Source organism: Actinosynnema sp. NPDC023587 (assembly GCF_040640215.1).
Taxonomy (GTDB): Bacteria; Actinomycetota; Actinomycetes; order Mycobacteriales; family Pseudonocardiaceae; genus Actinosynnema.
On the sequence record NZ_JBFABG010000001.1, the window covers coordinates 56,784 to 169,907 of the forward strand.

Consider the following 113,124-nt stretch of genomic DNA (forward strand, 5'->3'; position numbering starts at 1 on the left):
CCGGAAGCAGCAGACTGCCCCGCTCATCCCGCCGGCACGACCACAACGCCACGCCGTACCCCGTCAATCGGTAGCGGAACGCCGCCCAGCCCCGACTACGCCGACCAAGCTCGACACGAACCGCCAAGTGTTCCAACGCCTCCAGGTCACGGCACACGGTCCGCACCGCCGCGTGACTGAGCCCAGTCCCGTCCATCAGGTCCCGGACCGACGACTCCTCACGCCGCCGCTCCAACAACACACCCACCACAGCCGCGCACACCCGCGCCGAGTAGCCGACGTTCCGCAGCTCCTCCAACGGCAGACCGGCCTTCACCACGTAACCCAAACTGCCCTCTCGACCATCCCCGCTCAACTTCACCTCCAGTTGATGCAACGTCCACAGAGGACGGTCACGTTCCGGTGGGGTCGATCTGCTCACCCTTGGCACGCTCGCGCGAAGCCCAGTACAGAGCCTCGTGATGGTGTCCCCGATCGAGTTCGGCGACGTTCGCGTACACGGCAGCGCTACGCAGATAGAAGTCCCGCAACACCGCCGGGTCGGACGTCGGCGCAGGCATCACCTTGGTCAGCGCCTCGTGTGCGTCTTTCAACGTCGTGACGGCTCGCGCGGCCTTCCACAACTCGTCTTTCGCGGTTTCCTTCTCCTTGCTCATAACTCGCCTTCGTCCACGTTCACGCGGCTTCGCTCGACCCGCGCACGACACTCGAACTCCTCCGCAGCGACGGAACAGGCGTGGCGAGCCCACAGAGGCACTGCCAGATCGGCGGCCAAGATCCGCCACGCCCGAGCCACCGCCGAGTAGCTATCGGCCAGCCGTAGCGCCGCCGCAGGATCGTCCGAGGTGGACGCGGCAAAGAGCGCTTCGGTCTGCTCCGCATACGCGGTGTTCCACCGGGCGACCGCCTCACGCGACGGCCGCGCCCCGGTCACGCCGCCTTCTGCTCACTCTGGGGCTTGTCGCCCGAGCGCCGAGGAGCCGCAGCACTCTGCGGCGAAGCGATCCCCGTAGCCCGAATCGTGAACCCCTGGTACTTGTACCGATCCCCCATGACGCGCGGCTCGACCGTCAGCCCCTCGAACGCAACCGGCCGCACCTCCACACCGGGCATGACCTGCACGGCCTGCGGCGGAACCGGCTGAACGTCGGACAGCACGACCACCGTCACCGACGCGTCGCGCTCCTTCTCCGCAGACGGGTCCGTGACCACGACCTTCCACTGCCGCTTCCCCGTGCGCTCGTCCACACGCTGCTTGGCCTGCCGACCCCGCCCCTTGTCCTCCGCGCTCATGTACTCCATGTCCGGCGCGACCTCCCCGACCATCAGCGCCCCCATGGGGAACACCTGGTCAAACGCCGCCTCGAACCGAGTGCCGTACGGAACCGCCACGACCGCCACCTCCGTCACCTGGCTAACCCGTCTGTCTAGGCTAGACAAGTACAAGGTAAGCCAGCCTGGCTAGACAAGCCACCTACGCTATGCATAGCGAATATGCAGACCGTCTATGCGTGACGATGAGAGGACACCGATGGCACTGGACCCGGACGACCCGCGACCGCCGTACGTGCAGGTGGCGAACGCCCTTCGGGCCGCCATCCTGACCAAGGTCTTTAAGGCCGGGGACAAGCTCCCCTCACGCGCCGAGCTGGCGAAGAAGTACGACGTGGCTCCGATGACGGTCCAGAACGCCCTACGTGAGCTGCGCGATAAGGGCTTGATCGTCTCCAGACAGGGCAGCGGCGTCTTCGTCAGAGAACGCACAGAACGCCCGATCGGGCTGCGTCCCCACCTGGAACGCGCCTTCGAGCAGGACCACGTCACGATCGACTTCGCCGGCTTCTCGGGCGAAACGCTCCACGGCGTCCTACAGGAACCGCTGGACAAGATCCGCATCGGCCGCCTGACACCCGAGACACTCCACGTCCGCATCCTGGTGCCCGACCCCACCGTCCCGTGGTCCGTCCCCTGCACCGTCGAAGACCGAGCCGACAGCCCGGCCTTCCGCCAACGCGCCGCCGAGATCATGCGCCGCCACACGTTGGCCATCCTCGACAACGTCACCGAGCTGGGCGCACTGGGCCTGGTCAAGGACGCCACCGCAGAAGTTCGCGTCCACCCCTCAGCCCCGCTATTCAAGCTCTACCTGATCAACAACAACGAAGCCTTCTTCGGCTTCTACCCAGTCCGCGAACACGTCCTGTCCCTAGACGGCCAACCCCAAGCCATCTACGACCTCATGGGCAAAGACGCCATCCTCTTCCACCACAGCACCACCGACGACGACACCAGCACCGGCAGCCAATACGTAGACCAAGCCCGCACCTGGTTCGACAGCCTCTGGACCACCATCGCCACCGAGTACAAGCGTTGACCGGCCGCAGCGTGCCGGTCGACGAACCGGCTGTCCTGCAAGGCATCCTGTCCAGTACCGAAGCTCTCTTCCTAGACTTCGACGGCCCAGTTTGCTCCGTCTTCGCAGGGATCCCTGCGCACTACGTGGCCAACCAACTCAGAGGCGTGCTCTCCGACGGCGGACATGTCGACCTACCTCCCGAGGTCGAGAAGACCGAAGACCCGTTCGAGGTGTTGCGGTACGCGGCAACGCTCGGAGAAGCCGAAGCCATATACGTCGAGTCCGCACTGACTGCCCACGAGCTCGAAGCCGTTTCAACGGCTGAACCAACCAACGGCGCACATACCCTGATTCGGGCTTGGCACGCAACAGGCCGCGCCAGCGCGATTGTCAGCAACAACAGCCAGGCTGCCGTGTCCGCCTACCTCAACTTGCACGACCTACACGACGAGATCGATGTCGTGGTCGGACGGTCCACAGCGGATCCGACAACGCTCAAGCCAAGCCCGCACATGATCAACTCGGCACTTCGACTAACCCAGGCACCCTCCGACAGGAGCACCCTGATCGGCGACTCAGCATCAGACATCGTTGCAGCGACAGCGGCGCATGTTACCGCCATTGGCTTCGCCAATAAGACCCCGAAAGTTGACACTCTTTCAGGTTTTCACCCGGCGTTGGTGATCACACAACTCCCACGACTCACAGCACTATGATTTACAACACTGGGACAGGCGGACTAGCATTCCACATGCAATCGACTAGCGTGCGGGCGAACTGAGCGTGCAACTAGGTTTACCAGCGCATCGACGGCGAAGGTGTATGTACACCGACCCAAAATATTCTATGCGATTTGGAATGCACCTCGTAGAAGCTACTGTCCCGAATCCCATGCGGGGTTTGCGCCCACGTGGACGGCAAGTGTTCAATTCGAGCCGAGCGAAGGCCGCACGCTGATTGTCCATCTCCCCGGGGGCTGGAAAGTCAGTCTGGACAACCGTCCAGCTCCAGAAGGAGGTGCGCATGGGTCGACGCTCACATGCAGCGAAGAAGCGCCGAACAGCGGCCGAGAACAGGAAGAGCCTGGTCCTGTTTTGGGCCAGGCTCTTCGCTGTTGCAGTGCAGATCGCGTACGTGGTCATCAAGCTACTTCGCGATCCTTAAGGCGGCAGGGTCGGGTCGGTCAGGCCAACCGACTCGACCCTCCGTGCACGCCAGCAAGTGACTTGCACGCGGGCAAGCGTGACAACTCGTACGGCCTATGTCAACCCGGCGATTAACAGTCGATCGACACCATCCGACCAGGTCAACTCAGGTCATACCATGAGTTTGTGGGCCTAAACGTGGGGACGTACCGAGGGCGTTCGGCTGCTCCTGCTTGCCGAACTTGGCTCTAGGGGATCAAGGCGCGCCGCCTGCGGCGGCGCGCGGCCAGGCCCGGCTCACGTTGGCACCGACTCCCCGCATCACGGCACGCCGGGCTCCCGCTTCGCTCCGCCCGGCGGCCGTGCGCGGAGTCGGTGCACCTGGTCGGGTGGCGGCGCGCCTGGCATTGAGGCAGCCAGAGCGGAGAGCTGCTCTCAGCGTCCGGACTCCGGTCGATCGCGCGGTCATGGGCTTGGTAGGGCTGGGCACGGCGATCGGCTGCCGCGACGGCTTCGCCGCCTTGCCAACGAGAAGGCCACCCGGCGACGAGGGCCAGGAGTACGACGGCAACCGGGCGTCAACCCCGGCTTCGTGGGTGACGCCCGGTCGGTGTGGGGTTCGAGATCAGGCCGTCTACAGGCCGTCAGACGTTGGAAGACAGCGAGACAGGGTGAGAAGTGTTGAGACCTGTTTGCGCAGCTAACGCGGCATTTCGATCTTCACCAGGCACGATCCTCCGGACCTGGGATCAGAACATCGCCATCTGGTTCGCGATCTACTCCTGACCTGCGCTTTCACCCGCTCGACACCCCCGATCTCCGGGTGGGCGCAGGTGCGGAGCGTGAAGCCCTCAATCGTGGTGCCCGAAGTCCGGCGACAGCGCCTTGACGAACACGCCGCCAACTGACTGGACGCGCAGAGGTGCCGGAGCCCGCGCATCCTCAGCGTCCGGGCTCCCTGGGATCGCCAGTCCGCGGGCTCGGCCGAGCTGGGCACGGCGATTCGCTGCCGGGACAGCTTCGCCGCCTGGCCGACAGGACCAGCCGCCAGCTAGTTCGCGATCTGCTCCTGACCTGCGGTCCCCTGCACCGGGCCCGGTCGGCTCACTCGCGCAGGCAGGCTTTGAACTCCGCCCACCCCGCGTTGGTGTGCGCGTACCGCTTGAAGTACGTCGTCAGCGCCCGTAACAGCGCCGGGCGGCCCAGGGCGTCCTCCATCGCCCGCACGCGGGCCAGGTGTGGGGCGTACGGGCGGTCCGGCCAGGGTGCGTTGTCGGGGGTCCGCCACGGGTCCGCGCCGGGCAGCAGCTCTTCGGCCGCGAGCCTGCTCAGGTAGGTGGCCACCGCCTCCACCAGCCACGGTTCGGCGTCGACCAGGTTGCCCGACCAGGCGTGCGCCACCTCGTGGCTCAGCACGGTGGTCGTGTACAGCGGGTCGAGGGTGGCCAGGGCGTCGAACACCGCGTCGTCGAACATGATCAGCCCCGGCGACGAGAACGCCAGGTGCGGGATGTCGGGCACGAACACCGCGTCGCACTTGCCGTACGGGTACGGCACGTCCAGCAGGTTTTCGAAGAACCCGATCGCCTCGCGGATTCGGCGGGAGACCGCCTCGCCGCGCGCTCGTTCCCCGGATCGCACCCTCGTCACGTGCACCTGCTCGGCGATCTCGACCCACGGGCCGGCGGCGGCGGTCAGGGCGTACGGGGCGATGGGGGTGTCGGTGCTGCTGGTGAGCACCCGTCCGGGCGCGTGGACGGTCAGGGTGATCTCGCTGCGCGCCCGCTGGTCCAGGGCGCAGAAGCTCCACTGCGCCAGGTCGGGGTACTGCAACGTGTACTGGTACGTCGCGCCGTCGACCACCACCTTGCGGAAGCCCCGGTCCTCGGCGTACGCGAAGTCGGCGTCCACCTCCAGCACGCCGTCCGCGTCCAGCGCGATCCGCGCGCCGTCCCACGGCACGTCACGTCCGTTGAGCTGTGCGCGGCGCAGGCGGGTCGCGGCCAACTGCGCGTGGGGCGGCTTGCCGCGGAACCTCACCGCTGTCCGGCCGCGAAAGGCCGGCTCGGCCGGGTCGAGGTCCCACGTGATGTCGTACGAGATGGTCATGATCCCCCGGTTCCCGAAGTTACCAGCGGGACCGGGGGACCGGCATCAGGCCAGCTCAGGCCCCTGGTTGCGGAGGTCGTCCACGCGGGTCATGGCGTCGCGGAGCTCGGCCAGCCAGGTGTCCGCGTGCTCCCCCACCAACCGGACGGCCCACGCCAGCGCCTCCGACCGGGACCGGGCCACGCCGGCCGCGACCAACGTGTCCAGCACTTGGCGCTCGGGCTGCCGCAGCCGGGTCATCACCGGCACGGACAGGGTGGTGAACAGCTCCTCGGTGCCACCCAGCCGCGCGCCCCACGCCACCTTGCGCCGGTAGCGGTGCTCGGCCTGGCGGGCGATCTCGATCCGCGCCTCGCGGGTCTCCTCGCGGAACCGGCTGATCCGCCCGGCTTCGGCGGCGGCGCGGGCCGCGTCGTCGGTGAACTCGCCCGCCAGGGGCTGGAGTTCGCCGACGACCAGGATTTCCTCGCGGTCGACGGTCACCGCGGGGTGCCCGGTGAACCAGCCGTCGGGCAGTCGGCCGGCGAACCAGGCCGCCGCGTCGTCGGCGTGCGGCTGGTCCACCTGCTGACCGCCGCGCCCGCCCCATCCTCGTCGCATCACTACCCCCTTGATTACACGATTACAGTGATGTCGACGCTACGCCTGTAAAAACCGGGAGCGGCGGTGGTTCGCTACCGGTGAAGTGCCGCCGAGAGCTCGTCCGCCACGGTCACGGGCCGGTCGCACACGTACCCGCGGCACACGTACGCCGCCGGGGCACCGCCGACCAGCGGCCGGTCTGCCAGCAGCGGAGCGGAGTCGGGCTCGCCCGCCACGACGACCCCGCCGCCGTGCACGTCCCGCCACGCCGTCGACACCAGCTCCGGGGACGCGCCGACCACGGCCACCTGGACCGGGCCCAGCGCCAGCGCCTCGGCGACGGCGAGCCAGTTGCCCGCGAACCGGGGCTCGCGCGCGGCGAGCAGGCCGGCGCGGGTCACGGCCGCCTCGGCGGCGGCCCGGTACTCGGCCTGCCGGGGCGCGCCGAGCACCGATGCGGTGAGCAGCGCCGACGCCAGGGCCGACGCACCGGACGGACTCGCGTTGTCCGACGGGTCGGAGGGCCGCTGCACCAACGCTTCCGCGTCGTCGGCGGTGTCGTAGTACACGCCGGGCTCCTCGCCCGCGAACCGGGCCAGCGCGGTGTCCAGCAGTCCACACGCGACGGTCAGCCACCGCGCCGCGCCGGTGGCCTGGTGCAGGGCGAGCAGCCCGTCGGCGAAGCAGCCGTAGTCCTCCAGCACGCCGGCGGCGGTGCCCGCCACGCCGTTGCGGGAGGTCCGCAGCAGCCGTCCGCCGACCAGGTGCACGTCGAGCAGCAAATCCGCCGCGCGCTCGGCCGCCGCGACCCAGCGCGGCTCGCCGAACACCGCGCCGGCCTCGGCCAGGGCGGCGATCGCCAACCCGTTCCACGCCGTCACGACCTTGTCGTCCCGTCCGGGCTGCGGCCGGAGCTCCCGCGCCGCCAGCAGCGTGGCGGCGAGCTCCGGGTCGGGGTCGCCGAGCATCCGCAGCGTCGACGCGCCGTGCTCGAACGTGCCCTCTTCCGTCACGCCGTACAGCACGGCCGCCCGCGCGCCCTCCACCGGACCCAGCACGTCCACGAGCTGTTGCCGCGTCCACACGTAGGTGGAGCCCTCGACGCCGTCGGTGTCGGCGTCCAGCGACGCGGCGAAACCGCCTTCCGGCGTGCCCAGCGAGCGCACCAGGAACTCGGCGGTCTCGCGCACCACGGCCCGGTACCGCCCGGCCGGGTCGCGGCGGCCCAGGTGGGTGTACACCCGGAGCAGCAGGGCGTTGTCGTACAACATCTTCTCGAAGTGCGGCACCACCCAGCCGGCGTCCACGCTGTAGCGCGCGAAACCGCCGGCCAACTGGTCGTACAGCCCGCCGGACGCCATCGCGTCGCAGGTGGCGCGCACCATGGACAGCGCCTCGACCGACCCGGTGCGCTCGTGGTCGCGCAGCAGGAACTCCAGCGCCATCGACGGCGGGAACTTCGGTGCGCCGCCGAACCCGCCGTTCGCGCGGTCGAAGTGGCCCAGCAGCGACACCACCGCGCCGTCCAGCACGTCCTCGTCCACAGTGGACTGCGGCAGCGGCTTGAACGCCAACTGGGACACGATGCTCGCGGCCGACTCGCGCACCTCCTCGCCCTGCTCGTGCCACGCGTGCGTGATCGCCTCCAGCACCTGCCGGAACGACGGCAACCCCGGCCGGGGCGCGGGCGGGTAGTAGGTGCCCGCGTAGAACGGTTCTCCGGCCGGGGTGAGGAAGCACGTCATCGGCCACCCGCCGTGCCCGCTCAGCGCCTGGGTGACCGCCATGTACACCGCGTCCACGTCCGGCCGCTCCTCGCGGTCCACCTTGACGCTCACGAAGTGCTCGTTGAGGTAGTCGGCGGTCGCCTGGTCCTCGAACGACTCGTGCGCCATGACGTGGCACCAGTGGCAGGCCGCGTACCCGACCGACAGCAGCACCGGCACGCCCCGCTCCCGCGCCTCGGCGAACGCCTCCGGCCCCCACGGGTGCCAGTGCACCGGGTTGTCGGCGTGCTGGAGCAGGTACGGGCTGGTCGCGGAGGCGAGCCGGTTCGTCATGCCCCCACACTAATTCCCGCCCGGAACGCGGACCGTTCGACCAGACTGGGGACATGGAGATCGCCGTCCCCCTGCCGGATCGACCCCGACCCGAACGGTCCCGACCCGGCCGGTCCCGGCAGGACGAACCCGAGCAGGATGGACCCGAGCAGGACGAACACCGGCGGGAGGGGTCCCCGTCCTATGACCTGCGCCACCTGGGCGGGCCGTTCGACGCGATCGGCGACGTGCACGGCTGCCACACCGAACTGGTCCACCTGCTGCGCGAGCTCGGCTACCGGGTCGGGGCGGACGGCGCGCACCACCCGGACGGCCGGACCGCGCTGTTCCTCGGCGACCTGGTCGACCGGGGCCCGGACACGCCCGGCGTGCTGCGGCTGGTGATGGGCATGGTGCGGGACGGCACGGCGCACGCGGTGCGCGGCAACCACGAGGACAAGCTGGTCCGCGCGCTCCAGGGCCGGGACGTGCGGGCCACCCACGGGCTGGAGCGGTCGCTGGCGCAGTTGGCGGCCGAGACGCCGGAGTTCCGCCGGGACGTGCTGGAGTTCTGCGACGCGCTGGTGCCGCACCACGTCCTGGACGGCGGCCGGCTCGTCATCGCGCACGCCGGCCTGCCCGAGCGCTACCACGGCGTGGAGTCACCGCGCTCGCGCAGCCTGGCGCTGTGGGGCGTGAGCACCGGCGAGCTGGACGAGCGCGGTTTCCCGGTCCGCCACCCGTGGGCCGAGGAGTACCGGGGCGCGGCGACCGTCCTCTACGGACACACGCCGGTGGAGGAGCCCCGCTGGGTGAACGGGACCCTCTGCCTGGACACCGGTTGCGCGTTCGGCGGCCGGCTCACCGCGCTGCGCTACCCGGAGCGCGAGATCGTCTCGGTGGCCGCCCGCCGCGCCTGGTACGAGCGCTGACCGCTACCCGGCGGGCTTGTCCGCCGACCCGTCGGCGGGCTTGTCCCCGCGCGTCGCGGCGACCTCCTCCGGTGGGTCGAAGGAGGCCGGGAGCTTGCGCAGGTGCTTGTTCATGGACTTGACCAGGAAGAACACCGCGATGAAGAACAGCACCAGCATCACCAGGCCGAGCGGGGAGGACTTGCCGAAGTCCTCCTGCTGCCCGCCGGGGTCCTTGGTGGTCGAGGGCTGCACCAGCACCATCGCCGTCGTCTGGTCCCAGGGGACCGGGTTCACGCCGTCACCTTCTCCCTCACGCCCGCGAACAGGTCGTCTTCGGGCAACGTGCTGTCGACCAGCGACCGCGCCAGCTCGTACTCCTCGGTCGGCCACACGGCGCGCTGCATCTCCAGCGACACGGCGAACCACCGGCTCGTCGGGTCGATCTGCGTGGCGTGGGCCTTGAGGGCCTCGTCACGCTGCGGGAAGTAGTCGGCGCACTCCACCCGGGTGGTGACGCGGTCGATCACGTCCGGCTTGTCGGCGTCCCAGCCGGCCAGCCACTCCGCGTACGGCGACTCCTCGCCGGCCGCCGTCAGCGCCTCGTGGAACGCCATCAGCTTCGCGCGGGAGAACCCGTGCGAGTAGTACAGCTTCAGCGGCTGCCACGGCTCGCCGGCCTCCGGGTACCGCTCCGGGTCGCCGGCCGCGTCGAACGCCGCGACGGAGACCTCGTGGCACCGGATGTGGTCCGGGTGCGGGTAGCCGCCGTTCTCGTCGTAGGTCACGACCACGTGCGGCCGGAACTCGCGGATCACCTCGACCAGCGGGGGGACCGACTCCTCCAGCGGCACGAGCGCGAAGCAGCCCTCGGGCAGCGGCGGCAGCGGGTCGCCCTCGGGCAGGCCCGAGTCGACGAAGCCCAGCCACCGGTGGCGCACCCCCAGGATCTCGGCGGCGCGCGCCATCTCCCCGCGCCGGATCTCGGTCATGTTCGCCAGCACCTCGGGGCGGTCCATCGCGGGGTTCAGCACGCTGCCCGCTTCACCCCCGGTGCAGGTCACGACCATCACCTCGTGGCCGTCGGCCACGTAGCGCGCCATCGTCGCGGCACCCTTGCTCGACTCGTCGTCGGGGTGCGCGTGAACCGCCATCAGGCGCAGCTTCTCAACCATGACGGTGGTGGTCCTCCTTGGCCCCTGCCGAACAGAGCCCCCACGGCCCCTGCGACACTCAACGTGGTTTTCGATGGCCATTGTTCCCCACGGGCAGGAAGGCGTTGGCAAGTGGCACTGCCCGAGGGTCGGTACGGCACGCCGCGACGTCGGCTGCCCACCTGGGCCCGGTGGTCACTGCCGGTAGTCGCGGTGGTGGTCGGGGCGGTCGTCGCGTGGGTCGGCTTCCGCAACCTGGGCACGAAACCGGTCGAGGCCAAGCAGACCGCGTTCGAGGTTCTCGACGGGCAGTCGGTGGAGGTCACCTTCGAAGTCGTCCGCGAAACACCCGAACAGGCTGTCGTGTGCATCGTGCGGGCGCGCTCGAATGACGGGGACGAGTCCGGCCGGCGCGAAGTCCTCGTTCCCCCGGGTGCCGCCACCGCTTATGCGACGACGGTTGTGCGGACGTCGAAAGAACCGACCACCGGAGAGGTGTTCGGATGCTCCTACCAGGTCCCGGCTTACCTGTCCACGAGGTAGCGGCCAAGCGGGTGATCTGCGGGTTTGTGGTCCCGTTCGGGAACAAAACGCCGTAGCCGACCGTTGTAGACGTGTTACTCTGGCCTTTCAGCACGGCCCCGGCGCGGGCCGTGTTTTTCCGTTCCGGGTGCGTGCGTCCGGGAACTACCAGCCCACCGCGTGGGCCTGGAGCAAGACGAGGAGTTGGTGACCGTGAGCGACACTGAGGTGACCTGGCTGACCCAGGAGGCCTACGACCGGCTCAAGGGAGAGCTGGACGAGATGATCGAGAATCGCCCGGTCATTGCTGCGGAGATCAACGCGCGCCGCGAAGAGGGCGACCTCCGGGAGAACGGCGGCTACCACGCGGCCCGCGAGGAGCAGGGCAAGCAGGAGGGCCGGATCCGCCAGCTCCAGGAGCTGCTGCGGGTCGCCAAGGTCGGCGAGGCGCCCACCGTCGCCGGTGTGGCCGCCCCCGGCATGGTGCTCACGGTCCGTTACGAAGGTGACGACGAGACCGAGGAATTCCTCCTCGCGACCCGGGAAGAGGGCGCGCACGGCGCTCTGGAGGTCTACTCCCCCTCGTCCCCGCTGGGCAAGGCCCTCAACGGCGCGAAGGACGGCGAGACCCGCCAGTACGAACTGCCCAACGGCAGCGTGCAGAAGGTGACGCTCATCAAGGCCGTGCCCTACGCGGGCTAGCCCACCGACACGGCGAGGGGCGGCCACCGACACGCGGTGGCCGCCCCTCCGCTGTGACGACCCCCTCACCCGCCCGCCCCGACGTCAGCCGATGCGCTCCAGCAGCGGCCGGACGCGCGGCGGTACCGGGGTGGACAGCGCGATGGACGTGGACAGCCGCTGCACGCCGGGCACGTCCACGATCGAGTCGATCACCTGCTGGAGGTCGGCGTTCGACCGCGCCACGACCCGGACGAACAGGTCCCCCTGCCCGGTGGTCGCGTGCACCTCGCAGACCTCGTTGATCGCCGCGAGCCCGTCGGACACCTCCTGCCGCCGCCCCTGCGCGATCTCCAGCACGGCGAACGCGGTCAGCCCGTACCCCATCGCGGCCAGGTCGAGCGCGGGCGGGAAACCGGTCAGCACCCCCCGGGCCACCAACCGGTCCAGCCGCGCCTGCACGGTCCCCCGCGCCACGCCCAGCCGGCGGGAGCACTCCAGCACCCCGAGCCGGGGTTCGTCGGTGAGCAGCAGGAGCAGTCTCGCGTCCAACTCGTCCAAGACCTGGTCAGAGTGTTCAGCTTGTCCTTCAAGAGCCATAGATCACTGTACAACTTGACCAGCCGAAAACGAGACTGTTGCTCATCCTGCCCACTCGACACATGCTGTGAGCCATGACGCAGCAGCTTGACGACGTGAGCTACGACCAGCTCCGCCAACTCGTGGGTCTGGTCGACTACGACGGAACGCGGGACCCGTTCCCCGTCCGCTCCATGGACGCCGTGGTCTTCGTGGTCGGCAACGCGACCCAGACCGCGTGGTTCTACCAGGTCGCCTTCGGGATGCAGCTCGTCGCGTACTCCGGGCCGGAGACCGGGCAGCGGGACCACAAGTCCTTCGTGCTCAAGTCCGGGTCGGCGCGGTTCGTGATCAACGGCGGCGTCCAGCCGGACAGCCCGCTGATCGAGCACCACCGCAAGCACGGCGACGGCGTGGTGGACCTCGCACTGGAGGTCGCCGACGTCGACAAGTGCGTCGAGCACGCGCGCGCCCAGGGCGCGACCGTGCTCGAAGAGCCCCACGACGTCGAGGACGAGCACGGCCTCGTGCGCCGGGCCGCGATCGCGACCTACGGCGAGACCCGCCACACGCTGATCGACCGGTCCCGCTACCAGGGCCCCTACCTCCCCGGCTACGAGGCCAGGGAGAGCACCGTCGTCCGACCCGAGGGCGCGCCGAAGCGGCTGTTCCAGGCGGTGGACCACTGCGTGGGCAACGTCGAGATCGGCCGGATGGACTACTGGGTCGAGTGGTACAACCGGGTCATGGGCTTCGTGAACATGGCGGAGTTCATCGGCGACGACATCGCCACCGACTACTCGGCGCTGATGAGCAAGGTGGTGTCCAACGGCAACCACCGGGTCAAGTTCCCGCTCAACGAGCCCGCGGTGGCCAAGCGCAAGTCGCAGATCGACGAGTACCTGGAGTTCTACGAGGGCGCGGGCGTGCAGCACATCGCGCTCGCCACCAACGACATCGTCGCCACGCTGACCGCCATGCGCGCGGCCGGCGTCGAGTTCCTGGAGACCCCGGACTCCTACTACGACGACCCCGAGCTCCGGGCCCGCATCGGCGAGGTGCGCGTGCCGATCGAGGTGCTCAAGCAGCACAAGATCCTGGTCGACCGCGACGAGGACGGGTACCTGCTCCAGATCTTCACCAAGCCGATCGGCGACCGGCCGACCGTCTTCTACGAGCTCATCGAGCGGCACGGGTCGCTCGGCTTCGGCAAGGGCAACTTCAAGGCCCTGTTCGAGGCGATCGAGCGCGAGCAGGAGCGTCGGGGCAACCTCTGACCTCCGGCGTCACCGAGGCCGGTCCGGGCACCCCGGGCCGGCCTTTCGGCGATGCGGGTCACCCGGACCCCCCGTACCGGTACGCTCGGTGCGGGAGGCGTCCCACAGCACTCACCCGGGAGGTGGCATGGCGCTCGCGCGACGGTTCACCACGGTGTTCCCGCTCGTCGGAGCGGTGGCCACGGCCGTGGCGCTGACCGGTGCGGCCTTCTTCACGGTGGCGCACGCGGACTGCGCCGACACGGGCCGGTACGTGGTGCGCGACGGGGTGGTCGAACTCGTCGGCGGCTGCGTGGACGGCGCGGACCTGCCTGCCGTGCCGAAGCTGGACACCGTCCCCTACGCCGTCCAGCCCTGACCGGTGACGCACCCGCTCCCCGCCCGCATGGGCGATAGTGGAGCCATGTGCCGAAACATCCGGGTGCTCCACAACTTCGAACCGGCCGCCTCCGAGGACGAGATCCAGGCGGCGGCGGTCCAGTACGTGCGCAAGGTGAGCGGGTCCACCCACCCGTCCGCGGCCAACCAGGAAGCGTTCGACACCGCCGTCGAGGCGGTCGTCGAAGCGACCAGGACCCTGCTGGAAGCGCTGGTCACCAAGGCCCCGCCGCGCGACCGCGAGGTCGAGGCCGCCAAGGCCAGGGAACGCTCGGCGGCCCGCTTCGGCCGCTGAGCACGCCCACCCGCCGGACCGCGTCGGCCCGGCGGGAGGCGCGGCCCCCGCTCAGGCCAGGGCCTGCACCAGGTCGTGCACCAGGTCGTCACCGGTCTCGATGCCCACCGAGATCCGGATCAGGTCGTCCGGCACCTGGAGCAGCGAGCCCGCGGTGCTGGCGTGGGTCATCTTCCCGGGGTGCTCGATCAGCGACTCGACCCCGCCCAGCGACTCCGCGAGCATGAACAGTCGGGTGCGCGAGCAGACCCGCAGGGCCGCTTCCTCGCCGCCGTGCACGGTGAACGAGATCATGCCGCCGAACCGGCGCATCTGCTTGGCCGCGACCTCGTGCCCGGGGTGCTCGGGCAGGCCGGGGTAGAACACCGACTTCACCCCGGGGTGCCGCTGGAGCGCCTCGGCGACCAGCTCGGCGTTGTCCGAGTGCTTCTCCATGCGCAGTTCGAGGGTCTTGATGCCGCGCAGGGTCAGCCACGCGTCGAACGGGCCGGGCACCGCGCCCGCGCCGTTCTGGAGGAACCCGAAGGCGGCGTCCAGCTCGTCGTCCGAGGTGACGAGCGCGCCGCCGATGACGTCGGAGTGGCCGCCCACGTACTTGGTGGTCGAGTGCAGCACCACGTCCGCGCCCAGCGCGAGCGGGCTCTGGAGGTACGGCGAGGCGAAGGTGTTGTCCACCACCAGCCGCGCACCCGCCGAGTGCGCCACCTGCGCGAGCAGGGCGATGTCGGCGATGTTGAGTAGCGGGTTGGTCGGCGTCTCGATCCAGACGACCTTGGTGTTCGGGCGGATCGCCGCGCGCACCGCGTCCACGTCGGACAGCGCGACCGGCGTGTGCTCCACGCCCCAGAGGCCGAACACCTTGTCGATCAGGCGGAACGTACCGCCGTAGGCGTCGTTCGGGATGACCACGTGGTCGCCGGGACGGCACATCGCGCGCAGCGCGGCGTCGGTCGCGCCCATGCCGGAGGCGAACGCGCGGGCGTGCCGACCGCCTTCGAGCGCGGCCAGGCACTCCTCCAGCGCGGTGCGGGTGGGGTTGCCCGTGCGCGAGTACTCGAAGCCCCCGCGCAGCCCGCCGACGCCGTCCTGGGCGTAGGTGGAGGTGGCGTGGATCGGGACGATGACCGAGCCCGTCGTGGGGTCCGGGTCCTGTCCGGCGTGGATGGCCCTGGTCGCGAAACCGTGGTGGCCCGTGTCCGTCATGGAACCAGCCTAGGTCAGCCCCGGCGCTCGCCGCCGCCGGCGTCGCGAGGTCGGCAACGCACGAAACAGCACCGGCCGGCCGGACCCCGGGGGGTCTCGACCGGCCGGTGTCCGGACCGGGAGCGCGTCGTCACCACTGCTGGGGCGGCTGCTGTCCGTACGGGTTCTGCTGCTGCGGCTGGCCGTAGGGGTTGGCCTGCGGCTGGCCGTAGCCCTGCGGCGGCTGGCCGTAAGGGTTCGCCTGCTGGCCGGGGTAGCCACCGGGCAGGCCGCCGCCGGGCACCCCGGTGTCCTGCGCGTTGACCACGACCGTGCCGAGGATCTTGTCCGCCCAGGTCTGCTTCTTGACCTCCCACAGCGGCGCGAACCAGCCCGCGTAGCAGGGCAGCGAGTCCACGGCGTGGCAGAGGTGCCGGACGAAGGCGTTGCCGAAGCCGATCGGCTGCCCGGTCTCCTCCTTGATCAGCTTGATCTTCGCGATCTTCTTGCCGTACGACTGGCCCGTCGTGCCCGCGAGGTACCACGAGTTGTAGATCATCCAGCCCAGGAGCCCGAGGTAGCCCACGCCGCTGAGCAGCAGCGCGATCGTCGGGTCGCCCGCGACCGTGCCCACGATCACCAGGATGGCCACGATCACGCCGGGCGCGACGTAGTCGATCAGCGCGCCCATCGCGCGGGTGCCCCACTCCGCGTACCCGCCGGCGGGCGGGGCGAACGCGGGCTGGCCGTAGCCGGGCTGCGCACCCCACGCCTGCTGCTGCGGTGCCGGCTGGCCGTAACCGGCCTGCGGCTGCCCGTACGGGTTGGCCTGCGGCTGCTGCTGGCCGTACGGGTTCGGCTGCTGCTGGGCGTACGGGTTGGCCTGCGGCGCGCCGTAGGCCGGCGGCTGCTGGGGCTGCCCGTACTGGGCCGGCTGGCCGTACGCGGGTGGCTGCTGCGCCGGGAAACCGCCGGAGGCCGGCGGCTGCGCCGGGAACCCGCCCGAGGCGGACGGCGGCGGCTGCTGGCCGTACGGCTGCTGGCCGGCACCCGGCGACACGACCTGCGTCGCGTCCGGGTTGCCGCCCTGCGGCTGACCGGCGGAGGGCACGACCTGGGTCGCCTCCGGGGGCGGGAACGCGGGGGTCGAGCCACCGCTCGCCACGACCTGGGTCGCGTCGGCGTTCGGGGGCTGGGCACCCTGCCCCTGCTCCTGCTGGTATTGGCCGCCGAATTGCTGGTTCTCGGGCGGCTGCGGAGCGGTCATCGGAGTTTCCAACCCCCTTGGCGTGGGCCGTAGGCGTATGAGTCGGAGGCCAACGCTAGCGGACAAGACCACGTCGGCCACGGGCAACCGGGCAATGTGACGTGATCAGCGCCCCGCGAGGAAACCCAGGACGTCCTGCCGGGTGACCACGCCCGCCGGCTTGCCGTCGTCCAGCACCAGGGCCCCGTCCGCCGAGGACAGCGCCTGCATCGCGGCGCTGATCGACTCGCCGGAGCCGATCGTGGGGAGCTTGAACGACATGTGCGCCTCCAGCCGGTCGGTGAGCTGGGCCTTGCCGGTGAACAGGGCGTCGAGCAGGTCCCGCTCGTTGACCGCGCCGGCGATCTCGGCGACCATCACCGGCGGTTCGGCGTTGACCACGGGCATCTGGGACACGCCGTACTCGCGCATGATCGCCACCGCCTCGGCCACCGTCTCGTTCGGGTGCCCGTGCACCAGGTCCGGCATCACGCCGTCCTTGCGGCGCAGCACGTCGCCGACCGTCGCACCGGAGGTGTCCGGCGACAGGAAGCCGTACTGGGCCATCCACTTGTCGTTGAAGACGCTCGACAGGTAGCCCCGGCCGCCGTCCGGCAGCAGCACCACGACGACGTCGTCCGGCCCGCACCGCTCCGCGACCCGCAGCGCCGCCGCGACCGCCATCCCGCACGAGCCGCCGACCAGCAGGCCCTCTTCGCGGGCGAGCCGGCGGGTGAGGTCGAAGGAGTCCTTGTCCGACACCGGCACGATCTCGTCGCAGACGGTCTGGTCGTAGGCGGCGGGCCAGAAGTCCTCGCCGACGCCCTCCACCAGGTAGGGCCGCCCGGAACCGCCGGAGTAGACGGAGCCCTCCGGGTCCGCGCCGATCACCTGGACCGCGCCCGAGGACACCTCCTTGAGGTACCGCCCGGTGCCCGAGATCGTGCCGCCGGTGCCGACCCCCGCCACGAAGTGCGTGATCTTCCCGTCCGTCTGCCGCCACAGCTCGGGCCCGGTGCCGTGGTAGTGGCTGGCCGGGTTCTCCGGGTTGGCGTACTGGTTGGGCTTCCACGCGCCGGGGATCTCGGCGACCAGCCGGTCGGACACGTTGTAGTAGGAGTCGGGGTGCTCGGGCGCGACGGCCGTCGGGCACACGACCACCTCGGCACCGTAGGCCTTGAGCACGTTGCGCTTGTCCAGGCTGACCTTGTCCGGGCAGACGAACACGCACTTGTAGCCCTTGCGCTGGGCCACCAGCGCCAGCCCGACGCCGGTGTTGCCCGAGGTGGGCTCGACGATCGTGCCGCCCGGCTTGAGCTCGCCGGACCGCTCGGCGGCCTCGACCATGCGCAGCGCGATGCGGTCCTTCACGCTGCCACCGGGGTTGAGGTACTCGACCTTGGCCAGGACGAGCGGCCGGAGCCCCTCGGCCACGGTGTTCAGCTTCACCAGCGGCGTGTTGCCGACCAGGTCCACGACGCTCTCGACGTACTCCACCGAAGGTCCCTTCCCACCGTGCGAGATGACCCGCCGAGAGTACTTGTTGTAGCGCGTGACAGGCGCGAAGCGCGGACGGCGGTGTTCCGCGCGTCCGTGCGGAGGAGTGGCCGCGACGGTGTTCCGGCCCGGGGTGGCGGCGGCGCGGACGGGCTGCCGATCCTCGTCGACCGGCTCGACGTGACCGCCCGCACACCGGTCCCGGAATCGGCGACGGCGCTGGTCCGGCCCCGGCCGGTGCCGCCCGGGGAGCGGCGACCGCGCCGGCCGCGCGTCCCGGGTGGTGGCCGGGCTGAACAGGCGTTAACTAGGCTCGGACCACCGTCGCGGCGAAACGAAGGAGTTCCGCATGCCTGAGGCCGTCATCGTCTCCGCAGCAAGGTCACCCATCGGACGCGCGGGCAAGGGCTCGCTCAAGGACGTCCGGGCGGACGACCTGACCGTGCAGGTGCTCAGGGCGGCGCTGGCCGGAGTGCCGCAGCTCGACCCGGCCGACATCGACGACCTGATGCTGGGCTGCGGCCTGCCCGGCGGTGAGCAGGGCTTCAACATGGGCCGCGTGGTGTCCGTGCTGGCCGGGTACGACGCCCTGCCCGGCACCACCGTGACGAGGTACTGCGCGTCCAGCGTGCAGACCACGCGGATGGCGCTGCACGCGATCAGGGCGGGCGAGGGCGAGGTGTTCGTCAGCGCCGGCGTCGAGACCGTGTCGAGCTTCGCGCGGGGCAGCTCGGACGGCTGGCCCGATACCCGGAACCCGGCCTTCGCCGACGCCCGCGCCCGCTCCGCGCGCACCGCCGAGCAGGGCGCGTCGGAGTGGGTCGACCCGCGCGCGGCGGGCACCGTCCCCGACGTCTACATCGCCATGGGGCAGACGGCGGAGAACCTGGCCCTGGCCAAGGGCGTGACCCGCGAGGAGATGGACCACTTCGGCGTCCGGTCGCAGAACCTCGCGGAGAAGGCCGTCGCCAACGGCTTCTGGGCCCGCGAGATCACCCCCGTGACCCTCCCGGACGGCACCGTCGTCTCGGCCGACGACGGCCCGCGCCCCGGCGTGACCTACGAAGGCGTGTCCGGCCTCAAGCCGGTCTTCCGGCCCGACGGCCGGGTCACCGCCGGCAACTGCTGCGCGCTGAACGACGGCGCGGCGGCCCTGGTGATCATGAGCGACACGAAGGCCGAGCAGCTCGGCATCACCCCCCTGGCCCGGATCGTGTCGACGGGCGTCTCGGCCCTCTCGCCGGAGATCATGGGCCTGGGCCCGGTCGAGGCGTCGAGGCGCGCCCTGGCCCTCGCGGGCCTGACGATCGGCGACATCGACCTGGTCGAGATCAACGAGGCGTTCGCCGCCCAGGTCATCCCGTCCTACCGCGACCTGGGCGTCGACCTGGACCGGCTGAACGTGAACGGCGGCGCGATCGCCGTCGGCCACCCGTTCGGCATGACCGGCGCGAGGATCACCACGACCCTGATCAACTCCCTCCGGTTCCACGACAAGCAGTTCGGCCTGGAGACCATGTGCGTCGGCGGCGGGCAGGGCATGGCGATGATCGTCGAACGGTTGAGCTGACACGCGTCACAGCCGGCCGGAGCCGACGTCCCTACCTGTGAGCCGGGGGAGGTCGACACCAGATGCCGTACGTGTGGTGGCACAGCGGGTACGACTCGCTGTGCCACGCGTTCCCAGCAACCCAACCGTCAGCGGCCTACTTCGAGGCCGTCTGCACCCATTCGGTACCACCGGAACACTTGCTTCGAGAGCCGAACGGCTCGTTATGCGTGCCGTGCCTGATCAAAGTCGGCTCGGACCTGCCCACGACAACGGACAGCATGTGGGGTGATTGACCGAGCGAAGCGCACGCACCCCGCTCAACGGCGTCGTGTCCTCCTTGGCGGCACGCCTGTCCGGCGCGGACTCCTCCAGCTTTCTCCTCGACGCCGCACAAAGGCGGCAATTCCCGAGAACCCGCAGTTCAGGCCGCTCCCAGTCGCCAAAGACGCGGCCTCCGGCCCCCGACACCACTATCCCAGGCCCCACCGACATTCTTCGGCGCGCGGCTCGCGCCCACTCCGCCCACCGGCTCCAGCGCATTCACCGACCCGGTTCCCGGCCCCGCCGGCCGGCCCGGCTCCTGCCCGTCTGTCGGCGGCTCCTGCCCCCGGCCGGCCCGCTCCCACCGCACCGGCCGGCCCGGCTCCACGGTCACAGAGCGTGACGAATTGGCCGGTGGCCTCGCCCGACCACTTCCGGGGGACAGCAGAACGGAGGGCGTCCGACCGCGAGGCCGGACGCCCTCCGTTCAGACCCGCGCGGAGCAGGTCACACCCGAAGGTCAGTCGCGCTGCAAGTACGACAGCAGGCGCAGGATCTCCAAGTACAGCCACACCAGCGTGGTCATGAGGCCGAACGCGGCCCACCAGGCCCACTTCGCCGGCACGCCCGACCGGATCATCTCGTTCGCCGCTTCGAAGTCCAGCAGGAAGTTGAACGCCGCGATACCGATCACCACCAGGCTGAACACGATGGCGAGCGTCCCGCCGTCGCGCAGGCCCACGTTCACGCCGAACAAGCCGAGCACCAGGTTGCCGAGCATCAGGACGGCGGCACCGACGGTCGCGCCGATGATCCACTTCGTCAGCCGGGGCGTGACGCGGATCGCACCCGTCTTGTAGACGATCAGCATGGCGATGAACACGCCGAACGTGCCCAGGATGGCCTGCCAGGCGATGCCCTTGAACATGCCCTCGAACACACCGGTGATCGCGCCGAGGAACACGCCCTCGGCCGCCGCGTAGATCAGCACCAGCGGCGCGCTCGGGGTGCGCTTGAAGATGATGACCAGCGAGACGACCAGGCCGATGATCAGGCCGGGGAGCATCAGCGTGAGCGGCTTGGCCTGGCCGGACAGCACCAGCCACGCCGAGATGAAACCGGTGGCCAGGGTCGTGGCCAGGGTGATCGCGGTCTTGGTGACCACGTCGTCGATGGTGATGGGGCGCTCGCCGGTGGTCGGCGGCGCGCCTTGGTGACCGCCGTACTGCTGGGCCTCGTACGGCTGGCCGAAGCCCGCGTAGCTCCCGGAACCGCCGCTGGTCGGCAGGTTGCGGAACGCGGGGTTGCTGGTGGTACGCACCTCGTCCTCCTGTGGCGTTCTGACGCCGTCACGGGGTTCAACGACCACAAGAGTCGATCGGTTCCCGTCGGGTAAAACTGACTTTACTCGGGCTGTCGATCTCGAATCCACACCCCGCGCTGCGGAGCGTAGTCGGAAACCCCACTCCGCTGGTGGCTTGTCGGCGGGGGAGCCGACCCGTAAGGCTGTCTTCCCGGCAGCTCGTCCGAACATGCCCGAGGGGTCAGGTTCACAACTATGGGGTGGAGACGACTCGCCGGCGCGGTGCTCGCCGCCGGTGCAGCCCTGCTCGCCGTTCCCGCGATGTCCGATGCCCAGGCCAAGGAGGGCATCGGCTACACCACACCCGCCCAGGGGTACCGGGACAAGTCCGGCACCACCGACTGGATCGGGTCCTACATCTGGCAGGACAAGCACGTCTGGTGCGTGGAGTACTCGTTGCTCGCGCCGGACAGCTCGGAGCAGTACCAGCCCGGCGACGAACTCCGCACCAAGGCGGGCGAGGCGCTCGCCCCGGACGTCGCCGCGAACATCTCCTACCTGCTGCTCCGCTACACGACCGACCCGTCCGCCGACGAGGCCGCCGCCCTGGCGCACCTCCTGCACTCGTGGACGGCGTTCCCGCACGGCAGCATCTCGCTCGACCCGGACAACGACTTCCGCCACATCGCCTACAACGAGCAGTTCCACTTCGACGCCCTGCCGCCGTCCGCCCGGGACGCGGTGACCGGTCTGCGCGCCGACGCCGAGGCCAATCGCGGTCCGTGGGCGGTGAAGGTGACCGCACCGGAGAAGGAGCAGCTCATCGGCTCCCCGGGCGACTGGTCGGTGGACATCGCGAAGGCCGACGGCAAGCTGGTCGCCGACGTCCCGGTGACCGTCGAACTCGACCAGGCCACCCTGGAGGACGGCAGGACGACCGTCGAGCTGCGCACGCCCGCCGACGGCGCGGCGCTGTCGGTGAAGGTCGTCCCGACCGGTGTGCGGCCGACGGTCAAGGTCCGCCTGGACAGCCCGGCCGACAAGCCCGTGGTGCACGTCCCGGCCAACTCCGACATGCAGCGGATCGTCACCACCGGTGGTGAGAAGAAGCTCGCGGCGGAGGCGTCCGGCACCGCCCGGACCCAGCCCGGCGCGGTGAAGGTCGGCAAGACCGACGCGGAGACCGGCAAGCCGATCTCCGGCGTGGCGCTGCGGGTCACCGGGCCGGACGGGGTGCAACCCGCGCTCAAGCAGGACGACGCGCCGCTGACCGGCCCGGACGGCAAGCCGATCGTGCTCCAGACCGGCGAGGACGGCACGGTCGCCGTGCCGGACCTGCGGACGCCGCAGGAGATCTGCGTCGTCGAGGTCGCCGCGCCGAAGGGCTACGAGGAGTACTTCGACCCGAAGGCACCGCCGAAGGCGTGCGGCCGGGTCGAGCCCGCGCAGACGCTTGCCCTGGCGATCGCGAACAAGCCCAACAAGCCGATCGTGCCGATCACGATCCCGGCCGGTGCCGACGGCACCGGCGTGGTCGCCACGGCGGCCTTCACCACGGAGCCGGACACCGGCGGCATGATCGCGTTCGGCGGCCTGGTGCTGCTGGGCACGGCCCTGGTCGGGTTCTTCGTCCGCCGCCGGACCGCCCGTGCCTGACCACCCGACACCCCTCGGTGAACGGGGCGGTGCGGCCGTGATCAGAGCGGATCCGAGGTCGATCACGACCGGCGTGGTGGTGGCGGGGCTCCTCGCCGCCGCCGCGCTGGTCTTCTCCCCCGCCGCCGAGGTGGTCCGGGGAGCTCCCCGGCCGGGTGACGCCGTGGTGCCGTTCCCGCTCGGCGACAGCATGAAGACCGGGCGCGGCGCGGACCTGGCCGGGATGCCCGCCGGCGGCATCCCGCCGGCGGACCCGACCACGCCGTCCGCCGAACCCCCACCCCCACCCCCACCCCCACCGCCGCCACCGCCACCGCCGCCGGCCGCGCAGGCCCCCGGCACGGTCAAGCTGCCCGAGGGCGGCCTGGCCACCCTGGTGCGCGAGGAGGTCACGGCGGACGGCACGCTGCCCGTCCCGGAGGGCGTCGGCGAGGCCACCTGGTGGGGCGTGGACCTCGGCGCGGCCGAGGGTGCGACGGTGCTCGCCGGGCACGTGAACTGGAAGGGCCTGACCGGCCCGTTCGACGAGCTGTGGCGGTCGGCCGCCGGCCAGGACGTGACGGTGGTCGACACCGCCGGCAAGGCGTTCCGGTTCCGGGTGAGCCAGGTCGTCACGGTGCGGAAGGAAGAACTCCCCCAGCGCGCCGTCGAGCTGTTCGGGCCGCGCGGGGAGCACCGCCTGGTGCTGGTGACCTGCGGCGGCCGGTGGGTCGGCGGCGGGGCGGGCTACGAGGAGAACCGGGTCGTCGTCGCCACGCCGGTCGCGTAGGGGCGACCGGTCCGGTCGGGCACCCGGTCGCGCGGAGGCAACCAGCGGACACGCCGAGTCGTCTTGCGTGTGTGAAGCGCAGGCGTTTGATCACCACCGGTATCGCGATGGCCCTCGTCCTGGTCGTGCTGGCCGTGCTGGGCGCGCGGGAGTCCCGCCCCGGCGAGGAGGTCGGCGAGCTCGCCTCGCCGCTGCCCGTCGCGCCCCGCGTCCCGTCCAGCGCGAACGCGCCCACGCCCGCGCTGCCGCCGCCGGCCGCCGCGCCGGCGTGGATGAAGCGGATGCGGCCCGGCGAGAAGCCGCCGCAGTTCGTGCTGTTCTCGTTCGACGGGGCCGCGTCCAAGAGCCACTGGGACCGGGTGCTGCCGATCGCGCGGCGGACCGGCGCGCACGTCACCGGCCTGCTGTCCGGGGTGTACCTCGTGCCCGACGCGGACCGGGCGACCTACACCGGCCCCGGCCACCCGACCGGGCAGTCGTCGATCCGGTTCGGCGGCACCCGCCAGGACGTGGCGAACCGGATCGCGTACCTCAACGACGCGCTGGCCGCCGGGCACGAGCTCGGCACCCACTACAACGGCCACTTCTGCGAGGCCGACGCGCCGGGCGTGGGCCGGTGGACCACCGCCGAGTGGGACCGGGAGCTGGACCAGTTCTTCGAGATCGTGGCGAGGGCCCGCGAACAGGGGTTCGCGCTCGACCCGGCCACCGTGCGCGGCGGGCGGACGCCGTGCCTGGAGGGCGACTGGGGGCAGGCGTTCCCGGCCATGCGGGGCCACGGCCTGGCCTACGACACCAGCCACGTGAGCCTCGGCGTGACGTGGCCGACCGTGCAGGGCGGTCTGTGGGAGTTCCCGCTGCCCGAGGTCCGGGTGCCCGCGCTGGGCCGGCGGGTCGTGATGATGGACTACAACCTCTGGTACGCCTTGAACGGCGCGAAGGACGACCCCGGGCCGCCCGGCGAGTACGCGCGGATCGTGCTGGACACCTACCGGTCGGTGTACCAGGCCGTGTTCAACGGCAACCGCGCTCCCCTGGTGGTGGGCAACCACTTCAACGAGTGGGCCGGGGGTGCCTTCACCGAGGCGATGGAGCGGTTCATGGAGGAGGTGTGCGCGCGCGAGGACACCGTGTGCGCCACCTACACCGAGGTCGTCCAGTGGATGCAGTTGCAGGACCCGGTGGTGCTGGAGCAGTTCCGCCGGATGCCCGCCGCCCTCAACTGAGCGGCCCGCACCGGGTGTCCGCGACCACGGCCGCGCGCACCCGGTGCGGGACAACCGCCCGAGCTCAGCCGTCCGTGCTCAGCAGCCGGTCGTCGGTGGCGGCCGGGGTGCCCCGGCCGTCCTGGTTCGAGGTGCCCAGCCACAGCGTCCCGTCCGGGGCCGCGCCCGCCGCCCGGACCCGGCCGTAACCGGTGAACACCGACTGCGGCGTGCCCAGTCCGGTCCCGGTCACCGGGATCTTCCAGACCCGCCGCCCCGTCACGCACGCGACGTACAGCGCGTTCTTGTAGTGGGCGATGCCGGTGGGACCGGCCGAACTGGTCGGCCACGACTTCACCGGGTTCACGAACCTGGTGTCGTTGCACGGGCCTTCGCACGTCGGCCAGCCGTAGTTCTTGCCGGACTGGATCCAGTTCAGCTCGTCCGTCCGGTTGTTGCCGAACTCCGTGGCGTACGCGCGGCCACCGGCCCACGTGATGCCCTGCGGGTTGCGGTGGCCGTAGGAGTACACCCGGCTGGTGAACGGGTTGCCCGGCGCGGGCGCGCCGGTCGTGGTGAAGCGCAGGACCTTGCCCGCGAGCGAGGACGTGTTCTGCGCGTCGGCGCTGTTGCCCGCGTCGCCCGTGGTCGCCCACAGGAGACCGTCCGGGCCGAACTCCAGGCCGCCCCCGTTGTGGAACCGGTTCTTCGGGATGCCGGTCACGATGGGTTCCGGTGCCCCGCCGCCGATCCTCAGGCGGGAGACCCGGTTGTCGGTAGCGGCCGTGTAGTAGACGTACACGGTGTTGTCGTCGGCGAAGCTCGGCGACACCGCGATGCCCAGCAGCCCGCCTTCCCCGCCGGGCACGGCTTCGTCCACGGTGTGCAGGGTGGTCACCGTCGAACCGGTGATCTTCTTGATCTTCTTGGTGTCGCGTTCGGTGTAGATGCCGCTGCCGTCGGGCAGGAAACCGATGTCCCACGGCACGTCCTGCCCGGTGGCGAGCGTGCGCACCGCGAGTTGCGCCGGGTCGGCCTGGGCGGGGGCGACCACGGTCGCGCCCAGTGTCACCAGAACCAGGGCCAGGACCACGCCTGGACGAGCACGCATGTGCTGCCTCCATGTCCGCTCTGTCACGGCGGCGGAACGGCGGTCACCACGACTCAACCACGCCCGCACCCATCCGGCAACAGGCGTCAGGGGTACAGACCACCACCCCGGTCGGGCAGCCTTTTTCACGATCTAGCGCGGTCGCCCACGAACGCTCTACCGTGGGTACTCCGCCGTCGACCCACGGAGACACACCGATCCGAGGAGTCGCGCAATGCCAGCCGAGAAGACGCCCGAGCCGAAGCGCACCTGGGTCAAGCCGGACTTCCGGGACATCGACACGCCGATGGAAGTCACCGCGTACGCCGCACGCGGCTGAGCGGGCACGCCCTCCGTCGTGGCTCCGGCCGCGCTCTCGCGGGCGGGGCCACGGCGTCGGCACCCCCCACCGCGCGACGCTCCGCACGACGAGCCGTGCGACGGGAGCGCGGTGCGGCCACGGCGGAGCAGAGCGCTCGGGAACGCGGAAGCAGACCGGAGACCCTGGAGGCGGGCGGATGTCCGAGCTGGTGACCGAGGAGGAGTTCACCGCCCGGCTGCGGGCGCTCTCGTCCCGCTACTGGGACGACCACCCGTTCCACCTCCGGCTGCACGCGGGCGAGCTGTCCGAGGACGAACTCCGGCTGTGGGCCGCGAACCGCTGGTACTACCAGCGGTGCATCCCCCGCAAGGACGCCGCCATCCTGGCCAACTGCCCGGACCCGGACGTCCGCCGGCGGTGGCGGGAGCGCATCGTCTGGCACGACGGCGAGCGCGCGGGCGAGGGCGGCGCGGAGAACTGGCTCCGGCTGGCCGAAGCGCTCGGCCTGACCCGCGAGGAAGTGCTCGACGAGCGGCACGTGGTGCCCGGCACGAGGTTCGCCGTGGACGCCTACGTGACCTTCGCCCGCACCAGGCCCTGGGTGGAGGCGGTCGCGTCCGGACTGACCGAGATGTTCTCGCGCGGGCTGATGTCCCGCCGGCTGGCCGACATGCGGGAGCGGTACCCCTGGATAGCGGACGAGGGCTTCACCTACTTCACCACGCGGCTGGAGGTGGTCGAGGGCGAGGGGAAGTCCACATTGGACCTCGTGGTGCGCCACTGCGCCACCCGGGAGCAGCAGGACGCGGCGGTGGCCGCGCTGGCGTTCAAGTGCGACGTGCTGCGGGCGATCCTCGACGCGGTCGACTACTACGCGGCCGGCGGGGCCGGCAACCACCACGAGGCCGGCGGGGCCGACAACCACCACGAGGTCGGCGGAGCCGGCAACCGGACAACGGGACGATCATGACCGATCTCGATGCGACACCACGGCTCGGCAAGGGCGTGAAGACCTCCTACGACCAGACCCGGGAGAGCCACGTCGTGCTGTTCCCCGAGGGAGTCCTGGTGCTCAACGACACCGCCGCGGCGGTGGTCGGGCTGTGCGACGGGCGCACCACGATCACCGGCATCGCGGCGCGGCTGGCCGAGGACTTCGACGGGGTGCGGCCGGAGGACGTCGCCGAACTGGTGGCCCGGCTGGTCGCGCGCCGGGTGGTGGACACCGATGGCTGAGGCCCCGTTCGGCCTGCTCGCCGAACTCACCCACCGCTGCCCGCTCCAGTGCGGGTACTGCTCGAACCCGCTGGAGCTGGTCCGCCGGACGGCCGAGCTGACCACCGACGAGTGGCGCTCGGTGTTCGACCAGGCGCGCGCGCTGGGCGTGCTCCAGTTCCACCTGTCCGGCGGGGAACCGCTGGCGCGCAAAGACCTCCCCGACCTGGTCGGCCACGCCGCCGGGCTCGGCGGGTACGTGAACCTGGTGACCAGCGGGCTGGGCCTGACCGCCGCGCGGTTGGCCGACCTGCACGCCCGGGGCGTCGACCACGTCCAGTTGTCGGTGCAGGACGCGGTCCGCGCGAGCGCCGACCTGATCGCCGGCGTGAAGGCGTTCGACCACAAGCTCACCGCCGCGCGGCTGATCGGCGAGGCGGGGTTGCCGCTCACCGTCAACGTCGTGCTGCACCGCCGGAACCTCGACCACGTGGCCGCGATCATCGACCTGGCCGAGCGGATGGGCGCGGACCGGCTGGAGCTGGCCAACACGCAGTACTACGGCTGGGCGCTGCGCAACCGGGCCGCCCTGCTGCCCACCCGCGAGCAGTTGGCCGAGGCGGGCGCGGTCGTCGCCGAGGCGCGCGGGCGGTCGCGGATGGAGATCGTCTACGTGATCGCGGACTACCACGAGGCGCACCCCAAGCCGTGCATGTACGGGTGGGGCGCGCGGCAGCTCACGGTCGCGCCGGACGGGGACGTGCTGCCCTGCCCGGCGGCGGGCGTGATCGACGACCTGGGCGTGGAGAACGTGCGGGACCGGCCGTTGGGCGAGATCTGGCACCGGTCGGGCTCGTTCACCGCGTTCCGGGGGTTCGACTGGATGCGCGAGCCGTGCCGCTCGTGCGCGCGCAAGGAGATCGACTTCGGCGGGTGCCGGTGCCAGGCGTTCCAGTTGACCGGCGACGCCGCGAACACCGACCCGGTGTGCTCGCTGTCCCCCCGGCGCGCGGAGGTGGACCTGATCCTCGCCGAGGAGACCACCACCCCCGCCGTCCTGGCGATGCGCAAGCCGGCGCGATGAACCCCGTGGCGACCGCCACCAGCGGTCCGCCGCACTCGAACCACGCCGCGACCACCCTCGCGGCCCCGACCAAGCGGAAGGTGGCGCGGTGAAGGTCGTGCTGCTCGGAACGGCCGCCGGTGGCGGTGTGCCGCAGTGGAACTGCGCGTGCGGGCCGTGCGCGCAGGTGCGCGCCGGCCGGTTGCCCGCGCGCACCCAGGACTGCCTGGCGGTCAGCGGGAACGGCGCGGACTGGTGGCTGCTCAACGCCTCGCCCGACATCCGGACCCAGATCACCGCCACGCCGCTGCTGGACCCCGGCCCCGGGCCCCGGGACACGCCGGTGCGCGGCGTGCTGCTCACCGACGCCGAGGTGGACCACACGTCGGGCCTGCTCACGTTGCGGGGCGCGGTGGGGCTGCGGGTGCACGCGCCCGCGACCGTGCTGCACGCCCTGGCCGACACCCGGTCGGTGCTGGACGAGTACGCCGAGTGGACGTGGCGGCAGGTCGAGCCCGAGCAGACCTTCCCGCTGGCGGGCGGGCTGGAGGTGACCGCGTTCCCGGTCAGCGGCAAGCGGCCGAGGTACGCGGGCGAGTCGCCGGTGGCCGGGCACTGGGTGGTGGCCTACCGGGTGTTCGACCCGGCGACGGGCGGGATCGTGCTCTACGCGCCGTGCCTGGCCGGGTGGCCGCCGGGGTTCGACGACCTCGTGGCCGAGGCGGACGCGGTCCTGCTCGACGGCACGTTCTACGCGCCCTCCGAGATGGGCTCGGCGACCGGCCGGCCCGGCGGGCAGTCGGCCATGGGCCACCTGCCGATCACCCACACGCTGCCCGAGCTGCGCCGGCACCCCGGTGTGCGGCGGATCTACACCCACCTGAACAACACCAACCCGGTGCTCGACCCGGAGTCCGACGAGTACGCGAAGCTGCGCGAAGCGGGCGTCGAGGTGCTGCCGGACGGCGCGGTGCTCGACTTCTGATCGGGGGGTTAAGCCCACCGCTTTCCCCCCGGCCGACCGGAAGAATCACCCGCATGACGGACCACGACCTCGTGCGCGGCGCGGGGACCCGGCTCACGGCGGCGGCGCACGCCCTGGCCCGGGTGCCGCTGTGCGTGATCGGCCTGCCCCTGATCCCGCTCCAGCTCTACGCGTACCCGCTGATCCTGGTCACGGTCGGGGTGCCGCTGCTGCTGCTGTTCACCGCGCTCACCCGTCAGTACCTGCGGCTGCACCGGTGGTGGGCGGGTGCCGTGCTGGGCGAGGAGATCGCCCTGCCCTACCGGGTGCCGGCCAACCGGGGCCCGATGACCAGGGTGCGGGCCGTCGCCACCGATCCGCAGACGTGGAAGGAGCTGGCCTTCCTGCCGCTCAACGCGGTGGTCGGGGTGCTCTGCGGCGTGCTGCCCGCGACGCTGTGGCTGGGCGGGCTGTTCGGGTTCGCCACCCCGGTGCTGTGGCTGCTCGGCGCGGACGGCCTGGACTACTCCGGGATCACCCCGACCGTGCCGGGCGGGTTCCTGATCGCCCCGCTGCTGGGTGCCGGCTACCTGGCGGTGGCGTGGTGGGCCACGCCGCGCCTCGTCCGGCTGCACGCGCGGTTCGTGCGCTGGTTCCTCGCGCCGAGCCAGACCGAGGCGCTGACCCACCGGGTGCGCGAGCTGGCCGACTCGCGGGCGGACACGGTCGACGCGCAGGCCGCCGAGCTGCGCCGGATCGAACGCGACCTGCACGACGGCGCGCAGGCCCGGCTGGTGGCGCTGGGGATGAGCCTGGGCATGGCCGAGGAGCTGCTGTCGCGGGACCCGGACGCGGCCCGCGACCTGCTGGTCGAGGCGCGCCAGTCGTCGTCGCAGGCGTTGTCCGAGCTGCGCGACCTGGTGCGCGGCATCCACCCGCCGGTGCTCGCCGACCGGGGGCTGGACGGCGCGCTGCGGGCGCTGGCGCTGGCGCACCCGCTGCCGGTCGAGGTGGACCTGGTGCTGGACGGGCGGCCGGAGGCACCGGTGGAGTCGGCGGCGTACTTCGCGGTCGCCGAGACGTTGACCAACGTGGCCAAGCACAGCGGCGCGACGAGCGCGTGGGTGCGGGTGCGGCACGAGAACGGCCGGCTCGGGCTGATGATCGGCGACAGCGGTCGCGGTGGTGCCGAGGCGACCGGGAACGGGGGATTGCGCGGAATCGAGCGCAGGCTGGCCGCCTTCGATGGCACCCTCGGGATCGCGAGCCCGGTGGGCGGGCCGACGATCGTGACCATGGAGCTGCCGTGCGCGTTGTCCTCGGTGAAGACCTCGTCCTCCTCCGGGACGGCCTGATCCGCCTGCTCCAGGCGTACGAGTTCGACGTGGTGGAGGCGGTCGACAACGGTCCCGCCCTGCTCAAGGCCCTGGTCGACCACCGCCCGGACGTGGCGGTGGTCGACGTGCGGCTGCCGCCGACGTTCACCGACGAGGGCCTGCGGGCGGCGATCGAGGCGCGCAAGCGGGTGCCCGGCCTGCCCGTGCTGGTGCTCTCGCAGTACGTGGAGCAGCTCTACGCCCGCGAGCTGCTGTCCGACCGGGCCGGCGGCGTCGGCTACCTGCTCAAGGACCGGGTGTCGGACGTGCGGCAGTTCGTGGACGCCATCCGGCGGGTCGCGGCGGGCGGCACCGCGATGGACCCCGAGGTCATCACGCAGCTCTTGGCGCGCAGCGGGCGGGACCGGCCGCTGGCGACGCTGACCCCGCGCGAGCGGGAGGTGTTGTCGCTGATGGCGGAGGGCCGGTCGAACGGCGCGATCGCGGCGCGGCTGTTCGTGACCGAGAAAGCGGTGGGCAAACACACCGCCAACATCTTCGGCAAGCTCGCGCTGCCGCTGTCCGAGGACGACAACCGCCGGGTGCTCGCGGTGCTCGCCTATTTGGACCGGCTGTAAATCGTTATTTAGGCTAAGTACCGTTCTCGCTTTCCCGCCTAGGCCCAGGGGTGCCCGATGGATACGACGGCCGCGCTCGCGGAAGAACTGCTCGACCTGGTGTTCCGGCTGTCGCCGCTGGGCGCGACGGTGTGCGGGGTGCCCGGGTACGACCACCTGCTCACCGACCACCGGCCGGAAACCGGGGAATCGACCAGGGCCGCCGCGTCACGGATCGCGGAACGCGCGCGGGCGCTGCCCGACGACGACGACCCGGTCACCCGCGCGGTGATCGTCCAGCAGGCCGAATCCGCGGTGGACGTGCTCGACGCGCGGGCCGTCGAGTACACGATCACCGACTCGTTCTTCGGCCCGGCGGGCGAACTGCTGTCCGTGCTGCCGCTGGTCGCGCCGGCGGACGAGGAGCAGGAGCGCGCCTACCTGTCCCGGCTCGCCGCCGTCCCGGAGTTCCTGCGCACGCTCGCCGGGCGGCACGTCGCGGGGTCCGCCGCCGGCCGCACGCCGGTCCAGCACCTCGTGGACGCCTCGGTCGCCCACCTCGACCGGTACCTGGCCGCCGACGAGGACCCCCTCGCCCGGCCGTCGGGCGGCGCGGCGTTCACCGCCGAGCGCGACCGGCTGATCGCCGAGGAGGTGCGCCCGGCGTTCGCCGCGTACCGGGACGCCGTGGCGGCCCTCAGCGGCCGTCCGGCGGACCGGGCGGGCCTGTGCTGGCTCCCCGGAGGCGAAGCCGTGTACGCCGGTCTGGCGCGCGCCCAGACCACCACGACGCGGTCTCCCGGGGAGTTGCACGAGACCGGGCTCGCGATCGTGGCGGACCTGGCCGAGGAGTACGCCGAGCTCGGCGAGCGGGTGTTCGGCACCCGGGACACCGCAGCGGTCTTCGAGCGCATGCGCACCGACCCGGCGCTGCGCTGGACGTCCGAGGAGGAGCTGATCTCCACGGCGCGCGAGGCGGTGGCCCGCGCCGAGGAGGCCGCGCCGCGCTGGTTCGGCCGGCTGCCCGCGAAGCGCTGCGCGGTGGAGCCGGTGCCGGCCGTGGACGCGCCGGGCGCGCCGACGGCGTACTACGCGCCGCCGTCGATGGACGGCACGCGGGCGGGCACTTACTACGCCAACACGCACCGCGTGCGGGAGCGCTTCCGCTACCAGGCCGAGGCGACCGCGTTCCACGAGGCGGTGCCGGGCCACCACTTCCAGATCGCGCTGGCGCAGGAGCTCGCCGACCTGCCGGTGCTGCGCCGGGTCGCCCCGATCACCGGCTACCTGGAGGGCTGGGGCCTGTACTGCGAGCGGCTGGCCGACGAGATGGGGCTGTACTCCGACGACGTGGCGCGGCTGGGGATGCTGGCCATGGACTCGATGCGGGCCGGCCGGCTGGTCGTGGACACCGGGCTGCACGCGCACGGGTGGAGCCGCGCGCGGGCCGTCGGGTACCTGCTGGAGAACACGCCGCTGGCGCGGGTGGAGGTCGAGTCCGAGGTGGACCGGTACCTCGCCGCGCCCGGCCAGGCCCTGGCGTACATGGTGGGGCGGTTGGAGATCCAGCGGGTGCGGGCCGAGGCGGAACGGGCGCTGGGCGAGCGGTTCGACATCCGGGCGTTCCACGACCTGGTGCTGGGCGGCGGGCCGCTGCCGCTGGCCGTGCTGGACGACGTCGTGCGGGCCTGGGTGGCCGCCCAGGGCTGACGACTCGGGGCTGACGACTCGGGGCTGACCACTCGGGCTGACCGCGCCGGCGGACCAGTACCCCCGGCCGCTGGGTGTCACCCCACCACCAGGGGTGGCGACGGTCCTTTCGGGGCATTGACAAGCGGAAACGCGGGATCACCGACCGGCGACGTGAAGAAGCCGGTGGCGGCCGACCGCATCGCTCGTTCGTGATCACTCGGCAGTCGGGTGACGACGAAGGGTGCGCTGCACGTGCCCCCGACGGGATTCGAACCCGTACTGTGACTCTTTTAAGGAGCCTGCCTCTACCGATTGGGCTACGGGGGCAGCGAGAAGCCTAAGCCGTTACCGAGCGTTCGTGTGGCCGGTTCGGCACAAGTCCCCCGCACGGCTCAATGCGATCCGCTATTGCGCTCATTCAGGTAATGGACCCATGGCGCTCATCCCGAGTACCACTTCGTGATAAGCGTCACAGCGCAGAGCCTGTTCTACGAGTTCATCCCGCAATGCTGCGGTGAAGCCGATACCAAAACCCAGTGCGGTAGCAACCAGATAAGCGGTTTGCGACAGATGGCCCACGTCCATTTGCACAACCCGATAAGCCCGTGACGTGTCGTAACGCCATCTGGTCCGTTCGAGTACCGCGGTGTACGCGAGGACCAACGGGGCCTGCCCGACCCAGTCCTGATCACCCGCCGCTTCCGCCATCGCGGCGGGTGACCACACCACCCCGAGCGGCTCCAGTGCGTGCGCGAGCCCCTCGTAGTGGTGCCACCCGTCGGCCAGGCCGACGACCCCTCGGGTGTGCGCGTAGATCTCCACCGGGTGCCGCCCGCCACCGGACGGGCTCGTCTTGAACACCGTGCCGGTGCGCCCGATCCGGGGCCGGGCGGGCGACGGCGCGGCCAGCACGCCGAGGAGTTCACCCACCTGGCCGAGCGCGACCGGGGCCGCGCCGAACTCCCGGGTGGTGCGCCGCGCCAGCAGCACCTCCAGCAGGCCGCTGGACGCCCACGCCGGGTTCGCCGGCAACGGCGGCAGCGGCACGGTGGGACCGCCGCACGTGCGGAACGGCGCGGGCGGCGGCTCCCGGGTCAGCTTCACGTCCAGGATCGCGTCGTGCTCGTCCGAGCCCTGGTAGGGCGCGTCGGCCAAGGTCCGGCTGGCGAAGTGGAAGTGCCGCGCGGACGCGCCCCACGGCCCCCAGCCGGCCAGCATCCGACGCTCGGCGTCGTGCTGCGGCGAGCCCTCGACCAGCAGCACGCCCGCGTCGACCAGCTCGTCGAGCACCTTGCGCAGCGCGACCCGGTCGGCTTCGACGAGGGGCCCGAGCAGCACGTCCACGTCGGTGAACCGGGCGAACTTGCGGCACAGCAGCTCGGCCGTCTCGCTGATCGCGAACTGGCGGTGGTGCAGGTAGTCGTCCCAGACCACAGCACCGTCCTGGTAGAACAACGCCGCGTGCTCAGCGACCTTTACCCGCACTCAGCAGCTCCTCGAAACGCGCCGCGACCCACTCGTGCACGGCGTCGGACACCCGTTCGTCCTCGGCGCGGTGTTCGAACCAACGCCAGTCGCAGTTGACGTTGACCTCCAGGAACACGTGGTCGCCGCCCGTGACGAGCAGGTCGAAAGCCGCGACCTGCAAGCGCCAGTGCCGGGCTAAGGCGAGCAACCGCCCGGCCAGCCTCGCCGGCGTCTCCACCGGGGTCACCCGAACGGCCTCCGGGTCCACCCAGAGCTGGGCGGGGTCCATCTTGTCGACCTGGAACGAGAGGGTCCGCTCCCCCACGACGAACACCCGGAGCTCGGTGTCGGCGGGCACGTACTCCTGGACGATCACCGGTGCGGACTCCGGCACGTCGCCGGACCGGCTGGTCTCCAGGGGACGCGGGAACAGGCCGTGCTGCACACCGGGGCGCGGTTCCAGCAGGTGCCGCCCGGCGGTCTTGACGATGCACCGCGCGCCGCCGGGCCGGGTCCGGCCGGGACGCGTGGTGACGGTGGTGCGCGGGACCTTCAGGCCGAACGCCGCCGCGTCGGAGAGCTGGGTAAGCCGGTCGAGGTGGGCGGAGCTGCGGGTGGGGTTGACGTGCGCCCAGTCGGCGCGGGTGGTCAGCCAGTTCGCCACCGAGCCCCACTGGTCCCACGCGTACGCGCCGGCCAGCGTGCCGGGCTCGACCTGGAGCGCGGAGAGCTCGAAGTGCCTGCGCCACACCAGCAGCGGGCGCAGCAGCCAGCGGTCGAGTTCCAGCAGGGGCGCATCGGTGTAGACGGTGAGCGGCAGGTCGACGCAGCGGTCGGCGTCGATGCGGGCCATCCGGATGCCGCGCTCGGCCAGCGCGAGGGAGAGCGCGTTCATCTCCATGTCGGTGGCGCGGGCCAGCACCAGCACGCAGGGCACGGGGCTGCCGTCACCCTCGTCGACCATCCCGAGGCGGTGCACCTGCTCCTGGAAGTCCAGGTTCTTGGCCGGGGACCGGAAGGTGTAGTCCTGACCTTGCAGCAGCAGCGGGGTGGGCCTGACGGGCTTGACGGCCTCGGGCGGGGGAAACGAGTCGTCCCCCCACCCGGAAGCGGGCATGCTCAGTCGTCTTTCTTGCTGCGAAAAACCTTTCCGGCGGTGGCGTACTCGGCGGCGTACTCCGCCAGGGCACGGTCCTCGATCTCACCGCGGCGAAGCTGTGCGGCCAGCTCCTCAAGCGACATCGCGGTCACCTCTCTCCCCACTGGTACGTCACACTTTTGGTGGCGCACCAGTCGTAGTCTCGGGTTCACGTTACGCAATGTCAAGGTGACGCGCTGCCCATTACGCTGTTCGGGGGCTCAAGTTCCGGACCTGAGCCAGACGGGTGCTTGCCCACCGCGACCGAACAGCGCAGCGGGCGCACCGCCGGTCAGCTCTTCGTGGCCCGGTCGAACTCCGCCTTCGGCTCGTGGATCTGCCCGAGCGCGACCACCTCGCGGCCCGAGAACAGGGCCTGCGTCCAGTCCACGAATACCCGGAACTTGCGGTTCACGGTGGGCATGAACATCACGTGGTAGCTGCGGTGCATGAACCAGGCGACGACCCCCTTGAAGCGCAGGCCGAACACGTCGCCCACGCCCTTGTAGAGGCCGAGGCCGGCGACCGAGCCGACGTACTTGTGGCGGTAGTCCTTGGTCTGCTTGCCGCGCAGGGTGGCCACGATGTTCTTGGCCAGCAGCTTCGACTGGCGGATGGCGTGCTGGGCGTTCGGCACGCACGTCGCCGTCGGGTCCTCCTCGGTGCGCGAGAGGTCCGGCACGGCCGAGCAGTCGCCCGCCGACCACACCCCGGGCAGGCCCTGGACCTGCATCGCGGCCGTGCAGCGCACCCGGCCGCGCTCGTCGAGCGGCAGGTCGGTGTTGCGCAGCATCGGGTTGGCCTTCATGCCGGCCGTCCAGATGATGGTCTCCGAGTCGAACTCGGTGCCGTCGTCCAGGACGACGTGACCGCCCTCCAGCGACTTGACCCGGGTGTCCAGGTAGCAGGTGATGCCGCGCTTCTCCAACTGCTCGACGGTGTAGACGCCGAGCTTCGCGCTGACCTCGGGCATGATCCGCCCGGCCGCCTCGACCAGCACCCAGTGCATGTCCTCGGGCTTGAGGCCCTCGTAGTAGCGCAGCGCGTAGCGGGCCATGTCCTCCAGCTCCGCCAGCGTCTCGATGCCCGCGAAGCCGCCGCCGATGACCACGAAGCTCAGCAGCCGCTTGCGCGTCTCCGGGTCCTTCGTGCTGGCCGCCTGGTCGAGCCGGGACAGCACGTGGTTGCGCAGGTAGATGGCCTCGCCGATGGTCTTCATGCCGATGCCGACCTCGGGCAGGCCGGGGATCGGCAGGGTCCGCGAGACCGCGCCCAGCGCCGAGACGAGCACGTCGTACTCGATCTCCTCGACGTGGCCGTCGGCGAGCTCGACGGTGACCGCCTTGCGGGCGTGCTCGATCCTCGTGGCGCGCCCGGTGACGATGTGGCAGCGCTTGAGGACCTTGCGCAGCGGCACCACCACGTGGCGCGGCTCGATCGACCCGGCCGCCGCCTCGGGGAGGAACGGCTGGTAGGTCATGTGCGGCTGTGGGTCGATGACCGTGACCGACGCCTCACCGGAACGCAGCTTCTTCTGCAATCCCAGCGCGGTGTACATGCCGACGTACCCACCGCCGACAATCACGATCCGTGTGGGTTGCGACTTCACAGCAGCCATACGCCCATGGTCGCACCGGACGGCCGTTTCCGACGCTTCCGCGAGGCCCGTTGTGACCACAGTCGCCGGGTGATGCGGGACACGCAGCGCTCTGACCAGCGGCAGCGCCGCTCAAGTGGGTGAACGTGCTGAGAGGAACGATCCAGAAGCTCAGCTACCGCTGAGCTCACCGCCCCCTTTTCTCAGCTCCGCCGGCGCAGCAGCGCGACCGCGCCGACGACCAGGCCGACCGCGCTCACGAGCGCGACCACCTCCACGGTTTCGCCCGTCCGGCCGCCCGGCACCAGGAGCAGGAGGGCCGCCAGGACCAGCACCCCGGCCTGCACCAGCAGGAAGCGGAGCCCGGCCGCCCGGAGCGCCTTCGGGTGGACGCGCGAGTGGACGGGTATGAGCGCCGCGTAAGCGCACAGCACGTGCAGCAGGTGCACCAGGGCGACCAGGACGAGCACCCCCGGCCGCACCGGCGGGCCGCCTTGCACCACGATCGCCACCGCCGGGTAGGCGACGAGGAGCGCGACCGCCGCCGACGCGGGAATCGCGGCCGTCACCCCGGCCAGCCCGAGGTACAGCACCAACGGGGCGACCATCACCCCTTCGGCGTAGAGGATGCCGGCGACGACCAGGGCCACCACGCCGATCCCGGCCCGCAACACCCAGCCGGGCAGGCCCCCGGCCAACCGGACGACCACCGGCTCCTGGTCGGCTCCGGCCCCGACCGGCGGGTCCGCGCTCATCGACGCCTCCCCGGCCGCGCGGCCTCGCGCAACGCGCCGGAGATGGCCGCCGCCCGCGCGTCCCAGGTCACCACCGGGACGCCGTGCCGGCGCATCGCCTCCAGCCGCACCTCGTGCTCCAGTTCCAGGACCTTCAGGGTGGCCGCGCCCCACTCCGACTCCCGGTCGGGCACCAGCCCCTCCGGCAGGACGTCCACCGCCAGCACCACGTTGCCGCGCCGCGCGGCCTGCACCGTCAGCTCGACCACCTCGGCGTCCAGGAACGGCGAGAGCACCACCACCAGCGCGCCGTGCGGCACCTGCTCGGCCCGCAGCACGGGCTTCTGCGCCCACCCCGCCGACCGCGCGCACACCACGAGCTGGTTGCGCAGCCGCAGCAACTGCCGCCGCCCCGCGCCCGCCCGCACGCCCAGTTGCGGCCGGCCCAGGTCCACCAGCCCGACCCGGTCGCCCTGCCGCAGGTACCCGGCCGCCAGCGACGCCGCCGCGCGCACCGCCAGGTCCAGGCTCCCGCCGGCCCGCGTGGTCACGCCCTTGGCCCCCGTCGACCACTCGCCCAGGTCCTGCTCGACGTCCAACCGGGTGTCCAGCGCCAGCACCACGTCCGCGTCGGCCTCCGCGTGGTGCTCGCGGACGTGCAGGGTGCCCGCCCGCAGCGACACCCGCCAGTCGATCCGGCGCAGCCGGTCCCCCGGCTGGAACGACCGGATGTCGCGCAGCTCCACCGAGTCGCCCGGCCGCCACGTCCGGTGCGCGCCGACCAGGCCCCTGGCCCGCGCGGGCAGCAGGCCGGCGGGCAACTGGTGCACCGGCGGCAGCAGGACCCGCCCGCGCTCGGCCGCGGTGACCGGCCCGTGCGCGAAGAGCCCGTCCGGTCCGGCCACCAGGTGGTCCGGCCGCAGGTCCACGCCCTCGCCCCAGGCGTCGCGGCGCAGCACGACCTCGATCGAGGACGCGGCGGCGGGCAGCAGGTGCACCGGGCCGAGCCCGGTGCCGCCGGAGGGCAGCCGGATCGCCAGCACCTCGGCACCGACGCCCGGGTCGACGTCCACCAGGGACCTGGCCGCACCGACCTCGCCGGTCCGGGCCAGGCCGCGCACCCGCACGTCGGGCTTGCCGCCGGTGGTGGTGACCAGCGCGATCAGCGTCGACAGCAGCAGCGGCGCGCCGAACAGCACCAGCTCGACCCGGTGGAACAGCCCGCCGAACACGACCAGGCCCACGCCCAGCGCCACCCCGCGCACCAGGGCGTCGGTCGGGTGCCAGTGCGCGCCGCGCCCGCTGGTCAGCGCCTCCTTGATGCGCTGCCCCCGGCTCATGACCGGGTGGCGGCCGGGCCGGGCACGCGGTCGAGCAGCTCGGTCACGACCTCCACCCCGGTGACGCCCGACGTCCACGTCTCCGGGCGCAGCGTCAGCCGGTGGGCCAGCGCCGGGATCGCGCACTCCTTGACGTCCTCGGGCAGCACGAAGTCCCGCCCGTCGAGCACCGCCAGCGCGCGGCCGACCAGCACCAGCGCCAACGCGCCGCGCGGCGACGCGCCGACCTCGACGGCCTGGTGCGCGCGGGTCGAGGAGGCCAGGTCCACGCAGTACCTCAGGATGTCGTCGTCCACCGCCACCTGCTCCACGCCCCGCTGGAGCGCGAGCAGCCGCTCGGTGTCCAGCACCGCCTCGACGGTGGCCTCCTCCTGCTTGCGGACCAGCCGCCGGCGCAGCACCTCGACCTCCTCGTCGGCGGGCGGGTAGCCGACGTCCAGCCGCAGCAGGAACCGGTCGAGCTGGGCCTCCGGCAGCGGGTAGGTGCCCTCGTACTCGACCGGGTTGGCGGTGGCCAGCACGTGGAACGGCCGGGGCAGCGGGAACGTCCGGCCCTCGACCGTGACCTGGCGCTCCTGCATGGCCTCCAGCAGCGCGGACTGGGTCTTGGGCGGCGTCCGGTTGATCTCGTCGGCCAGCAGCAGGCCAGTGAACAGCGGACCGGCGCGGAAGGTGAACTCCCGGTCGCCGGGGTCGTAGATGAACGAGCCGGTCACGTCCGCCGGCAGCAGGTCGGGCGTGCACTGGAGGCGGGTGAAGTCCAGCCGCAGCGCCTGGGCGAGCGAGCGCGCCATGAGGGTCTTGCCCAGGCCGGGCACGTCTTCGAGCAGGACGTGCCCGCCGGCCAGGATCGCGGCCAGGGCCAGGCGCACCGAGCGCTGCCGGCCGACGACGACGGCCCCGACCGCGTCCAGGACGGCCTTGCCCTCGGCTCCGATGTGGGATGCAGACGTCACAGGTTCTCCAACAGCCGGGTGAGCGTGCGGTGGTCGGGCAGGGACGCGCCCGGATCGGTGACCAGGCGGTGCAGTTCGGGGTCGAGCAGCGCGGCGGCGCGCGGGTCGGCCAGGTCCGGCACGCCGTGCCGCTGCCGCACCCGGGCCTCCACCAGCCGGCGCAGCCGGGGCTGGATGCGGACGGCGAACCGGTCCTGGTCGACGGCGGCCTCCGCCAGTCGGGCGGCCAGGCTGCTCGCCTGCACGGAGGTGGCGGTGGAGAAGTGCGCGGGCGGCGGGGCCCACACGACGTCGGTGGCTCGCGGCAGGCGTGCCACCAGCATCGCCAGCGCCAGCGCGGGCAGCGCGACCAGCACGGCCCAGTGCACCGGCGCGCCGGCGCGGACCAGGGCGAAGGCGGTGGCCCCGCCGACCACGACGCCGGCCGTGAGCGCGCCGGCCATGCCCAGCATCGGGGTGATCCCCCGCTCCGCCCCGGTCATCGCGGGTCACCCAGGTCGCGCACGATCCGCTCCAGGGCGTCCTCGGCGGTGCGGGCGTCGGCGTCGGTGACCTCGGCGGTGCCGAACCGCGCCCGCTGGTAGGCGGTGCGCAGCGCGCCGGCGGCGCGCTCGTCGACCCGGTGGCGGGCCAGCAGCGCCCCGGTGAACTCGGTGGGGGTCTCGGCGGGCCGGCGCGCCGCGCCGCTGTCCGCCGCGGCCTGCTCCAGGCGCAGCCAGGAGAGCACCACCGCGTCGCGCGGCGGCCCGCCGGCGCGGGCCCGGAGTTCGACCAGCGCCTCCCGCGCGCCGCGCACCAGGAGGTCCGGCGCGGACTCGGCCCCGGCGTCGGCGGTCTCCACGGCGCGGCCCGCGCCCCGCCGGCGACGCCGGGGCAGCCGCAGGCCGGCGAGCAGGCCGACCACCACGACCAGCGAGGCCGCGACCAGCACCAGGTAGACGGCCACCAGCGAGCCGCCCGCCTCGGACGGCGCGATGTCGTTCAGGTCGGACTGGCGTTGCACCGGGTTCAGCGTGGGCACCACGTCGTCGGCCGCGCGCGTGGCCGCGTACGGCACCGGAGACGTCCCGCCGGCCGCGATCGCGACCACGACGAGCGCGGCACCCACGAGGAGCGCGAGCACGAGCCGGGGTCTCATGACGGAATGATGCACGCCACACCGGCTGGAAATCCCGCGATTTGACCAAGGGTTGAGGTTTCGGGACCTCAGGAGAAGACGACGGACCTGATCATGAGCCGATCGGACGCCTTGGCACCCGGCCGGAGGCTGTAGTGCTCACCCGAGCATCCGCCGTCTTTGAACACGGTCGCGGTGGCGTCGGTGTGGTTGCGCGGCCGGAACGCCCAGGCGTCCTCGTTGCCCAGGACCTCGGGGATGTCGAGGCACTCGGCGCTGGCCGGGTCCGTCAGCTCCGACTCCCAGGACGGGCCGCCCGGGTACCCGAAGCGGTACTCGAACGACCCCTCGGCGGCGAGGGCGGTGGCGGGCACGACCAGGGACAGGACTGCGGCGGCAACGGCGGCGGCGGCGCGGAAGCGCATGCTCACTCCAGGGGGTAGGCGACGCGTCCCACCCTGGGAGCGGACACCGGGCACCGCACGGCCGCTCATCCGTTGGTGCACCGAGATCACCTCACGGGGTGACGGTCTCCAGCCCGGCGGCCCCGGCGGCGCGGCGCAGCACGTCCTGGAGCATCCCGGCGGTCAGCCGGCGGGTGTAGGTGTTGTGCGGCGACACGTGGTAGCTGCCGAACAGCTCCAGCGGCGGCCCGCCGTCCCGCGCGGGGAGCGCGACGGACGTGCCGTGGCCGAACTTCGGCGCGGGCCGGGGCACCTCCCCGCCGGCGGCCAGCACGGGCAGCAGCGCCTGCCAGCCGAACCCGCCCAGCACGACCACCGCGCGCAGCGTGGGCCGCAGCAGCGCCAGTTCCTCCACCAGCCACGGCCGGCAGGTGTCGCGCTCCTCGGCGGTCGGCTTGTTCGCGGGCGGCGCGCACTTCACCGGGGCCGTGATGCGGGTGCCGTGGAGCTCCAGGCCGTCGCCCGCGCGCACGGACGTGGGCTGCGACGCCAGGCCCACCGCGTGCAGCGCGGCGTACAGGAAGTCGCCGGAGGGGTCGCCGGTGAACATCCGGCCGGTGCGGTTCCCGCCGTGCGCGGCCGGGGCCAGGCCGACCAGTGCGAGCCGGGCGTCCGCCGGGCCGAAGCCCGGCACCGGCCGCCCCCAGTACACCTGGTCGGCGTAGGCGGCCCGCTTGACCAGGGCCGCCTCCTCCCGCCAGGCGACCAGGCGCGGGCACGCCCGGCACGTCGTCACGCTCCGGTCCAGCTCGGAAAGCGAACGCACGGACCCCCGCCCCGAACGTAGAGTTCGACCATGACCGACAAGGACACCGGGGCCGAGCAGACCCCAGCGGACCAGGCCGCCCGCGGCAAGGTCACCCCTGCCGACGACCTCGTCACCACCCAGCACAGCATCACCGTCAAGCGGCGCAAGCTGAACTACACCACGACCACCGGTCGGGTGGTGCTGCGCAAGGAGGTGCTGACCGACGGGAAGTTCGACGGGCACCTGGCCAAGGCGGAGGTGTTCCTCACCTCCTACACCCTGGACGGCGCGGACGCCGGCAAGCGCCCGGTCACCTTCGCGTTCAACGGCGGGCCCGGCTCGTCCAGCGTGTGGCTGCACCTGGGGCTGCTCGGGCCGCGCCGGGTGGTCTCCGGCGACGTGGGCGAGCTCGCGCCGCCGCCGTACGACCTGGTGGACAACCCGGAGACCCTGCTGGCGCACAGCGACCTGGTGTTCATCGACCCGGTGTCCACCGGGTTCTCGCGGGCGGTGCAGGGCGAGAAGCCCGGCGAGTTCCACGGGTTCCAGGGCGACGTCGAGTCGGTCGGCGAGGTGATCCGGCTGTGGACCTCGCGGCACGGCCGGTGGATGTCGCCGAAGTTCCTGGCCGGCGAGTCGTACGGCACCACCCGCGCGGCGGCGCTGGCCGAGCACCTCCAGGTGCGCTACGGCATGTACCTCAACGGGCTGATGCTGATCTCGTCCGTGCTGGACTTCGGCACGCTCGACTTCAGCGAGGGCAACGACCTGCCGTACTCGCTGTTCCTGCCGACCTACGCGGCGATCGCGCACTACCACGGCCTGCACGGCGACCGGTCGCTGTCGGACGTGCTGGCCGACGCGGAGGACTTCGCGTCCCGGGACTACCCGTGGGCGCTGGCGCGCGGGCACCGGCTGTCCGAGGAGGAGCGCGCGTCGGCGGTGGCCCGGTACGCGGCCCTGACCGGGCTGTCCGAGGACTACGTGGACCGGGTGAACCTGCGGGTGGAGCACGTGCGGTTCTTCACCGAGCTGCTGCGCTCCCGGCGCAGGGTCGTGGGCCGCCTGGACTCCCGCTTCACCGGGGCGGACGTGGACTACGGGCGCGAGCTGTTCAGCGAGGACCCGTCGTACTCGGCGATCATGGGCCCGTACACGGCGGCGCTGAACCACTACCTGCGGGCGGACCTGGGGTACGAGAACGACCTGCCCTACGAGATCCTGTCGCGGACGGTGCACCCCTGGTCGTACAAGGAGTTCGAGGGCACGCACGTGACGGTGGCGAACAAGCTGTCGTCGGCGATGCGCGCCAACCCGGACCTCAAGGTGCACGTCGCGTACGGTCACTACGACGGCGCGACGCCGTACTACGCGGCCGAGCACGTGCTGGCGCACTTGAACATCCCGGCCGAGCTGCACGAGAACATCGAGTCGGCCTACTACCCGGCCGGTCACATGATGTACGTGCACGAACCGAGCCGCGTGCAGCAGTCGAAAGACCTTGCGGCGTTTGTGGAATCAGCGAAATAACACTGTTCTGACCACGCCGTCCGTGGGGCGGGTGTGGGGCACGACGCCCCGGCGGCAGCGGTGACCGGACGCCGGGGCGGCTCGCGCGCCGCCCCGGCGTCGCCGGGACTCGTCAGCCGGTGAGGCGGTCGAGCGCGGCGAGGTTGTCCTGGGCGTGCGAGTCGCCCAGGTCCGCCGCCGCCTGGTACCAGCGCTTGGCCAGGGCGATGTCGCCGAGGAAGTCGTAGACGTCGCCCAGCACCGCCATCGCGTCCGCCTGGCCGGCGTCGGCCGCCCGTTGCAGCCACGGCAGGGCCGCTTCCTCGTCCTTCCAGACGTGCCACAGGAACGAGCCGAACTCGGCGACGCCCCGCGCGTGGCCCGCCGCCGCCGCGCGGCTCAGCCAGCCGCCGACCTCGTCCTGGAGCTCGTCCTCGTCCTCCTCGCCGGTCAGGTCCTCCTCCAGCAGCAGGGCCAGCTCGACCATCGCCTCGACGTCCCCGGCCTCGGCGGCGGCGCGGAGCGCGGTGGGGTCGGTCATCGGGTGTCCTCTCGTCGGTCCGCCGCGGATCAGGGCACGACGGATCGTTGTTCGGCGAAGTGGCAGGCGCTCAGGTGGCCACCCCGGTCGACCAGCTCCGGTTCCCGCTGGGCGCACAGGTCCTGAGCCTTCCAGCACCGGGTCCGGAACCGGCACCCCGAGGGCGGGTCGATCGGCGACGGCACGTCGCCGGTCAGCCGGATCACGTCCCGCTGCCCGCGCAGCGCCGGGTCGGCGACCGGCACGGCGGACAGCAGCGCCTGGGTGTAGGGGTGGGTGGGGTGCCGGTAGATCTCGTCCTCGGTGCCGATCTCGACGATCTTGCCCAGGTACATCACCGCCACCCGGTCCGACAGGTGCCGCACCACCGACAGGTCGTGCGCGATGAACACGTAGGCCAGCCCGAACTCGGACTGCAACTCCCGCAACAGGTTCATCACCTGCGCCTGGATCGACACGTCCAGCGCGGACACCGGCTCGTCGCACACGATCACCTTGGGCCGCAGCGCCAGCGCCCGCGCGATCCCGACCCGCTGCCGCTGCCCGCCGGAGAACTGGTGCGGGTAGCGGTTGATGTGCTCCGGGTTCAGGCCCACCACGTCGAGCAGGTCGCGGACCTTCGCCGCCCGCGAGCCCTTCGGCGCGACCTCGGGGTGGATCTCGAACGGCTCGCCGACGATGTCGCCGACCGTCATCCGCGGGTTCAGCGACGTGTACGGGTCCTGCAACACGATCTGCATGTCGCGCCGCAACGCCCGCAACGCGCCGCCGCGCATCTCGAACATCGACCGGCCCTCGAAGTACGCCGTCCCCGCCGTGGGCGGTTCGAGCAGCATCAGCACCTGGGCGAGCGTCGACTTGCCGCAGCCGGACTCGCCCACCACGCCCAGCGTCTCGCCGGCGGCCAGGGTGAACGACACCCCGTCCACCGCGCGCACCTGGCCGACGGCCCTCCTGAACAGCACGCCCCTGGTCACCGGGAAGTGCTTCACCAGGTGCCGCACCTCCAGCAGCGCCGAGGGGTCCGGCGGCGTCGGGTCCGGCCCGGCGTGCTTAACCATGGAGCACCTCTTCCGCGAAGTGGCACGCGCTGATCCGACCGAGGCCGAGGCTCACCGGTGCCGGGACGTCCACCGCGCACACGTCCCGCGCGCGGGGGCAGCGCGGGTGGAACGGGCACCCGGGCGGGATTCGCAGCAGGCTCGGCGGCAGCCCCTTGATGGTGTCCAGCACGGTGCCCTTGGCGTCCAGGCGCGGCAACGACTTCATCAACGCCTCCGTGTACGGGTGGCCGGGCGAGCGGAACAGCGACAGCGCGTCGGCCTGCTCCACGATCCGGCCCGCGTACATCACCACGATCCGGTCGGCCACCTCCGCGACCACGCCCAGGTCGTGCGTGATCAGGACCAGGCCCATGTGCCGCTCGCGCTGGATCTCCGCGAGCAGGTCCATGATCTGGGCCTGCACGGTGACGTCCAGCGCGGTGGTCGGCTCGTCCGCGATCAGCACCTCCGGGTCCAGCGCCAGCGACATCGCGATCATCGCGCGCTGCCGCATCCCGCCGGAGAACTGGTGCGGGTACTCCCGGACCCGTTGCCGGGCGTGCGGTATCCGCACCAGGTCGAGCAGCTCGATCGCCCGCGCCCGCGCCTCGGACCGGCTCATCCCGCGCCGCGTCCGCAACTGCTCCTCGATTTGGAACCCGACCGTGAACACCGGGTTCAGCGCGGACAGCGCGTCCTGGAAGATCATCGCGACACCCGCGCCGCGCACCGCCCGCCGCCGTTCCGCGGACGCCGTCAGCAGCTCCTCGCCGTGGAAGCGCACCGAGCCCCGCGTGACGAACGCGGGCGGCGTGTCGAGGATGCCCATGACCGCCTGCGCCGTCACGCTCTTGCCGGACCCCGATTCCCCCAGCACCGCGACGGTTTCACCTACGTCGACGTGGTAGCCCACGCCGTTGAGCACCCGCGCGATCCCGTCCCGCGTGCGGAACTCCACGTGCAGGTCCTCGACCTCCAACAAGGCCGTCACCAAGTCCTCCTACCGCAGTTTGGGATCGAGGGCCTCGCGCACCGCGTCGCCCAGCATGACGAACGCGAGCACGGTCGCGGTCAGGAAACCCGCCGGGAAGAGCAGGGAGTGCGGCGCGACCCGCACGTACTTGGTGGCGCTGTTGATCAGCACGCCCCAGGACACCACGGGCTGCCGCAGGCCGATGCCGAGGTAGGACAGGGTCGCCTCGGCCCCGATGAACGCGCCGAGCGCGATCGTCGAGTAGACCAGCACGGGCGCGACGCAGTTGGGCAGCATGTGCTTGGTGATGATCCGGCGCGGTGACGCGCCCAGCGCCCGCGCGGCCTTCACGTAGTCCTGCTGCTTGGCCGCGATGGCCGTGGCCCGCATGATCCGCATCGCCACCGGCCACGACAGCACGGCGATCGACAGCACCACCTGCGCCACGATCCGCACCGGCCCGACGTCCAGCTCCTTCGCGTTCAACGTCGTCAGGATCACGATCGCGCCCAGCACGAACGGCACCCCGACGAAGATGTCGGCGATCCGCGACACGATCGCGTCCAGCCACCTGCCGTAGTACCCGGCCATGATGCCGATCGCGGAACCGACCAGCACCACGCCGAGCGTGGCCAGCAGCCCGACCACGATGGACGCCCGCGTGCCGTGGACGACCCGGGTGTAGATGTCGTAGCCCTGGTTGTCGTAGCCGAACCACGCGTCGGCCGACGGTCCCCGCCTGCTGCGGGAGAGCACCGCCGCGTCCGGGTCGCCGGGGGCGAACAGGGACGGGAACAGCGCCATCAGCACCATCAGCAGGATGACCGCCGACGACACCCAGAACACCGGCCGGGACCGCAGCGAGTGCCACGCGTCCCCGAACAGCCCGCGCGGTTTGTCCAGCGCCAGCACGGTGATTTGCTCAGTCATAGCGGATCCTCGGGTCGAGCACGGCGTAGAGCAGGTCCACCAGCAGCGTCATCAGCAGGTAGACCAGCACCAGGACGGTGACCACACCGGTCACCATCGCGCCGTCCTTGGTCAGGACCGAGCGGAACACCAGCCCGCCCACGCCGGGCACGTTGAAGATGCCCTCGGTGACGATCGCGCCACCCAGGAACGCCCCCAGGTCGGTGCCCAGGAAGGTGATCACCGGGATCAGCGAGTTGCGCAGCAGGTGCACGCCCACCACCCGGCTCTGCGGCAGCCCCTTGGCCAGCGCGGTGCGCACGTAGTCCGCGCGCCGGTTCTCCGAGATGCTCGCCCGGGAGAGCCGCGCCACGTAGGCCATCGACAGCGACGCCAGCACGAAACCGGGCACGAGCAGGTTGCCCCACGTCGGTGTCGAGACGGTCGGCGCGATCCAGCCGAGCTGGAGCCCGAACACGAGCTGCACCACGTACCCGGTGACGAACACCGGGATGGAGATCAGGAACAGGGTGGAGACGAGCACGAGGCTGTCCAGGAAACCCCGGTTGCGCAACCCGCTCACCACACCCGCGGTGATCCCGATGACCGCCTCGATCAGCAGCGCCACCAGGGCGAGCCGGAGGGTCACCGGGAAGGTGGCACCGACCTGCTGGAGCACCTGGACACCGGACGAGGTCTCGCCGAAGTCGCCCCGCACCACGTTCCCCAGGTACTTCGCGTACTGGAGCCACAGGGGGTCGTCGAGGTGGAACTTCTCGCGCATGGCCGCGATGTAGGCCGGCGGGCAGTCCCGCTCGCCGCACTTGCCCGCGAACTGGTCTCCCGGGATCTTCCACACCATGACGTAGATCAGGAAGGTCGTCCCGAGGAACACCGGCACCATCTGGAGGAGCCTGCGCAGCAGATAGAAACCCATGTCACGCTCTTTCAGCGGCGGGGGGCCGGCCCGCGGTCCGGCGGGCCGGCCCTGGGTACCGGAGTGCTAGGCCACTTCCACCGAGTCGAGGTCGAGCTTGCGGAACGGGTGCAGGTTCGCGACCTTCAGCCGGTTCGACTTGCCCGCGATGGTCTTCTGCGTCCACAGCGGGATCGTCGGCATGTCCTCCGCCAGCATCTTCTCCGCCTCCAGGTAGAGCCGGATGGCGTCCTCCTCGCTGGCGGCCTTGTCCGCCTCGGCGAGCTTCGCGTCGAACTTCGGGTTCGAGTACAGCCCGTCGTTGGACGACGCGCCGGTGCGGAACAGCGGCGTCAGCCAGTTCTCGATCGACGGGTAGTCGGCGATCCAGCCCGACCGGTACATGCCGGTCATCTCGTGCGCGTTCACCTTCTGCCGGAACTCGCCGAAGCTGGTCGTCGGCACGAACCGCGCCTCGACCCCCAGGGTGTTCTTGATGCTGTTCGCCACCGCCTCGGCCCACTCCTGGTGCCCGCCGTCGGTGTTCGACAGCAGGACGATCTCCCCGGTGTAGCCCGACTTCGCGAACTCCTCCTTGGCCTTCAGCGGGTTGAACTCGCAGTACTCGCCGCACTGGCCGGGCTGGTAGCCCTTCATCAACGGGTGCACCCAGCCGTCCGCGGGCTGGCGCGTCCCCTCGAAGATCCGCTGGGTGATCTCCTCGCGGTTGATCGCCATGGACAGCGCGCGCCGCAGCGACACGTTGTCGTAGGGCGCGGTGTAGAACGGGAGCGCGATCGTCTGGTTGTTCAGCGTCTCCCGCGTGACGACCCGGTCACCCAGGTCCGTCTCGTACTTCTGGCCCGCCAGCGCGTTGGGCGGCAGTTCCTCCATGAAGTCCAGGTTGTTCGCCACCAGGTCGGCGTAGGCCGACTCACGGCTCTGGTAGACCTTCAGCGTGAGGTCCTTGAACTTCGGCTTGTCGTCGCCGGTGTAGTCGTCGTTGCGGGTCAGCTTGATCTCGGTGCCGACCGAGCGCGAGACGAACTTGAACGGGCCGTTGCCGATCGGGTTGGCCTCGAACGCCGCGCGGTCCTTGAAGAACGCCTCCGGCAGCGGTGCGAACACCTCGTAGCCGATGGTCACCGGGAACACCGCGAACGGCTCGGAGAGCGTGATGGTGAAGGTGGTGTCGTCCACGACCTCCAGGCCGGACAGCTTCTCCGCCTTGGGTGCGGGTGCCGGCTCCGGGCCCTCGGGACCGTCCGGGTCCTTCGGGTTGACGTCCTGGTAGCCCTCGATCTGGGAGAAGAAGCTCCCGCCCTGCGTGGCGTTCGGGCCGTAGGCGGTCCAGTTCCACGCGTCCACGAAGCTCTTCGAGGTGACCGCGGTGCCGTCGTGGAACTTCCACCCGGACTTGATCTTGACGGTGAACAGCTTCGAGTCCGAGGTCTCGATCGACTCGGCCATGGCGTTCACCGGCTGGGCGTCCTCGTTGCGGTACTCCACCAGACCGGTGAACAGCGCGTCGAGCACGCGGCTGCCGCCGACCTCGGTGGTGTTGCCGGGCACCAGCGGGTTCTCCGGCTCGGTGTTGAAGATGCTGATGCCGGCCTCGGTGTCGGACCCGCCGGCGTCCGTCTCCGGGGTCCCGCAGCCGGTCGCGATCAGTGCAGCCGCGACAGCCACCGGAACTAAACGTGCACGTGACATGCGTCCTCCCACCTGTTCGGGGGTAACCGAGCAGAGTTGACCGCTCTCGCAGCGTGTCAGAGGACGCTAATCGGACAGTGGTGCACGCCACGTGGGTGACGCGGTTACAACCCAGTCACGAACGATGCCAGTTGACACTCGTCCGGGGTAGGAAGATCGACTCGCGATCAGACCAGCGAGAACGCGATCCCGTCGAGGATGTCGTGCTCACTGGCCACCAGCTCGCGCACGCCGTGGGTCGCCAGGTGCTCCGCCAGCGTCCGCACCACCAGCGCCCCGCCGCTGATCACGTCCACCCGTCCCGGGTGCATCGGCCCGAGCGCGGCCCTCTCGTCGTGGCCCATCGTGAGCAGCCGCGAGGTGAGCTCCCGGATCTGGTCCAGGGACAGCCGGGACAGGTGGATCTCGGCGGAGTCGTAGGCGGGCAGCTCCTTGGCCAGCGCCACCAGCGTGGTGACCGTGCCGGCGACACCGATCCACGTGGCGGCCTCGGCCGTGGGCACGGCGGCGAACGCCTCGCCCAGCACCTCGGTGGCCACCGCGACGGCCTTCTCCACCTGCGCCCCGGTCGGCGGGTCGTCGTGCAGGCAGCGCTCGGTCAGCCGCACGCAGCCGACGTCCACCGACCGCGCGGCGGTCACGTCGGCCCGCACGCCGTCCCAGGAGCCCAGCACGAGCTCCGTGGACCCGCCGCCCACGTCGGACACCAGGAAGGGGCCCTCCGCGCCGTCCAGGTCCGCGACAGCGCCGGTGAACGACAGCCGCGCCTCCTCGTCCCCGGTGATCACCTCGGCCTCGACGCCCAGCACGGCGCGGGTCATGTCGAAGAACTCGTCCCGGTTCCGGGCGTCCCGGGTGGCCGAGGTGGCCACCATCCGGACCCGCTCGGCCCCCTTGCGGCGCAGGACGTTCGCGTACTCGGCGAGCGCCTGGCGGGTCCGCCGCAACGCCTCGGCGTTGAGCACGCCGGTCGCGTCGACCCCCGCGCCCAGCCGGACGACCCGCATCTCCCGGTGCACGTCGCGCAGCCACCGCGACCCGTCGTCGGCCACCGTCACGTCGGCCACCAGCAGGCGGATCGAGTTGGTCCCGCAGTCGATAGCGGCCACGCGGCCCATGTCGCCCCTCCGTTCGCCGACGGCCCGACGCCGCCGCGACAGAAGTTACGCGAGCCGCACCGCGCCGCCGCCCGAAGGTCCGCCCGCGATGTCCGGCGAGGTCACCGGTACCGGACGAGCCGGCCCGGGAACGCCGACGGCCCCGCCACCGGGTGGTGGCGGGGCCGTGGGGGGACCGGAGCTACACGGGCTTCAGGGACGACGTGGGGTGCGGGACGTAACCGGCCGCCGAAGCCGACGTACCGCCGGTCCCGGCCGACGGGTCACCGGCCGGAGCGGACGCGGACGTCACCGTCGCGGTGGTGACCGTCGTGCACGTCGGCGGGACCGACGTGGTGGTCGGAACCGTGGTCGTCGTGGTCGTCGGAGCCGGGGTGTCGCAGGTCGTCGTCGTGGTCGTCGTCGTGGTGCTGGTCGCCGACGTGGTCGTGGTCGGAACCGTGGTCGTGGTCGAAGACGTGGTCGACGACAACGGTGGCACCCACGTGATCGACGTCCGCGTCGTGGTCGTCGTCGTGGTGGACGAGGTGGACGTGGTCGTCGTCGTGGTCGTCGTCGGGTTCGACGCGGGGTTCGTCGTGGACGACGGCGGCGTGGTGCCGGTGCCGTTGTCCGGCGGGTTCGGCCCCTCCCACGGCTCGTCGTCCTCCGGCGGCAGGAAGTCGTCGTCCGAACCGGGCAGGCTGGGCAGCGGGCTCACGCCGTCGGCGTACGCGTCGGCCCAGAACAGGACCGTCTTGACGTACTCGTCGGAGCGGTTGTAGCGGAACACCGCCTTGGCCCGCTCCTCCGGGTTGGTCAGGTCGCCGCCGTCGGAGCACAGGTAGTTGCCCGCACCGGCCGTCGCGTCGTAGACGTTGTTCGGGTTCGACTCGCCGTCGTCGTTGCCGTCGGCGGCGAAACCGGCCCACGTGGAGGGGATGAACTGCATCGGGCCGACCGCGCGGTCCCACGTCCGGTCGTAGTCGAACCGGCCGCCGTCGGTGTCGTGGATCGCGGCCATGCCCGGACCGCCGTCGAGCACCGGGCCCAGGATCGGGTTGACCGTGTTGCCCCGGCCGTCCACCCGGCCGCCGCGCGCGTGCCCGGACTCGATCCGGCCGATGCCCGCCAGCAGCGACCAGTGCAGGTTGCAGCCCGGCGTGGTGGTGGCCAGCCGGTCGGCGGCCTTCATGTACGCGTCCAGCATCACGCCGGGGATGCCGAGCTGCCCGGCCACCAGGTCCGGGTCCGCGCCGTCGAACGGGAGGTCGTCACCGAAGGAGGACGGGTCGTCGGCGTCGGCGAGCAGCGCCGCGCTCAGCTCGTCGGTCTCGGGCAGCCTGCCGTTCACGCCCAGCGCGCCGGAGTCCTGCAACCGCATCGTGCCGAGCACGTCGCCCGCACCGGGAGGCATCGCCTCGATGCCGGAGTGGGCGGCCACGTTCACCCAGTCGAAACCGGCCGCCGAGTGCAGCAGGGTGGGCGCGAGCAGCGCGCACGTCGCCGTCGCCGCCAGCCCCCATTGGCGCGGCGTCAGGGTCGGCCGTCTTGTCGCCTTCCGCATGCGTCCCCGTCGCTTCGGCACAGCCCCGAACTCCACTCCTCGGCGAATACCGCTTCAGCCCACGGACCCAGCCTGCCCGATCCGCTCAGCCCTGTCACGGTCGCACGTGCTTCTGTGTCCAAAGAACTGCCCGTAAGGTCAGTTCTTCACCTTTGACGCGCAGTCGCCGCTGGGCCACCACTGCGCGAGCAGCTCCAGCGCCTCGTCGCCGAACGGGTTCACCCCGGGCCCGGCGGCCAACGAGTGCGCCACGTGGACGTGGAGGCACTTCACCCGGTCCGGCATGCCGCCTGCGGTGACCGTCGTGCCCAGCGGTTCGATCGCGTCCCGCTCAGCCAAGTACGACTCGTGGGCCGAGCGGTAGCGCGCCGCCAACTGTTCATCCGTCGCCAGCCGATCGGTCATCTCCTTCATCAGCCCGGCACCTTCCAGCCGGCTGACGTAGGAGTTGAGCCGCGAGCAGGTCAGGTAGTAGAGCGTCGGGAACGGCGTGCCGTCCTCCAGGCGCGGGCTGGTCTGCACGACCGCCGGGTGCCCGCCCGGACAGCGCGCCGCCACCTCCCGCATGCCGCGCGGGGCGCGTCCGAGCTGCTCGGCGACGACCGCCCTGTCCTCGTCGCTGACCGTCATCGCGCCGCCACCGAATCCCACAACTGTTCGTACCAAGCCTTGTCCGCCGCCGGCGCAGCGGCCGGCCGCTCGTCTTCGGGTGTGCGCTGCGCGTCGCCGGGGAGCTGCACGACGTAGGGCGTCTCGCCGGGCCGCACGTAGTGCAGCCGGCGGCGCGCCTCCGCCTCCAGGTGCGCGGGGTCCGCCAGCTCGCGCTTGCGCTGTTCCAGTTGGCCGACCTCGGCGCGCAGCGTCTCCTGGGACGCCGTGACGCCGCGCAGCTCCTCGCGCTGGGCCAGGTAGGTCCGCAGCGGCACGGCGATGCTCAGCGCCAGCGCGCACACCACCATCGCCAGCAGGGCGGCCCGCCGGGTGCCGGTCATGCCGAACGCGCCGCCGGTGCCCTCCCGGGTCCGCGCCCGGGACTGGGGTCGCGCGGCCCGCGCCGCCCGCGCCGCCTGGGTGGCGCGCGCCTGCTCGGCCAGCCGCGCCGACCGGGCCGAGCGGGAACCGCGCCGCGACTCGCCCAGGCCGAACCGGACCTTGCCGCCGCCGCTCGTGCTCGCGGCCCGCGCGCCCGACCCGGCCGCGCGGTCCCCCTCGGTCCGGGAGGCCCGGGTGGACCGGGCCGCCCGGGAGCGGTCAGGGCGGGACCCCGACGCGGCCTTGCCGCCGCGCCGGGAGCCCCGTTCCCGATCCGCCATCAGCTTTCCGGCGTGTACCGCGGGAAGGCCAGGTCGCCCGCGTAGCGCGCCGCGTCGCCCAGGGCCTCCTCGATCCGGAGGAGCTGGTTGTACTTCGCGGTGCGCTCGCCGCGCGCGGGCGCACCGGTCTTGATCTGGCCCGCACCGGTCGCCACCGCCAGGTCGGCGATGGTGGTGTCCTCGGTCTCGCCGGACCGGTGCGACATCATCGACTTGTAGCCGTACGAGGTGGCCAGCGCGACCGCGTCCAGCGTCTCCGACAGCGTGCCGATCTGGTTGACCTTCACCAGCAGCGCGTTCGCCGCCCGGCGGGAGATGCCCTCCTCCAGCCGCTCCGGGTTGGTCACGAACAGGTCGTCGCCGACGATCTGCACCTTCTCGCCCAGCTCGGCGGTCAGCCGCACCCAGCCGTCCCAGTCGTCCTCGGACAGCGGGTCCTCGATGGACACCAGCGGGTAGTCCCGGACCAGCTCGGCGTAGTAGGCGGTCATCTGCTCGGCGCTGCGCTTCTGCTTCTCGAACGTGTACGCGCCGTCGTCGTGGAACTCGGTGGCGGCCACGTCCAGCGCCAGCGCGATCTGCCGGCCCGGCTGGTAGCCGGCCTTCTCGATCGCCAGCAGGATCAGGTCCAGCGCGTCGCGGTTGCTGGCCAGCGCGGGGGCGAACCCGCCCTCGTCGCCCAGCCCGGTGGACAGGCCCTTGGACTTCAGCACCGACTTGAGCGAGTGGTACACCTCCGCGCCCCAGCGCAGGGCCTCGCGGAAGGACTCCGCGCCGATCGGCGCGATCATGAACTCCTGGACGTCCACCTCGGTGTCGGCGTGCGCGCCGCCGTTGAGGATGTTCAGCATCGGCACCGGCAGCACGTGCGCGTTCGGCCCGCCGACGTACCGGAACAGCTCCAGGCCGGAGGACGCCGCCGCCGCCTTCGCCACGGCCAGCGACACGCCGAGGATGGCGTTCGCGCCCAGCCGGGACTTGTCCGGCGTGCCGTCCAGGTCCACCAGCTTCTGGTCCACCACCCGCTGCTCGACGGCTTCGATGCCGACCAGTTCGGGACCGATCTCGTCGAGCACGGCGGTGACCGCCCGCTCGACACCCTTGCCCAGGTAGCGCTTGGGGTCGCCGTCGCGGAGCTCGACCGCCTCGTGCTCACCCGTCGACGCGCCGGACGGCACGGCGGCGCGCTCCAGCGTGCCGTCGTCCAACGCCACCTCCACCTCGACGGTGGGGTTGCCTCGCGAGTCCAGGATCTCGCGTGCGCCGACCTGCTCGATGACCGCCACGTGACGCTCCCTCATCAGACCATCTCTGTATCGGTGACGAGCCTAGTTGGTGCCGGCCCCCGAAGCCCTCGACCCCGTTGCGGAAGTCACCCGCGCCGGACCCCTTCGGCACCCCACGACCCCGGTCGGACCCGGCGCGGGCACCTCGCCGCGAGGCGTGGCCGGGTCGCGCAACCGGGTGAGTGCCTGGTGTGGCACGCCTCGGGTGCCCGCGTCGGGGTCGAGGATGATCCCGGCATCCCCGGGCAGAGGAGGATCTGGCGTGGTTCACGTGGAGCGCGGCGGCGACGGGCCGCTCCTGGTCCTCCTGCACGGCCTGGGCGGGACCGGCGAGGTGTGGCGGGGCGTGGCGGACCTGTGGCCGGGGTCGTGGCTGGCGGTGGACCTGCCGGGGCACGGCCGGTCGGCGGCGCTCGACCGGTACTCGTTCGGCGCGTTCGCGACGGCCGTCGCGAACGTCGTCCCGCCCGGACCGGTCGCGGTGCTCGGGCACTCGCTGGGCGGCGTGGTGGCGTTGACGCTGGCCAGCGGCTGGTTCGGGGTGGACGTCCGGTCGGTCGCCGGCGTGGGGGTGAAGGTGCGCTGGTCGGAGGAGGAGCTGGCCCGCGCCGCCGCGCTCGCCGCCAAACCCGCGCGGCTGTACCCGACGTCGGGAGAAGCCGCCGAGTGGGCGGCCAGGCTGGCCGGCGTGCCGGTGGCGCACGGCGTGATCCGGACGCCGGCGGGCTGGCGCGCGGCCCTCGACCCGGCCGCGTTCGGGGTGGGCGCGCCGGACGTCGCCGGGCTGCTGTCGGTCGCGAAGGTGCCCGCGCTGCTGGCCACCGGCGGGGACGACCCGCTGGCCCGGCCGGAGGACCTGCTCGCCGCGCAACCGGGTGGAATGGTGCTGGCCGGCGTCGGGCACAACCCCCACGTGGAGCAACCCGAGTCGATCAAGCCGGTGCTGGAGAGGTTGATCTCCGACTGGTGAACCGCCCCGTCATCCGGTCGGCTGCTGATGAACGGCCGGTCGCGGAGGTAGCGTTGATCGGACCATGACCGACAGCACCTTCGAGGCGTTCCGCCGAGCCGAGGCGCTGCTCGCGGAACGCCGTCCGCTGGAGGCGCTGCGCGAGCTCCGAGCAGTGCTCGACGCCGAACCGGACCAGCCGAGCGTCCAGTTGCTCGCGGGCCGCGCCTACCTGGGCTCGGCCCAGCTCAAGCGCGCCGAAGAGGCGTTCCGCAAGGTCGTGGAGCTCGATCCCAGCGACTACTACGCCCGGTTCGCCCTGGGCCGCACGCTGCAACGGCAGAGCCGGTTGCCCGAGGCGCTGGCGCAGTTGCGGATGGCGGCGGCGATGAACCCGACGCCCGAGTACCAGGAGGCGGTGGGCGAGGTCAGCGCCCGGCTGGCGGTGGAACGCGACCGGCCGTAGCGCGCCGGCGTGCCCCGCTCGGGTCTAGCCCTGGCTGGCGCGGGCGAAGGCGTCCGCGCCGCTGTACACGTTCTGGCCGTACTCGACGGAGCGGTTGTACGCCAGCACGGCCTCCCACCAGCCCTCGCCGGTGGCCAGGTCGCGCCCCTCCGAGCACAGGTACCGGGCCGCCGCGAGCGCCGCGTCGTCGATGTTCTGCGGGTCGGGCGGGTTGCCGTCGCCGTTGGCGCGGACCGCGAACCGGGCCCACGTGGTCGGGATGAACTGCATGGGGCCGACCGCGCGGTCCCACGTGGTGTCCTGGTCCAGGACACCGCCGTCGGTGTCCTGGATGGCCTTCACGCCCGGACTGCCGTCCAGCGGGATGCCGATGATCGGCTTGGACGGCCGCCCGTCCTCGCCCAGCCGCAGGCCGCCGATGGTGCCGTGGTGCGACTCGACGCGCCCGATGCCCGCCAGCGTCGCCCACGAGATGCGGCACGAGGGCTGGTCGGACCGCATGATCAGGTCGGCGGTGGCGTACGCGCGCAGGGCCCGCGCCGGGACGTCGATCTTCGACGACAGCCCCACCGCCCAAACGGTGAGCGGCTCGGCCGCCGTGGTCTCCCGGGTCACCGACGCCTGCGGCGGCACGGGACCCGCCGAGCCGGGCACGGCGGAGCCGGGTTCGACCTGCTGGAAGGGCACCGGGAACGGCGGGTCGGTGGCCTGCACCTCGCGGCGGTTGACCACGCTCAGCGCCCACGCGCCGCCGGCGACCACCGCGAGCAGGAGCGCGACCAGGGCGAGACGGCCGACGAGGTTGCCGACGCGCCCGCGCGGAGGCGGGGTCGGTGTCGTTTTCTCTGTCGGCGGGACGACCACGGGACCCAGGCTACGTGCTCACCGCCGAAACAATCCGGAGTAGACGACAACCAGACCTGAACCCGCAGGCCAAGCGACATGTCAGCACCTTCTGGCGGGCCTGTTCCCACTCACCGGCATCAACCCTCCGTGAACACGGTGTGACAAAAAGCAACGACTCCCGATATCCACAAAGGACACAACTGCACCGCTGCCACCGCCCGCCTGACGGATGTCGCGATCCGTGGGGTGCCTGTCGTTGACGCCACGCACGGCCTGCCCAACGCTTGAGCCGTGGAACGAAGACGCGTCGGGTTCGTGATCTACGAGGGCTTCCAGTCGCTCGACCTGGTTGGCCCGTACGAGGTCTTCCAGCAGGCCGGCCGGCTGACCGGCGACTACGAAGTGGTCGTGGTCGCCCCCGAGGCGGGCCTGGTCGGGTCGCGCAGCGGGCTGCCGGTGCACGCCTCGCACGGCGTCGCCGACGTGCCGCCGAACGGCGTCGACACCATCGTGGTCGCCGGCGGGCGGGGCGTCGACCAGGCCGTGGGCAACACCGCGCTGACCGGGTGGCTCAGCGCCACCGCCGCACACGCCCGGCGGGTCGCGTCCGTGTGCAGCGGCGCGTTCCTGCTGGCCGAGGTCGGCCTGCTGGACGGCCGCCGGGCCACCACGCACTGGGGCCGCGCGCGGGAGCTCGCCGAACGGCACCCGGCCGTGCACGTCGACGCGGACCCGATCTTCATCCGGGACGGCCGGGTCTGGACGTCGGCCGGGGTCACCGCCGGCATGGACCTCGCGCTCGCCCTGGTGGAGGACGACCACGGCCGCCAGGTCGCGCACGAGGTGGCCCGCCAACTGGTGATGTACCTGCGCCGGCCGGGCGGCCAGGCCCAGTTCAGCGCCGCCCTGAGCGCGAACCCGCCGGCCACCGACCCGGTGCGCGCGGCGGTGGCCGCCATCCACGCGAACCCCGGCGGCCGGCACGCGCTCGACGACCTGGCCCGGCACGCCCGGCTGAGCCCCCGCCACCTGCAACGCCGGTTCACCGCCGAGCTCGGCACCCCGCCCGCGACCTACGTGCAACGGGTGCACCTGGAGGCCGCGCAACGCGCGCTCGCGGAGAGCGGCGACCCGCTCGACGCGGTCGCCCACCGCTGCGGGTTCGGCACCGCCGAGACCATGCGCCGCGCGTTCCACCGCAACCTGGGCGTCGCGCCCTCGGACTACCGCGAGCGGTTCCGCTCATCCGCCGTCGAGAAGGACTCATGACCACCTACGGACTGCTGATCTTCGACCGCGCCGAGGAACTCGACTTCGTCGGACCGTGGGAGGTGTTCACCGCCTCCGCCGCGCTGCGCGCGCGGGACGGCACCGCGCCACGGGACACCGCCGTGCTCCTCGCGGAGGACACCGGCCCGGTCCGGTGCGCCAAGGGCATGAGGGTGCTGCCGGACCACCCGCTGGACGACCACCCGCCGCTGGACGTGCTGCTGGTACCCGGTGGCGCGGGTGCGCGGCTGACCGAACCGGGCAACCCGGTGGTCACCGGGTGGATCGCGAAGACGTCGGCGCGCGCGACGTGGACGGTCGGCGTGTGCACCGGGGCGTTCCTGCTGCACGCCGCCGGCCCGGCGCGCGGACGCCGGGTGGCCACGCACCGGGACCACGAGGACGAGCTGGCCGCGCTCGGGGACGTGACCGTGGTCCGGAACGCCCGGTACGTGGTGGACGGCGACCTGCTCACCAGCCAGGGCGTGTCCGCCGGGATCGACTGCGCGCTGTGGCTGGTCGGCCGGCTGCACGGCCGCGACCACGCGCGGGCGGTGCGCGACGCGATCCAGTACGAGCCCGCCCCGCCGTACCTCGCCGACGAGCCGCTGCCGGCGGTCCAGGTCGTGGACGTCGTCGGCCGGACACCACCGACGACGTCCTGATGACGGCGACGACGGTTCGAGGGGTGCCGTCGTCGCGGGCGGAGCCGTCCATCCTTTGTGGACTTCCCGGGCTTCGCCGGGCGGTCACCTCCACGCACCCCTGCCGCAACGGCGGCGCGCCCTCGTCCGGCGGCTGACCGAACGTCACCACCAGGACCAGCGCGCCACCCACGGCCACCGCCGGCAGGTCGAGCACGCCGTCACGCACCCACGGCCACCGCGTGGCGGTTCACGACGACCCGCAGAACCCCCGACCCGATTCCGCGTGCCACCTGTGACCGGGTCGGGGGTGTCGGTCGCGACCACCGCCGTGCCGCACGGACAGGGGAAATCAGCCGAGGGGCGGGATCGCCGGCGGGGTGAACGCCGGCCGCCCCTCCAGCGACTCCAGCGCCATCCGCACGGCCGTCTCCAACTGCGGGTCCCGGCCCGCCACGCGGTCCTGCGGCGTCATCACCACCTCGACGTCCGGGTCGACGCCGTGGTTCTCCACGCCCCACCCGTGCCGCGCGAACCACAGCGCGTACCGGGGCTGGGTCACCACCGTCCCGTCCACCAGGTCGAACTGGAAGTCGATGCCGACCACACCGCCCCACGTGCGGGTGCCGACCACCGGCCCGATGCCCATCTCCTTGATGGCCACGTTCACGATGTCGCCGTCCGACCCGGCGAACTCGTCCGCGATCGCCACCACGGGCCCGCGCGGCGCGTCCTGCGGGTAGCTCTCGTAGGTCGAGTAGCCGCGCGCGACCTGCCACCCGATGATCTTGCGCGCCAGCTTCTCCACCACGAGCTGCGACGTGTGCCCGCCGCCGTTCTCCCGCACGTCCAGCACCACGGCGTCGCGCGCGAGCTCCACCCGCAGGTCGCGGTGCAACTGCGCCCACCCGTTGCCCATCATGTCCGGCACGTGCAGGTAGCCCACGCGCCCGCCGGACAGCTCGTGCGTCCGCGCCCGCCGGTCGGCCACCCACGCGTGGTAGCGCAACGGCTCGTCGTCCTCCAGCGGGACGACCACCACCCGGCGGGGCTCGCCGCCGCCACCGGGGCGCACGGTCAGCTCCACCGGCTTGCCGGCCGTGCCGACCAGCAGCGGCGCGGGCCCGGTCAGCTCGTCGACCCGACGGCCGTCCACGGCCACGATCGCGTCGCCCGCGCGCACCGCCACCCCCGGCGCGGCCAGCGGCGACCGCGCGTCCGGGTCGGACGTCTCGCCCGGGATCACCCGCGCCACCCGCCACGCGCCCGACTCGTCGCGCGCCAGGTCCGCGCCGAGCAGGCCGATCGGGTGACCCGGCGCACCGGGAGCCGGCACGACGTAGGCGTGCGAGGTGCCCAGCTCGCCCTGCACCTCCCAGAGCAGGTCGACCAGGTCCGAGTACGCGCCCAGCCGGTCCACCAGCGGCCGGTACCGGTCCAGCACGCCCGACCAGTCCACGCCGCCCATGTCCGCGCGCCAGAACAGGTCCCGCATCAGCCGGCCCGCCTCGGCGTAGGACTGCCGCCACTCGGCGGCCCGGTCCACCACGACCCGGACCCGGGACAGGTCCACGTCCACCGAGTCGGAGTCCTCCGCGTCGACCTTCCGGTCGGCGGGCACCACCCGCAGGTCGCCGCCGTCTTGGAGGACGATCCGCTGGCCGTCGCCGGTCACCTCGTACGCGTCCACCCCGTCCACCAGCACCTCGGTCCGGCACCTGGTGAGGTCGAAGCGCTCCAGGACCGCTCGCGGCGGACGCGCCGACGGCGTCGCCAGGTTGTCGCCCAGGACCCCGCGCAGCGGGCTGCGCAGCCAGAGCAGGCCGCCCTTCGCGGTGGTCAGACCCGCGTAGCCCGCTGCGGCCACCGGCACCGGGACCACCCGGTCCGCCAGGCCGTCCAGGTCCACGACGGTGATCGGGTTCTCGTCGTCCTTGTCCTTGTCCTTGTCGTCGTCGCCCACCGGGCGGCCGAGCCGGAGCGGGTCGAACGGCGACGGCGTGGTCGCCGCGAGCGGCAGCAGGAACGGCCGGCAGCCGGTCGGGAACGACAGGTCGAACACGTGCGCGTCGTACACCGGGTCGAACGTCCGCAGGGAGAGGAACGCCAGGTAGCGCCCGTCCTCGGTGAACGCCGGCGAGTAGTCGGCGAAGCGCAGCGGCGTCACGTCGACCACGGACAGGTCGGTGGTGTTGGTCATCTTGATGTGCCGCAGCGGACCCGGCCCCGGGTGCGACCACGCCAGCCAGTTCGAGTCGGCCGAGAAGGCCAGGTCGGTGACGTGCGGGTCGGCCTCCCGGACCACCTCGCGGACCTCGCCGGACTCCACCTCGACCAGCAGGAGGCGGCCGTGGTGCGTGGCGACCGCGAGCCGCCGGCCGTCCGGCGACGGGACCAGTTCGAGCACCCGGCCGAGCTTGCCGACCGCGACCCGGCGCGGCGCGTCGCCCGGCACGACCCCGCCGGCGGGCGCGAACTCCAGCCCCTCCTCGCCCTCGGCGTCGGTCACCCAGACCACGCCGTCACCCACGACCCGGGGCAGCCGGGCCCGCACGCCGGGCGTCTCGGCGAGCGCCCGCGCCGGCCCGTCCCGGTGGGTCACCCAGTGCACGGTCCCGCGCACCTCGACCACGCCGGCCCGGCCCGTCCGGTCCGGGTGGAAGTCGTCGGGGCGGGAGCTCACCGGCCGGGGCCGCGCCGCCGTGCGCGGACCGCCCAGCACGACGTCGAGCCGACGCGGTCGGGCGTCGAGCGAGTCGAGCAGCCAGAGGTCGCCGGCGTGCTGGTAGACCACCCGGGAGCCGTCGGTGGTCGCGGCGCGGGCGAAGAACTCCTGCTCGGTGTGCCGGCGCAGGTCGGACCCGTCGGGCAGGCAGGAGTAGACGCTCCCCACGCCCTCGTGGTCGGACAGGAACGCGATCCGGCCGGAGACCCACATCGGCGCGTGCAGGGAGGAGGTCAGTCCGGGCAGGATGCGGGTGAACTCGCGGTCGCCGGTCGTGTCGACCCACAGCCGACCGGCCGACCCGCCCCGGTAGCGCTTCCAGTAGGCGGGGTCCTTGCCGTACGCGGAGGTCACGACGACCTCGTTCGACGGGCCGTGCGCGACGTCGCCGACCCAGCCGTAGGGCAGGCGGCGCGGCGGCCCGCCGTCGGTCGGGACGGCGTGCGCCCACCGCCGGTTGCGGGTCGCCTCGCCGGCGGTGGTGACGGCGACGACCTCGCCGGCGGGCGTCCAGCCCCGGACGCCGGTGGACGCGCTGCCCCAGAAGGTCAGCCGGGTCGACTCCCCGCCGGCGACGGGGGCGACGTGCACTTCGGGCGCGCCGTCCCGGCGGCAGGCCCAGGCCAGGAGCGAGCCGGAGGGGTCGAAGCGGGGCGCGGACGCCGGCGCGCGGTCGGCGGTCACCCGCCAGGCCCGGCCGCCGGCGAGCGGAGCCAGCCACACGTCGTCCTCGGCCACGAAGGTCACCAGGTCGCCGTGCAGGTGGGGGTAGCGGAGGTAGGCGTCGGTCACGTGATCGACGTTAGCGCGACACCCCGACCGCCGGCCTCACGCTTGCTTGAGCCGATCGAGGAAACTCCCGGCGGAATCCATCGGGAACCGAAGCACCGGCCCGTCGGGGTTCTTCGAATCCCGCACCGCCACCACCCCGACCGATCGCGCCACCTCCACGCAATTCGAGGTGGTGTTGCTCCGACTCGCTTTTCGCCAGGTCGTCACGTCATCCGCCCTTCCATCTCCTCGGCACACCTGGCGATCAGGCCCACCGAGTCCTCCGGACCGACCGTCGCGGCCATCAAGGCCGGCTTGATGTCTTCGTACGCCCGGACGTCCTGCCGCTTGTAGAGGAACACCCCCGAGCGCAGGTGCTCCAAGTGCACCACCGGCGTCGTCCGCGCCGATTCGAGCATGATGAACGCCCCGAACAGACCCAGGTGGTACCCGCGCTCCCGGGGAATGACGCGAATCGTCACATTGGGCCGGCGCGCCACGTCGAGCAGATGACGCGCCTGCGCTGCCATCACCGCGCGACCGCCGACCGGGCGGAGCAGCACGAATTCGTCGATGATCGCCAGGTACGGCACCGGATCCGCACGAGTCAGCACGCTCTGCCGACCGAGCCGGAGTTCGACCAGCGACTCGATCTCCGAGGTCGCCACACCTCCTTCGGTCATCACGGCGCGCGCGTAGGCGGCAGTCTGGAGCAACCCCGGGACGAGCAACGCCGTGACGTCCACGATCGAGGTGGCGACCCGCTCGTACTCCATCAACGCCTTGTGCTGCGACGGCAGGCCCGCCGCCGTCTCCAACCAGCTCGACTTCGCCGTCTCCCGGGCCAGGTGGAGCAGTTCGCGGCGCTTCGCACCCACCACACCCAGCGCGCCGAGGATGGAGGCCACCTCGGTCTCCCCGGCGATCCGCTCGCCGCGCTCGTTCCGGCTGATGGTGTTCTTGTCGAGCCCCACCCGGGCACCGAGTTCGACCAGGCTCACCCGCTTGGCCTTGCGCAGGTCGCGCAGCTCCGCGCCCAGCGTTCGAGCCCGTGCGTTGCTCTCCATGTCGATCAGCCTACGACGTCACCCAACCGGGTAATCGCGTTTTCCCAGGGAATCCCATAGCGTTCTAGGTAATACCAGAGCAGAGGAGAGAGCATGCCGAAGCCCCGCGCGGAGATGCAGTCCTGGGTCCGCATCGAAGAAGAGACCAAGATCGAGTACCGCTCCGACCCCACCGAGGTGCTGCTCGCGATCGGCAACCTGCCCGAGTTCGAGATCGTCGCCACGCCGGCGGCGCTGCGCCGGTTCCTCGACCTGGGCGCGCAAGCCCTACAGGACCTCGAAAACGCTCACGCCGGCCAGTAGGTGCGCCAGTCGTCGGCGCTCAGCCGCTCGACGCCCGCCGCGCGCGCGGCCCGTTCGGCTTCGCGCACCCGGCCCTCGAACGTCCGCGCCACCGCGCGCAGTTCGGTCTCCGGGTCCTCGCCCGCGAGCTTCGCCAGCGCGGCCACCACGAACAGCGTGACCCCCGCGCCGTCCCCGTCGGGCAGCAGCTCCACCGGCAACCCGGCCCGCGCCACCCGCTGGACCAGCTTCCCGGCCAGCGCCACGGCGGGCTGCCCGGCGGCGACCCCGTCCAGGCTGGACTCCCGCTGCTTCTCGACCTGCTTCAGCTCTTCCCACCGGTGCTGCTGGGAGGCGGCGTCGCGCACCGCCGGGTCGTTCCCCTCGAACACGTGGGGGTGCCGCCCGACCAGCTTGCGCACCAGGTCGCCGGCCACCTCGTCGACCCCGAACGGCTCGACGTCCTCGCTCGCGATCCGCGAGTGGAACAGCACCTGGAGCAGCACGTCGCCGAGCTCTTCGCGCAACGCGCCCCGGTCACCGTCCTCGATCGCCTCCAGCAGCTCGTAGGTCTCCTCCACGAGGTACTGGCGCAACGACTTGTGGTCCTGCTCCGCGTCCCACGGGCACCCGCCCGGCGACCGCAGCCGGTCCATCACCGCGACGGCGTCCACCAAGGCCGTCCCGGCCGGGTTCCGCACCACGACCGCGCCGGCGTCGACCAGCTCGGCGGCGTACGCGTCCAGCGCGGTGGTCAGGTACACGACGGCACCGTCGACCGCGCCCACCGGGACGTCCCCCACCGGCACGACGCCCAGCTCACCCCAGTAGGCCGCGTCCAGCTCCGCCGAGGCGAACACCGCCGCCGCGCCCCGCAGAGCGGGCAACGCGGCGGCGGGCAGCACCGAGGAACTGGGGCCGAGCAGTACGACGGTGGTGGCCGGAACGGGGTCCACCGCACTCACGGCTTGGTCTGCCGGGCGGTGGCCTGGAAGCCGGTCAGCTCCTCGTCGCGCGGGGCCAGTGCGATCGCCGTCGCGTCCCACACGCCGTAGCGCGGGTTGACCTTGATCGCGGGCTCGCCCGCGAGCCGCTGCACCAGCCGCAACCCGATCTGCTCCAACAACTGGGGCGTGAGCTGCTCGGTGGACGAGTCGCTGCCGCTCTTCGCGTCGTCGTCGCGAGCGGTCACGTGGGCGACGAGCCACTGCGCGCTGCCGGGGTCCGGCGCGAACGCCACGACCGTGCCGGGCTCGACGCCGAACAGCGGCGAGCCGGCGGCCTGCGGCGAGTCGGCCGACTTGACCTTCTGCCCCACCTTCGCGAGCTGCTGGCCCCCCGCGCCCTTCGGGCCGGAGCGGACGAACTCGGCCATCAGCCGGGGGTCGGCCGCGACCTGCTTGGCCTTCGCGACCGCGTCCTTGCCGTCCTTGGTGAAGAAGTAGTCGAAGGTGACTTCCATCCGGTCCACGTACTTGCGCGCCAGCTCGACCAGCAGTAGCTGGTCCTTGGCCCGCTCGCGGAACGAGGCGGCGTCGTAGACCGTGTTCTGCGAGGCGGCTTCCGCGCCGCCCGCGTTCTCCACGGACTCCGTCACGGCCTCTTCGGACACCGTCACGCCCTCGCGCTGCGCGGCCCGCTCGATCAGCTCGTGCTGCACGCCCAGGGTCACCAACTGGCGGGACACCTGGTCGAGCTTGCGCTGTTCGTGCAGCTTCTGGGCCTCCGGCTCCTTCTGGAGCACGGTGTCCAGGCGCTGCTGGACCTGTTCGAGCGGGATCACGGTGTCGCCGACGATCGCGGCCGAGCCCACCTGGCTCGGGCCGCTGCCGCAGCCCGCCACCAGCAGTGCGACGGCCGCGCCGACCAGGGTGAAGCGCCTCTGCACAGTCCTCACAGGAGCTACCTTCTCACGTCCCCGTGACGCCGCTCACGGGAGTACCCGCCAAAGATCCCAGGAAGCGCTCGCACCAATCCAGCAGCTCCTGGTCCCGCAACTGCGGTGCGCCCATCCGGCCGCCCGCCGCTCCCTCGGTCGGCCTAGGCACGCTGACCGTGTGCGCGACCTGCTTGTACACCGCCTTCGGGTGCAGCCGGCGCAGCCGGACGAGTTGCGAGTCCCGCAGCTCCAGCGGGGCGAACCGGATGGTCGGACCCTGGACGATCACCTCGGTCACGCCGTGCGCCCGGCACGCCTGGCGGAACCGGGCGACCGCGAGCAGCCGCTCGACCGGCAGCGGCGGGGTGCCGTAGCGGTCCTTGAGCTCGTCCCACACGGCCTGGAGCGCCGCCGCGTCGCCGGCCGCCGCGATCTTCCGGTAGGCCTCCAGGCGCAGCCGCTCGCCGGGCACGTAGTCGTGCGGGATGTGGGCGTCCACCGGGAGGTCGACGCGGACGTCGGCCAGGTCCTCCTCGCCCTCGGTCTCCGCGCCCGAGTGCCGGCGGAACGCCTCGACGGCCTCGCCGACCAGCCGCACGTACAGGTCGAACCCGACGCCCGCGATGTGCCCGGACTGCTCCGCGCCGAGGATGTTGCCCGCGCCCCGGATCTCCAGGTCCTTCATCGCGACCGCCATGCCCGCGCCGAGCTCGGTGTTCTGCGCGATCGTGGCGAGCCGGTCGTGCGCGGTCTCGGTGAGCGGTGCCTCCGGCGGGTAGAGGAAGTAGGCGTACCCGCGTTCCCGGCCCCGGCCGACGCGCCCGCGCAACTGGTGGAGCTGGGACAGGCCGAGCATGTCGCCGCGCTCCACGATGAGCGTGTTGGCGTTGGAGATGTCCAGGCCGGTCTCCACGATCGTCGTGCAGACCAGCACGTCGTACTCGTTCTCCCAGAACCCCTGGATGATCTTCTCCAGCTTGTCCTCGTTCATCTGGCCGTGCGCGGTGATCACCCGGGCCTCGGGGACCAGGTCCCGGATCTTGCGGGCGGCCCGCTCGATCGACGACACCCGGTTGTGCACGTAGAAGACCTGGCCGTCGCGCAGCAGCTCGCGCCGGATCGCCGCGCCCACCTGCTTCTCGTCGTAACCGCCGACGTAGGTCAGGATCGGGTGGCGCTCCTCGGGCGGGGTGAGGATGGTCGACATCTCGCGGATGCCCGCGAGCGACATCTCCAGGGTGCGCGGGATGGGCGTGGCGGACATGGTGAGCACGTCGACGTGCGTGCGCAGCGCCTTGATGTGCTCCTTGTGCTCGACGCCGAAGCGCTGCTCCTCGTCCACGATGACCAGGCCGAGGTCCTTGTAGCGCAAGCCCTTCTGCAACAGCCGGTGGGTGCCGATCACGATGTCCACCTCGCCGTCGGCGAGCCCCAGGAGGGTCTGCTCGGCCTCCTGCGCGTCGGTGAACCGCGAGAGCCCCTTGACGTTGACCGGGAACGCGCGCATCCGCTCGGCGAAGGTGTTGAGGTGCTGCTGGGCGAGCAGCGTGGTCGGCACCAGCACCACCACCTGCTTGCCGTCCTGCACGGCCTTGAACGCCGCGCGCACCGCGATCTCGGTCTTGCCGTAGCCGACGTCGCCGCAGATGACCCGGTCCATCGGGACCGTGCGCTCCATGTCGGTCTTGACCTCGTCGATGGCCGCCATCTGGTCCAGCGTCTCGGTGAACGGGAACGCGTCCTCCAGCTCGCGCTGCCACGGCGTGTCGGCGGCGAACGCGTGGCCGGGCGCGGCCTGCCTCGCGGCGTAGAGCTGGACCAGCTCGGCCGCGATCTGCTTGACCGCCTTGCGCGCCTTGGCCTTGGTGTTCTTCCAGTCGCTGCCGCCGAGCTTGTTCAGCGTGGGCAGCTCGCCGCCGACGTACCGCGACACCTCGTCGAGCTGGTCGGTGGGCACGAACAGGCGGTCACCGGGCTGGCCGCGCTTGGACGACCCGTACTCCAGCACCAGGTACTCGCGGGTCGCCCCGGCGACGGTCCGCTGCACCATCTCCACGTACTTGCCGATGCCGTGCTGCTCGTGCACCACGAAGTCACCGGGCCGGAGCGCCAGCGGGTCGACGGAGTTGCGCCGCTTGGACGGCATCCGCCGCATGTCCTTCGTGGACGTCCCGTGCCGACCGCCGGTCAGGTCCGTCTCGGTGAGCACCACCAGGGCGAGGTCGGGCAGCGCGAAACCGTCCTCCAGCGCGCCCCTCACCACCGTGACCGTCCCGGTGGCGGGCGCTTCGCCCAGCACCTCCACGCACACCGCCGACACGTCGGCGTCCTTGAGCTGCTCGACCGCCCGGTGGGCCGTGCCCGCTCCGGGGACGACGAGCACAGCCGTGCCACCGGACACCGTGTGGGCCCGCAGGTCCGCGAACGCCCGCTCGATGTCGCCCTGGTACGCCTCGACGTGCTTGAACTCCAGCCGCACCACGTGCGAGCTCTCGGTGGTGAGCTGGCTGAACGTCCACCACGGCCGGCCCTCGGCCTTCGCCGCCTCGGCGACCTCGGCCAGGCTCCGGTAGGCCGAGGCCCCCAGGTCGATCGGGGCCTTCCCGCCGCCGGCGGCGGCCGTCCAGGAGGCTTCCAGGAACTCCTGCCCGGTGCGCACCAGGTCGTGCGCGCGGGCCCGGATCTTCTCCGGGTCGTTGAGCACGACGTGCGTCCCGTCCGGCACCACGTCGGTGAGGAGCTGCAACTCCCCCTCGCACAACGCCGGGATCAGCGCCTCCATCCCCTCGGACGGAATTCCGCCGGCGAGCTTGTCGAGCATCTCGACCAACTGCGCGTCGTTCTGGTGCTCGGCGGCCAGCGCGGCGGCCCGTTCCCGGACCTGCGCGGTCAGCAGCAGCTCCCGGCAGGGCGGAGCCGTGAACTTCTCCACCACCTGCGGCAACGACCGCTGGTCGGCGACGGAGAAAGGCCGGATCTCGGAAACCTCGTCGCCCCAGAACTCCACCCGCAACGGGTGTTCGGCGGTGGGCGGGAAAACGTCGAGAATCCCACCCCGAACCGCGAACTCCCCGCGCTTCTCCACCATGTCGACCCGCGTGTAGGCCAATTCGGCGAGGTCGTGCAGCAACCGGTCGAAGTCGTACTCGGTGCCCACCACCAGGTCCACGGGCGTGAGGTCCCCCAGCCCGGGAGCCATGGGCTGGATGACGCTGCGGATGGTGGCCACGACGACCTGGAGCGGATTCCCCTCCGGATGCCGGAGCCGCCGCAGGACCTGGAGCCGAGCGCCCACCGTGTCGGCACGCGGCGAGAGCCGCTCGTGCGGCAGCGTCTCCCAACTGGGGAAGATCGTCACCGCGTCGGGCCCGAGCAGGTCGCGCAGCACGTTCGTGAGGTCGTCGGCCTCCCGCCCGGTGGCGGTGACCGCCAGCACGGGGGCCTTGCGCGCCAACGCCGCCGCGACGAGCGGCCGGGCAGCGGGAGCCCCCTCCAGTTCGAGGGAGGGTGACCCGACGGAGTCGAGGAGGGCGCTGAGCGCCTTGTCGGACAGAACAGCGGTCAGCAGGCCGGACAACGGGCCGGGCTGGGGCATTGCGTGGCTCCCAAGCAACGAGGACAGACCCCTGCCCGGGACCTTGTGCCCACCGGAGGGGTGCTCCCCTCCACCTTACGTCCCCACCCCGGACCCGCGCTCGCCGATTACCGCGCCCGCCCATCCCCCGACTCTCGCCCCCGGACGACCACGGCCGGCAGGCGGACAGCGGAGCCGCTCACGCCAGACGCGGTCGGGCAGCGCCATTGGAGGAGCGGGACGTCGGCCCTGACCGAGGTCCCCGAAGCGGCCATCGTGTCGCCCTGGGAACCCGTCAACCGAAGGGGCACTCTTCGGGTGCCAGGACACAGCCCTCCACTGGCCACGCCATCAGATCGACCCCCGGCTTCCTCACCGCTTCAAGTGCCCGCATCACCCGCTGATGAGCTTCCGGATCGGACGTCATCACATGCACGCGCGTGGCACCCTCCGGTAGATGAGTGAGATAAGGCTCGACGTAGAGCGCGACCCCATCCCCCAGCCACCAGGACGTCTCACGCGATGAGGCGTACTCGGCTTTGACGAGTGAACCCACACCATCCAGAGCGTTCAACACCTCGTTCGGATCACCGTCACGCAGAGTCGATTTTCGCCATCCGATGAGATCGGCCCATAGTGCGCTTGCTTCGATCAGGCCGCGCGCATCGGCGTGCCACGGCAAGAATTCTTCCGACCAGGACACGCCGAAGCAGCCATCCGCCCTACAGACGAGTGCGCACTGGACGAACTGCGGGTCGGCGAAGTGGAAAACCCACTCACCGGCACCGGACCGCCAAGGCTTCCTGGACTTCACACCACACTCCAGCCAACCCTCCAGCTCACCTCCCAACACAGGAAACGCAATCCCGCCGAATTCCTGTTCATGCGAGACGATGGCATCTCTCACGTGATCGGGAACATAGGAGGGAATCACGGCCACAGGCCGCACAAGCCTCTTTCCCCAGGTCGCCAAAAAATGATGAGCCCCAGGTGTGAGATCAGGCAAATCAGAACCGATCAAATCAGGACTCCTGGAGGCGCGATCGAGAGGCGATGGGCCGCGTCGACGAGACACGTTCCACCCAGACCCGCCCCTGATCCCGCGCGGCACGCCGGCCGCGCGTCCCGGAGCTTTTCCGGTTGACCCGCCGCCCACACTATCTCCGTGGAGTACAAGGAGATCCGGGCCGACTACGACGATCGGCACATCACGGTCTACCAGGCGTACAGCCCGGCCATCGCGGACGCCGCCGTGGCTGCGGGCAGGTTCGTCCCGCCGTTCGAAGCCGGCCGCATGACGTGGATCAAACCGTCGTTCCGCTGGATGGTGTACCGCTGCGGCTGGGCTCGGAAGCCGGGCCAGGAAAGGGTTCTGGCGGTCCGCATCACGCGCGACGGGTTCGACCGCGCCGTCCGCGACGCCGTGTCCAGTTCCGCGATCACCACGGGCAAGCCGGACATCCGCGTGCAGTGGGACCCCGAACGCGACCTGCACCACCAGCCGCTGGACCACCGGTCGATCCAGATCGGCTTGGCGGGCCGGGCATCCGACGCCTACGTGCACGAGTGGACCGCCGGCATCACCGACATCACGCCGCTGGTCCGCGAGATCCACGGCCACGTCGTGGCCGGGGACCTCGACCGGGCCCGGCACCTGCTGCCGCTCGAACGGCCGTACCCGCTGTAGGGAGAGCTCACAGCCGCTTTGCCATGCTGACCGGTATGCGCCGGGTTGTCGGGTTCGCTGCCGTGTTGCTGCTCGCCGGGTGTTCCTCCACGCCGGCCGGGGGCAACGCGCCCTCGTCCCGGGAGGCTCCCGGAGGAATCCGGGTCGAGGTCGTCACGGCCGGGCTCACGCACCCGTGGGAGATCGGTTTCCTCCCGGACGGCCGGATGCTCGTCACCGAACGGCCCGGCCGCCTGGTCCTGGTCGACAAGGGGCAGAAGACCCCGGTGGACGCCGAGCTCGGGGACGTCGTCGCGCGCGGCGAGGGCGGGCTGATGGGGCTCGTGGTCCACCCGGACTTCGCCACCAGCAAGCGGTTCACCACGTGCTTCAACACCGACGAAGACGTCCGCCTGGTCACGTTCGAGCTCGACGGCACCGCCGCGAAGCGCGTGCGGGACCCGCTCCGGGACGGCATCCCGACCAACGCCAGTGGCCGGCACTCCGGGTGCCGGCTCGCACTGGGCAAGGACGGCGAACTACTCGTCGGGACGGGCGACACCGCGAAGGCCACGGCTTCCCAGGACCGCGACAACCTCGGCGGCAAGGTGCTCAAGCTCGACCTCGCGACCGGGCAGGGCGGCGTGCTCACCTACGGGCACCGCAACGTCCAGGGCATCGCGGTCCGCGCCGACGGCACGGTCTTCACCGCCGAGCACGGCCCGGACGTGGACGACGAGGTGAACGTCCTCAAGCCCGGCGCGAACTACGGCTGGGACCCGTCGCAGGGCGGCACGGTGGAGGACTACGACGAGAACGTCCCGATGACCGACCTCGAACGCTTCCCGGACGCGGTCCCGGCGGTCTGGTCGTCGGGCCGCCCGACGGAGGCGATCTGCGATGCGGTGTTCCTCGCCGGCGGGCAGTGGGGCGACCTGGAGGGCACCCTCGCGGTCACCGCGCTCAAGGGCTCGAAGGTCTTGTTCTTCACCGTCACCCCCGAGGGCGGCGTGCACGCGGTCTCGATCCCGGAGGAGCTCGACGGCACGCACGGGCGGCTGCGCGGCGCGGCGCTCGGGCCGGACGGGGCGCTCTACCTGACCACGTCCACCGGCTCGGACGACAAGATCCTCAGGGTGAGCCGGGGCTGAGCCCGCGAGCCCACCGGACGGCCGGGCCCGCCGTCAGCGACGGGTGCGCAGGCGCGGTTTGTGGTCCATGTGCGACAGGCCCTTCCAGGCCAGGTTGACCAGGTGCGCGGCCACCTCGTCCTTCTTCGGCTTGCGCACCTCCAGCCACCACTGGCCGGTCAGCGCGACCATCCCCACCAGCGCCTGGCTGTACAGGGCGGCCAGCTTGCGGTCGTAGCCCTGCTGGGAGAAGTGCAGCCCCAGGATCGACTCCACCTGGGACGCGATGTCGTTGAGCAGCGACGAGAACGTCCCGGTGGACGACGCGACCGGTGAGTCGCGGACCAGGATGCGGAACCCGTCCGTGGAGCCCTCGATGTAGTCCAGCAGCGCGCACGCGGCCTGCTCCAGCAGCTCCCGGGGGTGCCCGCCGGACAGGGCGTTGACGATGTGGTCCATCAGGTACTGCATCTCGCGGTCGACCACGACCGCGTAGATGCCTTCCTTGCCGCCGAAGTGCTCGTAGACGACGGGTTTGGACACGCCGGCCCGGTGCGCGATCTCCTCGACGGAGGTGACCTCGAAGCCCTTCTCGGCGAACAACGCCCGAGCGACGTCGAGCAACTGCTCGCGCCGCTCCTTCCCGGTCATCCGCACGCGCGGGACCGGGGTCTCGTCGCCGCGCCGTCGTCCCACCATCTCGACCACCCTAAACACCCGCCCCCCGCCGGAACGGCGAGGGGCGGGCAAGGGGTCACTTCTTGACGCTGATCCGGGCGAGGCGCTGCTGGTTCGGCCAGCGCACGTCACGGGCCCAGCCGAACTTCTCGAACAGCCAGATGAACCGCGCCGAGGTGTCGATCTGGCCGCGCTTCACGCCGTGCCGCGCGCAGGTCGGGTCGGCGTGGTGCAGGTTGTGCCACGACTCGCCGAACGACAGGATCGCCAGGGCCCACACGTTCGCGGAGCGGTCCCGCGCGGCGAACGGGCGGTCACCCACCATGTGGCAGATCGAGTTGACCGACCAGGTCACGTGGTGCAGGAACGCCACCCGGACCAGGCCCGCCCAGAAGAACGCGCTCAGCGCGCCGGCCCACGACATGGTGATCAGGCCGCCCAGCACGCCGGGCGCGAGCAGGCTGATGGTGGTCCACAGCACGAAGTACCGGTCGACCCAGACCAGGTCCTTGTCGGCCAGCAGGTCCGGGGCGAAGCGCTGGGCGTTGGTCTTGTCGCGGTCGAACAGCCAGCCCATGTGGGCGTGCCAGAAGCCCTTGGCCAGCGCGACCGGGCCGCTGCCGAACAGCCACGGCGAGTGCGGGTCGCCCTCGCGGTCGGAGAACGCGTGGTGCCGCCGGTGGTCGGCGACCCAGACGATGACCGGGCCCTGCAACGCCATGCTGCCGGCGATGGCCAGGCCGATCTTCAACGCCCGGTTCGCCTTGAACGAGCCGTGCGTGAAGTACCGGTGGTAGCCGACGGTGACGCCGAGGCCGGCCAGGTAGTAGAACGCGACGAACAGCGCCACGTCGACCCAGCCCAGTCCCCAACCCCAGGCGAGCGGCACCGCCGCGATCAGCGCCAGGAACGGCACGACGACGAACACGTAGACACCGAGCTGCTCCACGTGGCCGCGCCGGCCGTCGATGATCGGCTTGGGTCCCTTGTCCTCAGGACCGGGCGGCGTGGACCTGCTCTCCAGGGTGCTGGTCATACGTGTACCTCTTGGTTGTCCGGGGGCTTACCTACGGGACCGTAACTTACGGCAGCGTAAGTTAGGACAACCTTGTCCCGCCATAGTTCGCGCCGAACTCACGGCGTGTTCTCAGGATTTCGGGCGTGTCGATCACGGGCGGCGCATCATTCCCCAATGGGGTCACCGAACGTTCGCCGCCGACGCCGCACCCGCCTCGCCCTGGTCACCTTGGCAGTGGTCTTATCCCTGCTCAGCGCCGGTGTGCTGGGGGTCGGCTGGTACTACAGCGGCCAGTTGCTGGAACCGGCTCGGGCACAACCCGGCTACCCGGACACAATCGTCGGATCGGGTGAAAGTTCGGTCACGCTCACCGAGTCCCGAATCACAGTGCAGCCCGGCTCCTGGGGACTGGTGTGGCCGGGCGGCGAAGCCCGGGTCGGCCCGGTGACCGGACGCTCGGGCGGCACGGTGACCCGCGAGCTGACCGGGACCGCCCCGCCGGCCGGCACGCCCGCCCGGCTGGAGGTCTCGGTGTGGACCTCCGACCCGAAGGCGGCCCTCGGCCTGGACTTCGAGGACGTGCGGGTGCCCACCGAGCTCGGCGACATGCCCGCGTGGCTGGTCCCCGGCGTCGCCCGGACCTGGGTCGTCGCCGTGCACGGGCGCGGCGGCACCAGGGCGGAAGCGCTGCGGATCACCCCGACCCTGCACCGGGCGGGCCTGCCGGTGCTCGCCGTGACCTACCGCAACGACGTGGGCGCGCCGGCGTCCCCCGACGGCCTGTACCACCTCGGCGACACCGAGTGGCGCGACCTGGAGGCCGCCGTCCGCTACGCGCTGGACCACGGCGCTCAGGACGTCCTGCTCTACGGCTGGTCCATGGGCGGCGCGGTCGTCGGCCAGTTCCTGGGCCGCTCGGAGCTGGCCGGCAAGGCCGTCGGCGCGGTCCTGGACGCCCCGGTGACCAGTTGGACGGGGACGCTGGAGCTCCAGTCGCGCAACCGGGGCGTGCCGACCTGGCTGGTGCCGGTCGCCGAGCTGGTCTCGGACTGGCGGGCCGACCTGGAGTTCGACCGCTTCGACCTGGTCGCCCGCCCGCCCGCGCACCGGCCGCCGACGCTGCTGCTGCACGGCGCGGTCGACGGCACCGTGCCGGTGGCGGGCTCGCGCGACCTCGCCCGCGCCGCGCCGGGGCTCGGCTGGCGAATGACCTACGTCGAGGAGCCGGCCGCCGAGCACGTCGCCGCGTGGAACGTCGACCCGGCCGGGTACGAGAGGTCCGTGGCGGATTTTCTGGCCTCCCGCACGGGGGCGGGCTGACCTGCGCGAACACGCGGGGTCATGATCGGGTGACCGGTGGATTTCGACCAGTTGAGTGGTGGTGCTGACCTTTCGGGACCAGTCGTGACAACATGTCCTCGCGCGGTAGAGGGAGACCTCCGCCCGTTCCGCCATGGTGTAAAGGCAGCACCTCGGATTTTGGTTCCGATGGTCCAGGTTCGAATCCTGGTGGCGGAGCGAGTACGGCCGGACCGCACCGGTCCGGGTCGCCCTGCGTACGCCTGGGGGGTGTGAGTCGCTGCACGAGGAAGCGGTCGACGAGCAGGACACCGTGGTGCCGGCGCTCCACGAGATGTCCGACGCGTGGCTGGTCGGCCGCGCGAGCGAGCTCGTGGCCGTGGCCCAGAGCAGCCACCTCTCCGATCAGCTCGACGCGTGCCACGAGGTGGACGGGCTGCTGACCGAGGCGCAGGCCCGGGGCGAGCCCCGGATCGTCGGCCAGCTCCTGCGCGCGGCGGCCGTGGTCCGGCTGGTCACGCCCGGCCTGGTGGACCTGTCGGACACCCTGCTCGACGAGCTGCTGGCGCACACCCGCCGGCACGGCCTGGTCGTGCTGGAGGCCGAGACGCACGCGCTGCGCGGTCGCCGGTACCTGCTCGGCGGGTTCGAGGACAGGGCGCTGACCGAGGTCGCGTCCGGCCTGGCCATGCTGGAGGAGAACCTCACCCCGGACCCGGTGCCGGACCGGCGCACCTGGGACCGGATGCTGGCCAACGCCCTCCAGAGCACCGGCCTGGTGCTGACCCAGCTCGGCGTCTACGAGATGGCCGACGCGGTGCTGGCGCGGGCGCACAACGCGATCCGGGACAGCGCCGGACCGCACCTGATCTACATCCACCTGATGAACCGCGCCCGGATGCTCATCGGCTGGGGCCTGCGGCTGGAGCGGGTGGAGAACCTGGCGGAGGCGGCCACCAAGTTCGGCACCGCCTCGGCCATCGCCGAGGCGGTCGAGGGGCCGTTCCGCGAGTCGCTGCACCCCGGCCGGCGCGACCGCGCGGCCTCCGAGCAGGTGCCGATCATCGGCGCGGCGCACGCGCTGGCCAGACCCGGTCCCGAGCACATCGCCCCGCTGTGGCGGCTGCGCGAGCTGTCCATGTACGCCCGCGAGCTGATCATCGTGTCCATCGCCCTGGCCCGCTGCCTGGAGCTGGAGGAGCTGCCGCAACAGGCCCTCCAGGTGCTCGCCGACGCCCGCACCCGGCTGGAGCACGACACGTCCGAGCCCACGCTGATGCTGTGCCTGACCCGCGAGTACGCGAAGCTCTCCGGCCCGCACGGCGAGCACACCATCTCCGCGCTCCAGACCTACGCCAACGCGCTGGAGGTGGAGCTGTGGCAGATGCAGGAGGCCCGCACCGCCACGCTGGTCACCCGGCGCGACCACGAACGGCTGACGCGCGCGCACGGCGCGATCGCGCAGCAGGCGTTGCAGGACCCGCTGACCGGCCTGCCGAACCGGCGCGCGCTGGACGACCGACTCGGCGCGCTGATCAGCGCGCAGACCCACCCGATGGCGATCGCGCTGGTCGACCTGGACGGGTTCAAGGTCGTCAACGACAAGCACTCGCACGCCGAGGGCGACGACGTCCTGCGCGTGATTGCGAGCACACTCCGCCAGGCGTTGCGGGGGGACGACCTGGTCGCCCGCTACGGCGGCGACGAGTTCGTCGTGCTGCTGCCCGGAGCGCCCCTGCACGCCGCCGAGGCGGCGCTCGGCCGGGCCGTGGATGCCGTGGCGGGCTTGCCAATCGACCTGTCCCGGGGGGTCACGCTGTCCGTCGGGGTGATCTCCGTGCGACCCGGTGAATCGGCCAACCAGGCCCTCGCCCGAGCCGACTCCGCGATGTACGCGGCGAAGCGCAGGGGTGGCTGCCAGGTTGCGGCCGTGGAGGTCGGGCCCTCCCCGGACGCTTAGTATCAGCACCTGGCGGGAGCCGGGTTTTCCCGCTGGCACGCACGCACTTCGGTCAGCTAGGGAGAGCGCTGATGCTAGAGGGTGTTCCCACCCCGGTCAGCACGATCGTCCTCGCAGCGGGTGAAGGCACCCGCATGCGCTCAGCCACCCCCAAGGTGTTGCACCGGATCGCCGGTCGCTCCCTCGTGGAGCACGCGGTCCGCGCCGCCGCGGGGACCGATCCGGATCACCTGGCCGTCGTCGTCGGCCACGGCCGCGACGCGGTGGGCCGGCACCTCGACACCCTGTCCGCCGCGCTGGACCGCAAGGTCACCGTCGCGGTGCAGGACGAGCAGAAGGGCACCGGGCACGCGGTGGGCTGCGGCCTCGCCGAACTCCCCGCCGACCTCGGCGGCACGGTCGTCGTGACCTACGGCGACGCCCCGCTGCTGGACTCGGCCGCGCTGCGGGACCTGCTGGTCCGGCACGCGGAGGCGGGCAACGCGGTCAGCGTGCTCACCGCCGTGGTGCCCGACCCGACCGGCTACGGGCGGATCGTGCGCTCGGCCGCCGGCGAGGTCGAGCGGATCGTCGAGCAGAAGGACGCGTCCCCGGACGAGCGGGCCATCACCGAGATCAACTCGGGCGTGTACGCGTTCGACGCGGCGGTGCTGCGGGACGCGCTCGCGCGCATCTCGACCGACAACGTCCAGGGCGAGTTGTACCTGACCGACGTGCTCGCCATCGCGCGCGCCGACGGGCGGCGGGTGGGCGCGGTCGTGACGCCCGACCCGTGGCTGGTGGAGGGCGTGAACGACCGGGTGCAGCTCGCGCGCCTCGGCGTCGAGCTCAACCGCCGGATCGTCGAGCGGTGGATGCGCGAGGGCGTGACCGTGGTCGACCCGGCCACCACGTGGTTCGACGCGGACGTGCGGCTCGGCCGCGACGCCCTGGTCGAGCCGGGCGTGCAGCTCCGCGACGGCACCGTCGTCGGCGAGGGCGCGGTCATCGGCCCGGACACCACGCTGTTCGCGTGCACGATCGGCGCGGGCGCGTCGGTCGTGCGCACCCACGGCACGGGCGCGGAGATCGGCGCGAGCGCCTCCGTGGGCCCGTTCGCGTACCTGCGGCCGGGCACCCGGCTCGGCGGCGGCGGCAAGATCGGCACCTTCGTCGAGGTCAAGAACTCCGACATCGGCACCGGCAGCAAGGTCCCGCACCTGAGCTACATCGGCGACGCCACCATCGGCGAGCACACCAACATCGGCGCGGCCAGCGTGACCGTGAACTACGACGGGGTGGCGAAGCACCGCACCGTCGTCGGATCGCACGCCAGGACCGGCTCCGACAACATGTTCGTGGCCCCCGTCACGGTGGGGGACGGCGCGTACACCGGAGCCGGCACCGTGGTGCGCCGGGACGTCCCGCCGGGCGCGCTCGCCGTGTCCGGCGGTCCCCAGCGGAACCTGGAGGGCTGGGTCGTGCAGCGCAGGCCCGGCACCCCGGCCGCCGACGCGGCGCAGCAGGCGCTGGCGGCGCAGAACGCCGACACAACCGAGGAAGGGCGCTGACGTGAACCCCACCATGGTCGGAACTCCGAAGAAGAACCTGATGCTCTTCGGTGGGCGCGCCTACCCGGAGCTGACCGAGCAGGTGGCCAAGCACCTCAACGTGTCGGTGACCCCCCAGTCTGCGTACGACTTCGCCAACGGCGAGATCTTCGTGCGGTTCGAGGAGTCGGTGCGCGGTTGCGACGCGTTCGTCATCCAGTCGCACTGCGCGCCCATCAACCAGTGGCTGATGGAGCAGTTGATCATGGTGGACGCGCTGAAGCGCGCGTCCGCGAAGCGGATCACCGTGATCATGCCGTTCTACCCCTACGCCCGGCAGGACAAGAAGCACCGCGGCCGGGAGCCGATCTCCGCCCGCCTGGTCGCCGACCTGTTCAAGACCGCCGGCGCGGACCGCCTGGTCGCGGTCGACCTGCACACCGCCCAGATCCAGGGCTTCTTCGACGGCCCGGTGGACCACCTGTGGGCCATGCCGCTGCTCGCGGAGCACATCCGCCACAAGTACGCGGGCCGGGACATCACCGTGGTGTCGCCGGACGCCGGCCGCACCAAGCTCGCCGAGAAGTGGGCGGACACCCTGGGCGGCACGCCCATCGCGTTCATCCACAAGACGCGTGACCCGCTGCGGCCCAACGAGGTCGTCGCCAACCGCGTGGTCGGCCAGGTGGCGGACCGGCTGTGCGTGGTGATCGACGACATGATCGACACCGGCGGGACCATCACCAAGGCCGTGGAGCAGCTCCTGGCCGAGGGCGCGTCGGACGTCGTGATCGCGGCGACCCACCCGGTGCTGTCCGGCCCGGCGGTCGAGCGGCTCCAGGCGTGCGGCGCGCGCGAGGTCGTGTTCACCGACACCCTGCCGATCCCGGTGGAGAAGCGCTTCGACGCGATGACCGTGCTGCCCATCGCGCCGCTGCTCGCGCGCGTCATCCAGGAGGTCTTCGAGGACGGCTCGGTCACGAGCCTCTTCGACGGCAACGCCTGACCCCCGCACGACCCGGCCGGCGCGTCGCGACCCGACGCGCCGGCCGTTCTCCTCCGTGCCGGGCGACCCCCGGCACCCGGTCGCCCACCCCCGATTAGGTGTGGTCACCGGTCCGGCCTACACTGGTCGGGTTGCCTCGGCGAGGGCGAGCATCACGCTCGGCGTGATCGACGCGGCGGTTGTGATGCCGCGCGCGTGTTCACCTTCCGCGCCGCCCGCCGCCGCAGGCCAGCACCCCGCTCAGCAGCCCCGCCCGACGTATCAAGGCCAGACCGTTAGGAGAGCCCCACCGTGTCCGAGGTCCGTCTCGCCGCAGAGGAGCGCACCGAGTTCGGCAAGGGCGCAGCCCGCCGCACCCGTCGCGCCGGCAAGATCCCCGCGGTGCTCTATGGCCACGGTTCCGACCCGAAGCACCTGGCTCTGCCGGCGCTGGAGTTCGCCCGTGTCGTCCGCGAACACGGTCAGAACGCGGTGCTCACCCTGGACATCGACTCCAGCAGTGAGCTCGCGCTGACCAAGACCGTCACCACGCACCCCCTCAAGAACTACATCGAGCACGTCGACCTGCTGCTGGTGCAGCGGGGCGAGAAGGTGACCGTCGAGGTCCCCGTCGTCATCGTCGGCGAGGCGGGCCCCGGCATCCTGGTCACCCAGGACCTGACCACGATCCAGCTTGAGGCCGAGGCCCTGAACATCCCCGACCAGGTCGAGGTCTCGGTGGCCGGCGTCGAGGCCGGCACCCAGATCCACGCCTCGGACGTCGCCCTCCCGTCGGGTGCGTCCCTGGTGACCGACCCCGATGCGCTGGTCGTCGCCGTCAACGCCGCTCCCACCGCCGCCCAGTTGGACGGCGAGGGCGAGGCCGCTGACGACGAGGCCGCCGAAGAGAGCTGAGCCCTATCACGTCGGGCTGGTCGAACGGCACGCCTCCCCCGCCTCACGGCTGGGGCGGCGTGCCGTTCCCGTCGTTGAGCCCGGCGCAGGTGCGGGGCACGTCCTTCCCGCGCAAGCGCGGCGGGAAGGGGTACGACCCGGCGCAGGTGGACGCGTTCGTGCTGAAGATCGCGGACGCGCTGGCCGGACGCACCCGGATGCACCCCGACGAGGTGCGGCGGGTGGTGTTCCACGAGTTGCCCGGCGGCTACGACCAGCGCCTGGTGGACGACTTCCTGTCGCGGCTGGAGTGGCAGCTCCGCGAGGGCCTGGTGCCGCCGACCGGGATGCGCTCGGGCTCCGACGTGCTGGCGGTGAAGCTGCCGAAGGCGTCGAACGGCTACGATCGCGGCGAGGTGGACGCCTTCGTCGCGAGGGCCGCCGCGACCCTGGACGGTCGCGGGCGGATGACCGCGAGCGAGGTCCGCCACACCAGGTTCAGCACCACGTCGGGTCTGCGGCGCGGCTACCAGACGCGGGCGGTGGACGCCCTGTTGGACGAGTTGGAGCAGGAGTTCCGGTCCCGTGGCCGATGACGTGAGCCTGGTCGTGGGACTGGGCAACCCCGGACCCCGGTACGAGGGCAACCGCCACAACGTCGGTTTCCTGGTGCTGGACGTGCTGGCCGAGCGGATCGGCGGCAGGTTCAAGGCCCACAAGGGCGGTGCCGACGTGCTGGAGGGCAGGCTGGGCGGCCGGCGGGTCGTGCTGGCCAAGCCGCGCGGCTACATGAACACCTCGGGCGGCCCGGTGGCCGGCACCGCGAAGTTCTACAAGGTCGAGCCCGCGGACGTCGTCGTCGTGCACGACGAACTCGACCTGCCGTTCGCCACCGTGCGGATGAAGCTCGGCGGCGGCGAGAACGGCCACAACGGCCTCCGCTCGATCACCAAGTCCCTGGGCACCAAGGACTACCACCGGATCCGCTTCGGCGTGGACCGCCCGCCGGGTCGCATGGACCCGGCCGACTACGTGCTGCGCGACTTCTCCCCCACCGAGCGCAAGGAACTGGCCTTCGAGCTGGACCGCACGGCCGACGCCGTGGAGGCGCTGGTGGAGTTGGGCCTGGAAGCCGCGCAGAACAGGTTCCACTAGCGCGGGTCCACCGACGCGCGGCGGGCCGGTCGTGTTGGGACATGTCCGTGGATTCCGCGATCGTGCGGGCACCGGCCGAACCGCTCAGCCCGCGCTGGGCACCAGGGTCGACGCCGCCGCGCGGCGCAGCTTGCCCGAAGGCGTCTTGGGCAGGCTCCCGGGCTTCACCACCACCACCGAGTACGGCCGCAGCCCCACGGCGTCCACGACGCGCGCGCTGACCTTCTTGGACAGCTCCCGCACCTCGTCGTCCGAGCCCGCGAGCTTCGACTCGACCACCACCGCGAACCGCTCGCGCCGGGTCCCGGCGTCCAACCGGACGGCGATGGCGTTGCCCGCGCGCACGCCTTCGACGGACGTGGCCGCGCGCTCGATGTCGGTCGGGTAGATGTTGCGCCCGCCCATGATGATGACGTCCTTGCGCCGCCCGCAGACGACGACCTGACCGTCGACCAGGTAGCCCTCGTCCCCGGTGTCCAGCCACCCCGCCGCGTCCTGGGTGGCGACCGGTCCGTCGACCGTCAGGTACTCGGGGGTGACGGCGTCGCCGCGGACCCGGAGCTGCCCGACCTCGCGCTCACCGCGCACCGCGCCTGCCTCGTCCACGACCTGGACCTCCAGCCCCGGCAGCGGCGGCCCCAGCAGCGGGAACGTCCGCGCGCCGGCGCTGTCGGCGGCCACCGGCACGGCCCGCCGCCCGGCCTCCAGCTCGTCGCGGTCCACCACGTCCACCGAGAGCCCGGTGAACACCGGCGCGAAGGCGACGCCCAGCGTCGTCTCGGCCATCCCGTAGGCGCACAGCACGCATTCGGCCGGCATCCCGAACCGCGCCCCCGCGTCGGTGAACGCCCGCACCGCGACGGGGTCGATCGGCTCGGCCCCGTTCAGCGCGAGGCGCAGCCGCGAGAGGTCCCACGTCCCGTCCGCCACGTTCGCCATCCGCCGGGCGGCGACGGCGTAGGCGAAGTTGGGCGCGGCGGTGATCGTCCCGCCGTAGCGGCTGATCAGGTCCGGCCACAGGGTGGGACGCCCGAGGAAGTCGGCCGGCGTGACCTTCACCAGGTCGATGCCGAGCAGCATCGGCACGGTCAGGAAGCCGACCATCCCCATGTCGTGGAACAGCGGGAGCCAGGACACCATCCGGTCGGTCTCCGGGTCGAGCCGGGCGGCGACCTCCATCGCCTCGGCGTTGGACCACAGGTTGCCGTGGGTGATCCGCACGGCCTTCGGGTCGGCCGTGGAACCGCTCGTGAGCTGCAACAGCGCCGTGGCGGACTCGTCCACCTCGACGGGGGCGGCCAACGGCTCGCCGTCCAGCCCGTCGAGGTCGGCGCAGGCGACGCCGTGCTCGTCCAGCACCGGGGCCAGCGCGTCGAAGGGCGCGCCGAGCAGCACGAGGCGGGCCCCGATCATGGACAGCACCTTCAGCGTGTCCTCGGCCCACTCGGCGAGGTCCGTGCGCGCGGTCGGCTGGTGCAGCATGGTGATGCTGCCGCCGGCCAGCCACACCGCCTGCACGGCCGGCGCGATGGCCGCGGGGTCGCCGGCCAGCACCGCGACCGAATCCCCGGCGGACACCCGGCCCGCCAGCGCGCCCGCGATCCGCGTGGCCCGTTCGTGCACCTCACCCCAGGTGCGACTGGTCGGAGCGGTGGGCTCCCCCGTCGTCATGCCTCGACCCCCGGCACTCGCAGCGGTTGCCACCAACGTGTCCACGAACCGGCTCATGGCAGTCAGCGTAGAACGATCTCCCCCGCGTTGAGCCGACAGGACGAAACAAGTTGCCCACCGTCCGGCGATACTCCCCGGTATACGACCGAAGGAGGCAACGGGGTGGCCGGGTTCGAAGCGCGTCGGCACACACCCGCACATCCCGCGCCGCTGTTGAGCGCGCAGGATCTGCGACAGGTCGCCTTCCACCGCCCGCCGCCGGGTCTGCCCGGGTACGACGAGCAGCAGGTGGACGACTTCCTGGACCGCGTCGAGAGCACCCTGCTCGGCCGCGACGACGTGGCCGAGCAGGACGTCCGCCGGATGCGCTTCCGCCCGGCGAGACCGGGCTACCACGCGGCCGAGGTCGACGTGTTCATGGACCTGGTGGCCGAGACGCTCAAGTCCACGCCGCAGCGCCGGCAGGCCGTCGCACCGGCCCGGGGCGCGCACGCCACGTCCACCGGGATGCGCCCGGCACCGGCTCCCCGGCTCACCCCGCAGGACGTCCGGGGCGTCCGCTTCCACAAGCCCCGGCCGGGCGACCGGGGCTACCACGAGGGCGAGATCGACGCCTTCCTGGACCGGATCGAGAACACCCTCGCGGGCCGGGACGACCTGACCGCGATCGAGGTGCAGGACGTCGAATTCGCCCTGGCCCCGCCGGGGACGATCGGCTACGACGAGGACGACGTGGACACGTTCCTGGACCTCGTGGTCGTCACCCTGGAGCGCACCCCCGCGCCACCGCCCGACCGGGTCCCCGCGCCACCGCCCGCACCCGCACCACCGCCCGCCCCCGCGCCGCCGCCGGTCCGCCCCCGCCCCGGCGTGGGTGCCCGGCCGCTCACCGCGCGGGACGTGCGGACGGTCGAGTTCGGCAAGCCCCCGCGCGGGCGGCGCGGCTACCAGGAGTCCCAGGTGGACAAGTTCCTGGACCGCATCGAGAAGACCTTGCTCGGCCAGGACGACCTCACCGCGCGGGAGGTCCGGGAGGCCCGCTTCAGCCGGCCCGTCATCGGCCGGCGGGGCTACGACGAGACCGAGGTGGACGCCTTCCTGTCCAGGATCGAGAAGCAGTGGGGCGACGGTCCCCGGCGGCCGGCCGACCTCCCGCCCATCACGTCCTGGCAGCAGCTCCGGGCGATCAAGCTGCCGACGGCGGGCGCGGACCGGCGCGGCTACCGCACGGCGCAGGTCGACCGCGTGCTGGAGGAGGTCGGCGTCGCCCTGGACGGCATGATCGGGGCGAGCTCGACCGAGCTGGCGAAGGCGGAGTTCGCCCTGTCGCTGATGGACGGCCAGGGCTACGAGTGCGCCTACATCGACGAACTCGTGCCCCTGCTGGTCGCCGAACTGCGCCGGCGGGGGCGCTAGCCCCGCGCCGACCACCGCCGCCCGGCGGTCGTCACCCCTCGACCGCCTCGGCCGCCGCCAGCCACTGCGCCTCGACGGCCTCGGCCTCGGTCAGCACCGCGCGCAGCTCGGCGTCCAGCTTCAGCAGCCGACCGGAATCGGTGGCCGCCGCCGCGAGCGCGGAGTGCAGTTCCGCTTCCTTCTTCTGGAGGACCTCCAGCCGCCGTTCCAGGCGGGCCAGGTCCTTGCGGGCGGCCCGCTGGTCGGCGGCCGAGGACGGTGCCCCCTCCTTGACCGGGGTCGCCTTCCCGGCGGGCGCGGAGCCCGTCTGGGCGTCCCGCCGCCGCAGGTACTCCTCGATCCCGCCGACCAGGTCGGTCAGCCCGCCGTCGCCGAACAGCGCCACGACCCGGTCGCACACCCGCTCGACCAGGTACCGGTCGTGCGAGATCACGACCAGCGTCCCGGGCCAGGAGTCCAGCAGGTCTTCCAACTGCTGCAACGTGTCGATGTCGAGGTCGTTGGTCGGCTCGTCGAGCAGCAGCACGTTGGGCTCGGCCATCAGCAGCCGGCAGAGCTGCAACCGCCGCCGCTCGCCGCCGGAGAGGTCCCCGACGGGCGTCCACTGCTTCTGCGAGGTGAACCCGAACCGCTCGGCCAACTGCGAGGCGGACAGCTCCTGCTTGCCCAGCACCACCCGCCGGGCGATCTCCTCCACCGCCTCCAGCACGCGCATCGAGCCGTCCAGGTCGTGCAGCTCCTGGCTCAGGTGGGCCAGCTTCACCGTCTGCCCCTGGACCCGCTTGCCGGACACGGGCTCCAGCTCGCCGGCCAGCGCGCGCAGCACCGTGGTCTTCCCGGACCCGTTGACCCCGACGATCCCGACCCGGTCCCCGGGACCGATCCGCCAGGTCAGGTCGCGGACCAGCGTCCGCGCCCCGTCCCCGACCGCGAGGGTGACGTCCTCCAGCTCCACGACGGTGCGCCCGAGCCGCCGCTTGGCGAAGGCCAGCAGCTCGACGGAGTCGCGCGGCTCGGGCACGTCGGAGATCAGCGCCTCGGCCGCGTCGATCCGGTACCGGGGCTTGGACGTGCGGGCCGGAGCGCCGCGCCGCAGCCAGGCCAGCTCCTTCCGGGCCAGGTTGCGGCGCTTCTCCTCCACCGCGTCCGCCAGCCGGGCCCGCTCGGCCCGCGCGAAGATCCAGTCCGCGTACCCGCCCTCGTACTGCTCGACCCGGCCGCCGACGACCTCCCAGGTCCGCGAGCACACCGTGTCCAGGAACCACCGGTCGTGGGTCACGACCACCAGCGCGGTCCGCCGGGCCAGCAGGTGCTCGGCCAGCCACCGCACGCCCTCGACGTCCAGGTGGTTGGTCGGCTCGTCCAGCACGACCAGGTCGAGCTCCCGCACCAGCGCCGCCGCCAGGGCAACCCGCCGCCGCTCACCGCCCGACATCGTCCCGACCGTCGAGTCCAGGCCCAGCGCGGTGATCCCCAGCCCGTCGAGGATCGACCGGACCCGGGCGTCGGCCGCCCACTCGTGCTCGGCGTCGAACCCCAGCGGGTCGATCACCGCGTGGCGCACGGTCGAGTCGGGCGGCAGCTCGGTGCGCTGCGTCACCACGGCCATCCGCAGCCCCCGGGTCTGGCTGACCCGGCCCTCGTCCGGCGGGGCGAGCCCGGCGAGCACCTCCAGCAGCGTCGTCTTGCCGCCGCCGTTGAGCCCGACGACACCGATCCGATCGCCTTCGCCGACCCCGAGGGACACCTCGTCGAGCAGCGGACGCACACCGAACGACTTGGAGACGTTCTCCAAGTTGACCAAGTTGGCCATCAACACAACCTTCGTCTGAAATTCAAGCGTGGACTTCGGGCGGTGTCGGCCGAGGCGTCTCCTCGGTCCCGATCACCCGCGCCCCGTGGACGGGCCCCTGCGCGACGCGCACCGTGCGGCACACCCCCGCGCCGGCCAGCTCGGCGGCCACCCGGACCGCCGAGTCGGCGTCGGTGCACAGGAACGCGCAGGTCGGGCCGGACCCGGACACCATCCCGGCCAGCGCGCCGGCGTTCACGCCGGCGCGCAGCGTCCGGCGCAGACCGGGCCGCAGCGACACCGCCGCAGCCTGGAGGTCGTTGCCCAGCAGCAGGGCGAGCTGCCGGGGGTCGCCCGACGCGAGCCCTTCCAGCACGGCCTCGGCCGCACCCACCCTCGGCGGGTCGCCCTCCGCGCGCAGCCGGTCGAGCTCGCCGAACACCTCGGGCGTGGACAGGCCGAGCCGGTCGAACGCGAGCACCCAGTGGAACGGGTGGCGGGCCAGCACGGGCACGATCCGGTCGCCCCGGTCGGTGCCCAGCGCGGTGCCGCCGTAGAGCGCGAACGGGACGTCGGCCCCGATCGTGCCCGCCACCCCGGCCAGCTCGTCCCGGCCGACCTCCAGCCGCCACAGCGAGGCCAGGCCGACCAGCGTCGCCGCCGCGTTCGCGCTGCCGCCCGCCATGCCGCCCGCGACCGGGATGGCCTTGCGGATCGAGATCCTGACCTTCGGGTCGTCGGGGTCGCGGCCGACGTGCTCGGCCAGCGCCCGCACGGCCCGCCAGGCCAGGTTCGAGGGCCCGGTGGGCACGGAGTCCGCGCCCTCGCCGCGCACCTCGACGCCGGGGTCGTCGGTGGTGGCCACCGTCACCTCGTCGGTCAGGGACAGCGCCTGGAAGATCGTCACCAGGTCGTGGTAGCCGTCCGCGCGCGGGTCACCGACCGCCAGGTGCAGGTTGACCTTGGCCGGGACGCGGACGGTGACCGGGGGTGGGACTACGGCGAGCACGCCCTGAAGCCTACGGGCGTCGACCGGGTGCTCGCTGCCACCTGGCTCGCGGACGCGGTCGGAACGGCGGGGAAGCCGCGGAGGACCCGTGGAGATCCGGTGTCCACGACGCCGTCCCGCGCCGGGGGGTGGTCGAATGCCGACATGCCGTTCACCGCCTCGCACATCGCCGCGGTCCTGCCGCTGGCCCGTCGCCCGCTGGTGACGTCGGCCCTGGTCACGGGCTCGATGGCACCGGACCTGCCGTACTTCGTGGTGCTGCACGCGGGCGTCGGCGAGCACACCCACACCTGGTGGGGGCTGGTCCTGCTGGACGTGCCGATGGCGCTGGTCGCCCTGGCCCTCTACCGCGCGGTGCTGCGCGAACCCGCGCTCGCCCTGGCCCCGGCCGCGATCCGGTCGAGGGTCGCCCACCTGCCCGCCCCGCGCTTCGGGATCGCCACCGCCGCCTCCGCGCTGGTCGGCAGCGTGACGCACGTCGTGTGGGACGCGTTCACCCACTACGACGGCTGGGGCGTGCGGCTCCTCCCCGCCCTGGGCGGAGAGGCCCTGGGGATGCCCGGCTTCGCGCTGGCCCAGTGGGTGAGCACGGTGGCGGGAGCCCTCCTGATCGCGGCCTGGTGTGCCCGGACGCTGTCCCGGATGCCCCGCCGCCCGGTGCCGGCCCGGTTCACGCCCCCGGCCCGCCCCGGCGCGGTCATCGTCGCGCTGGCGGCCTTCACCGCCGCGTTCGCGGCGTTCACCACGGCCGGCGGCAGCACCACGGTCGTGCTGGTCAGCGGCTCGATCACGGTGGTCACCGGCGCGCTGATCGCCGTGGCCCTCTACGGCGCGTGGCGCGCCCTCCGCGGAGAGCGCGCCACGGTCGACCGCTAGCCTCACACGGCCAGCACGGACCCCGAGAAGGTCGTTTTGATGTAGTCCTTGACCTGCTGCGACTGGAGCAGGGCCAGCAGGTCCTTGATCCGCTTGTCGTCCTTGAGCTCGGCGCGGGTGACCAGGCCGTTGGCGTTCGGGTTGCCCTCGGCCTCCTCCAGCGCCAGCGCGTCCGACGACGGCTTGAGCCCGGCGTCGATCGCGTAGTTGCCGTTCACCACGGCCGCGTCGGTGTCCTCCAGCGACCGGGGCAACTGGGCCGCTTCCAGCGCCACGAACTCCAGGTTCTTCGGGTTCTCCGCGATGTCCCGGATGGACGCGGTCCGCTCCGCGCCCGCCTTGATCTTGATCAGCCCGTTGTCCTGGAGCAGGCGCAGCCCGCGCGCCTCGTTCGTCGCGTCGTTGGCCACCGCGACCTTCGCGCCGGACGGCAGGTCGGCGAGCTTCTGGTGCTTCTTGGAGTACACGCCGAGCGGTTCGACGTGCACCGGCCCGATCCACTCCAGCTTCGCGCCGCTCTCCGCCTTGAACGTGTCCAGGTAGGGGACGGTCTGGAAGTAGTTGGCGTCCAGCGACCCGTCCACCAGCGCGGTGTTGGGCTGGACGTAGTCGGTGAACTCGACGACCTCGATCTTGAGGCCCTTGTCCTCGGCCAGGTTGTCGGCCACGTACTTGAGCACCTGGGCGTGCGGGACGGGGCTGACGCCGACCTTCAGGGCCGCTTCGGGGTCGGAAGCGGCACCGGTCTGGCCGCTTCCGCAGCCCACCGCGGTCAGCAGCACGGCGACGAGGGCAGCACGAATACGCATGTCATTCCTTACTGCGGAGATGGAGAACTTTCAGACGGAGGCGTGCCGGCGGCGGTCGACGCCCCGGGCCACGCGGTTGCCGGTGAACTGGATCAGGGTCGCCACGACGGCGAGCACCACGACCGTGGCCCACAGGTAGCGGTCGTTGAACCGCTGGTAGCCCTCGCGCACGGCCAGGTCGCCGAGACCACCGCCGCCGACCACGCCGGCCATGGCGGAGTAGCCGAGCAGGGCGATGGCGGTCACGGCGATCGCGTTGACCAGCGCGGGCAGCGACTCGCGCAGCAGCACGCTGCGCACGATCCGGAGGGTGGAGGCACCGGTGGTCACCGCCGCCTCGATCACCGCCACGTGCACTTCCGACAGGACGTTCTGGACCAGCCGCCCGACGAACGGGATCGCGCCGATCGCCAGCGGCACGATGGCCGCCGTCGGCCCGATCGTGCCGCCGAGGATCAGCCGGGTGAACGACATCAGCAGGATCAGCAGGACCAGGAAGGGCATGGACCGACCGAGGTCGACCACGAAGCCGAGCAGCTTGTGCGCCACGGGCCTGGGCCGCAGCCCACCGGGGGCGGTGAGCTGCAACCAGACGCCGAGCGGAATGCCGAGCGCTACCGCGATCAGGGTGGAGACGCCCACCATGTAGACGGTCTGGCCGGTCGCGACCAGGACGTCGTCGAACACGGTGGACCAGGGTGTCGCAGACCTCACGCAGCTACTCCCTGGGGCCCCGCCAGTGTCCGGCGCACCGCGCCACCCGCTTCCGAGATCCACTCCAGCGCCGAGTCCGCGCGCTCGCCGTTGAGACCGACGCGGAACCGCGCCACCGGGGTCTCGCCGAGCCGCGTCAGACCGCCGCCGAGCAGGTTCAGGTCCACCCCGAACCGGCTGGTGGCCTCGGGCAGCAGCGCGCCGACCGCGGCGAACCCGACCAGCACGACGTCCGCGACGCGGTCGTACGCGCCCTCGGCCGCCGGGTTCTGGTCCACGGCGGGCAGCAGCGAGGCGGCCGTGCGCGAGGACGCGTCCGCGACCAGGCTGAGCACCTTGCCGTGCTCGACCACGCGGCCGTCCTCCAGCACCGCGACGTCGTCGCAGATCCTGCGGACGACGCCCATGTCGTGGGTGACCACGAGCACCGTGACACCGAGCTCGGCCCGCGCGCGGTCCAGCACGGTCAGCACCGAGCCGGTGGTGTCGGGGTCGAGCGCGGAGGTCGGCTCGTCGGCCAGCAGCACCGACGGGCCGGCCGCGAGGGCCCGCGCCACGGCGATCCGCTGGCGCTGGCCGCCGGAGAGCTGGTCCGGGTAGGACCCGGCCTTGTCGGTCAGGCCGACCAGGTCGAGCAGTTCGGCGACGCGGGTGCGCCGCTGCGGGCCGGGGATGCCGGCCGACTCCAGCGGGAGCGCCACGTTGCCCGCGGCGGTCCGCTGGCGGAGCAGCGAATCCCCTTGCGGCACAACGCCGATCTGCCGGCGGGCGGCGCGCAGCGCCGGGCCGCCGAGGGACACCAGGTCGGTGCCGTCGACGCGGATCGCACCGCTGTCGGGGCGCTCCAGCAGCGCCACGCACCGCGCCAGCGTGGACTTGCCCGCCCCGCTGGGGCCGACGACGCCCAGCACGGTGCCGGCGGCCACGTCCAGGTTCACGCCGTCCAGCGCGCGAACCTGACCGGTACTCCCGGGAAAGGTCTTGGTGAGGTTTTCGACAGTGATCACGGTTTCGCTCCACGACTGCACGCGGCAGCGCACGCTCGTGGCGTGCACGTCCGAAGGCCGGCTCAAGAAGGGTGTCCCGGAAAAGGGGACGACGAGGACTCGACAAGCGCCTACGCGCAGTTAGCTTCGACAGCCCGAAACCGTGCGGCGGCCGTGGTCGACGACTCGCCGGCGTGTGAGCAGCATCCTGGGCACGTGATCCTCCATCGCTCCTGGCGGAAGCACCTGCCTCCGCCGGGGAGGTGGTTGCTGCGGCGTCGTAGAGCCAGGTCTCTCGGCCGCTCGGGATGGCAGCACGAGTACACCCGACGCGGAGGCTTCAACGCAAGCCCGCATGAGGATCGTTCGTCAAATCACACTGATGGCCGAAAGATCATCGGCTATTCCGGTGAGGAAGCCTCGGCTATCCGGACGAAGTCGCCGACGCCCAATTGCTCCCCCCGGACGCCCGGATCGACCCCGGCCAGCGTCAACAGCCGCTCGGCCTCGGCGGCCGACCCGGCCCACCCGGAGAGGGCACCGCGGAGCATCTTGCGGCGCTGCGCGAAAGCCGCGTCCACCAACGAGAACAGCGCCTTGCGGTCCACAGTGGACAGCGGCTCGTGGCGGGTGAAGGCGACCAGCGCGGAGTCCACGTTGGGCACCGGCCAGAACACCGAGCGCGGCACCGGTCCGGCCCGGCGGGCGTCCGCGTACCAGGCGAGCTTCACGCTCGGCACCCCGTAGACCTTGCTGCCCGGTCCGGCCGCCATCCGGTCGGCCACCTCGGCCTGCACCATCACCAGCCCGGTCCGCAGCGACGGCAGCTCGGCCAGCAGGTGCAGCACGACCGGCACGGCCACGTTGTACGGGAGGTTGGCCACCAGCGCGGTCGGCGGCACCGGGAACCGGTCGGCGGTGACCCGCATCGCGTCGGCCTCGACGACCGTCAGCCGGTCCTTCAGACCGGGCGCGCGCTCGGCCACCGTCACCGGCAGCCGCCTCGCCAGCACCGGGTCGATCTCGACCGCGACCACCGAAGCGCACGCGGGCAGCAGCGCCAGGGTCAGCGACCCCAGCCCCGGCCCGACCTCCAGCACCACGTCCTCGGGACCGAGTCCCGCCGCCGCCACGACCTTGCGGACCGTGTTCGGGTCGTGCACGAAGTTCTGGCCGAGCTTCTTGGTGGGGCGGATGTCCAGCTCGGCGGCGAGCCGGCGGACGTCAGCGGGGCCGAGGAGCGCACTCCCCGGCCCCGCTGGTGCAGGTTCGGTCACCCGCAAAACTTACGACAGCCCCAGCTTCTGCTGGCAGTGGGGCCACGCCGAGTACCCGCCGCGCGCGTCGCGGAGCTTGCTCGCCACGGCGATCTGCTGCTCGCGGCTGGCCTGGTGCGGGTACGCGGCGTACTGGCTACCGCCGTACGCGTCCCACGTGCCCTTGTTGAACTGGAGGCCGCCGTAGTAGCCGTTGCCGGTGTTGATGGCCCAGTTGCCGGTCGCCTCGCAGTTGGCCAGCCGGTCCCACACCTCGCCGTCGGGCGGGAGCTTCGTGCCGACCTTGACCTTCTTGGCCTTCGGCTCCTTGGTGACCTTCGTGCCCAGCTTCTCGCGGCCGGTTTCCTTGCCGTTCTTGATGGTCACCCGGTAGGTGACGATCTGCTCGCCGGGCTCGCCCGCCTCGACGGTCTCCTTGGAGCCCCGCATCATCGTGGCGTCCTTGACCTCCTCGACGGTCGGCTCGATGGCCTCCGTCGCGTTGATCACGGACACGCCGGTGCGGCTGATGTGGACCTCGGCACCGTTGGTGATGCGCAGGTCCCCGGCGGATTCGAGCTTGTCCTCCGGGCCGAGCGAGATGTTCTCGGCCTTCATCATCTCGTCGACGGTCAGCGCGGTCGTGCGCACCTGCCTGGGCTCGGTGCCGCCGTCGTAGACCGTGACGGTCTTGAGGCTCTTCACCTCCAGCGCCAGGCCGCCGAGCGGGACGGCCATGCCGCGGTCGTGGGAGACCCACGCGCCCTCGTCCTCGACCTTGAGCTGGTCGAGCGCCTCGTCCACGGTGACCGAGCGGACCCAGCCCTCGCGCTGCTCGCCGTCGACGGTCATCTTGACCAGCCGGCCGCGGTCCAGCGAGATCTTGCCGCCGTCGCCGACCTTCGCCTGGGGGGACGGGCTGAGCGCGTCGTGCTCGCCGACCACGATGCCCTCGTCGGCGAGGATCTCGCCCACGGTGGACTCGTAGGTGCGCACGGTGGTGGCTTCGCCGTCCACGTCGACCGTGACGGACTTGTCCATGGCGATGGCGGTCGCGCCACCGCCGGAGATGGTCACCAGCACGGTGGCGACGGCGGCCTTGAGGAAGCGGCGCTTCCACTTCCCGGCGGCTTCGACCAGGGCGGCGGGCGGGGCGCTCGGCTGCTCGGCAGCCAGGGCTCCGGCGACCCGGTCCTGGGAGACCTCGTCCGGGATGATGATCGGCGGGAGGAGCGTGGTCTCGGCGTTGATGAGCTTGATCAGCTCGTCGACGTCGACGTCGGCACTGGCCAGCAGGTCGTCCGCGTCAGGTCCGAGGACCTCCCGGACGTCCTCCGGCGTGATGCTGAACACCGCGGTGTCCCAGTCGGACCACCCGGGCTCGGGTCTGTCCAGGACGTCCACGGTGGCGGACGGCGGCTGGTCGACCTGCACGGGAGTAAACCAGTCGGTGTCCTCGTTGAACGAGTTCACGGGGTTCCATACCTCCTGAAGGCGCGAAGGGTTCGCGCACACGTTCGGTGTCGGTGGTCAGCAGGTGATCTCCGGCAACTCCTGTGTGTGTCCGTCTTCTCGCTTCTGGTGCGTAAACCCGCCCCGACCGCGGGTCGCGCCCCCGGGACTTGACGGGGGGCACGGTCACGGGACCGTAACGGGTACTCGGGGGTTGTGCAAACACTCCCGCGACCCCTGTGAGGTCGATCACCCCATCAGAGGAGCAAGTCTGTCCGCCATTCGTCGTAAGGCCTATTGCGACTGCACCAGGTCACCAAGACCGAAGACTCGTTCGGCGTTTCGGGTGACAGTTGACGCCAGCTCCGCCAATTCCACGTGACGGAGCGTAGCGATGTCACGCAGGGTGTAGTTCGCGCAGTACGGCTCGTTCGGCCGACCCCTGAACGGGTGCGGGGTCAGGAACGGGGCGTCGGTCTCCACCAGCAGGTGCTCGGCCGGCACCCACGCCGCCGCCTCGCGCAGCGCCTTCGCGTTGCGGAAGGTCACCGCACCCGCGAACGACAGCACGTACCCCCGCGCCACGCACGCGCGCGCGAAGTCGAGGTCGCCGGAGAAGCAGTGGAAGACCACAGTGGACGGAGCGCCCTCCTCGTCGAGGATCTTGAGGACGTCGTCGTGCGCGTCCCGGTCGTGGATCATCAGGGCCTTCCCGGACAGCTTGGAAAGCTCGATGTGCCAGCGGAAGGCGTCGTGCTGGGCGGCCGGCGGCGAGTAGTCCCAGTAGTAGTCCAGACCGGTCTCGCCGATCGCGACCACGCGCGGCTGCGCGGCCAGCGCGGTGAGCTCCGCGCGGTCCGCGTCGGTGAAGGTGGACGTCCGGGTCGGGTGCAGCGCGACCGCCGCGAACACCCGTTCGTCCCACGTCGCGGCCCGCGCCGCCCACCGCGCGGACGCCAGGTCGTCGGCGACCGTGATCACCCGGTCGACGCCGGCGGCGTTGGCCCGGTCGAGCACCTCCCGCACCTGCTCGGGCGTGTCCGCCCCGCAGGCGTCGAGGTGGGTGTGGGCGTCGACCACCGGCACCGGAAGTGCTTCCGGTACCGGCGGCCGTTCTCCTCGGCGCTGGGTCACCCCGGGGTGTCCTCTCGGAACGCGGGAGCTCCGCTCGTACCCCGGCTCACTTGACGATGGGGGCCCACTCCGGGCCGGTCTCCGCCAGCTCGGGGTCGAGCTTGGCGAACAGCGGCGCGGGCTTGGCCAGCGGGCGGCCCACCGGGATCGGCGTGGACGCCCACCGGGCCTGCTCGCCGGCGTAGTCGCCGGTGAGCACCGGGTACCGGCGCTCCGGCACGTCGAGGTCGGCGACCTCGTCGAGCCTCGGCTGGGCCGCCCACACGCCCGTGCCGCCCAGCGCCTCGTGCACCTTCTGCGCCGAGTGCGGCAGGAACGGCGTGAGCAGCGTGTTCGCGTCCTGGACGACCTGGAGCGCGGTGTGCAGGACGGTGTCCCGGCGGGCCGGGTCGTCCTTGAGCTTCCACGGCTCCTGGTCGGACAGGTAGCGGTTGGCCGCGCCGACCACCTTCATCGCCTCGCCGGAGGCGTGCTTGAACCGCGAGCGGCGCAGCGCGTCGCCGACCACCCCGAACGCGTTCCGGGAGAGGGTCAGCAGCTCGTGGTCGGCGTCGGTGAGCGCGGTCGGCGTCGGCACCGCGCCGACGTTCTTGTGCGCCATCGAGATCGACCGGTTGACCAGGTTGCCCCACTCGTTGGCCAGCTCGAAGTTCGTGCGCCGGACGAACTCGTCCCAGGTGAAGTCGGTGTCCTGGTTCTCCGGGCCGGCCACCGAGATGAAGTAGCGCAGCGCGTCCGGGCCGAACTCGCGCAGGAAGTCCGTCACGTAGATGACGGTGCCGCGCGAGGTGGAGAACTTCGAGCCGCTCATGGTGAGGAACTCGCTGGACACCACCTCGGTGGGCAGGTTCAGCGCGCCGAACGCGCCCGGCGCGCCGCCCTTCGCGCCCTGGCCGTTCTGGCCGAGCAGCAGCGACGGCCAGATCAGCGAGTGGAAGACGATGTTGTCCTTGCCCATGAAGTAGTAGCCCTGGGCGTCACCGGTCCAGAACTCCTTCCAGGCGTCGTCGTCCCCGGAGCGCCGGGCCCACTCGACCGAGGCGCTGAGGTAGCCGATCACCGCGTCGAACCACACGTAGAACCGCTTGAGCGGCTGGTCGCGCCAACCGTCCAGCGGGATCGGCACGCCCCAGTCGAGGTCGCGGGTGATCGCGCGCGGGCGCAGGTCCTTGATCAGGTTCTGGCTGAACTTGAGCACGTTCGGACGCCACTCGGTGCGCGTCTGGAGCCAGCCGCCGAGCGCGTCGATGAACTGCGGGAGGTCCAGGAACAGGTGCTCGGTCTCGACGAACTTCGGCACCTCGCCGTTGATCCGCGAGCGCGGGTTCTTCAGGTCGATCGGGTCGAGCTGGTTGCCGCAGTTGTCGCACTGGTCGCCGCGCGCGCCGTCGTAACCGCAGATCGGGCAGGTGCCCTCGATGTAGCGGTCCGGCAGGGTGCGGCCGGTCGACGGGCTGATCGCGCCCATCTCGGTCTTGGGGATGACGTAGCCGTTGCGCCACAGGGCCAGGAACAGGTCTTGGACGACCCGGTAGTGGTTGCCGGTGGTGGTCCGGGTGAACAGGTCGTAGGACAGGCCCAGCCCGTGGAGGTCCTCGGCGATCACGCGGTTGTACTTGTCCGCGAGCTCGCGCTCGGTCAGCCCCTCCTTCTCCGCCTGGACGGAGATGGGCGTGCCGTGCTCGTCCGTGCCGGAGACCATCAGCACCCGGTTCCCCGACATCCTCATGTACCGCGAGAACACGTCGGAAGGGACACCGAACCCTGACACGTGACCGATGTGACGGGGCCCGTTCGCATACGGCCACGCCACCGCGGTCAACACGGAAGCACTCATGTGCTAAGCCTACGGAGGTGCCGCCACCCGGTTTCGGGCGGCTCTGGCTGGGCGATCTCGCGCCTACCGGGCGAGCCTCCGGGTCAACGCCCGCCAGGCGGCGGGCGTGAAGACCAGCCGGCCGGCATCGGGACTCTTGGAGTCACGCGCGAGGACCCCGTGGGAAGCGAACGCCACTTCGACGCAAGCTCCGTTGTTGGCGCTGTAGCTGCTCTTGATCCATGGGCCGGCGGACATGATGGCGAACCCCTAACGAGTGAGATCGGCCGTCAACGCCCGCCAGGCGGCGGGCGTGAAAGCCAGGCGGCCGGCATCAGGACTCTTGGAGTCACGCGCGAAGACCACATCGGCGGCAAACGCCACTTCTACGCAGGCCCCGTTGTTGGTGCTGGAGCTGCTCTTGACCCACCGGAGCCCGTGCACGGGAGCCTCCTGTCAGCTGCCGTCGATCAACGACTGGATGTGCGCGGAGGACTGCTGCGCGGACAACGCGACCGTGCGCAGGTTCTCCACCGCCATCTTATAAGTCCTCACGTCGTCCTGGTCCTGCACATAGACCGCGCCGTCGAGCCGTTCGGCGTAGGCGATCGACTGCGCCCGAGCGAAGTCGAGCACGAAGAACCCACCGGTTCCCGCCGCGTGCGGTCCGTCCTCGGGTCGAAGGACCTGGATCGTCACGTTCCGGCGCTTGGCGAGGGCCAAGAGGTGCTTGTACTGCGCCCGCCGGATGTCCGGCGTCCCGACCTCCAACCGCAACGCGGCCTCGCCGATCACGGCGTGCAGCTCCAGCGGCTCGGGCTCGGTCAACCGCTTGGCCCGCGCGACCCGGAACGACACGAAGCGCTCGCTGTGGTCCCGGCGGACGAAGCCGGTCGCCTCGGTGATGGCCTGTGCGTACTCCTCCGTCTGCAACAGCCCCGGCAACACCATCGGCTCGAAGCTGAACTCCGTCTCGGCCAGACCTTCGAGACCGACGAACGTCTTGAACCAGTCCGGCACCAGGTGGGACCACGGAGCCCACCAACTCTTGCCCTCCGAACTGCCGGCGAGCGAGGCCAGCCGTTCGACGTCGGCGCGGCCGGCCCCGTAGAGGGTCATGAGCTTGGTAACGTCGTCCGGGAACTGCTGGTAGCGGCCCGTCTCCATGTGCCCGACCTTGGCCCGCGTGATCCCGGTTTCCCCGGATGCCTGGACGAGGGTGAGACCGCTGAGCTTCCGGTAGTGGGTCAGCTCGACGCCGACCAGCCACCGCAGCGCCGAAGGATCGCTTCGAGTCGTCATGCACCGATCATCTCCTAGACGTCTCGCGCGCACATTCACACGATCGGGCAATATCCTCGAAGCTAGCTTTCTAGCTACCGTCAGCTCATGGATCTTCTCGGAGATTTGGAATACGAGGCCCGGACCTCTCCCCCGAGGCTGTTCGCGCTGGTAGGCGTCAGTGCGCGACAGGAGGACGACCCGGGCTTCGTCGCGTGGGGGCTGGAGTTCGACGAGCCGCGCAGTGCCGTCCTGTGGTCCGAGGACGGCGGGACGTGGCAGTCGGCGAGCGCAGACGCGTTGCTCGCCCGCCACCGCCTGCTCGGCGACGCTCGCCTCGTCTGGCTGGACGGCTGACCGGTCTACCGACGGCCGACCGACCCTCAGCCGGCGCTGACCGCCGCGTCGTACAGGGCCTTCTTGCTCACCCCGGCCGCCGCCGCGACCTCGGCCGCCGCCGCCTTCATCCGCTCACCGTCCGCCACCCGCTGCCGCACCTCGGCCACCAGCGACTCCATGGTCGGCCCCGCCGCCGGCGTGCCGGGCGCGAGCACCACCGTGATCTCGCCCTTCACGCCCGCCGCCGCCCACTCGGCCAGTTCACCGAGCCCGCCGCGCCGCACCTCCTCGTAGGTCTTGGTCAGCTCCCGGCACACCGCTGCCCGCCGGTCAGCGCCCAGCACCGCCGCCGCGTCGGCCAGCGTCGCCGCCAGCCGGTGCGGCGATTCGAAGAACACCGCCGTGCGCGGCTCCGAAGCCAGTGCGCCGAACCAGCGTTGACGTTCACCAGATTTCCGGGGCGGAAAACCCTCGAAGCAGAACCGGTCGGACGGCAGTCCCGACACCGCGAGCGCCGTCGTCACCGCCGACGGCCCCGGCAGGCAGGTCACCGTCAGCCCCTCCTCGACGCACGCGGCCACCAGCCGGTAGCCGGGGTCGGACACGCTGGGCATGCCGGCGTCGGTCACCAGCAGCACCGTCTTGCCCGCGTGGAGGGCCTCGACCAGACCGGGCAGCCGAGTGGTCTCCACCTGGTCGTAGAAGCTGATCACGCGCCCGCCCACCTCGACGTCGAGCGCGGAGGCGAGCGAGCGGAGGCGTCTGGTGTCCTCGGCGGCCACCACGTCGGCGCTCGCCAGAGCGGCCACCAGACGTGGCGAAGCGTCACCGATGTCGCCGAGCGGAGTCGCGGCGAGCACCAGACGGCCTGATCCGGATACAGGTCTCACACCGTTCACCCTACGATCGGCCCCGTGAGCCTGATCGCACCGCAGTCCGCAGACGACGTGGTCGACGTCGGGGAGCTGCCCCCGACCAGCCCGCCTCCGGGCAACGACCGCGAACAGCGGGCCCGGCTACTCGACCCCGGTCCGATGTCCAACGCCCTGCGCGGCTGGCTGGTGACGCTCGCCGTGGTGCTGGTCGGCGGCCTGGTGCGGTTCTGGAACCTCGGGTACCCGACCGACAAGGGCACGCCGAACTTCGACGAGAAGCACTACGTGCCGCACGCGGCGCAGGTGCTGCGCAACGGCGGGTACGAGGACAACCCCGGCTACGAGCTGATCGTCCACCCGCCGCTGGGCAAGCAGCTCATGGCGATCGGCCAGTGGCTGTTCGGCTACGACGCGGTGGGCTGGCGGTTCGCCTCCGCGCTGGCCGGGACGATCACGATCCTGCTGGTGGTGCGCATCGCGCGCCGGCTGACCAGGTCGGACCTGCTCGCCGCGATCGCGGGCGTGCTGCTGATCGCGGACGGCATGAGCCACGTGCAGTCGCGGATGGGCATGCTCGACGTCTTCGTGACGCTCTTCGTGGTGGCGGCGTTCGCGTGCGTGGTGGCCGACCGGGACCAGGTACGGGCACGACTGGCCGTCGCGGTGCGCGAGGGCTGGGTGAACAACTCGGTGTTCGGGCCGGCGCTGGGCTTCCGGTGGTGGCGGTTCGCGGCCGGCATCTCGCTGGGCCTCGCGTGCGGCGTGAAGTGGTCGGGCGCGTGGTACATCGCGTTCTTCGGCCTGCTGACGGTCCTGTGGACCGCCACCGCGCGGCGGGCGGCGGGCGTGCGGCGGCCGTGGACGGGCGCGATCGTGCGCGACGTGCTGCCGTCGCTGTTCGCGCTGGTGCTGATCCCGATCCTGGCGTACCTGGCGACGTGGTGGTCGTGGTTCGCGAGTGAGACGGGCGTCGACCGGCACGTGGCGGGCGTGAAGATCCCGGAGGACTCGTGGATCCCGGAGCCGCTGCGCGCGCTCTGGTACTACAGCAGCAACATGCTCGACTTCCACACGCACCTGGTGACGTCGGAGACCAACAAGCACCCGTGGGAGTCGAAGCCGTGGACGTGGCCCATGGGCCTGCGTCCGATGCTCTACCACTACGAGGGCGAGCTGACCGGCTGCGGCACGGCGACGTGCGTCGGTGCGATCATGCTCATCGGCACGCCCGCGATGTGGTGGCTGGCGTTCCCGGTGCTGGCGTGGGCGCTGTGGCAGGCGATCGCCAAGCTGGACTGGCGCTACACCGCCGTGCTCGTCGGCTACGGCGCGGGCTTCCTGCCCTGGTTCACCAACGTGGACCGGCAGATGTACTTCTTCTACGCGATGCCGCTGGCCCCGTTCCTGGTGCTGGGGATCGTGCTGGCGCTGGGCGAGATCCTGGGCAGGTCGTCGGCGGGCAAGGAACGGCGCGGCACGGGACTGCTGGTCGTGGCCCTCTACGTGGGACTCGTGGTGGCGAACTTCGTGTGGCTGTGGCCGATCCTCAACGCCGTGCCGATCACACCGGACATGTGGGAAGCGCAGCGCTGGCTGCCCTCCTGGCGGTGACGCCGGGGAGGGGGCGACACCGTCACCCCCTCCCGCCGGGTCAGTCCTGGGCCGTGGCGTCGACCGGCACCTTGGGCGCGGTCACCTCCGGACCGTCCTGGGACGACGGCGCGGTGGAGACCAGGGCGGACGGCACGTCGATCGGTGGGGTGAACGTCTCGTCGGGCCGGATGCGCGGCGGGGCCGCCGCCCACGGCTTGAGGTTCTGCACGACGTCCTCGTAGAAGCCGGTGACCGCGCCGAGCACCGAGTCGATGAACGAATTCCGCCCGGTTCCGCGCTTGGTCCCGGCCGGCACGGAGTGGGCGACCCGGAAACCCCGGATCTCCCGCGCGGGATCGGCCACCAGCACCGACGGGTCGGCCTTCACCGCGCGCAGCAGCTCGGACGCCCCGGCACCGCGCGCGTGCAGCGCGAACGCCTCCAGCCGGAGCGTCTCCGGAGCGTCTTTCAACTGCCGGACCAGCCAGTTGACGCGGGTCGTGGCGCGGCCTTCCCGAGGTCCGTCCAGGTCGACGTGGCAGCCGATCCGGCCGGCCCGGAGGTCGGCGGTGATCTGCAACGTGCCGGCGGTGCCGGGGATCTGGATCCCGGCGGTCAGCCGCCCCTCGCCCACCAGCTGCGCGACCTGCTTGGCTACCCGCAACTGCGGTTCGGCGACCTCCTTCCGGGTCAGCGCGGGCGTGACCTCGGTGCCCAGCCTGCGGCCGAGTTGCAGGCAGGCGAACCGGACCAGCGCGTCGAACCGGAGGGCCACCTCGGGCGCGGCCTTGTCGGTGGCGCGCAGCGTGCCTGCCTGGATGGACTCGCGCAGCGGGACCCAGGACGTGCCCATGTCCTCGAACGCCATCGCGCCCGAGCGCGGGTGCTCCAGGTACCGGATCAGCTCGCCGAGCACCCACGCCTGGTCCGGGTCCGCGACGCCGCGGTGCTCCTTCTGCATGACCGCCTCGCACAGCACCTGCGTCCACGACCAGTGGTGCAGGGCGACCTTCCGCACCTTCCGCCGGTCGACCGTGGTCGGGTGTTGACCGGGTAGGGCGGGGATCTCGTTGGAGATCGTGATCAGGGCGTCGAAGCCGTGCTCGCGGGCGATGTCGAGGTAGTTCTCCAACTGCTCGCGCCGGAGTTCGTTCGTCCCGGTCTTCACCTCGACCAATGCGGTCCACGTGCGCTGCCCCCGGCTCACCCGGATGAGGCCGTCGGGGATGAACTTCTTGCCCTCCAGGTCGAACGGCACCTCGATGAACGTCTGCACCGAGGCGGCCGGCGCGCCGAGCGGCTGGGTGAGCGTGCGGCCGAACTCGCGGACCGCCGACATGACCGCGAGCAATGCGGAAGTCGCCCGGCGTTCCTGTTCTTCCGCGCCATTGATTCCCGAGGTGGGAATCAGCCTGGCAGCATGCCAATTTTCTTCGGAAGACATCGACCACCTCGTCCAAGGAACTGATCCAAGAATCACCGAATAATTCGTGGAAGTGCCCGGATCCGTTACTCCGAGGGCAGCTCGTTCACCCGTTCGCCGCAGTCGCCGTCGGCTCAGGTCGGGAGTCCGGTCGGCACCGCGTCGCGGGTGCTCTCGAAGAGGACCGGGCTGCGGCGAGTCACCCGTTCGAGGTCTCCGACCCGCGCCGGCTGCGGCGACGGCAGCGGGCACGGCGGGAAGCTGCTGCCGAACCGGGTGCCGACCGCCGCCCGCGCGTCCACGGTGGTGGTGCCCGGGTCCTCCGGGTGGTGTCCGCTGGTGGCCGGCGGTCAGCGCACCGGGCGGGTCAGCGCACCGGGCGGGTCGGCGGCTCGGGGCGGTCGATCATGCGGGTGACCGGGCCCTCCTTGCTCACGCCCGCCTGGGACAGCCACGACCCGAGCTCGGCCCGGATCGCGGACAGCGCCGGGCGGCGCTTCGGGTCGGCGTCCAGCGCCGTGGTGAGCAGCCGGTGGTGGGCGCTGCGCTGGGGCAGCTTCACGCACGGCTCGCCCTGCGCGGCGGCCATCAGCGACGAGATCGGGTTCTCCCGCGACCCGCGCGGCGGGTGGCCGGTCAGCGCGTAGCTCACCGTGGCGGCCAACTGCCAGGCGTCCGACGCCGGGCTGGCCGCCTCGCCGCGCGCGGTCTCCGGGGCGAGGAAGTCGGGCGTGCCGACCATCATCCCGGTCGCGGTGAGCGTGCTGTCGCCCTTGGACCGCGCGATGCCGAAGTCGATCAGGTGGGCCGTGCCGCTGCCGTCCACGATCACGTTGGACGGCTTGACGTCCCGGTGCAGCACGCCCCGCTCGTGCGCGGCGGCGAGGGCGTCGGCCATGTTCACCCACAGCCGCGCGGCCAGCGCGTCCTGCATCAGACCGCTCTTGAGCACCACGTCGGACAGCGGTTGGCCGTCGATGTACTCCATGACGATGGCCAGGCCGTCCGGGTCCTGCACGATGTCGAAGACCCGCACGCAGTTCGGGTGCCGCACCGCCGCCAGGGCCCGCGCCTCGCGCAGCATCCGCTGCTCGGTGTCGTTGTCCGGGGCGTGCGCGAGCTTCACCGCGACGGTGCGGTCGAGCTGGGTGTCGACCGCCAGCCACACCGTGCCGAACCCGCCGCGCCCGAGCTGCCGGACGCGCCGGAACCGCCCGCTCGCGGGGTTCCACACCTTGCCGTCGCCGGTGGCGGGCGTGGGCATCGGCGCGCTCGCACCGGGTCCGAACGGCAGCGGGCCGGGGGTGTCGGCGAGCTTCGCGGGCTGCTCGACGCGCGTCGGCCGGGGCCCGCTCGGCTGCTGCGCGGGTGCCTGGTGGGTCGGCGGCTGCTCGACCGGCGGCACCTCGGCGACCCGCGTCGGCGGGTACTGGCGGGGCTGCTGCGAGGGCTGCACCGGCTGCACGGGCTTCTGGGCGGGCGGGTTCGGGTTGTACTGCGGCACGGGCCGGTACGGCGGCACCTGCGCCGGCTGGTACGGCGGCGGCTTGGGCGGCCCCTGGTAGGGCGGCGGGTTGGCGCGCGACGACGCGGCAGACGACGACTGCGGCTGCGGGGAGTTCGGCGTGCCGCGCTCCCGTCCGGGGCGGTTGAGCATGGCGGTAGTCAACCCGAAAACCCGCACGACCAGTGAGCCGATCAGCGCAACCGGGAAGAATCCGAGGAGCAGGTGGCCCACCAGCGTCACGGGCAGTGCCGAGGTGGCTACCAGGAGGACCAGGAACGGCGGCCAGAACACCCGGCGCGGCCAGTTCGGACCGAGGCGGAAGGCCGAACCCGCCTGCACCATCACGAAGATCAGGCACAGCAGCGCGAGCACCCCGGTGATGCAGGCGGCGACGAGGTGCCCCACGGCGGCCTGCCCGGTGACCACCTTGACGATCGACGGCGCGCCGACCAGGTAGCCGTCCTGGGTGATCGCCATGCACGGCGAGTCGCTCAACGACTCCATGCCGCTCAGCGAACCGGTGCGCAGCGCGTTGAACGTGCCGGAGAACAGGATCCACGGGAGCACCAGCGTGCTGGAGACGCCGAGCACGGCGAAGATCGCGCCGGTCACCGGGCCGTAGGAGTTGCCGACCACCCGGCGGACGGTGATCGCGAGCAGCGCCGCCAGCGTGGGCAGCACGCCGATCAGCCCGCCGAGCGCCGTCGTGGTCCACGCCCAGTCACCGGGGCAGATCGGGACGGCGGTCCAGCCGTGCAGCCATGCGAGCAGCGACTCGGCCAGCTCCACGCCCTCCACCACCCCTTCTCGTCGCCCCTCAGGGTACGGGTGCCGGCCAAGCGGACAGGGCCGCACGGGCAACGCGCCCGAGTTCCCCGCGCGTTGCGCCGTCGCGGGCGAGCCCGGACATGCCGTGCACGGTCGCGGCCACGAACACGGCCAGCCCGTGCGCGTCGGTGGAGCCGGGGAGCACGCCGGCGGCGACGTCCGCGCTGATCTTGGCCTCGACGGCGTCGATCGCGGCGCGGCGGTGCTCGGCCAGCTCGGGGGCGCTCAGCACCAGGCAGCCGCGCGGGCGCTCGGGGTCGGTGTACCCGGTGGCGGCCTCGTGCAGAATCCGCTCGACGGCGGCGCGGGCCGTGGGCTCCTCGGCGAGGGCCCGGCCGGCGAACGCGCCGTAGGTGTGCCGGTACCGCTCGACGACCTCGGCGAACAACGCCTTCTTGTCGCCGAAGGCGGCGTAGAGGTTGGGCGGGTTGACCCCGGTGAGCCTGGTGAGATCGGCCACGGAGGTCGCGTCGTAGCCCGCCCGCCAGAAGGCGCGCGTCACCTGGTCGAGCACCGCTTCACGGTCGAAACCCCGTTTGCGCCCTGCCACGGCCACATTTTATAACGACCGCTACAAACCGTCGTCCGAATTTTCCGGCTCCCGGCGCGAAAAAGCCGGGAACGGCCAGGTGACCTGGCCGTTCCCGGGAGTAGTGGGGGCGGGGCGCCTCCGCAAACGCCCCGTCATCCCCGGTAGACGCGCGGGAAGGGGGGCCCGACGGCCGTCGAGCCCCTCCCCCGCGCGCGAAGCTTGCCGCTAGCCCACGCGCGACCACAGAGCGGGCACGACGGGCGGGTCCCAGCCGGTCTGGGACTTGTGCCCCTGCAAGCACCTGTACCCGACGCCGCTGTACGTGACAGTGGTACCGGCCGCGTACTGGACGCCTGGCTGCCAGGACGTTCCGCCACCAGGGTTGCTGGTCGTCGTCGTCGGCCCGGTAGTCGGAGTGCCGCCGCCGTCGATGACCAACTGGAGGCCGTAGGCCTGGAGGATCGGGTTCACCGGCTGGTAGTACGTGGTGCCGCCGGATGAACAGTTTCCGGAACCGCCCGAGGTGACGCCCTGAGCCTGGTCACCGGAGAGCCACGAGCCACCGGAGTCGCCGGGCTCGGCGCAGGCGTTCGTGCGGGTGACACCGGAGATGGTGCCCTCGGGGTAGGTCACCGAGGTGTTCTTCTGCTGGATGGTGCCGCAGTGCCAGCCGGTCGTCGAGCCGGACCGGCAGACCGAAGCGCCGACCGCCGCCTCGGTGGACCCCTTCACCGGAACGGTGCCGGGGTAGCGGTTGACCAGGCCGCGCATGGTGTTGCCCGAGTTGACCCGGACCCACGCGTAGTCACGACCCGGGAAGGTCGAACCGGCGAACGTGCCGCTCGGCTGAGTGGTGGAGGAGCCGGTCTTGCCGCAGTGGCCGGCGGTCACGAAGCCGCCGTTGACCGAGAAGCCGACCGAGCAGCGACCGCCGCCGCCCATGTAGTACGCGTTGCCGCCGATCACGTCGATCAGGGCGCGCGGGTTCTCGTCCGACTTCTCGATCCGCACGTCGGCCGCGTTCACGCCGCTGGCCTGGACGAACGCCTTCGCGCTGTCGGTGTTGCGGGCGAGCACGACCACGGAGTTGGACTGCACGTCCACGTACCACGCGGGCACGTCCTTGGGCGCGTTCTTGTTCGCGTCCAGCTTGGACTTCAGGGTGTCCAGCTGGATCTGGCTGAGCTTGACCACCTTGGGCGTCGCACCGGCGTCCTTGACGGCCTGGATCTGGGCCTGGCTGGTGACCGCCACCGTGAACTCGGAGGCGTCGCCGTTCAGCCACGAACCGGCGTAGCCGGTGCCCAGCTTGGCCTTCAGGGTCTGCTCGGTGGTCGCGGCCTTGGCTTCGCGGTCGATCCGGGTGCGAGCCTGGTCCGGGGTGATCTTGAAGTCACGCGCCATGGCGGCGATGACTCCGTCTTCTTGTGGTGCTGTCGGGGGGCCGGCGGTCGCTGTAGTGGTGAGAGCTGCTGCCACACCGGCAGCGCTCAAAACCGTGACGGCGACGGCGGCGGCGATGCGTCGAGTCATCCGCGGTCTCCTTGCAGGGGGGTGGTGACACAGGATGCGGGGCCGTTGCGACCGACGCTAGCCGGCTGGGGGAGACGGCGGATATGCCAGTAGGGTCATAACGTCAGGTTATGGTCCAGTCCACTTGTGATCTTATGGACCACATCGCACCAGGTCAGACCCCTACATGAGTACCGGACAAACGGTTAAGTCACCAGTGATGAGTTAACAGGCGACGTCCGGGAAGCGACGCGACGAGGCTGCCCGGCGGCACCAGCTGGGCGGTTCGCCGACCGGGCGCGCCACCGGGCGCTCAGAGCAGGCTGAGCTGGGTGCCGCCGCCACGGCGCTTCGGCCGGGCGTCGCCGACCCGCTCGACCCCGGTCAGCTCCGCCAGGAACGGCGACCGCGCGCGCTCGCCGGAGTGGCTGAGGAACAGGTGCCGCCGCGCCCGCGTCATGCCGACGAACATCAGCCGGCGCTCCTCGTCCACGGCGTCCACGTCGTCGTCCACGGCGGAGCCGGGCCACCGCAGCGGCAGCACCCCGTCCGCGCACCCGACGACGAACACGACCGGGAACTCCAGCCCCTTCGACGCGTGCAGGGTGAGCAGCGAGATCCGGTCGGCGCGCGGGTCCCAGGTGTCGACCTCGACACCCAGCGCCAACGTCGTGCGGAACCGCTCGAAGTCCGAGCCGCACTCGACCGCCAGCGGCTTGAGGAGCTCGTAGGCGGTGTGGTCCTCGCCGGCCGACGCGCGCACCCGGTCCAGCACGGAGTTCCCGGTGGCGCGAGCGAGCCCGCGTGCGATCCGGGCCACGCCGGGCCGGTCCGCGAGCCGGTCGTGCGACCGCTTCTGGAACGGCAGGCCGGACCGGGTCAGCACCTCCACCAGCGCCCGCGACTGCCGATCGGTCCGGTAGAGCACGGCGAAATCGGAGAACCCCAGCCCCTGCGCGCCCTCGGACACCGACACCCGACCGCTGTCGAACGCGTGGAACGACGCCCCGCCCAGCACCCGCTCCACGGTCCGCGCCACGAACACCGCCTCGGCCTGCTCGGACGACGCGTGGTGCACGCCGATCCGCGCGTCGCCGTGCTCGCCCACGGCCCGCAGCTCCCGACCCGGCACCAGGGAGGTCGGCGCGATCACCTGCACGGCACCCTCGACGATTCGCGCGCTGGAGCGGTAGTTGCGGGTGAGCTGGACGCTCGGCGCGCCCGGGAAGTCCTCGCGGAACCGCAGGAAGAAACCGACGTCCGCGCCCCGGAACCGGTAGATCGCCTGGTCCGGGTCGCCGATCGCGGTCAGGTTGCCGTCCGCCGGCGCGAGCAGCCGCAGCAGCCGGTACTGCCGCTCGTCCACGTCCTGGTACTCGTCGACGGAGATCCAGCGGTACCGCGCGCGGTACGCCGTGACCAGCTCGGCGTCGTTCTCCAGCAGGGCCAGCGGCAGCGCGACCAGGTCGTCGAAGTCGACCAGGTCCTGGGCCCGCAACGCCTTCTTGTACTGCTCGTCGCCCTCCTCGACCAGCCGGCGGGCCTCCTTGTCCCCGCCCGCGACGGAGAGCGCCACCTCCACCTGCCGGTCCGGGTCGGCGATGCCGAAGTCCGCGGGCAGGCCGGCCGCGGCGTGGTGCTCGCGCAGCATCCGCACGCCCAGCGAGTGGAACGTCACCACGGTCAGCCGGTGGGCGTGCCCGGGTGCGAGCGCGACCAGCCGCTCGGCCATCTCCTCGGCGGCGCGCCGGGTGAACGTGATCGCCAGGCACTCCTCCGGCGGCACACCGCGTTCGGTGACCAGGTGCGCGATCCGGTGCGTCAGCGTGCGGGTCTTGCCCGTGCCGGGGCCGGCGATGATCAGCAGCGGCCCTCCGCCGGCCGCCGCCGCCGCGCGCTGGTCGGGGTCCAACCCGTCCAGTAACGACCCCTCGCCGTCCACAGTGGACTGAACGGGTGCCGGCGGCGCGGTCTGGGCGGGTTCGGTTCCGGCGTGCCCGGGTTCCGGTCGGGGGGCGGGCGGGCGCGGCGTCGGTTCCGCCGGCGCGAACTCGAACAGCGACAGGGACGCGCTGCGCCGGTCGAGCTCCCCCGGTTCGAACAGCCGGATCACGCCGTACTCGCCGTCGTAGCCGGCGTCCCGCACCACCTGACCGCGCCGCAACCGGTCCACGGCCTCGCCCAACAGCGTGGAGTGCGCGGTCAGGACGTCCACCGGGACGTTCTGGAGGATGCCCAGCTCCGGCCCCAGCGCGGCGGTCAGCCGGTCGACCTCGACGGCCACCTTCTTGCTCTTCGGCCCGGTGCCGACGAGCTCGCTCACGATCTCCGGCAACGGCACCAGGTTGCGGAACCCGGCGGCTCCGTCCGGCCGGAAGCCCGCCGGCCGGTCCGCGAGCTCCGTTACCCGGCTGAGGACGCCGACCGTCACCGGCTTGCCGCACTCGGGGCAGATCCCCCGGTGGGCCAGCGTTTCCGCGGGCTCCAGCCGGACGCCGCACTTGCGGTGGCCGTCGACGTGGTACTTGCCCTCCTCGGGGAAGAACTCGATCGACCCGGCGAATCCGTCACCGGTCTCCAGCGCGCGCTTCACCGCGTGGTAGTCCAGCGCGGTGTCGAAGACGGTCGCCTCCCGGCCCAGCATCGGCGGCGAGTGCGCGTCGGAATTGCTGACCAGGCGGTACCGGTCGAGCCCGGAGACCCGCCAGTTCATCTCGGGATCGCTGGACAGGCCGGTCTCCACCGCGAAGATGTGGTCGGCGAGGTCGACGTAGCAGTCCGCGATCGCGTCGAACCCGGATTTCGAGCCCAGCACGGCGAACCACGGCGTCCAGACGTGCGCGGGCACCAGGTAGCCGCCGCACTCTAGGGTGATCTCCAGCAGGTCGCGGGAGTCCAGCCCGAGGATCGGCCGCCCGTCGGACGCGATGTTGCCGATCCTGGCCAGCCGCCGGTTGAACCCGGCCGCCGAGTCCAGGTCCGGCATGTAGACCAGGTGGTGCACCTTGCGGGTGCGGTCGCCGCGCTTGTAGATGGTGGAGATCTCCACGGACAGCATGAACCGGACCGCAGTGCCCGCGAGCGACGGCGCGAGCGTGCGGTCGACCTCCCGGTCCAGGTCGGCGCGCAGCCGGAACAGGCCGGGCTCGGCCGGCACCAGGTTCTCCCGCAGGTGGTCGTGCCACGCGGGGTGGGTGAAGTCGCCGGTGCCGACCAGCGAGATCCCCTTGCGCCGCGCCCACCAGGTCAGGTGCTCCAGGTCGCAGTCCCGGCTACAGGCTCGCGAGTACTTCGAGTGGATGTGGAGGTCGGCCACGAAGCGCACCGGCCCGATCCTAGTCCTGGCCGGTGCGGGGCCTCACGTCGCCGGGTTGCGGAAGGCGATCATCCGGGCGGGCTCGATCCGGGCCCACGGCAACGCGTTCATCCAGCCGTCCCACGCCGCCCGCCCGTACACGCCGGCCAGGAACGCCCGCAGCGCGTCGTCCGGCACCACCTCGTGGGCCGTCCCGTGCACCGTGACCTGCAACCGCTCGCCGTCGACCACCGCCGCCGAGACGGCGGGACGTGCCCGGACGTGCCGGAACCGCAAGGCGTCCGGGCCCGACCCGAAGTGCAGCCGACCTCGGTGGAACAGCCCGTCGACCGGGCTCACCCGGGGTTCGCCGGCGGCGGTGGTCGTCGCCAGGACCATGACCCGCATCGCGCCCAGCTCGGCGACCACACCCGCCGCGTCCAGCCGCCGTTCCGGCGTGACCACGGACCGCAGGTGCGATCCCGCCACCGCGTAGGAGTCGTCCAGCAAGCGCTGCAACCACTTCAGGTCTTCGGCGGTCTCGTGCACAACGGCGAGGCTAGACCCGGAAGTCGTCCGGCGGTGCCCACGGGTCACCCACCTCGAACACCCGCTCGCGGTACTGGCGGTCCATCACGTTGTCCCAGTCGCCCGGGTTCAGGCTCGGGTCGTGCGGCCGGTACGCGTGCCACACCGCGGTCTTCTGACCCCGCCAGAACCCGGTCGAGTTGGGCGGCCGTCGCCGGATCGCGTACCCGGCGTACTCGTCCCGCCGGATGCGGGTCCGCCCGTCCTCGTCCAGGTCCGCCAGGGCGACCAGGATCGCGCCGGCGGTGTGGTCGACGTGGTCGCGGTCCTCCTCGCGGTGCCCGACGGTGCTCAGCGTCCGGATGTAATCCGGCCCGGCCCGCTCCAGCAGGTCCCGCAGCACGCCGGTGAACGACTCCCGGGTGTACGGCGGCCGGTCGTCGATCGGGTTCGCGACGAAACCCCCGTCCAGCACCATCCGCGCCAGGTCCCCGGTCTGGTCGCTGCCCCCGGCGGCGTGGACGAACGTGAACACCAGGCGCACGCCGGTCCCGTCCAGCGTGTTGGTCGCGACGGGGTGCCCACCCAGCGTCAACGCCTCGAACGTCCACCGGTCGCGGACCCGCGCGGCCCGCGCGTACGCGGCCCGCTCCCCCCGGACGCGCATGTCGGCGTAGTCCATGCCGCACGCGGGGAACCCCTCCCCGCAGGGGAGGTCCCCGGCGCTGAGGTACACCACCCACACCTCGAACCCGGCCCGCACGTCGGACAGGATGTCCGGGTTCATGAACAGCAGATCGTCATCCGGGTGCGCCGCGAAGCTCACCGTGGTCGGCATCGGTCCTCCCCCTTCTCCCCCTGTCGGAGAAGAGGGCGAGACCCCCGGGCCGAATACCGGGCGGGGGTGGCGAAGTCCTCTGACGGTCGGCTCGACGGGTGCACCGCCGCCAGTCCGCGACGGCAGCGCGGCCGACCCGCCTCAGTCCCCGAGCCCGAGCACCACGTCCGGTGGTCCGTCCACCCGGAAAACGCGAACGGCGTCCGCGATCTTCACGGACGCCGTTCCCGGCTTCGCCCGGCGCGGCGGGGACGCGAGCTCCCCTCCGGGGGGCACCCAGAGCCAACCCAGCCGCCGGAAGTCCTTGGCGGGCACGTGGATCGGCCGGAACCCGACCTGGTCCAGCCCGCGCTCGCCGCGCCGCACCACCTCGGTGTAGAAGCGGTCCGACACGATCAGCCCGAGGTCGTGCGCGGGCGAGTCGGCCAGCGCCTGGCGGAACCGGGGCGCGTCCACCAGCCGCGCGGTCGCCACCACCGGGTCACCGCCGACGTGCGGCACCTCCATCACGGTCTCGCCGTGGTCCAGGGCCACCCGCAGGCGCAGCCGGTGTTCCGGGTTCGACACCCGGTTGACCTCGCTCAGCGCGATGGGGATCTCCCGCAGCACGAAGTCGGACAAGATCCACGCCTTGGCGACGCAGCCCTCGACCACCAGCGTCGCGCTGTCCCCGTCGGCCCGCCGATACGAGCTGCCGATCGGGTAGCGGGGGTCCCGGACCGCGTCGAACGCCAGGTCGAGCACGGCTTCCAGCGCCCGGTCCAACGACACCTGCCTGCCGCGGTCCCCGGCGCTGGAGCCGACGACGTCGAACCGCAGCACCGTGCGCGCGAGTGCGAGTGTGCTCACGTTGCCTCTCCTGGGGGAAGGGTCGTCAGATGTGGTCACCTTTGGCGGCACGCACCGCCGCCACCACATCCCGTGACGTCTTTCCCGGGGTTCAGACCGGACAGCGCGGCGAAACAGCCCAGGCAGGGGATGTCCACCCGCCCGTACCCGGTGGTGACGAGCCGCCGCGCCCGCAGCCCCCGCAACGCGCGCTGCGCCGACACGTGGGAGGCCGCCGCGAGCTGCGCCAGTTCCTCCTGCCCCAACGGCACGGACACCCCGCCCGGCCCGTGCGCACCGTCCTCGGCGAACACCTCGGCCAGTTCCGCGAGCACCCGCGCGACGCGGGTGTCCACACTGTCCGACGTCAGCTCGGCCTGCTTGCGCTCGGCGTCCCGCAACCGCTGGGACACCTGCCGGACGACCTCGCGCGCGATCGCGGGGCGTTCCTCCATGATGCCGGTGAACCGGGCCTTGGCGATCTTGATCGCCGACACCGCACCGTGCGCCACCACGGACGCCGAGCGCGGGCCGTCGTCCACGCAGGACATCTCGCCGAGCAGCTCCCCGCCGCCCCGGATACCCAGCAGCCGCTCGTGCCCGGAACCGTCCCGGACGACGA

The 113,124-nt window shown here is 71.9% G+C and carries 109 protein-coding genes, 2 tRNA genes, 1 pseudogene and 1 riboswitch (2 of these 113 running past the window's edge); of the genes and pseudogenes, 40 read left to right on the forward strand and 72 right to left on the reverse strand.

The annotated features are described in order from the left end of the window. The 4 genes in view from AB0G01_RS00265 to AB0G01_RS00280 are tightly spaced (at most 16 nt apart) and all read right to left on the reverse strand, a layout consistent with a single transcriptional unit that may run on beyond the window. A protein-coding gene (locus AB0G01_RS00265) for a hypothetical protein (protein ID WP_360937664.1) crosses the window boundary here: on the reverse strand, positions 1-376 show its 5' portion. 341 nt of this gene lie to the left of the window's left edge; only the first 376 of its 717 coding nucleotides appear in the window; the start codon lies at positions 374-376; its stop codon lies beyond the left edge, outside the window. A gap of 16 nt (positions 377-392) precedes the next feature. Then, on the reverse strand, positions 393-656 hold the full coding sequence (locus tag AB0G01_RS00270) for an AMED_5909 family protein (protein ID WP_360937667.1): 264 nt from the start codon (positions 654-656) through the stop codon (positions 393-395). Next, on the reverse strand, positions 653-934 hold the full coding sequence (locus AB0G01_RS00275; RefSeq protein ID WP_360937670.1) for a hypothetical protein: 282 nt from the start codon (positions 932-934) through the stop codon (positions 653-655). Before AB0G01_RS00275 ends, AB0G01_RS00270 begins: the two co-directional genes overlap by 4 nt. Then, positions 931-1,392 (reverse strand): hypothetical protein, encoded by a 462-nt coding sequence (locus AB0G01_RS00280; RefSeq protein WP_360937673.1) that lies wholly within the window; start codon positions 1,390-1,392, stop codon positions 931-933. The genes AB0G01_RS00275 and AB0G01_RS00280 overlap by 4 nt, the downstream gene beginning before the upstream one ends. Positions 1,393-1,531: 139 nt before the next feature. On the opposite strand from AB0G01_RS00280, the gene AB0G01_RS00285 reads away from it, so the two are divergent. Then, complete coding sequence (locus AB0G01_RS00285; RefSeq protein WP_360937676.1) at positions 1,532-2,374, forward strand: winged helix-turn-helix domain-containing protein; 843 nt, start codon at positions 1,532-1,534, stop codon at positions 2,372-2,374. Continuing rightward, complete coding sequence (locus AB0G01_RS00290) at positions 2,371-3,072, forward strand: HAD hydrolase-like protein (RefSeq protein WP_360937679.1); 702 nt, start codon at positions 2,371-2,373, stop codon at positions 3,070-3,072. The genes AB0G01_RS00285 and AB0G01_RS00290 overlap by 4 nt, the downstream gene beginning before the upstream one ends. A 1,533-nt stretch (positions 3,073-4,605) precedes the next feature. On the opposite strand, the gene AB0G01_RS00295 is transcribed toward AB0G01_RS00290, so the two are convergent. The 3 genes from AB0G01_RS00295 to AB0G01_RS00305 form a co-directional block, all read right to left on the reverse strand. Further along, positions 4,606-5,610 carry a M1 family aminopeptidase gene (locus AB0G01_RS00295; protein WP_360937682.1) on the reverse strand — a complete coding sequence of 335 codons (1,005 nt, stop codon included), beginning with the start codon at positions 5,608-5,610 and terminating at the stop codon, positions 4,606-4,608. A 45-nt stretch (positions 5,611-5,655) separates the two neighbouring features. After that, positions 5,656-6,210 carry a hypothetical protein gene (locus AB0G01_RS00300; protein WP_360937685.1) on the reverse strand — a complete coding sequence of 185 codons (555 nt, stop codon included), beginning with the start codon at positions 6,208-6,210 and terminating at the stop codon, positions 5,656-5,658. 74 nt (positions 6,211-6,284) lie between these two features. Further along, positions 6,285-8,252: a thioredoxin domain-containing protein gene (locus AB0G01_RS00305; protein ID WP_360937688.1), complete on the reverse strand. Its 1,968-nt coding sequence runs from the start codon at positions 8,250-8,252 to the stop codon at positions 6,285-6,287. A 185-nt stretch (positions 8,253-8,437) separates the two neighbouring features. Between AB0G01_RS00305 and AB0G01_RS00310 the strand changes: the two are divergent. Further along, positions 8,438-9,157: pseudogene (locus tag AB0G01_RS00310) on the forward strand (metallophosphoesterase); the annotation flags it as partial. A gap of 9 nt (positions 9,158-9,166) precedes the next feature. On the opposite strand, the gene AB0G01_RS00315 reads toward AB0G01_RS00310, so the two are convergent. Together AB0G01_RS00315 and mca are read right to left on the reverse strand one after the other, a co-directional pair. After that, a complete protein-coding gene (locus AB0G01_RS00315) occupies positions 9,167-9,406 on the reverse strand; it encodes a hypothetical protein (protein ID WP_360939812.1) in 240 nt (79 codons plus the stop codon). 29 nt (positions 9,407-9,435) lie between these two features. Continuing rightward, positions 9,436-10,317, reverse strand: coding sequence for a mycothiol conjugate amidase Mca (gene mca / locus AB0G01_RS00320; protein ID WP_360937691.1), 882 nt, complete (start codon positions 10,315-10,317; stop codon positions 9,436-9,438). A gap of 111 nt (positions 10,318-10,428) precedes the next feature. Between mca and AB0G01_RS00325 the strand changes: the two genes are divergently transcribed. Then, on the forward strand, positions 10,429-10,839 hold the full coding sequence (locus AB0G01_RS00325; RefSeq protein WP_360937694.1) for a DUF4307 domain-containing protein: 411 nt from the start codon (positions 10,429-10,431) through the stop codon (positions 10,837-10,839). Between the two features lie 183 nt (positions 10,840-11,022). Continuing rightward, a complete protein-coding gene (gene greA / locus AB0G01_RS00330) occupies positions 11,023-11,520 on the forward strand; it encodes a transcription elongation factor GreA (RefSeq protein WP_360939814.1) in 498 nt (165 codons plus the stop codon). Positions 11,521-11,604: 84 nt separating this feature from the next. Here the strand turns inward: greA and AB0G01_RS00335 are convergent, their stop codons facing one another. Further along, the gene (locus AB0G01_RS00335; RefSeq protein ID WP_360937697.1) at positions 11,605-12,099 is read right to left on the reverse strand and encodes an Lrp/AsnC family transcriptional regulator; all 495 of its coding nucleotides are present in this window, start codon (positions 12,097-12,099) and stop codon (positions 11,605-11,607) included. A gap of 74 nt (positions 12,100-12,173) precedes the next feature. Here AB0G01_RS00335 and hppD point away from each other — a divergent pair, with 74 nt between their 5' ends. From hppD to AB0G01_RS00350, 3 genes are all read left to right on the forward strand, one after another. Further along, a complete protein-coding gene (gene hppD, locus AB0G01_RS00340) occupies positions 12,174-13,355 on the forward strand; it encodes a 4-hydroxyphenylpyruvate dioxygenase (protein ID WP_360937700.1) in 1,182 nt (393 codons plus the stop codon). 127 nt (positions 13,356-13,482) lie between these two features. After that, positions 13,483-13,713 carry a hypothetical protein gene (locus AB0G01_RS00345; RefSeq protein WP_360937703.1) on the forward strand — a complete coding sequence of 77 codons (231 nt, stop codon included), beginning with the start codon at positions 13,483-13,485 and terminating at the stop codon, positions 13,711-13,713. Between the two features lie 45 nt (positions 13,714-13,758). Beyond that, positions 13,759-14,028 carry a DUF2277 domain-containing protein gene (locus tag AB0G01_RS00350; RefSeq protein WP_360937706.1) on the forward strand — a complete coding sequence of 90 codons (270 nt, stop codon included), beginning with the start codon at positions 13,759-13,761 and terminating at the stop codon, positions 14,026-14,028. 51 nt (positions 14,029-14,079) lie between these two features. On the opposite strand, the gene AB0G01_RS00355 is transcribed toward AB0G01_RS00350, so the two are convergent. The 3 genes from AB0G01_RS00355 to AB0G01_RS00365 all read right to left on the reverse strand — a co-directional run bounded on the left by AB0G01_RS00355 (position 14,080) and on the right by AB0G01_RS00365 (position 17,953). Then, complete coding sequence (locus AB0G01_RS00355; protein ID WP_360937709.1) at positions 14,080-15,231, reverse strand: cystathionine gamma-synthase; 1,152 nt, start codon at positions 15,229-15,231, stop codon at positions 14,080-14,082. Positions 15,232-15,361: 130 nt separating this feature from the next. Then, on the reverse strand, positions 15,362-16,477 hold the full coding sequence (locus AB0G01_RS00360; protein WP_360937712.1) for an RDD family protein: 1,116 nt from the start codon (positions 16,475-16,477) through the stop codon (positions 15,362-15,364). 105 nt (positions 16,478-16,582) lie between these two features. Then, entirely contained in the window at positions 16,583-17,953 is a 1,371-nt protein-coding gene (locus AB0G01_RS00365; RefSeq protein ID WP_360937715.1) for a cystathionine beta-synthase, read from the reverse strand. Positions 17,954-18,302: 349 nt separating this feature from the next. Between AB0G01_RS00365 and AB0G01_RS00370 the strand changes: the two genes are divergently transcribed. Continuing rightward, positions 18,303-19,523, forward strand: a complete 1,221-nt coding sequence (locus AB0G01_RS00370) for an acetyl-CoA C-acetyltransferase (RefSeq protein ID WP_360937718.1) — start codon at positions 18,303-18,305, stop codon at positions 19,521-19,523. Positions 19,524-20,286: 763 nt separating this feature from the next. Here the strand turns inward: AB0G01_RS00370 and AB0G01_RS00375 are convergent. Beyond that, positions 20,287-21,087, reverse strand: coding sequence for a Bax inhibitor-1/YccA family protein (locus AB0G01_RS00375; RefSeq protein ID WP_360937721.1), 801 nt, complete (start codon positions 21,085-21,087; stop codon positions 20,287-20,289). Between the two features lie 237 nt (positions 21,088-21,324). Here AB0G01_RS00375 and AB0G01_RS00380 point away from each other — a divergent pair, with 237 nt between their 5' ends. The 3 genes from AB0G01_RS00380 (at position 21,325) to AB0G01_RS00390 (ending at position 24,720) form a co-directional block, all read left to right on the forward strand. After that, entirely contained in the window at positions 21,325-22,725 is a 1,401-nt protein-coding gene (locus tag AB0G01_RS00380) for a hypothetical protein (RefSeq protein WP_360937724.1), read from the forward strand. Positions 22,726-22,762: 37 nt separating this feature from the next. Continuing rightward, a complete protein-coding gene (locus tag AB0G01_RS00385) occupies positions 22,763-23,494 on the forward strand; it encodes a class F sortase (protein ID WP_360937727.1) in 732 nt (243 codons plus the stop codon). Positions 23,495-23,565: 71 nt separating this feature from the next. Further along, positions 23,566-24,720 (forward strand): polysaccharide deacetylase, encoded by a 1,155-nt coding sequence (locus AB0G01_RS00390; protein WP_360937729.1) that lies wholly within the window; start codon positions 23,566-23,568, stop codon positions 24,718-24,720. Positions 24,721-24,784: 64 nt separating this feature from the next. Here AB0G01_RS00390 and AB0G01_RS00395 read toward each other — a convergent pair whose 3' ends face one another. Beyond that, positions 24,785-25,810, reverse strand: coding sequence for a PQQ-dependent sugar dehydrogenase (locus tag AB0G01_RS00395; RefSeq protein WP_360937731.1), 1,026 nt, complete (start codon positions 25,808-25,810; stop codon positions 24,785-24,787). A 214-nt stretch (positions 25,811-26,024) separates the two neighbouring features. On the opposite strand from AB0G01_RS00395, the gene pqqA reads away from it, so the two are divergent. The 8 genes from pqqA (at position 26,025) to AB0G01_RS00435 (ending at position 32,996) form a co-directional block, all read left to right on the forward strand. After that, complete coding sequence (pqqA, locus tag AB0G01_RS00400) at positions 26,025-26,129, forward strand: pyrroloquinoline quinone precursor peptide PqqA (RefSeq protein WP_360937734.1); 105 nt, start codon at positions 26,025-26,027, stop codon at positions 26,127-26,129. Between the two features lie 178 nt (positions 26,130-26,307). After that, positions 26,308-27,081: a pyrroloquinoline-quinone synthase PqqC gene (gene pqqC, locus AB0G01_RS00405; protein ID WP_360937737.1), complete on the forward strand. Its 774-nt coding sequence runs from the start codon at positions 26,308-26,310 to the stop codon at positions 27,079-27,081. Next, positions 27,078-27,347 carry a pyrroloquinoline quinone biosynthesis peptide chaperone PqqD gene (pqqD, locus tag AB0G01_RS00410; RefSeq protein ID WP_360937740.1) on the forward strand — a complete coding sequence of 90 codons (270 nt, stop codon included), beginning with the start codon at positions 27,078-27,080 and terminating at the stop codon, positions 27,345-27,347. Before pqqC ends, pqqD begins: the two co-directional genes overlap by 4 nt. Continuing rightward, positions 27,340-28,410, forward strand: coding sequence for a pyrroloquinoline quinone biosynthesis protein PqqE (gene pqqE, locus AB0G01_RS00415; RefSeq protein WP_360937743.1), 1,071 nt, complete (start codon positions 27,340-27,342; stop codon positions 28,408-28,410). Before pqqD ends, pqqE begins: the two co-directional genes overlap by 8 nt. Positions 28,411-28,498: 88 nt before the next feature. Beyond that, on the forward strand, positions 28,499-29,374 hold the full coding sequence (gene pqqB / locus AB0G01_RS00420; RefSeq protein ID WP_360937746.1) for a pyrroloquinoline quinone biosynthesis protein PqqB: 876 nt from the start codon (positions 28,499-28,501) through the stop codon (positions 29,372-29,374). Positions 29,375-29,427: 53 nt separating this feature from the next. Next, positions 29,428-30,708: a sensor domain-containing protein gene (locus AB0G01_RS00425; protein WP_360937749.1), complete on the forward strand. Its 1,281-nt coding sequence runs from the start codon at positions 29,428-29,430 to the stop codon at positions 30,706-30,708. After that, positions 30,660-31,307 carry a response regulator transcription factor gene (locus tag AB0G01_RS00430; protein WP_360937752.1) on the forward strand — a complete coding sequence of 216 codons (648 nt, stop codon included), beginning with the start codon at positions 30,660-30,662 and terminating at the stop codon, positions 31,305-31,307. The genes AB0G01_RS00425 and AB0G01_RS00430 overlap by 49 nt, the downstream gene beginning before the upstream one ends. 57 nt (positions 31,308-31,364) lie before the next feature. Beyond that, positions 31,365-32,996: a DUF885 domain-containing protein gene (locus AB0G01_RS00435; RefSeq protein WP_360937755.1), complete on the forward strand. Its 1,632-nt coding sequence runs from the start codon at positions 31,365-31,367 to the stop codon at positions 32,994-32,996. A 235-nt stretch (positions 32,997-33,231) separates the two neighbouring features. On the opposite strand, the gene AB0G01_RS00440 is transcribed toward AB0G01_RS00435, so the two are convergent. The 12 genes from AB0G01_RS00440 to AB0G01_RS00495 all read right to left on the reverse strand — a co-directional run bounded on the left by AB0G01_RS00440 (position 33,232) and on the right by AB0G01_RS00495 (position 42,557). Beyond that, positions 33,232-33,305, reverse strand: a tRNA-Leu gene (locus AB0G01_RS00440). 87 nt (positions 33,306-33,392) lie between these two features. Beyond that, positions 33,393-34,463: a SagB/ThcOx family dehydrogenase gene (locus AB0G01_RS00445; protein WP_360937758.1), complete on the reverse strand. Its 1,071-nt coding sequence runs from the start codon at positions 34,461-34,463 to the stop codon at positions 33,393-33,395. Then, positions 34,444-35,562 carry a hypothetical protein gene (locus AB0G01_RS00450; protein ID WP_360937761.1) on the reverse strand — a complete coding sequence of 373 codons (1,119 nt, stop codon included), beginning with the start codon at positions 35,560-35,562 and terminating at the stop codon, positions 34,444-34,446. Before AB0G01_RS00450 ends, AB0G01_RS00445 begins: the two co-directional genes overlap by 20 nt. Positions 35,563-35,564: 2 nt before the next feature. Beyond that, a complete protein-coding gene (locus AB0G01_RS00455; protein ID WP_015098199.1) occupies positions 35,565-35,687 on the reverse strand; it encodes a hypothetical protein in 123 nt (40 codons plus the stop codon). 188 nt (positions 35,688-35,875) lie between these two features. Continuing rightward, complete coding sequence (locus AB0G01_RS00460; protein ID WP_360937765.1) at positions 35,876-37,201, reverse strand: NAD(P)/FAD-dependent oxidoreductase; 1,326 nt, start codon at positions 37,199-37,201, stop codon at positions 35,876-35,878. A 182-nt stretch (positions 37,202-37,383) separates the two neighbouring features. After that, positions 37,384-37,935 carry a hypothetical protein gene (locus tag AB0G01_RS00465; protein WP_360937768.1) on the reverse strand — a complete coding sequence of 184 codons (552 nt, stop codon included), beginning with the start codon at positions 37,933-37,935 and terminating at the stop codon, positions 37,384-37,386. Then, complete coding sequence (locus AB0G01_RS00470; RefSeq protein ID WP_360937771.1) at positions 37,932-39,254, reverse strand: DUF58 domain-containing protein; 1,323 nt, start codon at positions 39,252-39,254, stop codon at positions 37,932-37,934. Before AB0G01_RS00470 ends, AB0G01_RS00465 begins: the two co-directional genes overlap by 4 nt. Continuing rightward, positions 39,251-40,210 carry a MoxR family ATPase gene (locus AB0G01_RS00475; RefSeq protein ID WP_360937774.1) on the reverse strand — a complete coding sequence of 320 codons (960 nt, stop codon included), beginning with the start codon at positions 40,208-40,210 and terminating at the stop codon, positions 39,251-39,253. The genes AB0G01_RS00470 and AB0G01_RS00475 overlap by 4 nt, the downstream gene beginning before the upstream one ends. Next, a complete protein-coding gene (locus AB0G01_RS00480; protein ID WP_360937777.1) occupies positions 40,207-40,692 on the reverse strand; it encodes a hypothetical protein in 486 nt (161 codons plus the stop codon). The genes AB0G01_RS00475 and AB0G01_RS00480 overlap by 4 nt, the downstream gene beginning before the upstream one ends. Further along, positions 40,689-41,348 carry a DUF4129 domain-containing protein gene (locus AB0G01_RS00485; RefSeq protein ID WP_360937780.1) on the reverse strand — a complete coding sequence of 220 codons (660 nt, stop codon included), beginning with the start codon at positions 41,346-41,348 and terminating at the stop codon, positions 40,689-40,691. Before AB0G01_RS00485 ends, AB0G01_RS00480 begins: the two co-directional genes overlap by 4 nt. Positions 41,349-41,416: 68 nt before the next feature. Continuing rightward, positions 41,417-41,752, reverse strand: a complete 336-nt coding sequence (locus AB0G01_RS00490; protein ID WP_360937783.1) for a hypothetical protein — start codon at positions 41,750-41,752, stop codon at positions 41,417-41,419. Positions 41,753-41,843: 91 nt separating this feature from the next. After that, complete coding sequence (locus AB0G01_RS00495) at positions 41,844-42,557, reverse strand: uracil-DNA glycosylase (protein ID WP_360937786.1); 714 nt, start codon at positions 42,555-42,557, stop codon at positions 41,844-41,846. A gap of 30 nt (positions 42,558-42,587) precedes the next feature. Here AB0G01_RS00495 and AB0G01_RS00500 point away from each other — a divergent pair, with 30 nt between their 5' ends. Continuing rightward, positions 42,588-44,069 carry a peptidase S10 gene (locus AB0G01_RS00500; protein WP_360937789.1) on the forward strand — a complete coding sequence of 494 codons (1,482 nt, stop codon included), beginning with the start codon at positions 42,588-42,590 and terminating at the stop codon, positions 44,067-44,069. A gap of 112 nt (positions 44,070-44,181) precedes the next feature. Here AB0G01_RS00500 and AB0G01_RS00505 read toward each other — a convergent pair whose 3' ends face one another. The 11 genes from AB0G01_RS00505 to eno all read right to left on the reverse strand — a co-directional run bounded on the left by AB0G01_RS00505 (position 44,182) and on the right by eno (position 55,406). Further along, on the reverse strand, positions 44,182-44,589 hold the full coding sequence (locus AB0G01_RS00505) for a hypothetical protein (protein WP_360937792.1): 408 nt from the start codon (positions 44,587-44,589) through the stop codon (positions 44,182-44,184). Between the two features lie 29 nt (positions 44,590-44,618). After that, positions 44,619-45,650 carry a dipeptide ABC transporter ATP-binding protein gene (locus AB0G01_RS00510; protein ID WP_360937795.1) on the reverse strand — a complete coding sequence of 344 codons (1,032 nt, stop codon included), beginning with the start codon at positions 45,648-45,650 and terminating at the stop codon, positions 44,619-44,621. Beyond that, the gene (locus AB0G01_RS00515) at positions 45,643-46,623 is read right to left on the reverse strand and encodes an ABC transporter ATP-binding protein (RefSeq protein WP_360937798.1); all 981 of its coding nucleotides are present in this window, start codon (positions 46,621-46,623) and stop codon (positions 45,643-45,645) included. Before AB0G01_RS00515 ends, AB0G01_RS00510 begins: the two co-directional genes overlap by 8 nt. 9 nt (positions 46,624-46,632) lie before the next feature. Further along, entirely contained in the window at positions 46,633-47,535 is a 903-nt protein-coding gene (locus AB0G01_RS00520) for an ABC transporter permease (RefSeq protein WP_360937801.1), read from the reverse strand. After that, positions 47,528-48,451 carry an ABC transporter permease gene (locus AB0G01_RS00525; protein WP_360937804.1) on the reverse strand — a complete coding sequence of 308 codons (924 nt, stop codon included), beginning with the start codon at positions 48,449-48,451 and terminating at the stop codon, positions 47,528-47,530. The genes AB0G01_RS00520 and AB0G01_RS00525 overlap by 8 nt, the downstream gene beginning before the upstream one ends. A 66-nt stretch (positions 48,452-48,517) precedes the next feature. Further along, positions 48,518-50,119, reverse strand: a complete 1,602-nt coding sequence (locus AB0G01_RS00530; protein ID WP_360937807.1) for an ABC transporter substrate-binding protein — start codon at positions 50,117-50,119, stop codon at positions 48,518-48,520. A gap of 191 nt (positions 50,120-50,310) precedes the next feature. After that, complete coding sequence (locus AB0G01_RS00535) at positions 50,311-51,261, reverse strand: Ppx/GppA phosphatase family protein (protein ID WP_360937810.1); 951 nt, start codon at positions 51,259-51,261, stop codon at positions 50,311-50,313. Between the two features lie 181 nt (positions 51,262-51,442). Continuing rightward, on the reverse strand, positions 51,443-52,807 hold the full coding sequence (locus tag AB0G01_RS00540; protein WP_360937813.1) for a lytic murein transglycosylase: 1,365 nt from the start codon (positions 52,805-52,807) through the stop codon (positions 51,443-51,445). A 138-nt stretch (positions 52,808-52,945) separates the two neighbouring features. Then, positions 52,946-53,437 (reverse strand): DUF501 domain-containing protein, encoded by a 492-nt coding sequence (locus AB0G01_RS00545; RefSeq protein WP_360937816.1) that lies wholly within the window; start codon positions 53,435-53,437, stop codon positions 52,946-52,948. After that, the gene (locus AB0G01_RS00550) at positions 53,434-54,120 is read right to left on the reverse strand and encodes a septum formation initiator family protein (RefSeq protein ID WP_360937819.1); all 687 of its coding nucleotides are present in this window, start codon (positions 54,118-54,120) and stop codon (positions 53,434-53,436) included. The genes AB0G01_RS00545 and AB0G01_RS00550 overlap by 4 nt, the downstream gene beginning before the upstream one ends. Next, a complete protein-coding gene (gene eno, locus AB0G01_RS00555; protein ID WP_360939815.1) occupies positions 54,120-55,406 on the reverse strand; it encodes a phosphopyruvate hydratase in 1,287 nt (428 codons plus the stop codon). Before eno ends, AB0G01_RS00550 begins: the two co-directional genes overlap by 1 nt. Positions 55,407-55,668: 262 nt before the next feature. Here eno and AB0G01_RS00560 point away from each other — a divergent pair, with 262 nt between their 5' ends. Together AB0G01_RS00560 and AB0G01_RS00565 are read left to right on the forward strand one after the other, a co-directional pair. Continuing rightward, complete coding sequence (locus tag AB0G01_RS00560; RefSeq protein ID WP_360937822.1) at positions 55,669-56,376, forward strand: alpha/beta fold hydrolase; 708 nt, start codon at positions 55,669-55,671, stop codon at positions 56,374-56,376. Between the two features lie 64 nt (positions 56,377-56,440). Next, the gene (locus tag AB0G01_RS00565) at positions 56,441-56,821 is read left to right on the forward strand and encodes a tetratricopeptide repeat protein (protein ID WP_360937825.1); all 381 of its coding nucleotides are present in this window, start codon (positions 56,441-56,443) and stop codon (positions 56,819-56,821) included. Between the two features lie 24 nt (positions 56,822-56,845). Here AB0G01_RS00565 and AB0G01_RS00570 read toward each other — a convergent pair whose 3' ends face one another. Further along, positions 56,846-57,685: a lytic murein transglycosylase gene (locus AB0G01_RS00570; protein ID WP_360937828.1), complete on the reverse strand. Its 840-nt coding sequence runs from the start codon at positions 57,683-57,685 to the stop codon at positions 56,846-56,848. Between the two features lie 273 nt (positions 57,686-57,958). Between AB0G01_RS00570 and AB0G01_RS00575 the strand changes: the two genes are divergently transcribed. Then, positions 57,959-58,936: a GlxA family transcriptional regulator gene (locus AB0G01_RS00575; RefSeq protein WP_360937831.1), complete on the forward strand. Its 978-nt coding sequence runs from the start codon at positions 57,959-57,961 to the stop codon at positions 58,934-58,936. Continuing rightward, entirely contained in the window at positions 58,933-59,601 is a 669-nt protein-coding gene (locus AB0G01_RS00580; RefSeq protein WP_360937834.1) for a DJ-1/PfpI family protein, read from the forward strand. Before AB0G01_RS00575 ends, AB0G01_RS00580 begins: the two co-directional genes overlap by 4 nt. A 331-nt stretch (positions 59,602-59,932) precedes the next feature. On the opposite strand, the gene AB0G01_RS00585 is transcribed toward AB0G01_RS00580, so the two are convergent. From AB0G01_RS00585 to AB0G01_RS00595, 3 genes are read right to left on the reverse strand one after another with little or no spacing between them, the layout of a single operon-like run. Next, positions 59,933-63,097 carry a PDZ domain-containing protein gene (locus tag AB0G01_RS00585; RefSeq protein ID WP_360937837.1) on the reverse strand — a complete coding sequence of 1,055 codons (3,165 nt, stop codon included), beginning with the start codon at positions 63,095-63,097 and terminating at the stop codon, positions 59,933-59,935. A gap of 36 nt (positions 63,098-63,133) precedes the next feature. Then, positions 63,134-63,304 carry a DUF397 domain-containing protein gene (locus AB0G01_RS00590; RefSeq protein ID WP_360937840.1) on the reverse strand — a complete coding sequence of 57 codons (171 nt, stop codon included), beginning with the start codon at positions 63,302-63,304 and terminating at the stop codon, positions 63,134-63,136. Continuing rightward, entirely contained in the window at positions 63,301-64,143 is an 843-nt protein-coding gene (locus AB0G01_RS00595; RefSeq protein WP_360937843.1) for a helix-turn-helix transcriptional regulator, read from the reverse strand. The genes AB0G01_RS00590 and AB0G01_RS00595 overlap by 4 nt, the downstream gene beginning before the upstream one ends. 93 nt (positions 64,144-64,236) lie before the next feature. Between AB0G01_RS00595 and AB0G01_RS00600 the strand changes: the two genes are divergently transcribed. Next, positions 64,237-64,446 carry a hypothetical protein gene (locus tag AB0G01_RS00600; RefSeq protein WP_360937846.1) on the forward strand — a complete coding sequence of 70 codons (210 nt, stop codon included), beginning with the start codon at positions 64,237-64,239 and terminating at the stop codon, positions 64,444-64,446. On the opposite strand, the gene AB0G01_RS00605 is transcribed toward AB0G01_RS00600, so the two are convergent. The 4 genes from AB0G01_RS00605 to AB0G01_RS00620 form a co-directional block, all read right to left on the reverse strand. Beyond that, complete coding sequence (locus AB0G01_RS00605; protein ID WP_360937849.1) at positions 64,431-65,381, reverse strand: MazG family protein; 951 nt, start codon at positions 65,379-65,381, stop codon at positions 64,431-64,433. The two genes, AB0G01_RS00600 and AB0G01_RS00605, sit on opposite strands and share 16 nt — an antisense overlap. A 5-nt stretch (positions 65,382-65,386) precedes the next feature. Beyond that, positions 65,387-66,322, reverse strand: a complete 936-nt coding sequence (locus AB0G01_RS00610) for a SurA N-terminal domain-containing protein (protein ID WP_360937852.1) — start codon at positions 66,320-66,322, stop codon at positions 65,387-65,389. 13 nt (positions 66,323-66,335) lie between these two features. After that, on the reverse strand, positions 66,336-69,899 hold the full coding sequence (mfd, locus tag AB0G01_RS00615) for a transcription-repair coupling factor (RefSeq protein WP_360937855.1): 3,564 nt from the start codon (positions 69,897-69,899) through the stop codon (positions 66,336-66,338). Between the two features lie 274 nt (positions 69,900-70,173). Beyond that, positions 70,174-70,899 (reverse strand): hypothetical protein, encoded by a 726-nt coding sequence (locus AB0G01_RS00620; protein WP_360937858.1) that lies wholly within the window; start codon positions 70,897-70,899, stop codon positions 70,174-70,176. A gap of 144 nt (positions 70,900-71,043) precedes the next feature. Between AB0G01_RS00620 and AB0G01_RS00625 the strand changes: the two genes are divergently transcribed. Together AB0G01_RS00625 and AB0G01_RS00630 are read left to right on the forward strand one after the other, a co-directional pair. Next, positions 71,044-71,565 (forward strand): DUF4291 domain-containing protein, encoded by a 522-nt coding sequence (locus AB0G01_RS00625; RefSeq protein ID WP_360937861.1) that lies wholly within the window; start codon positions 71,044-71,046, stop codon positions 71,563-71,565. 35 nt (positions 71,566-71,600) lie between these two features. Continuing rightward, a complete protein-coding gene (locus AB0G01_RS00630) occupies positions 71,601-72,695 on the forward strand; it encodes a PQQ-dependent sugar dehydrogenase (RefSeq protein WP_360937864.1) in 1,095 nt (364 codons plus the stop codon). Between the two features lie 33 nt (positions 72,696-72,728). Here AB0G01_RS00630 and AB0G01_RS00635 read toward each other — a convergent pair whose 3' ends face one another. Both AB0G01_RS00635 and AB0G01_RS00640 read right to left on the reverse strand, forming a co-directional pair. Then, positions 72,729-73,325 carry a TetR/AcrR family transcriptional regulator gene (locus AB0G01_RS00635; RefSeq protein WP_360939817.1) on the reverse strand — a complete coding sequence of 199 codons (597 nt, stop codon included), beginning with the start codon at positions 73,323-73,325 and terminating at the stop codon, positions 72,729-72,731. 103 nt (positions 73,326-73,428) lie between these two features. Then, positions 73,429-74,388 carry an acyl-CoA desaturase gene (locus AB0G01_RS00640; RefSeq protein WP_360937867.1) on the reverse strand — a complete coding sequence of 320 codons (960 nt, stop codon included), beginning with the start codon at positions 74,386-74,388 and terminating at the stop codon, positions 73,429-73,431. 156 nt (positions 74,389-74,544) lie between these two features. Here AB0G01_RS00640 and AB0G01_RS00645 point away from each other — a divergent pair, with 156 nt between their 5' ends. The 8 genes from AB0G01_RS00645 to pth all read left to right on the forward strand — a co-directional run bounded on the left by AB0G01_RS00645 (position 74,545) and on the right by pth (position 82,192). Further along, positions 74,545-75,690, forward strand: coding sequence for a prolyl oligopeptidase family serine peptidase (locus tag AB0G01_RS00645; protein ID WP_360937870.1), 1,146 nt, complete (start codon positions 74,545-74,547; stop codon positions 75,688-75,690). A gap of 127 nt (positions 75,691-75,817) precedes the next feature. Further along, positions 75,818-75,888, forward strand: a tRNA-Gln gene (locus AB0G01_RS00650). A gap of 94 nt (positions 75,889-75,982) precedes the next feature. Beyond that, the gene (locus AB0G01_RS00655; protein WP_360937873.1) at positions 75,983-77,629 is read left to right on the forward strand and encodes a GGDEF domain-containing protein; all 1,647 of its coding nucleotides are present in this window, start codon (positions 75,983-75,985) and stop codon (positions 77,627-77,629) included. A gap of 71 nt (positions 77,630-77,700) precedes the next feature. After that, positions 77,701-79,179 carry a bifunctional UDP-N-acetylglucosamine diphosphorylase/glucosamine-1-phosphate N-acetyltransferase GlmU gene (gene glmU / locus AB0G01_RS00660; protein WP_360937876.1) on the forward strand — a complete coding sequence of 493 codons (1,479 nt, stop codon included), beginning with the start codon at positions 77,701-77,703 and terminating at the stop codon, positions 79,177-79,179. A gap of 13 nt (positions 79,180-79,192) precedes the next feature. Beyond that, a complete protein-coding gene (locus tag AB0G01_RS00665; RefSeq protein ID WP_360939819.1) occupies positions 79,193-80,164 on the forward strand; it encodes a ribose-phosphate diphosphokinase in 972 nt (323 codons plus the stop codon). A 291-nt stretch (positions 80,165-80,455) separates the two neighbouring features. Next, on the forward strand, positions 80,456-81,058 hold the full coding sequence (locus AB0G01_RS00670) for a 50S ribosomal protein L25/general stress protein Ctc (RefSeq protein WP_360937879.1): 603 nt from the start codon (positions 80,456-80,458) through the stop codon (positions 81,056-81,058). A gap of 59 nt (positions 81,059-81,117) precedes the next feature. Continuing rightward, on the forward strand, positions 81,118-81,633 hold the full coding sequence (locus AB0G01_RS00675; RefSeq protein WP_360937882.1) for a DivIVA domain-containing protein: 516 nt from the start codon (positions 81,118-81,120) through the stop codon (positions 81,631-81,633). Continuing rightward, positions 81,623-82,192, forward strand: a complete 570-nt coding sequence (gene pth, locus AB0G01_RS00680) for an aminoacyl-tRNA hydrolase (RefSeq protein WP_360937885.1) — start codon at positions 81,623-81,625, stop codon at positions 82,190-82,192. Before AB0G01_RS00675 ends, pth begins: the two co-directional genes overlap by 11 nt. An 84-nt stretch (positions 82,193-82,276) precedes the next feature. On the opposite strand, the gene AB0G01_RS00685 is transcribed toward pth, so the two are convergent. Beyond that, positions 82,277-83,920, reverse strand: coding sequence for a fatty acyl-AMP ligase (locus AB0G01_RS00685; protein ID WP_360937888.1), 1,644 nt, complete (start codon positions 83,918-83,920; stop codon positions 82,277-82,279). A 105-nt stretch (positions 83,921-84,025) separates the two neighbouring features. Here AB0G01_RS00685 and AB0G01_RS00690 point away from each other — a divergent pair, with 105 nt between their 5' ends. After that, positions 84,026-85,279 carry a DivIVA domain-containing protein gene (locus AB0G01_RS00690; protein ID WP_360937891.1) on the forward strand — a complete coding sequence of 418 codons (1,254 nt, stop codon included), beginning with the start codon at positions 84,026-84,028 and terminating at the stop codon, positions 85,277-85,279. A gap of 31 nt (positions 85,280-85,310) precedes the next feature. On the opposite strand, the gene AB0G01_RS00695 is transcribed toward AB0G01_RS00690, so the two are convergent. Continuing rightward, complete coding sequence (locus tag AB0G01_RS00695; RefSeq protein WP_360937894.1) at positions 85,311-87,092, reverse strand: ABC-F family ATP-binding cassette domain-containing protein; 1,782 nt, start codon at positions 87,090-87,092, stop codon at positions 85,311-85,313. A gap of 22 nt (positions 87,093-87,114) precedes the next feature. After that, positions 87,115-88,080 (reverse strand): 4-(cytidine 5'-diphospho)-2-C-methyl-D-erythritol kinase, encoded by a 966-nt coding sequence (locus tag AB0G01_RS00700; RefSeq protein WP_360937897.1) that lies wholly within the window; start codon positions 88,078-88,080, stop codon positions 87,115-87,117. Between the two features lie 144 nt (positions 88,081-88,224). Between AB0G01_RS00700 and AB0G01_RS00705 the strand changes: the two genes are divergently transcribed. Then, a complete protein-coding gene (locus AB0G01_RS00705) occupies positions 88,225-88,956 on the forward strand; it encodes a DUF4184 family protein (RefSeq protein ID WP_360937900.1) in 732 nt (243 codons plus the stop codon). A 2-nt stretch (positions 88,957-88,958) separates the two neighbouring features. Here AB0G01_RS00705 and AB0G01_RS00710 read toward each other — a convergent pair whose 3' ends face one another. From AB0G01_RS00710 to AB0G01_RS00755, 10 genes are all read right to left on the reverse strand, one after another. Continuing rightward, on the reverse strand, positions 88,959-89,765 hold the full coding sequence (locus AB0G01_RS00710) for a MetQ/NlpA family ABC transporter substrate-binding protein (RefSeq protein WP_360937903.1): 807 nt from the start codon (positions 89,763-89,765) through the stop codon (positions 88,959-88,961). 30 nt (positions 89,766-89,795) lie between these two features. Beyond that, positions 89,796-90,479, reverse strand: a complete 684-nt coding sequence (locus AB0G01_RS00715; protein WP_360937906.1) for a methionine ABC transporter permease — start codon at positions 90,477-90,479, stop codon at positions 89,796-89,798. Beyond that, positions 90,476-91,486, reverse strand: a complete 1,011-nt coding sequence (locus tag AB0G01_RS00720) for an ATP-binding cassette domain-containing protein (RefSeq protein ID WP_360937909.1) — start codon at positions 91,484-91,486, stop codon at positions 90,476-90,478. The genes AB0G01_RS00715 and AB0G01_RS00720 overlap by 4 nt, the downstream gene beginning before the upstream one ends. Positions 91,487-91,686: 200 nt before the next feature. After that, positions 91,687-91,780, reverse strand: a riboswitch (SAM riboswitch). An 86-nt stretch (positions 91,781-91,866) separates the two neighbouring features. After that, the gene (gene rsmA / locus AB0G01_RS00725; protein WP_360937912.1) at positions 91,867-92,742 is read right to left on the reverse strand and encodes a 16S rRNA (adenine(1518)-N(6)/adenine(1519)-N(6))-dimethyltransferase RsmA; all 876 of its coding nucleotides are present in this window, start codon (positions 92,740-92,742) and stop codon (positions 91,867-91,869) included. A 9-nt stretch (positions 92,743-92,751) separates the two neighbouring features. After that, positions 92,752-94,194 (reverse strand): transglycosylase family protein, encoded by a 1,443-nt coding sequence (locus AB0G01_RS00730; RefSeq protein WP_360937915.1) that lies wholly within the window; start codon positions 94,192-94,194, stop codon positions 92,752-92,754. Between the two features lie 273 nt (positions 94,195-94,467). After that, positions 94,468-95,307, reverse strand: coding sequence for a TatD family hydrolase (locus AB0G01_RS00735; RefSeq protein WP_360937918.1), 840 nt, complete (start codon positions 95,305-95,307; stop codon positions 94,468-94,470). 46 nt (positions 95,308-95,353) lie between these two features. After that, positions 95,354-97,144, reverse strand: coding sequence for a methionine--tRNA ligase (metG, locus tag AB0G01_RS00740; RefSeq protein ID WP_360937921.1), 1,791 nt, complete (start codon positions 97,142-97,144; stop codon positions 95,354-95,356). Positions 97,145-97,207: 63 nt separating this feature from the next. Further along, complete coding sequence (locus AB0G01_RS00745; RefSeq protein ID WP_360937924.1) at positions 97,208-97,381, reverse strand: DUF397 domain-containing protein; 174 nt, start codon at positions 97,379-97,381, stop codon at positions 97,208-97,210. Between the two features lie 12 nt (positions 97,382-97,393). Further along, positions 97,394-97,567, reverse strand: coding sequence for a DUF397 domain-containing protein (locus AB0G01_RS00750; protein WP_360937927.1), 174 nt, complete (start codon positions 97,565-97,567; stop codon positions 97,394-97,396). Between the two features lie 12 nt (positions 97,568-97,579). Next, positions 97,580-98,425: a helix-turn-helix transcriptional regulator gene (locus AB0G01_RS00755; RefSeq protein ID WP_360937930.1), complete on the reverse strand. Its 846-nt coding sequence runs from the start codon at positions 98,423-98,425 to the stop codon at positions 97,580-97,582. A gap of 87 nt (positions 98,426-98,512) precedes the next feature. On the opposite strand from AB0G01_RS00755, the gene AB0G01_RS00760 reads away from it, so the two are divergent. Further along, a complete protein-coding gene (locus AB0G01_RS00760) occupies positions 98,513-98,761 on the forward strand; it encodes a hypothetical protein (RefSeq protein WP_360937933.1) in 249 nt (82 codons plus the stop codon). A gap of 26 nt (positions 98,762-98,787) precedes the next feature. Here AB0G01_RS00760 and rsmI read toward each other — a convergent pair whose 3' ends face one another. After that, a complete protein-coding gene (gene rsmI, locus AB0G01_RS00765) occupies positions 98,788-99,633 on the reverse strand; it encodes a 16S rRNA (cytidine(1402)-2'-O)-methyltransferase (RefSeq protein WP_360937936.1) in 846 nt (281 codons plus the stop codon). A 144-nt stretch (positions 99,634-99,777) separates the two neighbouring features. Between rsmI and AB0G01_RS00770 the strand changes: the two genes are divergently transcribed. After that, positions 99,778-101,229, forward strand: a complete 1,452-nt coding sequence (locus tag AB0G01_RS00770; RefSeq protein ID WP_360939821.1) for a phospholipid carrier-dependent glycosyltransferase — start codon at positions 99,778-99,780, stop codon at positions 101,227-101,229. Between the two features lie 40 nt (positions 101,230-101,269). Here the strand turns inward: AB0G01_RS00770 and AB0G01_RS00775 are convergent, their stop codons facing one another. The 10 genes from AB0G01_RS00775 to AB0G01_RS00820 form a co-directional block, all read right to left on the reverse strand. Continuing rightward, a complete protein-coding gene (locus AB0G01_RS00775) occupies positions 101,270-102,550 on the reverse strand; it encodes a hypothetical protein (RefSeq protein WP_360937939.1) in 1,281 nt (426 codons plus the stop codon). A 218-nt stretch (positions 102,551-102,768) separates the two neighbouring features. Continuing rightward, a complete protein-coding gene (locus AB0G01_RS00780; RefSeq protein ID WP_360937942.1) occupies positions 102,769-102,936 on the reverse strand; it encodes a hypothetical protein in 168 nt (55 codons plus the stop codon). Positions 102,937-103,001: 65 nt separating this feature from the next. Next, positions 103,002-104,942 carry a protein kinase gene (locus tag AB0G01_RS00785; RefSeq protein ID WP_360937945.1) on the reverse strand — a complete coding sequence of 647 codons (1,941 nt, stop codon included), beginning with the start codon at positions 104,940-104,942 and terminating at the stop codon, positions 103,002-103,004. Between the two features lie 16 nt (positions 104,943-104,958). Then, the gene (locus AB0G01_RS00790; RefSeq protein WP_360937948.1) at positions 104,959-105,519 is read right to left on the reverse strand and encodes a TetR/AcrR family transcriptional regulator; all 561 of its coding nucleotides are present in this window, start codon (positions 105,517-105,519) and stop codon (positions 104,959-104,961) included. Positions 105,520-105,726: 207 nt separating this feature from the next. After that, complete coding sequence (locus AB0G01_RS00795) at positions 105,727-107,034, reverse strand: alpha-lytic protease prodomain-containing protein (RefSeq protein ID WP_360937951.1); 1,308 nt, start codon at positions 107,032-107,034, stop codon at positions 105,727-105,729. Between the two features lie 292 nt (positions 107,035-107,326). Next, on the reverse strand, positions 107,327-110,338 hold the full coding sequence (locus tag AB0G01_RS00800) for a UvrD-helicase domain-containing protein (protein ID WP_360937954.1): 3,012 nt from the start codon (positions 110,336-110,338) through the stop codon (positions 107,327-107,329). A 33-nt stretch (positions 110,339-110,371) separates the two neighbouring features. After that, positions 110,372-110,857: a pyridoxamine 5'-phosphate oxidase family protein gene (locus AB0G01_RS00805; RefSeq protein WP_360937957.1), complete on the reverse strand. Its 486-nt coding sequence runs from the start codon at positions 110,855-110,857 to the stop codon at positions 110,372-110,374. Between the two features lie 10 nt (positions 110,858-110,867). Then, on the reverse strand, positions 110,868-111,674 hold the full coding sequence (locus tag AB0G01_RS00810; protein WP_360937960.1) for a PIG-L family deacetylase: 807 nt from the start codon (positions 111,672-111,674) through the stop codon (positions 110,868-110,870). A 141-nt stretch (positions 111,675-111,815) separates the two neighbouring features. Continuing rightward, complete coding sequence (locus AB0G01_RS00815) at positions 111,816-112,523, reverse strand: hypothetical protein (RefSeq protein ID WP_360937963.1); 708 nt, start codon at positions 112,521-112,523, stop codon at positions 111,816-111,818. A gap of 35 nt (positions 112,524-112,558) precedes the next feature. Next, positions 112,559-113,124, reverse strand: partial view of a Crp/Fnr family transcriptional regulator gene (locus AB0G01_RS00820; RefSeq protein ID WP_360937966.1) — the 3' portion only. 157 nt of this gene lie beyond the right edge of the window; only the last 566 of its 723 coding nucleotides appear in the window; its start codon lies beyond the right edge, outside the window; it ends in the stop codon at positions 112,559-112,561.

What these genes read in the sequence shown, in the direction of transcription:
- AB0G01_RS00480 (WP_360937777.1), bottom strand. Translation starts at nt 40,692, where the DNA reads ATGACCGGGGCGGAGCGGGGGATCACCCCGATGCTGGGCATGGCCGGC.
- AB0G01_RS00470 (WP_360937771.1), bottom strand. Translation starts at nt 39,254, where the DNA reads ATGAGCCGGGGGCAGCGCATCAAGGAGGCGCTGACCAGCGGGCGCGGC.
- mfd (WP_360937855.1), bottom strand. Translation starts at nt 69,899, where the DNA reads ATGCCCCAGCCCGGCCCGTTGTCCGGCCTGCTGACCGCTGTTCTGTCC.
- AB0G01_RS00315 (WP_360939812.1), bottom strand. Translation starts at nt 9,406, where the DNA reads ATGGTGCTGGTGCAGCCCTCGACCACCAAGGACCCCGGCGGGCAGCAG.
- AB0G01_RS00760 (WP_360937933.1), top strand. Translation starts at nt 98,513, where the DNA reads ATGGATCTTCTCGGAGATTTGGAATACGAGGCCCGGACCTCTCCCCCG.
- AB0G01_RS00460 (WP_360937765.1), bottom strand. Translation starts at nt 37,201, where the DNA reads ATGGCTGCTGTGAAGTCGCAACCCACACGGATCGTGATTGTCGGCGGT.
- pqqC (WP_360937737.1), top strand. Translation starts at nt 26,308, where the DNA reads ATGTCCGAGCTGGTGACCGAGGAGGAGTTCACCGCCCGGCTGCGGGCG.
- AB0G01_RS00685 (WP_360937888.1), bottom strand. Translation starts at nt 83,920, where the DNA reads ATGAGCCGGTTCGTGGACACGTTGGTGGCAACCGCTGCGAGTGCCGGG.
- AB0G01_RS00380 (WP_360937724.1), top strand. Translation starts at nt 21,325, where the DNA reads ATGGGGTGGAGACGACTCGCCGGCGCGGTGCTCGCCGCCGGTGCAGCC.
- AB0G01_RS00425 (WP_360937749.1), top strand. Translation starts at nt 29,428, where the DNA reads ATGACGGACCACGACCTCGTGCGCGGCGCGGGGACCCGGCTCACGGCG.
- AB0G01_RS00645 (WP_360937870.1), top strand. Translation starts at nt 74,545, where the DNA reads ATGGGGTCACCGAACGTTCGCCGCCGACGCCGCACCCGCCTCGCCCTG.
- AB0G01_RS00370 (WP_360937718.1), top strand. Translation starts at nt 18,303, where the DNA reads ATGCCTGAGGCCGTCATCGTCTCCGCAGCAAGGTCACCCATCGGACGC.
- AB0G01_RS00270 (WP_360937667.1), bottom strand. Translation starts at nt 656, where the DNA reads ATGAGCAAGGAGAAGGAAACCGCGAAAGACGAGTTGTGGAAGGCCGCG.
- AB0G01_RS00535 (WP_360937810.1), bottom strand. Translation starts at nt 51,261, where the DNA reads ATGGGCCGCGTGGCCGCTATCGACTGCGGGACCAACTCGATCCGCCTG.
- hppD (WP_360937700.1), top strand. Translation starts at nt 12,174, where the DNA reads ATGACGCAGCAGCTTGACGACGTGAGCTACGACCAGCTCCGCCAACTC.
- AB0G01_RS00770 (WP_360939821.1), top strand. Translation starts at nt 99,778, where the DNA reads ATGTCCAACGCCCTGCGCGGCTGGCTGGTGACGCTCGCCGTGGTGCTG.
- AB0G01_RS00285 (WP_360937676.1), top strand. Translation starts at nt 1,532, where the DNA reads ATGGCACTGGACCCGGACGACCCGCGACCGCCGTACGTGCAGGTGGCG.
- AB0G01_RS00360 (WP_360937712.1), bottom strand. Translation starts at nt 16,477, where the DNA reads ATGACCGCTCCGCAGCCGCCCGAGAACCAGCAATTCGGCGGCCAATAC.
- AB0G01_RS00545 (WP_360937816.1), bottom strand. Translation starts at nt 53,437, where the DNA reads ATGACGGTCAGCGACGAGGACAGGGCGGTCGTCGCCGAGCAGCTCGGA.
- AB0G01_RS00350 (WP_360937706.1), top strand. Translation starts at nt 13,759, where the DNA reads ATGTGCCGAAACATCCGGGTGCTCCACAACTTCGAACCGGCCGCCTCC.
- AB0G01_RS00295 (WP_360937682.1), bottom strand. Translation starts at nt 5,610, where the DNA reads ATGACCATCTCGTACGACATCACGTGGGACCTCGACCCGGCCGAGCCG.
- AB0G01_RS00710 (WP_360937903.1), bottom strand. Translation starts at nt 89,765, where the DNA reads ATGCGTATTCGTGCTGCCCTCGTCGCCGTGCTGCTGACCGCGGTGGGC.
- AB0G01_RS00485 (WP_360937780.1), bottom strand. Translation starts at nt 41,348, where the DNA reads ATGAGACCCCGGCTCGTGCTCGCGCTCCTCGTGGGTGCCGCGCTCGTC.
- AB0G01_RS00300 (WP_360937685.1), bottom strand. Translation starts at nt 6,210, where the DNA reads ATGCGACGAGGATGGGGCGGGCGCGGCGGTCAGCAGGTGGACCAGCCG.
- AB0G01_RS00500 (WP_360937789.1), top strand. Translation starts at nt 42,588, where the DNA reads ATGACCGACAAGGACACCGGGGCCGAGCAGACCCCAGCGGACCAGGCC.
- AB0G01_RS00705 (WP_360937900.1), top strand. Translation starts at nt 88,225, where the DNA reads ATGCCGTTCACCGCCTCGCACATCGCCGCGGTCCTGCCGCTGGCCCGT.
- AB0G01_RS00550 (WP_360937819.1), bottom strand. Translation starts at nt 54,120, where the DNA reads ATGGCGGATCGGGAACGGGGCTCCCGGCGCGGCGGCAAGGCCGCGTCG.
- metG (WP_360937921.1), bottom strand. Translation starts at nt 97,144, where the DNA reads ATGAGTGCTTCCGTGTTGACCGCGGTGGCGTGGCCGTATGCGAACGGG.
- AB0G01_RS00775 (WP_360937939.1), bottom strand. Translation starts at nt 102,550, where the DNA reads ATGTCGGCGGTCCGCGAGTTCGGCCGCACGCTCACCCAGCCGCTCGGC.
- AB0G01_RS00755 (WP_360937930.1), bottom strand. Translation starts at nt 98,425, where the DNA reads ATGACGACTCGAAGCGATCCTTCGGCGCTGCGGTGGCTGGTCGGCGTC.
- AB0G01_RS00580 (WP_360937834.1), top strand. Translation starts at nt 58,933, where the DNA reads ATGACCACCTACGGACTGCTGATCTTCGACCGCGCCGAGGAACTCGAC.
- pqqE (WP_360937743.1), top strand. Translation starts at nt 27,340, where the DNA reads ATGGCTGAGGCCCCGTTCGGCCTGCTCGCCGAACTCACCCACCGCTGC.
- AB0G01_RS00810 (WP_360937960.1), bottom strand. Translation starts at nt 111,674, where the DNA reads ATGCCGACCACGGTGAGCTTCGCGGCGCACCCGGATGACGATCTGCTG.
- mca (WP_360937691.1), bottom strand. Translation starts at nt 10,317, where the DNA reads ATGGTTGAGAAGCTGCGCCTGATGGCGGTTCACGCGCACCCCGACGAC.
- AB0G01_RS00510 (WP_360937795.1), bottom strand. Translation starts at nt 45,650, where the DNA reads ATGGTTAAGCACGCCGGGCCGGACCCGACGCCGCCGGACCCCTCGGCG.
- AB0G01_RS00595 (WP_360937843.1), bottom strand. Translation starts at nt 64,143, where the DNA reads ATGGAGAGCAACGCACGGGCTCGAACGCTGGGCGCGGAGCTGCGCGAC.
- AB0G01_RS00435 (WP_360937755.1), top strand. Translation starts at nt 31,365, where the DNA reads ATGGATACGACGGCCGCGCTCGCGGAAGAACTGCTCGACCTGGTGTTC.
- AB0G01_RS00455 (WP_015098199.1), bottom strand. Translation starts at nt 35,687, where the DNA reads ATGTCGCTTGAGGAGCTGGCCGCACAGCTTCGCCGCGGTGAGATCGAG.
- AB0G01_RS00520 (WP_360937801.1), bottom strand. Translation starts at nt 47,535, where the DNA reads ATGACTGAGCAAATCACCGTGCTGGCGCTGGACAAACCGCGCGGGCTG.
- AB0G01_RS00695 (WP_360937894.1), bottom strand. Translation starts at nt 87,092, where the DNA reads ATGGCCAACTTGGTCAACTTGGAGAACGTCTCCAAGTCGTTCGGTGTG.
- AB0G01_RS00305 (WP_360937688.1), bottom strand. Translation starts at nt 8,252, where the DNA reads ATGACGAACCGGCTCGCCTCCGCGACCAGCCCGTACCTGCTCCAGCAC.
- AB0G01_RS00490 (WP_360937783.1), bottom strand. Translation starts at nt 41,752, where the DNA reads ATGCGCTTCCGCGCCGCCGCCGCCGTTGCCGCCGCAGTCCTGTCCCTG.
- pqqD (WP_360937740.1), top strand. Translation starts at nt 27,078, where the DNA reads ATGACCGATCTCGATGCGACACCACGGCTCGGCAAGGGCGTGAAGACC.
- AB0G01_RS00630 (WP_360937864.1), top strand. Translation starts at nt 71,601, where the DNA reads ATGCGCCGGGTTGTCGGGTTCGCTGCCGTGTTGCTGCTCGCCGGGTGT.
- glmU (WP_360937876.1), top strand. Translation starts at nt 77,701, where the DNA reads ATGCTAGAGGGTGTTCCCACCCCGGTCAGCACGATCGTCCTCGCAGCG.
- AB0G01_RS00355 (WP_360937709.1), bottom strand. Translation starts at nt 15,231, where the DNA reads ATGACGGACACGGGCCACCACGGTTTCGCGACCAGGGCCATCCACGCC.
- AB0G01_RS00795 (WP_360937951.1), bottom strand. Translation starts at nt 107,034, where the DNA reads ATGACTCGACGCATCGCCGCCGCCGTCGCCGTCACGGTTTTGAGCGCT.
- AB0G01_RS00665 (WP_360939819.1), top strand. Translation starts at nt 79,193, where the DNA reads ATGGTCGGAACTCCGAAGAAGAACCTGATGCTCTTCGGTGGGCGCGCC.
- AB0G01_RS00505 (WP_360937792.1), bottom strand. Translation starts at nt 44,589, where the DNA reads ATGACCGACCCCACCGCGCTCCGCGCCGCCGCCGAGGCCGGGGACGTC.
- AB0G01_RS00395 (WP_360937731.1), bottom strand. Translation starts at nt 25,810, where the DNA reads ATGCGTGCTCGTCCAGGCGTGGTCCTGGCCCTGGTTCTGGTGACACTG.
- AB0G01_RS00540 (WP_360937813.1), bottom strand. Translation starts at nt 52,807, where the DNA reads ATGCGGAAGGCGACAAGACGGCCGACCCTGACGCCGCGCCAATGGGGG.
- AB0G01_RS00600 (WP_360937846.1), top strand. Translation starts at nt 64,237, where the DNA reads ATGCCGAAGCCCCGCGCGGAGATGCAGTCCTGGGTCCGCATCGAAGAA.
- AB0G01_RS00345 (WP_360937703.1), top strand. Translation starts at nt 13,483, where the DNA reads ATGGCGCTCGCGCGACGGTTCACCACGGTGTTCCCGCTCGTCGGAGCG.
- AB0G01_RS00465 (WP_360937768.1), bottom strand. Translation starts at nt 37,935, where the DNA reads ATGAGCGCGGACCCGCCGGTCGGGGCCGGAGCCGACCAGGAGCCGGTG.
- AB0G01_RS00450 (WP_360937761.1), bottom strand. Translation starts at nt 35,562, where the DNA reads ATGCCCGCTTCCGGGTGGGGGGACGACTCGTTTCCCCCGCCCGAGGCC.
- AB0G01_RS00565 (WP_360937825.1), top strand. Translation starts at nt 56,441, where the DNA reads ATGACCGACAGCACCTTCGAGGCGTTCCGCCGAGCCGAGGCGCTGCTC.
- AB0G01_RS00635 (WP_360939817.1), bottom strand. Translation starts at nt 73,325, where the DNA reads ATGACCGGGAAGGAGCGGCGCGAGCAGTTGCTCGACGTCGCTCGGGCG.
- AB0G01_RS00640 (WP_360937867.1), bottom strand. Translation starts at nt 74,388, where the DNA reads ATGACCAGCACCCTGGAGAGCAGGTCCACGCCGCCCGGTCCTGAGGAC.
- AB0G01_RS00745 (WP_360937924.1), bottom strand. Translation starts at nt 97,381, where the DNA reads ATGTCCGCCGGCCCATGGATCAAGAGCAGCTACAGCGCCAACAACGGA.
- AB0G01_RS00525 (WP_360937804.1), bottom strand. Translation starts at nt 48,451, where the DNA reads ATGGGTTTCTATCTGCTGCGCAGGCTCCTCCAGATGGTGCCGGTGTTC.
- pqqA (WP_360937734.1), top strand. Translation starts at nt 26,025, where the DNA reads ATGCCAGCCGAGAAGACGCCCGAGCCGAAGCGCACCTGGGTCAAGCCG.
- AB0G01_RS00335 (WP_360937697.1), bottom strand. Translation starts at nt 12,099, where the DNA reads ATGGCTCTTGAAGGACAAGCTGAACACTCTGACCAGGTCTTGGACGAG.